This window comes from Plantactinospora sp. DSM 117369, from assembly GCF_053764795.1.
The window spans coordinates 6,006,212-6,121,554 of the sequence record NZ_CM132446.1; the positions used below are offsets into that span (position 1 = coordinate 6,006,212).

The window sequence follows — 115,343 nt, forward strand, 5'->3', positions numbered from 1 at the left end:
CCCGGCCACCAGTAGCTGGAACGGGTCGTCCCAGCGCAGTTGCAGGCGGGCGCCGGCGTGCCGCTCGGCGAGGATCCGGTGGATCTGCCGGGCCCGCCGGACCAGACCCAGGCGGGTCTCCCCCGGCCGGGCGGTGAAGTGCTTCGACGGCCCGCCCTCACGTTCCGGCCGGACCAGGACGGCGCTGGTCATGCCCCCTCCTCGCTCCGCTCGTCGGCGTCATGACCTTTAAGCCTGGGCCGGCTGATGCCCTCGCTCCGCTCGGTCACGCCCCCTCCTCGCTCCGCTCGTCGGCGTCATGACCTCTAAGCCTGGGCCGGCTGATGCCCTCGCTCCGCTCGGTCACGCCGGCACCTCCACGGCACTGCGCCGCGCCGCCACCTCGGCCTGCCAGGCGGACAGGGAACGGCGCAGCGCCGCCGGGTCCGGGCCGTGCCGCAGCACCCCGGTGGTGACCGTCAGCATGGCCCGTCCCGGCCCGAGCAACCGGCACGGCCCGACGACCTCGTCCGGGTCGCGGTCGGCCCGCCCCAGCCCGGGCACCTCAACCACCGCGTCGCGCAGCCGTCCCAGCAGGTCGGCGGACTCGGGGGCGCGGGCGCCGACCACCGCCGCGGCCGGGCCGGCGTCGCCGTACCCGTCGTTGGCCGCGGCCACCGCGTCGGCAAGGTGCTGGGCGACGGTCCGCCCGTCCGGCAGCACCGCGGTCTGCGCCTCGGTCGCGCCGTGGTTGGAGGTCCGTACCAGGACGAACACCGCCGTACCGGTGCGGTGCGCGTGGCGCAGCAGCGGCGCCAGGGTGCCGAACCCCATGAACGCGGCAGCGCTCACCGCGTCCGCCCGCAGCACGCTGTCCGGTCCCAGGAAGGTCGCGGCCAGGTCCGCCATGGTGTCGTCGGCGTCGCCGCGCTTGGCGTCGGCCAGGACGAGCATGCCGCGGTCGTGGGCGGCGTCGGTGAACTCGCGCAGCAGCTCCAGACCGGCGGGACCGTGTCGCTCGAAGAACGGGGTCTGTACCTTCACGGCGCCGATCCGGTCGCCCGCCGCGTCGAGCACGATCCGGCAGTAGGCGCGGGCGCCGGTCAGGTCCGGAGAGAGATCCCAGGCCCGCAGCCACTTGTGTGACGGGGCCACACCGAGGCAGAGCGGGCCGCGGTCGGCGGCGAGGCGGGCCCAGCGGTGGGCGAACGGCGTTGTCACGGGCAGGCTCCTTCGGGGGCGGGTACGAACAGCGGGACGAGTTCGGCCAGGCCGGTCACCACCGGCGGGCCCGGTTCGGTGCCGGTGGCCGCGCGGTCCAGCCAGTAGCCGGTCAACCCGGCGGCGGTGGCCGCGCGGGCGTCGTGGTCGAGGTGGTCGCCGACGTACGCGGCCTCGGCGGGCGCCACGCCCAGCGCCGCGCAGCCGGCCCGGAAGATTCCCGGATCGGGCTTGCCGATCCCGCCCGCGTCGTCCACGCACACCATCGCCTGCAGCCGGTCGCGCAGGCCGACGAGACGCAGCCGGCGGTCCTGGTTGGCGTGGCCACTGTTGCTGACCGCGCCGACCCGGATGCCGGCGGCGCGCAGGGCGTCGAGCGCCGGCCCGGCATCCGGGAACGCGCGCAACGCCCGCTCGCAGTGCCGCAGGTACCCGGCGAACCAGGCGTCGGCCGCGCCCGGTCCGGCGGCGAGCGGGAGACCCAGGTCGGCGCAGACCGCGCGGGCGCGGCGGCGACGCTGCTCCAGGAAGGTCAGGTCACCTCCGGTGAACCGGGCGAAGAAGTGTGCGCCCCAGAACCGCCAGCGTTCCCGCGCCACCGCGGTCTCCGCCGGGTCGAGACCGGGCCGCAGGTCGGCGAGATGGCGGCCGAAGCCCTCCGCGTCCGCGCCGCGGAAGTCGAGGAGCGTGTCGTCCACGTCGAACAGGACCGCGCGCATCTACCGCTCCCGACCCGCCGCCACGGCCCGGATCAGCCGGGCGGTGAGCGCGGCGCCCGAGCCGGACACGACGTCGTAGTGGTCGGCGCCCGCGCGGGACACGTGCAGGGATTCGGAGAGCGCGCCCCACCGGTCCAGGTCGGGCCGGTGGTCACCGGCCACCACCAGGTGCACCGGGCCGGGGTGGGGACGCGGCCGGAAGGCGCGCAGGGCGCGCTCGTTGCCGGCGAAGGTTGCCCACCGCTCGGCGAGCACGTCCGTGGTCAGCCCGGTGTCCGGCAGGTCGCGCAGCACTCCCGCCAGCACCTCGTCGACCGGCCGGTCGTCGGCGTCCGGGGGCAGGGCCGGCGGTTCGGCGCCGAGCAGGCGGGCGAGGTCGTACACGAAGGACTGCAGGGTCGAGTACGGGCCGTCCGGTGCGCCCAGCTCGTCCGGCAGGCCGGAGTCGATCGCGACCACCGGCAGGGTGGTCCCGGTACGCTCGCGCATCCGGCGGGCCAGCTCCAGCGCGACCACGCCCCCCATCGACCAGCCGGCGAGTACGCCGGGCGCCTCCGGGCCGAAGGCGATCAGCTCGGCGAGGTACCGGTCCGCCATCCCGCCGACGTCCGGCACCTGGCCGGGCGCGCTGGCCAGGGCGTGCACCGGATGCCCGGCGAGGTGCGCGGTGAGTTCGCGATAGCCGAAGACCGAGCCACCGACCGGGTGCACCAGCACGATCGGCGCACCCGTACCCTCCCGCCGCAACGTCACCAGGCTGGTGCGGCTCGCGGACCGGTCCGAGCCGGATCGGAGCCGGGCGGCCAGCGCGGCGACGGTGGGGGTCTCGAACAGCGCGGCGGGCGGCAGGTCGTAGCCGATCTCGCGGGCCCCGGTGGTCACCCGGATCGCCAACAGCGAGTTGCCGCCGAGGTCGAAGAAGTCGTCGTGCACGCCCACGGTCTCCCGGCCGAGCGCGGCCGCCCAGATCCGGGCCAGTGTCTCCTCGGTGGCGTCGCGCGGTGGCCGGCCCGCCACGACCGCCGGCTCGGGTGCGGCGGCGGCCCGGCGGTGCAGGGCCGCCCGGTCGACCTTGCCGTTCCGGGTGACCGGGAACGCCGGCACCGGGATCAGCCGGTCCGGGATCATCGGACCGGGCAGGCGGCCCCGGCAGTACGCGCGGACGTCGTCCGGGTCGGCGTCGCCGAGCAGGAAGCCGGCCAGGTAGTGGGTGCCACCGCGGGGCACGGCGACGACCGCTGCACCGGTAACGCCGGGGCAGCCGGCCAGCACCGCCTCCACCTCCCCGGGTTCGACCCGGTACCCACGGATCTTGATCTGGTCGTCGGCGCGGCCGACGAACTCCACCGTGCCGTCGTCGTGCTGCCGGCCCAGGTCGCCGGTGCGGTACAGCCGGGCGCCGGCCGGGCCGTACGGGTCCGGGACGAACCGGTCCGCGGTCAGGCCGGGCCGGCCGTGGTAGCCGCGGGCCAACTGCACGCCGCCGAGATACAGCTCGCCCACCGCGCCGGGCGGGACCGGACGCATCCGGGCATCCAGCACGTACATCGTCGTGTTGGCGATCGGCCCTCCGATGCGGACGGTCGTGGTGTCCGCCGGAACCGGGTGGCAGGTCACCGCGATCGCCGCCTCGGACGGGCCGTACGAGTTGAGCAGCGGTACGCCGAGCCGGGTGTGGCAGCGCCGGACGAGTTCCCGGGGGAGCGCCTCGGCGCCGACCACCACGGTCCGTACCGCCGCCCAGCCGCCGAGGTCGGCCTGGTCGAGCAGTGCGCGCAGCACCGACGGCACGATGTCCAGCACGGTCACCCGGTGCGTGGCCATGATGTCCAGGAGTCCGCCCGGATCGGCGCCGTCCGGGGCCGGGACCACGGTTGCGCCGCTGGTCAGCGCGAGGAAGACCTCCTCCAGCGCGAGGTCGAACCCGCCGGCCGCCTGGTGCAGGATCCGGTCACCGGGTCCCAGCCGGATCAGGCCGGCAGCGGTGCGGATCTCGTTGCTGAACCCGGCGTGGGTGTTGACGACGGCCTTGGGGACGCCGGTCGAGCCGGAGGTCGAGACGAGGTACGCCGCCGACTGCGGGTGCAGCGCGACGTCGAGCGGGGTGTCCGGGACGTCCGGACCGGTCTCGGTCTCCGCGGCCGTGCTGAGCGTGCACACGGCGCCGGCATCGGCGATCTGCCCGGCCCGGCGCTCCGCCGGGGCGAACGGGTCGAGGACGAGCACCGCGGCGCCGGATTTGAGCACGGCGAGCAGCGCCACGACGCGCTCCGGCCCGCGGGGCAGGGCGACCCCGACGCAGGTGCCGGGTCCGGCGCCGCGGGAGGCGAGGACCCGGGCCAGCCGGTTGGCCCGGCGGTCCAGGCCGCCGTAGGTCAGGGCGCCGCCGGTCCAGCACACGGCGATCCCGTCCGGGTCGGCGGCGGCCCGCGCCTCGACCAGGGCGTGCACCCGGAACTCCGGGTCGTGGCCGCCCGCCGTGTCGTTCCAGGCGTACAGGACCCGCTCGCGCTCGGCCGGGTCGAGCAGGTCGACGTCCGCCACCGGACGGTCCGGGTCGGCCAGGGCGGCGAGGGCGCGCCGGTACGCCGCCGCGAACCGGGCCACCGCGTCCCGCCCGAACCGGGTGCCGTCCCAGCTCCAGATCGCGGTGCAGGTGCCGCCCTCGTCGACGACGTTGAGGGCCAGATCGAACGGCTCGTGCACGACGTCGACGTCCACGGTGGACGCGCGGTACCCGGCGAACGTCTCCCGGGCAGGCTCGGTGCGGAACGTGCTGAACGAGGCGTGGAACGGCATCCGGCCGGCCGGGCGCCCCTCGCGCAGCGCGTCGGCCAGGCGGTCGAACGGGAGGTCCTGGTGGCCGAGCGCGGTCAGCGACTCGCGCCGGGCGGCGAGCACGAGGTCGCGCATGGTGGCGCCGGGGTCGACGCGCAGCCGGGCGATCACGTTGTTGCTGAAGAAGCCGATCAGCCCGGCCACGGCGGGATCGGTGCGGCCCGCCGTCGGCATCCCGACCAGCAGGTCGTCACTGCCGCTGAAACGGTGCAGGACCAGGGCGTACGCGGCGAGCATCGGGGCGAGCAACGTGCTGCGGGTCTCGGCGGCGAGCGCCCGGGCCGGCTCGACGAGCGCGGCGGGCAGGGGGCCGTCGACGAGGATGTCGCCCGAGCCGCGACCGTTCTCGCGTGGCCGCCCGGTGGGCAGGTCCAGGTGGGCGGGGGCGTCGCGCAACGCGTCGGCCCGAGCGCCGGCCACGGCACGCAGCCGCTCCGGCGGCCACGCCCGGCGCTCGGCCACGGCGATGTCGCGGTACTGCCGGGCGGGCGGCGGCGGGTCGTAGCGACGTCCGGCCGCGAGCGCGGCATAGCAGTCGCCGAGCTCGGTCCGGGCGATCTCGAACGACCAGGCGTCGGCGGCGATGTGGTGGGTGGCGAAGGACAGCACGGTACGGTCGCCGGGCAGCCGGATCAGCCGGCCCCGGGTCATCGGGCCGGTGCTCAGGTCGTACCCGCGGCTGTAGTCGTCGCGCAGCACCTCCTGGACGCGCGCCTCGACCTCGGCCTCCGGGACGTCGCGCAGGTCGTCGATGCGCAGCGGCGGGTCCTCGTCGGTGACGATCTGCCGGACGCTTCCGTCGCGCTCCACGAACCGGGTACGCAGCACCTCGTGCCGGGCGCGCAGCCGGCGCATCGCCTCGGCTACCAGGTCCGGGTCGAGCGGCGCCTCGACCCGGAGCGCGATCCCGGTGGCGTACAGGACCGAGTCGGGATGCAGCCGGTCGTGCACCCACAGGCGTTCCTGGGCGAACGACAGCGGGGCATCAGCCGGGGTAGGTGTGGGCGCGGCCGGGCCGGGACGCGGGGCGACGGCGGGGGAACCGCCGCCCCGCAGCCGCCGGGTGAGCAATGCCTGCTGGGCCGGGGTGAGCCGGGCCGGGCTGCCGGCGACCGTCATGACAGCCTCCGCAGCAGCTCGTCGGCCTCGTCGTCGCCGAGCGCCAGGATCTGGGCCACCAGCAGCTCCTCGACCAGGGCGGCCTGCTCGGTGACGGTCTGCCGCTCGAACAGGCCGTTGAAGGCCACCTCGACGCCGAATTCGGACCCCAGCGCGAACGCGAGCCGGGCCAGGGTCAGCGAGTGGCCGCCCAGGTCGAAGAAGTTCGCTGTCGCCGACACCGTGTCCAGGCCGAGCAGCTCGCCCCAGATCCGGGCGACGACCTCCTCGGCGGGGCCCTGCGGCCGGTCCGCCGGGTCGCCGGTCACCGGGCCGGGTTCGGGCAGGGCGGCCCGGTCGACCTTGCCGGTCGGGGTGAGCGGGAATGCGTCGAGCGTCACGAACAGCGACGGGACCATGTAGTCGGGCAGTCGTTCACGCAGCATCGCGCGCAGCGCGGCGGGAGTGGGCACGTCGCCGGTCAGGTGCCCGATCAGCCGGGCGTCGCCGCTGGCGTCCCGGCCCGCGGTGACCACCGCACCGGTGACGCCAGGGCACCCGGTCAGGGCCGCCTCCACCTCGGCGGCCTCGATCCGGAAGCCGCGGACCTTGATCTGGTGGTCGTCGCGGCCGAGGAAGCGCAGCAGCCCGTCCGGTCCGACCCGGACGATGTCACCGGTCCGGTACATCCGGCTGCCCGGCGGGCCGTACGGGTCGGGCACGAACTGGGCCGCGGTCCGGGCCGGCAGTCGCGGGTAGCCGTGCGCGAGCGCGGGGCCGCCGATCACCAGCTCCCCCGGCGCGCCAGGCGGCACCGGCCGCAGCCGGGCGTCCAGCACGTACATGGTGTGGCTGGGCAGCGGCCAGCCGATCGGGGTGTTCGCGGCGTCCCCGCCGAGCCGGTGCAACGACGCGAAGATGGTCGCCTCGGTCGGGCCGTACGAGTTGTACGCCTCGGCGACGTGCTGGCTCAGCCAGGCCGCGACGGTGGCCGGCATCGCCTCGCCGCCGCAGAGCACCTGGATGCCCGGGTCGGGCCGCCAGTCGAGCTGCGCCAGCAGGCGCCACAGCGACGGCGTGGCGTGCACGGTGGTGGGCCGCCACCCGTCGATCAGGGCGGCCAGCGCGCCGGGCTCGGTCGCCTGCACGGCGTCGGCGACGTAGACGTGACCGCCCGCGGTGAGCGGCAGCAGCAGTTCGAGCTGAGCGACGTCGAACGCGACGGTGCTGACCGCGACGAACCGGGTGTGCCGCCCGAACCGCAGCTCCGCCCGGAGCGCGCGGAACACCCGGGACAGGGCGGCGTGCGGGACCGCGACGCCCTTGGGCCGGCCGGTCGACCCGGACGTGTAGATCAGGTACGCGGGCCGCTCGGGTGAGCGCGGCACCGGATCCGGGACGGCGTCCGGGCGTTCCGCGTCCACCTCGACCACCGGGATCCCGTCCGCCAGCCCGGCCGGCGCGCCGTCGGTGACCAGCGCCCGGGCGCCGCAGTCGTCCAGCACGTAGCGCAGCCGGTCGGCCGGATGCGCGGGGTCGAGCGGCACCCAGGCGGCGCCGGTGCGGGCCACCGCGAGCAGCACCGCGGGCAGCTCGGCCCGCCGGCCGACCAGCACGCCGACCCGGTCGCCGGGCCGTACGCCGAGGCTCTGCAGGTGGGCGGCGAGGCGGTCGGCGTACCCGGTGAGCCACGCGTGGTCGCGCTCACCGAACGCATCGGACACCGCCGGGCCAGGTCCGGCCGACCACACCGCCGCGCACAGGTCGGTGCCGGCGTCTTCACCGCAGAGACCGGCCCGGCCGCGGCGCAGCAGGTCGTCGTGCTCGACAGGGGTCAGTACGGGCAGGTCGGCGACCAGGCCGGCCGGAGCGGCCACCGCGGCGGCGACCAGGCCGGAGAAGCGCCCGGCCAGTGCGGCCACCGTGCCGGCGTCGAAGAGTTCGTCGTCGAAGGCCCACACGGCAGCGATCCCTCCGTCGGCGGTACCGGTCAGGTCCAGGGCGAGGTCGTACAGCGCGACGCCGCCAGGCAGGTCGTACGGGGTGACGGCGGCCGGGCCCAGCGCGCCCAGGGCGGGCTCGGCGGGCCGGTACGAGAAGGTGGTCTGGAACAGCGGCGTCACGCCGGTCCCGCGCGCCGGCCCGACCGCTTCGACGAGGCGCTCGAACGGCACCTCGGCCTCGAAGGCGGCGAGTACCCGGCGGTGCTCGGCGGCGATCAGCTCGGAGACCGTCCCGGCGGCGCCGATGTCGCCGATGTCGCCGCGCACCACCAGCATGTTGAGGAAGCACCCGATCAGCCGGTCGATCTCGGGCCGGCCGCGCCCGGCGGCCGGGATGCCGATCACCACGTCGCCGGTCCCGGCGTGCCGGCCGAGCAGCACCCGGTACAGGGCGAGCAGGAGGGTGAACGGGCTGACCTTCGCGGCCCGGGCGGCGGCGTGCACCTGCGCGGCCAGGCCGGGCGGCAGTGTCGTGCGGTGGAAGGCGCCCAGCCCGGAGCGGGTGGCCGGGCGGGGCCGGTCGTGCGGCAGTTCCAGGCTGTCCGGAGCGCCCTCCAGCGCCCGCCGGGCCGCCTCGACCCGCGCCGGCAGGCGGTCGCCGCGTGCCTGCGCGTGCTGCCACAGGGCGTAGTCGGCGTACTGGACCGGCAGCTCGGGCAGCTCGGCCGGGCGGTTCGCCAGCCCGGCCGCGTACGCCTCGCGGACCTCGTCGAAGAGCAGGCCGACCGACCACGAGTCGGAGGCGATGTGGTGGACGGTGAGCACCAGCACGGCGTCGTGCGGGCCGCGCGGGATGAGGCGCACCCGCAGAGGCAGGTCGGTCGCCAGGTCGTAGCGGTACTCGGCGGCCGTTGCCGGCTCCAGGTCCGGGTCCACCGCGAAGTCCACCGTGGCCCTGGCCGCCACCACCTGCACCGGCCCGTCGGCGCCCGGCCGGTACCGCGTCCGCAGCACCTCGTGCCGGTCGACGACGGACTGGAAGGCGTCCCGGAGCCGGTCCGCGTCGACCGGGCCGCTCAGCCGCACGGCCAGCGGGACGCAGAACTGCTCCGGCCGGGCGGCCATCCGGTCGGCCAGCCAGAGACGCTGCTGCGCGAAGGACAACGGCGCCGGGGCCGCCGGGTCGCGGCGCGGTACCGGGCGGGCCTGCCGGGCGAGCAGGCGTTCGGCGAGGAGCCGGCGTCGGTCGCCGGTCAGCGTCGGTGCGGACATGGCGTCTCCCTGCGGTCGGTGGGTCTAGGCGTCGGCCCAGACGGTGCGGGCGGTGCCGCCGAGGGCGTGGGCGAGGGACTCGGCGCGGGCGCCGAAGGCCTTGCGGGTACGGGCCGCGACCGGGCCGAAGCCCTGTAGCGACAGGGTCACCGCGGCACGGCTCTGCTCGTGCCTCCAGACCCCGCAGATGCGCCCGCGGTCGAGCAGCACCGCGGAGATCCAGCCCTGCGGCCGGTAGATCTCCTCCTTGCGCTCCGGCGGCAGGAGCGCCTCGTGGTTGCGGGGGCAGGCGGCCACCACGTACGGGTCGAAGCCGGGGAGCAGCCGGGCGTGCGGTCCGCGCGGCAGCGCGGCGGTCATCAGCTCTTCCAGGTCGACGGCCCGGACGAAGCCGCGATGCCCTGCCACGTCGACCGGGGTGAGCTCGTCGCCGAGCGCGGCCATCGCCCGTCCTGCCTCGGCCGGCTGGCAGCCCCACCAGCGGGCGAAGTCCTCCCGGGCCACCGGCCCGTACGCGGCCACGAACCGGCGCACCACCTCCACCAGAGCGGCGTCCGGGGCGATCGAGTCCCACTCGGCGTCCACCCAGTCCCGCGGATTGACGAAGGTGACGTTGCGCCCGCGTCCGCTGCCGAAGCACAGGTCGCCGCGGTACGCGGACGGCTTGAACAGGTCACCCCATCCGGAGCGCAGCCGCTCGGCCATCTCGGGCCGGCCGATCCGGTCGGACACCGCGATGGCCAGTTCCTCGCGGGTGAGCTCGGCGCCGGACAGCGCCTCCGGGATCGCCGCCTGGATCGCGTCCAGCTCGTCCCGAGTGACGCCCTGGTAGCGCAGCCACGACGGGGTCAGGTGCCCGCGGCGCATCCGGCCGGCCGCAGTCCACAGTGGCATCTCCGCGGCCGGCAACAGGTGCAGCGTGCCGCGCATGGCCCAGGTCTTGACCAGCGCGCGGTCGGTCACCGCGGCGGCCACGTCACCCGGTCGGAGCTTGTCCGACCGGACCGTGACCGCGAGCTCGGCGCAGGAGGCGATCTGCGCGTGCAGGCCGCACAGCCGGGACGCGACGCCGGTGACGGTGTGTCCCGCATCACCGGGCTTTCCGGCGAGCAGGTGCCGCCCGAGGCGGAAGGCGAGCACCTGCTCCCAGGTGACCGAGACAGCGGGTTCGGCCCCGGTCATGCCGCCTGGTTCGCGGTCATGAACCGACGCAGGCTGGCCGGCCGCATGTCGGTCCACACCCGATCGATGTGGTCCAGGCATTCCTGGCGGGTGCCGGTGAAGCCGGTGTCGAACCATCCCGCCGGTAGCGTCCGATCGCGCCACCAGACGGAGTACTGCTCCTCCTCGTTGCGGACGACGGTGAACTGCTCGTCGTTCTCCGGGGCCGTCATGTCGTCTCCTTCCGTCGGTCCTGGGTGTTAACTAGAGTCAATTCTTGCGGCTCCATTGTCAACCCCAGTAAGCATAACTAGAGTCAACTCACTAGATGGCCGCGGTCTCGCGTGGCCCGCACCCCGGAGGAAGAGCCGTGACCCACTCTTTTCCGCCGCGCATCGTGGATCTCGTCGTCCGCCAGGTTCAGGCCCAGCCGGACGCCACTGCGGTCAGCGCCGGCGACCACTCGCTCACCTACCGCGACCTGGACCGGGCGTCCGACGCCGTCGCGTCCCGGCTGACCGCGGCCGGCACCCGTTCCGACGACGTCGTCGCGGTGCTCGCCGACCGCTCCCCCGACCTGATCGTCGCGCTGCTCGGCATCCTCAAGGCCGGCGCGGGATATCTCGTGGCCGACCCGTCCGCGCCCGCCGAGCGGCTGGCCTGGATCCTCGGCGACGCCGCGCCCGCCGCGATCCTGACCGGACCCGGGCACACCCCGCCCGGCGACCCGGCGGTGCCGGTGCTGCCCCTGACCGGCCCCGCCGCCCGACCCGCCGTCCCGGTGCCGGTCGCGCCCGGCACGCTGGCCTATGTCAGCTACACCTCCGGATCCACCGGCCGCCCCAAGGGGGTCGCCGTACCGCACGACGCGGTCGTCCGGCTGGTGCACGACACCCGCTGGGCGAGCTTCGGACCGGACGACGTGTTCCTCCAGGCGTCCCCCGTCGCATTCGACGCGTCCACCCTGGAGATCTGGGCGCCGCTGACCACCGGCGGGCGGCTCGCCATGCACCCGCCCGGCCCGGTCACCGCGGCGAGCATCGCCGCGACGGTCGCGGCCGAGGGTGTCACCGTGCTGTGGCTCACCGCCGGGATCTTCCATCAGCTCGCCCGCACCTCCCCCGGCGCCCTGCGCGGCGTCCGGCACCTGCTGGCCGGCGGAGACGTGGTCGCGCCACGGCAGATCGCCCAGGTCCTCGACGCGGTACCGGGGCTCACCTTCACCAACGGGTACGGCCCGACCGAGAACACCACCTTCACCACCTGCTGGACCAGCACGACCGCCCCGGCCGCCCGGACCACCCCGATCGGGCACCCGATCGACGGGACCGACGTACGGGTCCTGGACGACGAGCTGCGCCCGGTGCGGCCGGGCACCGAGGGGCGGCTGTGGGCCACCGGCCGCGGCCTCGCCCGCGGGTACCTGGGCCGTCCCGGCCTCACCGCGGAGAAGTTCCGGCCCGACCCGTGGGGCGCCCCCGGTGACCGGATGTACGACACCGGCGACCGGGTCCGGATCCGTGCCGACGGCGCGATCGAGTACCTCGGCCGGGCCGACCAGCAGGTCAAGGTCCGCGGCTTCCGGGTCGAGCCGGGCGAGATCGAGCAGACCCTGCGCCGCCGCCCGGAGGTGGCCGACGCGGCCGTGGTCGCGCAGACCGACCCGGTGACCGGGACCCGGCTGGTCGGGTACGTCGTGCTGGCCGGCGCCGCCGGGCCGGAGACCGCCGCCGCCATCCGCCGCGACCTGCGCACCGAGCTGCCCGAGTACATGATCCCGGCCGCCGTACTGCCACTGGACCGGATGCCGCTCACCGCCAACGGCAAGGTGGACCGGTCCCGGCTGCCCGCCGCGGACCGCGCGCCCCGCACCGTGGAGGGTGACTACCACCCGCCGTCCACGGCCACCGAGGCCGAGCTCGCCGAGGTGTGGGGCCGCGCCCTCCAGGTCGAACCGATCGGCGTGGACGACGACTTCTTCGAGCTCGGCGGGCACTCGCTGCTCGCCGCCGAACTGGTCGGCGAACTGCACCGCCGGTTCGCGGTCCGGGTCCCGGCCCGCACGCTGTACCGCGACGCGACCATCCGCCGGCTCGCGGCGGTCGTCGACGAACTCCGGGACACCCTGGCAGTGGCAGCATGACCGCGACCGCCGTACCCGCCACCGGCCGCTGCCCGTTCGGCTTCGGCGCCGCCGCGAGCCTCGATCTGATCGACCCCGGCCTGTACGCCTACCGGGACCCGCACCCGATCTGGCAGGGCCTGCGCGAGCACGATCCGGTGCACTGGCAGCAGGTCGGCCCGGATCTCGGCTTCTGGTCGGTGACCCGGTACGCCGACGTCGACCACGTGCTGCGCCGGCACGATCTGTTCACCTCCGAGGAGGGATCGCTGCTGACCCTGCTCGGACGCGGCGATCCGGCCGGTGGCCGGCAGATCGCGGTCACCGACCCGCCCCGGCACTCGCAGATGCGCGACCGACTGCAGCGCGCCATGACCAAGCGGTCGCTCCAGACCCACGACGGCATGATCCGGGCGGAGATCCGGCAGTTGCTCGGCGCGATCACCGACGACACCCCGGTCGACGTGGCCGCCCTGCTCACCGACCTGCCGATGGCCGTGACCGGCACGCTGATGGGTGTGCCGCGCGCCGACTGGCCGCGGCTGACCCGACTCACCACGATGGCGATCGCGCCGGACGATCCCGAGTACGCGCTGCCCGGCGGACCCGGCGAGACCCTGCGGGAGGCGCACCGGGAGCTGTTCGCGTACTTCCAGGACCTGCTGGACGATCGCCGCCGGGCGCCGGGCGAGGACCTGGTCAGCCGGCTCATCGCCACCGAGGTGGACGGCCGGCCGCTCGGGTCGAGCGAGATCGTCTCCAACTGCTACAGCCTGATCCTCGGCGCGAACACCACCACTCCGCACGTACCGGTCGGCGCGCTCGCCGAGCTCGACCGCAGCGGCGGCTATCGGGACTGGGCCCGCCACCCGGAGTTGCTCGCGTCCGGCATCGAGGAAGCCCTGCGCTGGGTCTCCCCGGCCAACCACTTCATGCGGCACGCCACCCGGGACACCGAGATCGCCGGGGTACGGATCCGGGCCGGCGACCCGGTGGTGGCCTGGCTCGGATCGGCCAACCGGGACGAGCACGTCTTCGACCGGCCGCACCGGTTCGACGTGCGCCGCAAGCCCAACCGGCACATCGCGTTCGGCGCCGGGCCGCACTACTGCATCGGGCACACCGTTGCCCGGGCCACCCTGCGAGCGCTGTTCGCCGAACTGTTCCACCGGATCGAGTCGTACGAGGTGGCGGGCGAGCCGCAGCGGCTGGTCTCCAACTTCATCGCCGGGTACAAGCACCTCACCATCACCGCCCGGCTGCGGGAGGTGACGCCGTGACGGGCAAGTGGCTCACCCGCGCGCCCCTGGCCGAGTCCGCGGCACTGCTGTTCTGCCTGCCCTACAGCGGGTGCGGCGCCAGCATGTACCGGTCCTGGCCCCGCTTCGTCGGCGGGATCGAGCTGTGCCCGGTGCAGCTGCCCGGCCGGGAGAACCGGATGCGGGAGCCCGTTCCGGACACGTACGAGGAACTGGCCGGGGCGGTGGCCGCCGCGCTGCGGCCGGAGCTGGACCGCCCGTACGGGTTCTTCGGGCACTGCGGGTCGGCGCTGCTCGCGTACCAGACCGCGGTGGAACTGCAGCGCACCGGCGCGCCGCGCCCCGCCCACGTCTTCGTGTCATCCCAGGTCGCGCCGGACGAGGGCCCGTACGGCCGGTTCCTCGGCATGGACCGGGACGCGCTGCGGACCGAGGTCGTCGAGCTGATGCGGCGAACCGGTCACCCGCCGTTGCCCGACCTGGTCGAGCTGTGCCTGGACGTGCTCACCACCGACGTGGCGGTGAACCGGCGCTACCGGCCGGAGACCCGGACCGTGCTGGACGCTCCGCTGACCGCGATCGCCTGGACCGGCGACGCCGAGGTCGAGCCGTGGCGCACGGAGGGCTGGGAGCGCTACGGCACCCCAAGCCGCCGGGCCGTGCTCGACGGCGGCCACCACACCTTCCTCGACGCCCCGGCGCCGTTGCTCGACCTGTTCGTCACCGGCCTCGTCGCCGACTCAGAGATGGAGAACGTCGGATGACCACCACTCAACTCCCCCGGCCCGCCCTGGCCGCCCCGGAGCCCGCCGAGCCGCCGGCCGACGGCACCACCCTGGTGCACCGCCTCATCGAGGCGCGGGCCAAGCGCACCCCGCACGCGCTGGCCGCCACCGCCGGCCGCGAACGGCTGACCTACCGCGACCTCAACGCCCGGGCGAACCGGCTGGCCCGCACCCTGCGCGCCGCCGGTGTCCGTACGGAGCAGCCGGTCGCCCTGCTGATGGAGCGCTCACTGGAGATGCTGGTCGGCTTCTTGGCCGTACTGAAGTCCGGCGGCGCCGCGGTCCTGCTCGACCCCGGACATCCCGACCAGCGGCTGCGCACCGTGGCCGCGGCGACCCGGCCGCGGCTGGTGCTCACCCTGGAGTACCTGCGCCGCCGGCTGCCCGAGTTGCCGGCCGTGCTGCTCGACACCGACCGGCCGGAGATCGACCGGCAGGCGCCCGACGACCTCAACGTGCCGGTGCACCTGGACAACCTCGCGTACCTGGTGCACACCTCGGGGTCGACCGGCGAGCCGAAGCGGGTGGGCGTGCTGCACCGCTCGGTCGCGCACAGCATCGCCACCCACCAGGCCGGGCACCGGATCACCGCCGACGACCGGGCCGCGTGGATCTCCCCGCCCGGCTCGTCGGCAGTGGTCGGCGAGATCTGGCCGTACCTGGCGGCCGGCGCCAGCGTGCACGCCGCCCCCGCCGGCATCGTCGCCGACGTCGAGGACCTGCGCGACTGGCTGCTGCGGTGTGCCGTCACCAAGGCGTTCCTGCCGATGCCGCTGGCCGAGCTGATGGTCAACCTGGACTGGCCGGCCGACACCGATCTGCGGCTGGTCACCATCGGCAGTGACACCGTGCGCCGCTGGGCGTCCGCCGCGCTGCCGTTCGAGGTGGCCGTCTCGTGCGGCTCGGCCGAGGCGAACGGGGTCACCAGCAGCCTGGTCCCATGGGACGGCCGGCTCACCAACCGCACCGCCACCGCCGCCGACCGGGCCGGGCTGCCCCCGGTCGGGCGCCCCTGGCCGGACGTGCGCCTGCACCTGCTGGACGCCGCGATGCGCACCGTCCCGGCCGGTGCGATCGGCGAGATCTGCGTCGACAGCCCGGAGCTGGCCCGCGGCTACCTCGGCGCGGCCGGCCTGACCGCGGACCGGTTCGTGCCCAACCCGTACGGGCGGCCCGGCACCCGGCTGTACCGCACCGGCGACCTCGGCCGGATGCGCCCGGACGGGCATCTGGAGCACCACGGCCGCACCGACCGGGACATCAAGATCCGCGGGTTCCGGGTGTCGCCGGCCGAGATCGAGGCCGAGTTGCTGAAGCTGCCCGGGATCCGGGACGCCGCGGTGGTCGCGGTCGAGGCCAGGACCGACGGCACCGACCGGCGGCTCGTCGCGTACGTCGTCGCGGATCCCCGCCCGGACGCGGCTCGGGTCGTCGCGTACCTCGCCGAGCGGCTCCCCGCCTACCTGGTCCCGGCGGCCGTGACCTTCCTGGACCGGATGCCACTGACCCCGAACGGCAAGGTGGACCGCGCCGCCCTGCCGTCGCCCGACTGGGTGTCGATGGCCCGCTGCGGGGAGCACCGGGAACCGCGGGACGAGCTCGAGGCCGGGATCGCGGGCGCCTTCGGCGAGGTGCTCGGCCGCACCGGCGTGGGCGCCGAGGACAACTTCTTCCACCTCGGCGGGGACTCGCTGACCGGAGCGCGGCTGGCCCAGCGGCTGCGGGCGCTGCTCGGCGAGCGGGTGCCGCTGCGCGTGATCTTCCAGAACCCCACCCCGGCCGCCCTGGCCGGGCGCCTGCGCGCCTGACACCGTGCTGTACGAGATGATGCCCGGAACGCCGGGCGCCGTGGTCGACCGGCTGGTCGGCCGGCTCCGGGCCTGCCCGGACGTCGCCGCCTGGGCGGTCGACCTGGCCGGTCGCACGTTCGTCGTGGTCAGCGGCGACGAGTCGCGGGTGCCCGCGCTCGACGCCGCCACCGCCGAGGTGGTGCTCGCCGAGCACAGCACCACCGACCGCGGGTACTGGCTCGTCGGCCGGGAGAGCCGGGTGGCACCCGACCAGGTCCGGATCGGCCGGGCAGTGGTCGGCAGTGGCGACGTGTGGTGCGCGGCCGGGCCGTGCGCCCTGGAGTCGGTGCCGGACACCCTGGAGACGGCGCACGTGCTGCGCGCCCAGGGTGCCCGGGCGCTGCGGATGGGACTGTTCAAACCGCGCTCGAGCCCGTACCACTTCCAGGGCAAGGGACGCGGTGGGCTGGCCGACCTGGCGGCGATCCGGGCCGAGGTGGGCCTGCCGGTGGTGACCGAGGTACTGGACCCGCGGGACGTGCAGGTCGTCGCCGAGGTCGCCGACTGTCTTCAGGTGGACACCCGCAACATGTCCAACCGGGCGCTGCTGGCCGAGCTGGGCACGATCGACCGGCCGGTGCTGCTCATGCGCGGGCTGCGCTCGTCGGTCTCGGACTGGCTGCGCGCCGCCGAGTTCGTGTTCAGCCGCGGCAACCGGGCAATCGTGCTGTGCGCCCGCGGGGTGGCGACGTTCGACGACTCGCTGGCGTTCCAGCCCGACTTCGGCGCCATCCTGGCCGTCCGGCAGCGGTGCGACCTGCCGGTCGTCTTCGATCCGAGCCACAGCACCGGACGCCGGCACGCGATCGCGCCGGCCGCGCTGGCCGCCTCCGCGTTCGGCGCCGACGGCATCCTGCTGGAGTCGTTCCTGCGCCCGGAGCGGCTCTACCGCCCGGGCGACGGCGACCAGATGTACCCGCCGGGCCGGGTGGCGGAGCTGCTGGAGGCGTGCCGCCAGGTGCGGGCGGTCTTCGACCGGGTCGACGTCTGACGCGCAGCACGGGGGCGGACATCCACTGTGGATGTCCGCCCCCGTGCTGCGCCGTTAGCCGAGCTCGGATACTGCGGTGGCCGGGGCAGCGGCCGCGCCGACGAGGATCCGCTCCAGCGTGGCGAGCTGGGCATCGATCGACTCGGCGTGCCAGAGCGCGGTGTTGTACTCAGCGCCCAGCTCCAGCTCGTCCCCGCGCTGCATGGCGGTGTACGAGATGTCGTAGCGGGACGCGCCGCTGGAGACGTACCGCCAGGTCGACGCGCAGCCCGGCAGGTCCAGGTTGATGTCGTCGCCGTCCTGCCAGGCCACGGTGACCTGGACCAGCGGCAGCCGGTTCGCCGCGCGCCGCGCGCCGATCAGCCGGACCACCTCCGGCAGCGGCAGGCCCTGGTTGTCGTACGCGTCGATGGTCACCTCCCGGACCCCGGCGACGACCTCCGCGAACGTGGCCCCGGACGGAACCCGGACCCGCAGCGCCAGCACGTTGACCGAACACCCGACGAGGTCGTGCGCGTCGGCGCGCTGCCGGTTCTCGGCCGGCGCCCCGACCACGAACTCCTGCTGCCCGGACTCGCGCGACAGCAGCACCGCGCACGCCGCGGCGAACACCACGAACGGCGTGGCCGACAGCTCCGCGCCGAGCGTCCTGACCGCACTCATCAGCGGCACCGACGGCACCCGGTCGTAGTGGCCACCGGCGAAGCTCAGGCCCTCCGGCGCCACCAGGTCGGTGCGCAGCCGCAGCTCCGGCACGCCGCGTAGCGCAGCGGCCCAGTAGTCGCGCTGGCGGTCCCCGGCCGGGCCGGCCAGCCAGTCGCGCTCCCACCGGGCGTACTCGGTCCAGGCCAGCGCGGGCGCCGGCAGCGCCGCCGGGAGGCCGTCCCGGGCCGCCCGGTACGCCGCCACCAGATCCCGCCGGAACGTGTACAGGCCGACCTCGTCCACGCCGATGTGGTGGAACACCACCAGCAGCCGGGCCCGGGTCGGCCCGGCCACCACGAGCTGGGCCCGGACCGGGGGCTCGGTGCGCAGGTCGAACCCGGACGCCGCCTGCTCGCGGGCCATCCGGTCGGCGGCCGCCAAGGCCCGCTGCTCGCCGAGGCCGGTGAGATCATGCACCTCCAACTCCGGTCCGGCGCCGGGCACGACCTGCTGCACGGGGCCGTCCGCGGTCCACTCGTACCGGCACCGCAGCGCGTCGTGCCGGGCGATCACCGCAGCGAACGCCGCCGCGAGCGCTTCCGGATCGAGCGTGCCGGTCAGGTCGAATTCCAGCGGGATGTTGTACGTCGGAGCGCCGGGGGCGAGCTGCTCCATCACCCAGATCTGCCGCTGCGCCCCGGTCAGTGGGGCCGGGCCGGGATCGGCGGCGGCCGGTTCGGCGGCGGCCGGCAGCAGGGCGTCCAGCTCGTCGCTGCTCAGCCCGGCCAGCAGTTGCAGGGTCTGTACGGCGTCCGGCTGCCCCCGGCAGATCAGCCGGGCCAGACCGTCCACGGTGGGGTGTTCGAAGATCGCCCGGATCGGCGCTTCGAGGCCCAGTTCGTCCCGGGCCAACAGGGCCAGCCGGGCCACCATCATCGAGTGGCCGCCGTGCTCGAACACGTCGTCGTGCGGGCCGTACCCGGGGTTGCCGAGCTCCCGGCGCCACAGTGCGAGCAGTGCCGGCCGGACGGTGTCGAGGCCGGGCGGGTCGCCGACGTCCGGCTCGCCGCCCGACTGCCGGACGGCGGCGGAGGCGTACCGCGGGACGGCGTCCGGCGGCAGCGCGGCCACCTCGTCCAGCGGCACGGTGATGCCGCCGATGACCGGGAACCGGTCCGCCGGGCCCAGGTCGACCACGACACCGCCCGGCCGCCGGTACCCGACCCGGCCGGTGTCCGGGCCCGGCGGGACGAGCACGTCGTCGATGCGCCCGCCCGGTCCGGCGCGGTGCAGCCGACCCAGCGCGAAGTCGGGGGCCACGCAGTCGCCGATCAGCACCTCCCGCTCCGAGCAGGACCGCTCCCCCGCACCCAGCATCGGCAACCGGCCCAGTTCGAGCTCCGGTTCCGCGCACCCGGCACGTAGCACCGCTTCCAGGTGCCGGATCAGGGTACGTACATACGCCGCCTCGAACAGCGCGTCGTCGTACTCCACCCACAGGGTCACGTCGCCCGGGCCAACCTCGGCCTCGATCAGCAGGTCGAAGCGGGCGCGGCCGCGCGGAATCTGCTCCTCGGTGGCCCGCACCGGGCCGAACGGCACGCCGTGGGCCACCTTCGGCGACTGGGTGACCATCACCTGCACCAGCGGCGGGATGCTCGGGTCCCGACCGGTCAGGCCCTCCACCATGCTGGTGAACGGCACCTCCTCGAACTCCAGCGCGTCCAGCACCGCCTCCGTGGTCTCGGCGAGCAGGTTGCGGAACGACGAGGCCGGGCGGGGACGCAGTCGCAGCGGCAGGGTGTTGGCGAAAAACCCGACCACGTCGTCGAAGCCGCCCGGGCTCCGTCCCGCGCCGGCGGTGCCGATGATCAGGTCGTCGTCCCCGGTGTGCCGGTGCGCCACCGCCGCGAACGCCGCGATCAGCACGCAGGCCGGGGTGCTGCTCTCCCGCATCGCGAAGTCGAGCAGCCCGCGGGCGGACGCCGGATCCAGGTCGAACCGCGCACGCTCGCCGTGCTCGGACTTCACCGCCGGCCGGAGCCGTCCCTTGTGCAGGTCGAGCAGCACGGGGGCGCCGGCCAGCCGATCCCGCCAGTACGCCTGCCCCTCGCTGCGCTCCCCGCCGGCCAGCGCCGCCCGCTGCCGCGCCACATGGTCGGCGAACCGGGCGGCCGGCGGCGGCAGCGCCGGCGGCCGGCCGGTCAGCTCGGCCGTCATCAGCTCGTCCAGCTCGGTGCGGATCAGCGTCAACGACTGCCCGTCGGCGACCAGGTGGTGGCACCCGATGAGAAGCAGGTGTTCGCGCGGGCCGAGGCGCAGCAGCATGCTGCGGGTCAGCGGCCCGGCGGCAATGTCGTACGGGCGGTCGGCGAACTCGCGGGCGATCCGCTCGGCCGCCGGCCGGCGCTGGTCCTCCGGCAGGTGGGCCAGATCGTGCGCCGGGCCGGTGGCCAGCGACAGGGATGTCAGGTACCGGCACACCGGCGCGCCGTTCTCGGTCGGGAACGTGGCACGCAGCGACTCGTGCCGCTCCGCCACCGCGTCCAGCGCCCGGCCGAGCAGGCCGACGTCGAGGTCGCCGTCCAGCCGCAGCTGCCACAGCTCGTTGTACAGCCGCGCCGCCGGGGACAGGTTCTCGATGAACCAGAGCTGCTCCTGGGCGTACGAGAGGGGCACCGGCCCGGCGGCGACCGTCGGAGAGTCGAGCATGACGTCCTCCTCGTCCTCACCGTGGCCGGGCGGCCAGGATCTTGGTGACCGAATGCGTGTGCGGCTCCGGCACGTCCGCGTGCGACGAGATGATGGTGACGTCCTCGACCCGCAACAGCTCCCAGCCGGTGTACATGCGCAGGTACTCGTGGTGCGCGGGCAGCAGCCGGGGCGGATTGACGTGCCGATCCAACTGCTGCGCGCGGTCGTTGAACGAGCAGAGCACATGCACCCCGCCCGGCCGGGTCGCCGCCTGGAGGTTCCGGACGGTTCGCCGGGCCTGGTCCAGGCTGGAGTTCCAGTGCAGCACGCTGTCGCAGACCACGACGTCGTACCCGCCGCTCGGGACGGCCAGCGAGACGTCCGCCGTCCCCCAGGTGATCCGCGGCTCGTCCGGCCAGAGCTGGCGGGCGTGCTCCAGGGCCAGCTCGGAGATGTCGACCGCGTCCACGGTCGCACCGGCACGGGCCAGGAAGACCGTGTTGCGGCCCTCGCCGCAGCCGGCGTCGAGCGCGCGGGCGCCGTCCAGCGTGACGTGCGCCTCCAGCGCTGCGACGTACGGCTCCGGCTCGACACCCCACAGGCACGGGGTCAGGGCGTACCCGTGGTCACAGCCTCCGGCGTTGGCGGTCGGGTCGCTGATCGCGGCGGTCATCGGTTCTCCTCGGGGGTGATCTCGTCCAGGGTGCGGACCTTGGGCACGGGCGAGAAGATCAGCCACAGCAGCGCCAGCGGCGTGCCGATGGCCGAGACGTACAGGGCGTTGTGCAGGCCGATCCAGTCGCCGAGCAGGCCGGCGCCGACCGCGCCGATCGGGATGACGCCGATGGTGACGAACCGGAAGCTGGCGTTGACCCGGCCGCGCAACCGGCTCGGCGTGATGGTCTGGCGCATCGTGATGCTGGTGATCGCCGAGACCACGATGCCGAGCCCGACGATCAGGTAGACCGCGCCGAAGAGCACGGCCTGCACCGGCTTCGGCCCGCTGATGAACGGCAGGGCCACCATCGGGGCGATGGTCAGCGCGGTCGACCAGACCAGCGCCGGGCCGACCCCGATCCGGTCCACCAGCTTGCCGGTGATCAGGGCGCCGAGGGTGCCGCCGACGCTGCCGACGGCGAAGACGACGCCGATGACACCGGCGCTGAGGCCGACGTCGCGGCTGGCGTACACCAGGAACAGCACCATGACGATCTGGGAGAACAGGTTGAACGTCGCGGCCTCGGCGGCCAGGGCGCGCAGGTGCGGGTTCCCGAACGTGGCGACCAGGCCCTCCTTGATGTCCCGGAAGACGCCGCGGACCCCGCCGGTCCCGCCGCGGATCAGGTCGTCCTCGGATTCGCGGTGCCGCATCGCGCTGAGGCTGAGCGCGGACACCAGGAAGCTCAGCGCGTCCACGGCGATCGCGAACGGGGCGCGCAGCACCTGCACCAGAATGCCGCCGAGACCGGGGCCGACGATGCCGGAGATCTGCTGGGTGCCCTCCAGCTTGCTGTTCGCGTTGATCAGCCGGTCGTTGTCCAGCAGGGACCCCACGAATGCCGGGTACGCCAGGTTGAACACGACGGTCAGGCAGCCGACCACGAAGGCGGCGACGTACAGGATCGGCATCGAGAGGATGCCGCCGAGCGCCAGTAGCGGGATGATGCCGAGCGCGAGGAAACGGCCCAGGTCGGCCGCGATCATCAGGCGGCGGCGGCGCACCCGGTCGACCAGGACCCCGGCGAACAGGGTCAGCACCAGCCCGGCCAGGTCCTTCAGGCCGCTGAGGATGCCGATCTCGGTGGCCGACGCCCCCAGGAAGACCAGGGCGGTGAACGGCAGCGCGATCTCGGTGATCTCACTGCCGATCGTGGACACGCCCTGCCCGAACCAGAGCAGCCGGAAGTCGCGCTTGGAGTGGTCGCGCGGCGGGGCCGGATCGGGAGGCGGAACGGTCGTGGGTGCGAGTTCGGTGATCATCGGTGAACCTCCTGGCGAACTGATCAGGCCGCTGCCGCGGTGGCACCGGCAGGCACGCCGGCGCAGCGGCGCAACTTGTCGAGGGCACGGCCGGGGTCGTCGGCGACGACGGTGAGCCGCGAGGTGGCGAAGACGCCGCCCGCCGGGTCGCAGACCGGGTCGCCCCGGTACGGGATCTCGGCGGCGTGGCCGGTGGCGGCGACGTCGCCGCTGAGCGTGTGGTCGTCGTACAGCGCGAAGATCGGCAGTCCGGTGGCCATCGCGGCCAGCCGCATGGTGCCGGAGACGCGCGGGTTGATCTCCAGGACCCGGGGCACGCCGTCGGCGGTGACCAGGTACTCGATCTCGATCAGGCCGACCGCGTCGGCGGAGACGGCGAGCGCCCGCGCATCGTCGCGCAGCCGGCGTTCCAGGGCCGGGTCGATCGGCTCGTACGGGCACAGCCGCAACCGGCGCCAGGGCGGCACCAGCTCAGTCGAGGTCGGCCCCTTCCAGATCGGCGGCAAGGTCACCACCCGCTCGCCGTCCCGGAAGACGACCATCGAGTACTCGACGCCGTCGGCGTACAGCTCGGCGATCTCGTCGGGGGCCGGAGCGCGGTCGCTGAGCCGGGCCAGTACGGTCCCGCGGCTCTGCGTGCCGTGCCGGGCCTTGATGACGACGAGCGGGTCCCCGGTGACCCCCGGCAGCCGCTCGCCGGTCGTCCAGGGCAGGCCCGGGCAGCCGCAGGCGTCGAAGAACTCCTTCATCAGCCGCTTGTCCAGCCCGATCCGGGTGGCCCGGGCGGACTGCGCGATCGGCCGGAACCCGGATCGGGCGAGTGCCTGCGCCAGCGTCCGGTCGCGGCAGAGCGTGTCGTGCCCGGAGTGCAGCACCACCCGGCGCGAGCCGATCCGGAACAGGGCGTCGCGGACCGCGCCGACGTCGACGGCGGGCGCCTCGCCGAGCACCACGGTGCGGTCCGCGCCGCCGGAGCCGAGGAAATGCGGAAACCAGACGCCGACGCTCGCCGGCATGACCAGGTGCGCGGCCGGTGCGGTGGAACGGATCATCGGACTCCTCCCGCGGCCGCACGAGTTCCCGGTACGACCGCTGTGGCAGCGGCCGGGACCAGCGGGCGGGCCGGGACCAGCCGGTCGAGGGCGGCGCGGATCGCGGCCCGGTACGGCTCGACCAGCGCTCCGGCGGTGTCGTTGAAGTACGGGCCGGGCAGGCTGACCCAGCTGTCGTGCAGCGCCTCGGCGACCGGCAGGTCGCCACGACGGTGCCGGAAGTGCCGGGCCAGCACGTCCGGCGGGTACGGGCGCCGGTGCCCGGGCTCGGCGCCGGTGAAGATGCTGCTCAGGTGCAGCGGCCGGGTGCTCGGCACGTCGGCCTTGACACCCTGTCGGCGCAGCGCGGCCACCAGGTCGTCCCGGCTGAACCCGGCCCGCTCGGGGTCGACGGTGACGACGATGTCGTACCAGCCGCCCATCGTCACGTGCGGGGCGATCACCGGACCGGTCAGCCCGGGGTGCGCGACCAGCGGCTCCAGCAGCCGGTGCACGTTGGCGCGTTTCGCGGCCACCAGCTCCTCGATCCGGTCCAGGTGGCTCTGCGCCAGCACCGCCGCGGGCGGGCTGATCCGCAGGTTGCCGCCGAGCCCGACGTCGGCCAGCCGGCGCAGCCGCGGATCGTGCACGGTGCGCTCGCTGCGCTGTTTGAAGGCGGTCAGCAGGCAGGCCAGGTCGTAGTGCCGGGAGTCGCGGGCGAGCAGCACCCCGCCCATCCCGCCGGAGACGAGTTTGAGCCCGCCGACGCTGAAGACGGCGAGGTCGCCGAAGGTGCCGACGGGCCGGCCCCGGTACGTGGACCCGTGCGCATGCGAGCAGTCCTCGACGAGGGCGAGCCCGCGCCGCCGGCACAGGGCGGTGATCTCGTCCATCGGTGCCGGGTGCCCGAACAGGTGGGTCACCGCCACCGCCCGGGTCCGCGGCGTGACCGCCCGCTCGATGCTCGCCGCGCTCACCGTGCCGTCCGGGCCCTCGCTGTCCGCCAGCACCGGCACGGCGCCGAGCAGGAACAGCGGCGAGGCGGTGGCGAGGAAGGTGAACGTCGGCACGATCACCTCGTCGCCGGGGCCGAGCCCCAGCGCGAAGTACGCGGCCAGCAGGGCGCTGGTCCCGGAGTTCAGGGTGAGCGCGTACCGCCCGGCGTGCCGCCGGGAGAACGCCGCCTCCAGGCCGGCGATCTCCGGCCCGTGGTCGTAGTCGAAGGAGCGGCCGCGCCGGATCAGCTCGGCGGCCCGGTCGGCCGCCGCGCGGTCGTAGACCGGCCAGCGCGGCGGGTGCGGGATGACGACGGGATCGTCGGTGCCCATGACGGCCTCCTAGGCGGCGACGGCTGCCGGCGCGGCCACGGGGCGCGCCGGGACCGGGACGAGACCGGCCCGGACCCGCGCGAGCAGCCCGGCCGGGTCGGCGTGGACGAAGAAGTGACCGGCGTCGAAGGTGTCGAGGACGAAGTCGCCGCGCGTCTCCACGCCCCAGGCGGCCATCCGGTCCGGTGACGCCTCCGGGTCGGTGCGCCCGGCGAAGGCGTGCACCGGGCAGGACAGCGGCGGGCCGGCCGGGCGGGCCGCGGTTTCCACCACGGCCAGGTCGGCACGGACCGCGGGCAGCACCAGCCGGCGCAGCTCGGCGCTGTCCAGCACCTCGTCCGGGGTGCCGCCGAGCCGGCGCAGGTGGGCGACCAGATCGGGTTCGCTCAGGTGGTGCGCGGCCGGGCCGGGCGGCGCGGCCGGGCCCGGGGAGGCGGCGACGAACAGCCGTTCCGGCGGCCGACCCACTGCGGAGAGGACGTGCGCGGCGTGGTGGGCCACCCGCGCGCCCATGCTGTAGCCGAACAGCGCGTACGGCCGGTCCAGCTCGGCCCGCATCGCCCGGGTGAGCCGATCGACCAGGGTGGACATGGTGGCCACCGGCGGTTCGCCGATCCGGTTCTCCCGCCCCGGCAACTGCACCGCGACGACCTCGGCGACACCGGTCAGGCCGGCACCCCAGCCGCGGTAGAGGGAGGCGCTGCCACCGGCGTACGGCAGGCAGTACAGCCGCATCGGCGCCTCGGGGTCTCGCTGGTGGATCCGGAACCAGGGGTTCATCGCTCGCCCTTCCCCGCGGCGGCAAGGACCGCGGTCGTGTGTTCGGTGTCGGGGCCGGCCGCCAGGCGCCGGTGTCCGGCGGCCCGCCACAGCGCGGCCGGCCGGCCCCAGCTCGTCGCCTCGGTCCCGGCCAGCCGGTAGTAGTGCTGGATCGCGGCGTCGCCGGTGAGTCCGTACGTGCCGTGCAGGTGCAGCGCGCGCCGGGTGACGCCGGTGGCCGCCTCGGCGGCGGCGGCGAGGGCCTGGATCGCGGCCAGCTCCGGTTCGCCGTCGGCCGGCGGCCAGGCGCGCGGCTCGTCTTCCGCGGAGTCCGGGATGCCGGCGGTGTCCCGGTCGGCCAGCCAGGCGGCGTACGCGGTGAGCAACCGGGCCTCCTCGATCCGGACCACGTCGGCGGCGAGGGTGAAGCCGGTGACCTGGAAGGCGGCGATCGGTCGGCCGAACTGGCATCGCTCACCGCTGCGCCGGACCGCCAGTTCGTGCGCGCCGGCCGCGAGACCGACGAGGTAGCCGGCCTGACGGATCCGCGCGCGGACCAGCGCGCCGCCGGCCGGGGGCGGTGCCACGGCCGGTGGGCGCGCGCCCGCGGCGACGTCGGCTGCGGCGGCCCGGCCGGTCTCCGCGGCCAGGCACCCGGACCGGTACGTGTCGCACGCCGCAACCCGTCCGAGTTCCTCGGTCACCACGACGCCGTAGCTCAGCCCGAGCCCGAGCCCACCGGCAGCCGGTGCGATCTCCAGGCCGTGCAGGCCGAGCCGGCCGAGCAGGTCGTGCACGTCGCCGCGCGGCGGTACGTCGCGCAGCGCCCGGCGCAGCGCCGTACGCAGTTCGTCCTGCAGGGCGTCGGGCAGTGGCCTCATCGCGCGCTCCCGGACAGGGACCCGGCGATCAGTTCGAGCATCACCTCGGAAACGCCGGCCGAGATGGTCAGGCCGGGCGCCTCCCGCCAGGCCGATTCGAGGCAGCGGGCGCGGGCGGTCGCCGGGGCGGCGGCCGCGCCGTGCAGCGCAGCACCCCACTCGGCCACCGCGGCGGCGGACTCGCTGGTGTGCAGCTTGGCCATCGCCGCGAACACCGGGTCGAAGCGGTCCTCCTCCAGCCGGGCCAGCGCGGCCCAGGCGAGCAGCCGCGCGGCGTCGGCACGGGCGCCGTGCCGGCCCAGGTCGGCCAGGCTGTCGGCGGCGTCGCCGGGGGTCAGGGCGGCGCGGGCGGTGTCGTACCAGCGGGCCGCCTTGAGCGCGTAGTCGAGCCCGGTGCGTTCCATCGCCAACGCCGTGGTGAGCGCGGCCCAGCCGGCGCCGGGTTCACCGAGCACATCGGACTCCGGGACGAACACCCCGTCCAGGTCGACCCGATGGAAATGCTCATCGGCGAGGCTGGGTATCCGCGCCACGCGGACGCCGGGCGCGTGCAGGTCGATCAGGACCAGGGTGATGCCGTCGTAGCGGGATCCGGGGGCGCCGGTGCGCACCGCGGCGAGCGCCACGTCGCAGAGGGCGGCCTTGAGGCTGTAGATCTTCGTGCCACTCACCAGGTATCCGCCCGGCGCCGGCTCGGCCCGGGTGGTCAGCGCGGCCAGGTCGGACCCGGCCTCCGGCTCGGTGTAGAGCACGCAGGCAAACCGCTCCCCGGCCGCGAACCGGGGCAGCCAGCGCTGCTGCTGGTCCGCCGTGCCGATGGCGCGCAGCACCGACCCGACGATCTGGACGGTGTTGATGTGCAGGGTGTCCGGGACACCGGCCCGGGACAGCTCCTCGGCGACCACGGCGACGCTCATCGGCCCGCCGCCGAGGCCGCCGACCTCGGCCGGCCAGTCGGGGGCGAGGACGCCGGTGGCGCCGATCGCCCGGTAGAGCGGGCGTTCGTCGGGTTCGCCGGTGCCCGCCGCGAGGTCGTCGATGGCGCGGCGGACGCCGGGCGTCGCCAGTACGGCGCGAACCCGGGCGCGCAGCCGGCTCTGCTGCGAGTCGAATCCGAAGTCCACGGCCGCCTCCTTTCTCTAGTGAATCGGAGATTACTCCAGTAAAGTTCGCCCTGTCACTCCCGTAAACCCGATTTCCTGAGGAGGAGCGGTGACTGTTGACAGCGAGCTGCTGCGCCGGCTCAGCCGCATCCCGGCCGACCGGCGGACGAGCTTCCTCACCGGACTGCGGGCGGCCACCGCGCCGCCGGCGCCGCCACCGGACGACATCGAGACCCTGATGCGCGAGTGGGCGCCCGACGAGGTCCCACGCTCGCCCCGCACCATCACCGAGGTGTTCACCGAGACGGCCGCCCGGCATCCCGGCCGGGTCGCGGTCGTCGACAGCGCCGGCCGCCGGACGTACGCCGAGCTGGCCGCCGAGGTCGAGCAGCTGGCCGCCGCCCTGCGCGCCCGCGGCGTGGACGCGGAGCGCCCGGTCGCGGTCCTCACCGGACGCGGCGACGCACGGGCGGTCATCGGGATCCTGGCCGTGCTGCGGGCCGGCGGGTACTGGGTGCCGATCGACCCGGGCAATCCGGCCGAGCGCATCGCCGGCGTGCTGCGCGACGCCGATCCGATCCTGGTCCTGGCCGACGCCGGCACCGAGCCGGTGCTGCCACCGGACGGTCCGCCCGTGTTCCGCCTGGACCGGCCGTGGCCCGCCGCGCCCCCGCTCGCCGCCTCGCCCGGGCACCCGCACCGGCTGGCCTACGCGATCTACACCTCCGGCAGCACCGGCGTGCCCAAGGCCGTGCAGCTCGAGCACGCCGGCGCGGTGCACTTCATCGAGACCGTCCAGCGGCTGTTCGGACTCACCCCCGAGGACCGGCTCATCCAGTACGCGTCGCTGGGCTTCGACGTGTCGGTGTTCGAGATCTTCGCCGCCCTGCTGACCGGCGCCGCGCTCTACCTGCCGGGCGACGACGAGCGGCTGTCGGTGACCGCCCTGTCGGCCGCGCTGCGCCGGGAGCGGATCACCGTCGTGGACCTGCCACCGGCCATCCTGAACCTGCTCGACCCGGCCGGGTTCCCGGACCTGCGGGTGGCCTTCGTCGGCGGCGAGGCGTTCACCGGCGAGCTGACCACCCGATGGGCGCGGCACTGCCGATTCGTCAACGGGTACGGCCCGACCGAGTGCACGGTGACCGTGGTGGCCAAGGAGTGCACCGGCGAGTGGACCACGTCGCCACCGATCGGGCGGGCGATGGACAACCACGTCGCGTACGCCCTCGACGAACGGCTCCGCCCGGTGCCGGTGGGTGAGCCGGGCGAACTCTGCATCGGCGGTCCCGGCCTGGCCCGCGGGTACGCCGGCCGGCCCGGCCTGACTGCCGACCGGTTCGTCCCGGACCCCTGGGCCCGCCACCCGGGCGACCGGCTGTACCGCACCGGTGACCTGTGCCGCTGGACCGCCGACGGCGACCTGGTCTTCCTCGGCCGCAACGACCGGCAGGTGCAGGTCCACGGGCACCGGGTGGAGCTGGGCGACGTCGAGTCGGCCCTGGTCCGCGCCGACGGGGTACGGCAGGCCGTGGCCACCACAGAGGACGGCGGCCAGCTCGTCGCCTACATCGTGCCGGTCACCGCACCGGCCGACCTGGCCGCGATCCGCGCCCGGGCGGCCGAGCTGGTCCCCCGACACATGGTCCCGGCCCTGCTCATCGAGGTGGACGCGATCCCGCTGACGGTGAACGGCAAGACCGACCTGGCCGCGCTGCGCCGGATCCGGCCGGTCGGCGGCGACGACGGCGCGGCCGAGCTGACCCCGGCCCAGCGGCGGTTGCGCGACACATGCCTGGTGCCGGTGCTCGGAACGGTCGCCGCCGGCCCGGACGACGACTTCTTCGAGCTGGGCGGGGACAGCATCCAGGCGATCCGGCTGCTGTCCCGGGTACGCGAGGAGTTCGGCGCCGAGATCCCGCTGAGCGACTTCCTCCGCGAGCCGACGCTGGCCTGGCTCGCCGGCACGGTCGAAACGGCCGCGACGGCCGCGACGGCCGGGCCGGGCAGCGACCTGGATGCCATCCTCGCCGGACTGGCGGAACTGTCCGACGACGACGTCGAGGCGATGCTCGCCGAGTGAGCGCGGAACGGTGACGGGCGGCGGATCCCGGATCGGGGTCCGCCGCCCGTCGTGCCGGGACGGCTCAGAGCGCCGTTGTGCCGGGACGGCTCAGAGTGCCGTTGTGCCGGGACGGCTCAGAGCGAGAGCGAGGTGAGGGCGCGCTCGACGACGGCGACGCCGCGCAGGAAGTCGTCGATGCGGATGTGCTCGTCGTCGGAGTGGTCGAGCCGGCTGTCGCCCGGGCCGTACGTGGCCATCGGCACCGACCAGACCTCGCGCAAAGTGTTCATGTCCGAGGTGGCGGTCTTCACCTTGGCACCCGGCTCCCCGCCCTCGGCCCGGATCGCACCGCTGAGTGCGCGCACCACCGGGTCGCTGCGCCGCACCCGGCAGGCGCGTACCGTGTTGAGCACCGTCACGGTGACCGCTGGGACCCGGGCGCGCACGGCGGCGACGCAGGCGTGCACGTCGAAGCCCGGCGGGGTCCGGACGCTCATCTCGGCCTCGGCGTGCTCCGGGTCGCCGCGCAGCAGGGTCAGCGTCGCCGCCGGGTCGGCGAAGTTCCGGTGCGCCGACGCCGGATCGGCCGGGTCGGCGCCGATCTCGTCCAGCAACACCGCCCAGGCCCGGGCGGCCAGTTCCACCGCCCGCGGGTACGGGGCGCTCGGGTGTGCCCCCGGGCAGTCGGCGCGGACCCGCAGGTCGAGCTTGCCCTTGTACCCCAGCACCACATCGGACCACCCGCTCGGCTCGCCGACGATCACGGCGTCCGGGCGGGGCAGGGTGTCCCGGACCGCCATCGCGCCACGGGATCCCGGCGTTTCCTCCTCCACCGCACCGACCACGGTCAGCCGCCCCCGGAAGCCGGTGGCCCGGGCCGCCCCGCAGGTGAGCGCCGCCATCGGCCCCTTGGCGTCCACCGCGCCCCGGCCGTGCACCGCGTCGGCGGTGACCCGCAGGGGCGGCCCGCCGGGCACCGTGTCGATGTGCCCGAGCAGCAGCACGGACGGCCCGGGACCGCGGTCCAGGACGCCGACCGCGTTGCCGGCCGCGTCCAGGTGCGCGGCGAACCCCAGCCGGTGCATGTGGCCGACCAGGCAGGCGGCGACCTCGTGCTCGGCGTACGACGGCGAGGGGATCGCGACCAGGTCGGTCAGCAGGTCGACGGGCGAGGTCACCGGGCACCGACCAGGGTGCCGCCGCCGGCCAGCGCCGCACGTACCGGCTCGGGACCGGATCCGGCGGCGACCACCACCCGCGGCACTCCGCCAGCCAGCGCCTCGCGCGCGGCGACCAGCTTCAGGGCCATGCCGCCGGCCGCGTACGCCGGCAAGGTGTCGCCGACGGTCACCGCGGGGAGTACCGAGCCCGGGTCGTCCGGGTCGGTCTGCACGCCGGGCGCGCCGGTGAGCAGCACCAGCGCGCGGGCCCCGAGAGTCGCCGCGATCGCCGCCGCCACGCGGTCGGCATCCACGTTGACCGGTGCGCCCTCCTCGTCCGCGGCCGGCGGGGACACCACCGGCACCACACCGGCGCCCAGCATCGCGAGCAGGACGGCCGGATCGGCGCGGTCGAGGCGACCGGCGTGCTGGTCGTGGACCACCACCCGGCGCCCGCCGGACACCGCCCGGACCGCACGCTTGCGCCGGGCCCGCAGCAGACCGGCGTCCAGGCCGGTCAGCCCGGCCGCCGGCACCCCGTGCCGGGCCAGGCCGGCGACCAGCCGCGGCTTCACGATTCCGGCCAGGGCCAGGTGGACGACCTCCAGCGTCGCCGCGTCGGTGTAGCGGGTGGTCACGCCGTCCGGCGAGACCAGTTCCCGGCGCGGCACGCCCAGCCGGCCGGCGAGCCGGTCGATCTCCGCCGAACCGCCGTGCACGAGCACCACCGGGGTGCCCGCGGCGTGCAGCGCGGCGACGTCGGCGCAGACCGCAGCCGCGTCCACCGCGGCGTTGCCGCCACACTTGACCACCACGACGTCCATACCCGCCTCCTAGATCGGATGCAGTCCGGTGAAGCCGAGGCCGAGCTCCTCCGGCCAGCCCATCCGGATGTTCAGGCACTGCACGGCATTGCCGGCGCCGCCCTTGACCAGGTTGTCCAGGGCGCCGACGGCGGTGACCCGCCCGTCGCCGCCGTCCACCACCGGGCCGACGTCGCAGAAGTTCGAGCCGGCCAGGATCTTCGGGTCGGGCAGCCGGAACGTGCCGCGGCGCTGCGCCACGATCCGGACGAACGGCTCGGCCGCGTACGCCCGCCGGTAGGCGTCGCGCACCTCCCGTGGCCCGGCACCGTCGCGCAGCCGGGCCTGGCACAGCACCTGGACCCCGCGTACCGCCTCGACGCCGGTCGCGGTCATTCGGCACGGATGTCCGGTGGCCTGCGTGATCTCGGCCTGGTGCCGGTGCCGCAGCGGCGCGAACACGCGCATCGCGCCGCTGCGCTCGGCGTGCGCGTCGCCCGGTCCGCCGCGGGCGCCGGACCCGCTGGAGCCGGTCCGGGCGTCCACCGCGACCTCGCCGTCGATCAGCCCGTCAGCGGCCAGCGGATGCACGGCGAGGATCGCCGCCGTGGCCATGCAGCCGGGCACGCTGATCCGGTCGGCGCCGGTCAGCCGGTCGCGATGCAGCTCGGGGATCCCGGGCGTGAACGACTCCAGCAGCTCCGGCGCCGTGTGCTCGACGCCGTAGTGCTCCCGGTACAGCAGCGGGTCGCGCAGCCGGAAGTCGCCGGAGAGGTCGAGCAGCACCTTGCCCCGGTCCAGCAGCCGGGGCAGCAGAGCCATCGTCTCGGTGTGCGGCGCGGCCACGAAGAGTACGTCCGCACCGCTCAGCGCCGCCGGATCGGTGAACGTCAGCCGGGTGCGGCCGCGCAGATTGGGATGGGCCGTGTCGACCGGCCGCCCGGCCAGCCGGGCCGACGTCACGGTGCTGAGCTCGATCTCCGGGTGGCCGAGCAGCAGCCGGACCAGTTCGCCGCCGATGTACCCGGAGCCGCCGATCACCGCCGCGGTCGTGGTCACGACGCACCTCCGGCGATCCGGTCCACGATGGTCGCGGCGATGTCGAGCCCGTCGTGCGCCCGTTGCAGCCCGGCGAACTCGACCCGGTGGTTGACCTCGAGCACCAGCACCGCGCCGGCCCGGTCCTCGGCCAGGTCGACCCCGGCGATGTCGGCGCCGGTGGCCTCGGCGGCCCGAACGGCCAGCTTCTCGGTGTCCGGGTCGAGCACGCACGGCTCGGTGCGACCGCCACGGGAGACGTTGGTACGCCAGTCGTCGGCGTACCGGCGCATCGCCGCGACCACCTCGCCCCGGACCACCAGCGCGCGCAGGTCGTGACCGGGCTTGTCCACGTACTCCTGCAGATAGACGACCTGGGCCTGTGGCGATGGCTGGGCCGCGACGTGCTCCAGCACGGTGGCCGCCTCCTCGGCGTCGCGGACCCGGGTGACGAGCCGTCCCCAGGACCCGATGAGCGGCTTGAGGACCACCGGGAAGCCCAGCTCCGCGGCTGCCTCGCCGGCCGCGGCCGGCGAGGCGGCCAGCACGGTACGCGGCGCCGGCAGACCCGCCCGGGCCAGCGCCAGGCTGGTCAGCCACTTGTCGCCACAGGTCTGCACGGCGGCGGCCGAGTTGACCACGGTCATCCCGGCGGCCTCCAGCATGGTGGCCGCGTAGCGGGCCCGGACCTGGCCGATCTCCCGGTTGAGCACGAGCCCGTCCGGGCCGGCCGGGCCGGACGCCGCGCGGTGCAGCGCGTTGGTGTCCAGCACCTCCGCCGCGTGCCCGCCCCGCCGCAGGGCGGTCAGCAGGCACTTCTCGTCCGGCCCGACCCGGGAGGCCAGCACCAGCACCGGGTCGTGGCCAACGCGGGCGCTCACTCTCCCCAGTCCTCGGCGACCTCGGGCGCGAGGGCCACCAGCAGCGGTGCGGTGCTGACCACCTCGAGCTCGCCGCGACACTCGGCGCACTCGAGGATCTCGTGCAGCACCGGCTCGGCCGGCGCGGTCACGGTCTCGAAGCATTCGGGGCAGGTGGTCGTCACTTCGGTCCTCCTCAGCGGTCAGAACTTCGCGAACAGCGACGGGTCAGTGGTCAGAACTTGCGGGTGGCGGGTCAGTGGTCAGAACTTTGCGAACAGTGGCGAGTCGAGCCCGGGCCGCAGCGCCGAGCGGGCGGCGCGGGCGATCCCGGCCGCCGTGATCCCGAGCGCGTCGAGCAGTTCCTCCTGGCTGCCGACCGCCGAGACGTACATGTCACCGACGCCCATCCGGACCAGCCGCGGGCCCGCCCCGGAGGCCAGGAATCCGGCCACCGCCGAGCCGAGGCCGCCCTCGCGCCAGTGCTCCTCGACGGTCACGACCGCCGCGCATCCCCGGACGGCGCCCGCGATCGCCGCGTCGTCCAGCGGTTTCAGCGTGTGCACCTGGACCACGCGCGCGCTCACCCCATCGGCCACCGCCAGTACCTTGGCGGCGGCCAGCACCCGTAGCGTCGGCAGCGGACCGCAGGCCAGCAGGCACACCTCGGTCCCGTCGCGCCGCAGCTGCGGTACGCCGATCCGGGGTGGTGGCGCCGGCGGGAGATCCGGGGTCGGCTTGCGGCCGAGCCGTAGATAGACCGGACCCTCGCGATCGTGCGCCTGGTCGAGCAGGGCGACGGCGTCGGCCGCGTCGCCGGGGACCAGGACCGTCATAGCGGGCATCGCGCGCATGACGGCCAGGTCCTCCAGCGCGTGGTGGGTCGGTCCGAGGTGCCCGGCGGCCAGGCCGCCGTGGGTCGCGGCGATCCGGACCGGGAGGCGGTTGTACGCGATGTCGATCTTCACCGCCTCGGCGGCGCGGCTCGCGGCGAACGCGGCCATCGTGTTCACGTACGGCAGCCATCCGTCGTGGGCCAGTCCGGCCGCCACCCCGAACAGGTTCTGCTCGGCGATGCCCAGGTCCAGGTAACGGTCTGCGGCGGGACCGAAGTCGGCGCCGGTGAACAGGCCGGTGTCGGAGTCCAGGCAGATCACCCGGGGGTCGTCCCGCATCCGGGCGATCAGCCAGTCGCGGTACGCGTGCCGGGTGGCGACCGGCGCCGCGACCGGGGCGGTCACGACGCCTTCCGGAGGTTGAGGTCCCGATGGGCGCGGGCGGCGACCCGGGCCGGCAGGGCGGTGTAGTGAGCGTTGATCCGGTTCTCCGCGGCCGGTACCCCGTTGCCCTTCACCGTCCGGGCGATCACCACGCCGGGGCGGCCCGCGGTCCACGGCGCGGTTCCCAGTGCCGCGCGCAGCTCGTCGTGGTCGTGCCCGTCCACCTCCCGGACGTCCCAGCCGAAGCTGCGGAAGCGCTCGCCCAGCGGCTCCATCGGGCAGATCCGCTCGGTCGGTGACCCGAGTTGCAGGCCGTTGCGGTCGACCACCGCGACCAGGTGGTCCGCCCGGGTCGAGGCAGCCGCCATCACCGACTCCCAGCACGAGCCCTCCTGCAGCTCGCCGTCGCCGAGCAGGACGTAGGTGCGCCGCCGCGGCCCGAACCGCCGGCCCGCCTCGCGCAGCCGCGCGGACAGGGCCAGGCCCAGGCCGAGGGCGAGCCCGTGGCCCAGGGATCCGGTCGGCAGCTCCACACCCGGGACCGCCCGGGTCGGATGGCCGAGCAGGCGGCTGCCCCGCCGGCCGTACCCGGCCAGCTCCGCGGGGTCCAGGAAACCGCGCTCGGCCAGCGTGGCGTACAGGGCGATGGCCGCGTGCCCCTTGCTCAACAGGAAGATGTCCCGTCCGGGGTCGTGCGGCTGCTCCGGGTCGACCCGCAGGACGTCGAAGTACAGCACGCTCAGGATGTCCACGCAGGACAGCGAGCCGCCGAGATGGCCGCCCTCGTCACCGGCGCACATGTCGACGACGTGATGCCGGATCCGGGCGGCGGCCGCCTCGGCCTCGGTCGCGGTGGCGATGGTGCGGCCGGTGGCTGGTACGGCGAGGACGGTCATCGTGCCCTCGCCATGCTCGCCACGGTCGGCAGGTTCGCCCAGACCTTCTCGAACGCGTCCGCGTACCGCTCCAGCGCCGGTCCGGCATCCGGGTGCAGGTGCCGCTTCTGCAGGGTCAGCGAGTCGTCGATCACCGCACTGGTGACCGGGGTGGGCGGTGCGGGCGCCGGCGCGGCGTACGACCAGGGCACGCCACCGCCGAAGCCGACCCGGTCGGTGAAGACGGGCTGCTCGGGGAGCGGCCGGATCTGGTATCGCGACATGGGGACTCCCTCGGCGTGCAGCAGGCGGTGAACGGTCCGGCGCAGGGCACCGGGGGTGACGTCGGGCAGGCCGGCGGCGTCCGGGTCGAGCCGGAACCGCAGGATGTGCCAGGCGTGGGTGCTGCCGGGCACGACGCTCGGCGGTGTCAGCCCGGGCAGCGACCGCAACCGGTCGAGGAAGGCGGCCACGTGGCGCTGCCGGGCCGCCTCGTACGCCGGGAACCGGTCGAGCTGGGACAGCGTGAACGCGGCCTGGACGGAGCTCATCTTGTGGTTCCAGCCGAGCCGGTGGGACAGGTAGTCACGGTCGCGGCCGGGCTCGATCACCTCACCGAACTGCCGGACGGTGCGGGCCCGCGCGCCCACCCCGGCGTCGGTGAAGGTGACCAGGCCACCCTCGCCGCAGGTGGGCAGGTTCTTTGTCGCCTGCAGGCTGAACGAGCCGGCGTCGCCCAACTGCCCGACCGGCCGGCCGCGCCAGGTGGCGGCGTGGGCCTGCGCGGCGTCCTCCACCACGGCGAGGCCGTGCCGGGCGGCCAGCGCGCCCAGCCGGTCCATGTCGGCCGGCTGGCCGTGCAGGTGTACCGGCAGGATCGCGGCGGTCCGCGGGGTGATCGCCGCCGCGACGGAGTCCGGGTCCAGCGTGAAGCTGACCGGGTCGATGTCGGCGAAGACCGGCACCGCGAGCTGGTGCAGCGGCGCGAGGGCGGACGCGACGAAGCTGAGCGCCGGCACCACCACCTCGTCGCCCGGCCCGATGCCGAGCGCGGCCAGGGCGAGGGACAGCGCGGTGGTGCCGTTCGACACGGCGACACAGGCGGGCGTGCCGCAGAGTTCGGCCCAGCGGTCCTCCAGCCGGCTGACCGCGGTCTCGCCGTCCGCGTTGGACACCAGATGGTCGTCGAGCACGGCGGTGACGGCGGCCCGGTCGGCGTCGGTGATCACCGGCCAGGGCAGGTTGCGCAGCGCCCGGGGCACGGCCGGGGCGCCCCCGAAGGCGGCGAGCACGTCCGCGGCACGCCGGCGGGCCGGAACGGACAGGGCGGTCACGGTGGTCTCCTTCACGGTCGTGGTCATCGGAGGTCGGCGGCGGCCCGGCCGAGGGCGGCGTGCGCCTCCTGGTACGCCCGCCGCAGGCGGCCGAGGTGGTCCCGCAGCGGGCCGGCGCAGCCGGCCGGGTCGTCGCGGCCGTGCGCGGCCGTCACGCGGACCGCGGTCCAGCGGTGCGCCACCTGCTCGACCCGGCGGCCGGCCTCGGCCAGGGCGGGCCGGTCCCAGCGGGCGCCGAGGGTACGCAGCAGCTCGCCGTGCAGGGACGCCTGGGCCTGCATGCCCCAGCCGAACGTGTACGCCTCGGCGAGCAGCTCCGGCGTGGCCGCCGTGCCCAGCTGCGCGCAGTACCGGCGGAGCCCGTCGGCGCCGGTCCAGGCGTCGTCGGACGGCGCGGCGAACCCGGCGGCGTTGGCGTCCAGGGCGAGTCCCAGGCGACCCGGGTCGAGGGCCGGGATCGCGGCCGGCAGGCGGACGTCGAGCCAGCGGCCGCCGCTGGTGACCGGGCCGCTGAAGAAGACGTCCTGCTCGTCGTCCACCCCGGCGGCGCCACAGCTGCGCAGCAGCACCTCGGCGGGTAACGGGCCGGCGAAGTCCGGGGGCATGGCGTCGGACACCGCCACGGTGCCGGCCGTCTCGTCCACGTCGTACACCACCAGGAGGTGGGCGGCGTGCACGTCGTGGTACGCGGGCCGGAACGGCAGGTGGTAGTTGTCGACCGCGACCACCGGCAGCCGCCCCCCGGCGAGCGCGTCACGCCACGCACCGAGCGGGTCGGCCGGGTCGATCGCCCGCCAGCGCGAGGTGACGTCGTGCAGCGGCAGCAGGCTCCCGGCCAGGTCGCCGGGGCGGCGGCAGGGCCAGTAGTACTCCTCCGGCCGCACGTCGCCGGGGTGGTACCGGAACTCCCAGCTCAGCCCCAGCACCTCCAGTGGGTCGTGGCCCGCTTCCAGCAGCAGGGTGGCCAGGGTGGACTGCAGGCAGCTGACCGGGTCGCGGTACCACTGGGTGACGCCCCGAACGCAGGTCATACCGCCTTCACCTCCTCCCGGGACGGGCACAGGGTGACCGCGAAGACGTGCAGCGCGACGTTGTGCGGCAGGCGCAGCCGGCGCAGCTCGGCCCGGCGGGTCACCGGCACGCGCTGGCACCAGATGTGCGCGGTGACCCCGGGCTGGACGTGCTGCGGGTAGTGCATGACCGAGGTGGCGACGGCCTCCTCCTCGCCGAACACGGCCGAGGCGGCCCAGAAGTCGGAGACGCGCACCGCCTCGAAGTCCACGCTGCCGTCGGCGAAGTGCAGGGCCACCTCGTCCTCGACCCGCCGCTCCCCTGCGGCGAGCAGGCAGCACCAGTCGTACCGGCCGGGCGGGACCGTCACGAGCTGCCCCTCGCAGCGCACGTTGTCGGGCCGGCCGGGCCCGGCGGCGGGGAACGCGAAGCGGACGCCGCCGGCGGTGACCGGGCGGCCCAGTGGCAACTCCTCGCCGGGCAGCGAGTTGCGCCAGACGTTGAACCGGCCGCGGCCGGTGTCGCTGGCCGGGGTGATGCCCGCGTTGTTGAGGTGTGCCGCCAGCTCGATCGGGACCTGCTCCCGCATCGGAGGTGCTCCTTTCCGCGTCGTGGCGTCGTGGCGTCGTGACAGTCAGGCGGCCAGGCCCAGTGACGGTTCCCGGACGGTGGTGGCCGCGCCGGCCAGCCGGGCCGCGATCACCTCGGCCACCGCGACGACCGGCAGGTTGGTGTTGCCGCGTGGCGACACCGGGATGACCGAGGCGTCCGCGACGTGCACGTTGTCCAGGCCGCGGACCAGCCCGTCCGGACCGGTCACCGACATCGGGTCGGCGTCGGGGAGCATCGCGGCGGTCCCGGTGGGGTGCCAGTAGCCGCGGACCGTGGCCTCGACGTGCTCGACCAGCTCGTCCCGGTCGGTCGCGTCCGCGCCGGGCAGCAGCTCGGCGGCCAGCAGCTTGGCCAACTCCGGGGTCGCGGCCAGCTCCCGGGCCCGCTCCAGCCCGTCCAGGATCACCGCGAGGTCGTGGCCCTCCGGGTCGGTCAGGAACCGCGGGTCGATCTCGGGCGGCGTCTGCGGGTCGCGGCTGCGCAGCCGGACCCGGCCGCGGGAGCGCGGGGTCATACAGAACGCCTGCACCTGGACGTGGTACGCGGCGCGGCCGGGACGTGCCGGGTCGTACTGCGGGATCGGCAGGATGAACTCGTCCCAGCCGCCCGGGTCGCAGTGCGGGCTGCGTGCCTTCCACAGCACCTGGCTGGGGAAGAAGTCCTGGTCGGCGGCGAAGGCGCCGGTGGCCGCGATCAGGTCGTCGGAGGCGGCGAAGGTGAGCCCGGAACCGACATGGTCGGCCAGGTTGGCGCCGACGCCGGGCAGGATCTGGACCGGCGGGATCCCGTGCCGGGCCAGTTCGTCGGCCGGTCCGACGCCGCTGCGCAGCAGGGCCGCCGGGGTGCCGTACGCGCCCGCGGTCAGCACGACCCGGTCGGCCGCCACCGTGACCGGCACACCGTGGCGGTGGCCGAGCACGCCGGTCGCCCGGGCGCCGGTGAAGAGCAGCCGGTCGACCGGTAGATCGGCCTCGATGGTGAGACCGGGCAGCCCGCGCAGGCCGTCCAGGTACGCGAAGGCGGAATTCCAACGCACCGACTCGTGGATGTTGACCGGCGGCAGCCCGACTCCGTCGATCGCCGTGGCGTCGTTGACGTCGCCCAGCATCGCCACGCCGAGCCGGTCCGCGCCGGCCAGTGCGGCGCGGGCCACCGGGGTGAGGACGTCCGCCCGCACCCGCTGCGGGGCCAGCACCGCCTCGGCGCGGGCGACGGCCGCCCCGACCTCGGCCGGGGTCCAGTCCCCACCGCTGCCGGCCAGCCATTCGGCGACGTCGAGCGGGGTGGGCCGGACGCACCAGCAGCCGTTGTGCGCCGAACATCCGCCCAGCACCCGGGCCCGGGACGTGGTGATCTCCCCGTGCACGTCCCAGTCGTGCGAGGTGGGCAGGATTCGCGGGTCGAGCAGGTCGGCGGGCCACCGACCGGCGCCGAGCGGGCCGTAGTCCGGCCCCGCCTCGATCAGGCACACCGAGGCGCCCGCCGTCACCATCCGGGCCGCGACGGCCGCGCCGGCGCTGCCGCCGCCCACCACCGCCACGTCGAAGTGCCGGGCCGCCTTCCCCGCGCCGCTCACCAGCCCGCCTCCGCCCCGCTCAGGGCGCGGCTGAACCGCGCGCAGATCTCGTCGCACTCGGCCGCGGTCACGATCAGCGGCGGCATCAGGTCGACGACGTTGTTGCCGGTGTGGATCAGCAGCCCGTGCTCCTCGCAGGCGAAGCGGAGCGACTCGCACCGGGCGGCCGGCCACGGCACCCCGCCGGTGGCCAGTTCGATGCCGAGCATCAGGCCGCGCCCACGGATGTCCACGATCGACGGGTGCCGGTCGCGCAGCGTCTCCAGCCGGTCCCGCAGGTACGCGCCGACGACCGCGACGTGGTCCAGCAGGCCGGCGTCGAAGACGTCGAGCACCGCCATCCCGGCCGCGGCGCCGAGCGGGTACCCGTCGCTGGTCGAGCCGTGCGGGAAGCCCTCCCGGGTGGGGCTGCCGAGCAGCCGGGCGGCCAGTGCGGAGCCGACCAGCATGGCCGACATCGGCAGGTAGCCGCCGGTGATGCCCTTGCCGAGCAGCAGCAGGTCGGCGTGCACCCCGTCGGCCACCGAGCGGGACAGCGCCCCGGTGCGGCCGAAGCCGGTGGTGATCTCGTCCACGACGAGCAGCGCGCCCCGGCGCCGGCAGAGCGCGGCCAGGTCGGCCAGGTAGCCGTCCGGTAGCGGCCGCACGTTGGTGCCGAGAACCGGTTCGACGATCACCGCGGCGACCCGGTCCGGGCCGAGCCGGTCGAACTCCGCGGCGACGGCGGCGACCCCGGCGCCGGTGTCGTCCGGGGCCGGCGGGTCGACGTGACTGACCCCGGCCATCAGCGGCCCGCAGGCGCCGTGCACGTGCGGCTCGCCGGTGACCGCGCCGGCCGCCACGCCGGCACCGTGCCAGCTGCTGTTCAGCGCGATGATCCGGTCCCGGCCGGGTGTCCCCTCGATCCGGCTCAGGTACCGGCTGAGCAGCACCGCGCCCTCGACCGCCTGGGCGCCGGACTGGTACAGCTTCACCGTGGCGTAGTCACCGCCGACCCGGTCCAGCAGCCGCTCCGCGTAGTCCATGGTGATCTGCGGCGGCTGTTCGAAGCGGATGGCGACGCCGGCCGGGAGGGTCCGCAGTTGCGCGGTGACGGCGTCGATCACCGTGGGGTGACGGTAGCCGAGAGCCACGTTCCACATCCCGGCCCGGGCGTCCAGGAACGTGCGGCCGGCCCGGTCGGTCACCCAGACGCCGGCGCCGCTGACCTGCTGGGCGTCCTCGTCGAGCAGTTCGGCAGACACGGCGAGCGGAGTGATCCCGTGCCACAGGCCGATACGGCCGGGCGGGGCTTCGATCTCAACGGACACTGCTGTTCCTCTCGATGGCGATCCGCCGGTCCCGCAGCCGCTGGTAGAACGGCCGGTGATGGGCGTCGAAGGCGGCGAGCACGGAATGGTTGGCCACGGTGTCCGGATATTCGGCCGGTACCGGGCGGAAGCCGTCGGTGGCGCCGGTGCGCACGTGCCACCGGCTGGTGCGCTGCCACTGCGGCAGCAGACCCGGTGACCAGGACAGCGCCTCCGGCCGGAAGTCCCAGCCGACGGCGGCGCAGACCGCCGCGACGGTGGCCGGCGGATCGGTGACGAGGTCGTCGGAGTCGACCACCACGGCCGCGCCGCCCGCGGCCGTGACCGCGTCGTGGATCTCGGCCAGTCGCTCGAACCCGACCTCCGGGCTGGTCAGCCGCGGGTTGAGGGCGAAGTGCGAGGCGATGGCGGCCGCCGGGTCACGGATCAGGAAGACGTGACTGACCCGGCGCAGGAAACCGCGGTCGGCCAGCAGGCCCGGGTAGCGGAAGTCGGTGGTGTCCTTGAAGAAGACGGGCCCGTCCGCCGCCAGCCGTTCGATCCGCGCGATCAACTCGGCCTCACTGTGCACGGTCTGCCCGGCCACGACGTACGCCCCGAAATCGGTGAGCTGCGAGAACGGCTCGTGCAACACCACGTGGTCGCCGCGCTCGGCGATCATGCGCAGGAAGGCGGTCGATCGTGACCGCGGCGCGCTCCACAGCGCCACCACGGATGGACAGTTCCCGGTGCTCCCGGACATCCCCACCACCTCCTCAACTCCAGTAAAGCTATGATGACTCTAGTAATCTCTTGCCGTCAACACCTAGATCTCGTCGGGGACGGGTGATTCGGGTACCTCAACAGAGCGAGGTAGCGATACAGTGGTAAACATCGGACTTAGTGACTGGAGTCGACAACACCGATGAAAGAGCTCGTGGTGGGTCAACCGGAGTTTGGTAACCGTCTGCGCAACCGCCGCATCGAGATGGGCCTGTCCCAGAAGGCCCTGGCCGGCGACAACATGACGCCGAGCTACATCTCGCTGCTGGAGAACGGCAGCCGGGTGCCCAGCCTCGAGGTCGTGATCCGGCTGGCCCGGCTGCTCGACAGCACCCCACAGGAACTGCTCGGTTACGAAGTGGAGGGCCTCAGCGGCGGCCGTGGCCGGGAGCCGTCCGAACTCGTCGCCCAGGTCGAGATGCGCCGTCTCGCCGAGATGGGCGACCTCGCCGGTGCCCGCAAGCTGATCGAGGAGAAACTCGCCGGCGCGCGCCTCACCGGCAACGACGAGGCAGGTCTGGCGTACGGCATCGAACTGCTCAAGGTCCTGACCGATGCCGGCGACCAGGAGCAACGACTCGCCCTGGTCGACGAGCTGCGACGGATCCCCAGCGTGGACCGCTCCCCTGCCATCCAGGTCGTGCTGGCCGCGCACAACGCGTCGATCCTGCGCGAGATGGGCCGGTTGGCCAGCGCGCAGAAGGCCGCCCAGGAGGCCGTGGAGCTGGTCAGCGAGGGTGAGTTGAGCGGCAGCAGCGAGCACGTCCAACTGCTCGGCATCCTCGCCTCGATCGAGGTCGAGACCAACGCCTTCGACGCCGCCGAACGCACGATCGAGGAGATGATCCGGCTGGCGAACGACGGCGGGTACGCTGGCGTCCTCGGCCGGACGCACTGGATCGCCAGCATGGCCTACTCCCGGATGGGCCGTCCGGCTCCGGCGTACGAGCACCTCCTGGCGGCGCACCGGACCCTGGTCTTCGGCACCATGACCCTGCACGACTGGCTCCGGTTCTCCCGGTTCACCGCGTCGGTCCTGCTGGAGGGCGGGCACGACCTCGAAAAGGCCCGCGACTGGATCGACTCGGCCGAGCTGAACGCGCGCCTGGCCGGGCTCGAGTCGGACCGGTTGGCGGCGCAACGCGAGCGGGCGCACTACGAGCTCACCGCCGGCAACCCGGCCGAGGCGGCCAGGCTCTACACCGAGCTACTCGAACGGCCGCAGCAGGTCAACGGCAGCGAGACGGTGATGGCGCTCGCCGGGCTGAGCGACGCGCTGCAGCGGATCGGCCGCATCGACGAAGCCATCGAGTGGCAGCGCAAAGCGGCGGAGCGCTACGAGGCGGACGGCAACTACCGGCGGGCTGCCGAGTCCTGGCGCAAGATCGACGCCTTGCGCCAGCAGGCCGCTGCCCGGAACTGAGCGGCAGACGTACGGCCGGGCGAACCCCGAGCTCCTCCGACGCCGGGTCATCCGCGCCGAATGGCACTCCGGCGCATGGCACCACGCCGGCGCCGCCGACCCACCTGCCCTGCTCAGTTAGGTCCGGGTCGGCGTCCCGGCCGGCCCGGCGTCGGTCAGGAGATCTTCAGGTCTGAGATGCGCTGGTTCGGGTCACGCAGCAGTTCCGCCAGCACGACCCGGTACCCCCGGACCGCGCCGACGACCGCGTCCCGGTCGTAACACGTCGGGTTGTAGTTCAGCTCCGCGCTCCGCCGGTCGTCGCTGACCGTCATACCCGGCTCGCCCCGCTTGGCCCACAGCGCCCGCCGGTCGGGTCCGACCTCCGCCCCGGCCGGCAATCTCCCCCGCGACCGCTGTTCCCGGACCTCGTCCCCGGCCTCGGCCCGGCCGCCCGGGGCACCACCTGCCGGCGGTGCCGACTGGAACCACGAGTGGTACAGCAGCAGGAACGGCCAGGGCCGGGCCTCCGCGAAGCCCGGGTTCACCGCCTGGGCGATCTCCTTGAACGACGCCACCTGCCGCATCGCCGCGAAGGTGCTGGTCCGGACCTCGGCGACGGCGTCCGCCAGGGTGGTCCGCAACGGGATCGTGGTCGCCACGTAGATGTTGTGGGTGAACTGGCCGACCAGCTCGGTCGTCCCCGGCTCGTCCCGGCCGGAGGTGGCCGTCCCGAGCACCAGCCGGGGCCAGCCGGTCATCGCGCCCAGCAGCACCCGGTAGGCCGCGAGGGAGAGCACGAACGGCGTCATCCGGTGCTGCCGGGCGTACCCGTGCAGCCGGCGGGCCAGGTCGGCGGGGAGTCCGATCGTCACTTTTGCCGTGGCGGTCACGTCCAGCCCGGCGTACCGGCCGGTGTCGGCGCCCGGACCGTCCGCGCCGCCCGACCATCCCCCCGCACCCTCGCCGACTCCGGGAAACGGTAACGCCTCCGGCAACGGTGTGAGCTGCCGCTGCCAGAACTCCGTCCGGCGCCGCCGCTCCGCGGCGCTCCACCTCGGCACGGCCGTCGCGTCGGCGTACCGGAGGGGCAGTTCGGGCAGCGGGCCGCCCTGACCGGTCCGGGCCGCCAACGCGGCGGCCAGGTCGCGCAGGAAGACTCCGGTCGACCAGCCGTCCGCGATCATGTGGAACATGCTCACCGCGACCGTGTAGTCGGTCCGGGACGAACGGACCAGCGTCACGCTCCACAACGGACCCTGGCGGAGATCGAAGGCGCGACCGCTCTCGTAGCCGAGTACGCTGCCCCGCCGCGCCGCGACCCGACCGGTGGGCTCGCCGGAGAGGTCGACGAAGGTCACGATCGGTTCGACCTCGTCCTCGATCCGGATCAGCGGGTCGTCGGCGATCGTCTCGAAGACGATCCGCAGTGCGTCGTGCCGTCGCGCCACGTCCCGCACCGCGGCCCGGAACACCGCCAGGTCCACCGGCCCGGCCAGCGGCATGGTGCCGAAGACGTTGTAGCCGAGGCACCCCGGGTCGTCCGGCGCGAAGCAGCGGACGAACTCCCAGAGCGTTTCCTGACTGCGAGCCAGCGCGGTGACCGTCGGCGGCATGGGCTCAGAGCCTGCTATCCGGCATTCAGGTCTGTCAAGGACGGACGCCTCCGGCAGCCGGGCACCGGAGATCGTCAGTCCCGGACCCCGGCCAGGCCCCGATCGGGAGGTCGGCCAGTAGATCGGCCGGACATCCCTCCGGAAGTGATCCGGAAAACTTCCCGCACGCTCGATCCACGATCGGTCGGGCCGGCCGACGGTACGACGGCCCGATCACCATGCTGAGCTGCTGATCAATGCCCACGTGCGAGGCGTGAACCGGCCGAAAAATATCCGGGACCTCGACGGACGTGGATGATCGCACTAGGGTGACGGCCAGCGGGTGCCTCGACGGGGAAGGGGCCGGACGGTGGGTGACGCCGCCGGTTCCGGGAGGGGAAGGTATGTCATCCGAAGGCTGGCGATTGCTGCGCCCCGGAGCCGGGCCCGGTCTGCTCGCCGTCGACTTCACCCCGGCACAGGCCCGGGCCGGAGCCGGGTTCACCGACCTGGCCCGGCTGCTGCCCGAGCCGTACCCGGTGTGGGGCACCGAGGAGGCCGGCTGGCGACACGTCGTCGCGGCGTCGGTCGACTCCCCAGCCGGTGGGCTGGACGTCTGGTTGGACCGGGACCTGCCGGTCACGGGCGGGACGGCGGGCATCCTCGGATACTGCGCCGGCGGGACGCTCGCCTGCGCCCTGGCGCGACGGCTGGCGGACCGCTACGGGGTCGCCCCGCCGGTCGTCCTCTTCGACCCGGTCGAGGTGACGGCGGAGACGCTGTACGACCAGTTCGGGACCGCGCTGGACGGTCTCGCCGCCGCGCTGCCCGCCGCCGAGGTACGGGCCGCCCGGGAGGCCGCCCGGGCGGAGGTACGCACCCGGCCCGAGCTGAGCCGGCTGGCCGGGCGACTCTCCGAGCGGTACGCGGCACTGGCCCAGCCGGCCTGCGCCGGGCAGGGCGTTCCACCGTCCATCGCGGACCAGCTCTGCGCCCGGATCGACACCTACCTGCGGTACCTGCTGCTGTCGGCGGCAGCGCCACCCGACAGCCCGGGTCCGGCGCTGATCGTCCTCTCCGCCGGTCACGAACCACCACCGATCCCCGGCGCCGACCGGCAGGTCCGGCTGGACGTCCCGCAGTCGGACCTGCTCGCCGACGTACGCGCCGCCGACCTCGCCGGGCGGGCGCTCGTCGGCGAGCCGCTGGCCGGCCGGTCATGACCCAGTCGACCCGGCAACGGCCGGGCGACCACGACCAGACCGACTCCGAAGCGCTGAGCCGCAAGGAGGAGGCGCTCTGGCTCTTCCAACGGTTGGCGCCCGCCGTCGCGGTGGACAACCTGCCGTTCGCGATCAGCACGTCGGAGCCGATCGATCCGGCGGTGCTGACCGCCGCGGTGCACGAGCTGACCCGACGCCACCCGGTGCTGCGTACCGTCTTCCCGGCCCGGGACGGTGTCCCGTACCGGCGGGTGCGCGACCCCGACCTGCCGCCGCCACCGGTGCGGAGTCTCCGCACCACCCGGGCCGGTCTCGCCGACACGCTCGCGGAGCTGGCCGGGCAGCCGTTCGCGCTGGCCACCGAGCCGCCGCTGCGGGTGGCCCGGGTCGAGTTCTCCGACGGTCCGGGCAGCGTGCTGTGCCTGGTCGTCCACCACATCGCCTTCGACGGCCGGTCCGCCGGCATCGTCCTGCCGGAACTCGCCACGATCTACCTGGAGCTGGCCGGCACCGGTCCGGCACCGGACCAACCGGCGGGGAACGCCGGCCAGCCGGCCGACGAGGTCGTCCCGCCGGCCAACACCGGCCACCGGGAGCCCCCGCCCCGGGCGACCAGCCTGCGGTACTGGACCGAGCGGCTGGCCGGAATCGACCCGAAGACCTTCCCGCTGGGTCGGGCCCGGATCGAACCGCCGGAGCCCCGCTTCACCGGTGCCCGACTCGAACGGGTGCTCTCCGCCGAGGGCCGCGCGGCGTTGGACTCGCTGCGCCGTCGGCTCCGGGTCACCGACAACATGGTGCTGCTCGCCACGTACCTGTTGCTGTTGGCCCGGCACGGCGCCGGCCCGGACCTGGTGGTCGCGGTGCCGGTCGACACCCGGGGCGGCGCGGCGGCCGGCCGGGTCGGGTACCACGTCAACACGCTGCCGCTCCGGGTCACGGTGCGGCCGCGGGACAGCTTCCGACACCTCGTCGCGGAGGTCCGCGCGCATCTGGTGGCGGGCCTGGAGCACGCCGACGTGTCGTTCGAGAACCTGCTCGGCGGGCTGGGCCTGGACGCCATGAACTGGCGCGCGCCGCTGTTCCGGCACATGTTCAACTTCCTGCCCGCCTCGACCGTGGTGCCCCCGGGCCCGTTGCCGGACTCCGCCTGGGTCACCGTCGACTCCCGGATGAGCCGGTACGACCTGCAGTTCGTGGTACTCCGCTGGCCGGAACGGATCGCCCTGGAGGCGGTCTACAGCACGGAGATCCACGACGAATCCTATGTACTGGCGCTGGTCAGCCGGTACGAGTTGCTGCTCCGGGCCGCTGCCGCCGACCCGGACCGACCGCTGGCCGACCTGGAGATGTGGCATCCCGACGAGCGGACGGCCCTGGAGCGGGTGAACCGATCCCCGGCCCCGGTGAGCCGGTTGGTGCCGCACCTGGTCGCCGAGCGGATCCGGCGGAGTCGACGGGAGTGCGCCCTGGTCGAGCCCGAGGGGCAGGCCCGCGACCGTGGTTGGCTGGCCGACCGGGCCGCCGTCATCCGGGCACATCTCGCGGCGGCCGGCGTCGGCCCCGGCGCCGTCGTCGGGCTCGCCCTGCCCCGCGGCGGCGACCTGGCCGCAGCCGTCCTCGCCACCTGGTCGCTACGTGCCGGCTACCTGCCGGTGGACCCGGCCCAGCCAGTCGCCCGGCTGCGGGTACGGCTCGACGCGGCGGACGTCCGGGCGGTGCTCACCGGCGCCGGTCCCCCGCCGGCGTGGGCGGCGGACCGACACGTGCTCCGGCTCGACCACCTCGACCCGGTCGCCCGGTCGGACGCCCCGGCGGTGCCGACCGGGCTCGGCGTCGTCCGGGACGACGACCTGGCGTACGTCATCTTCACCTCCGGCTCGACCGGAACGCCCAAGGGTGTGGAGATCACCCACGGCAACCTGGCCAACCTCGTCGGATTCTTCGCCGACCGTCTCGCCGTGTCCGACCGGGACCGGACGCTCTGGTTGACCTCGTTCGGCTTCGACATCTCCGCCCTCGAACTCCTCCTCGCGCTCGGCCATGGCGGCGCCGCGGTGGTGGCGCCGGACTCGGCCCAGGTCCGCCCGGATCTGCTGCTCGACCTGGTCACCCGGCACGACGTCGGAGTGGTGCAGAGCACGCCGACGATCTGGCGCCTGGTGGCGGGACGGCTGACCGACGAGTTGGCCGGGCGCCGGGTGCTGTGCGGCGGCGAGCCGCTGACCGCCGCGCTGGCCCACCGGCTGCTCCGCTCGGGCTGCCGGCTGTTCAACGTGTACGGCCCGACCGAGACGACGATCTGGTCGACGGTGGCCGAGATCCACCCCGGGGTACCAGACCCGGTCGGCATCGGCGGTCCGATCTGGCACACCACCCTGCACGTGCTCGACGACGACGGCCGGGAACTCCCACCCGGGGTGGTCGGTGAACTGTGGATCGGCGGTGCCGGGGTGGCCCGGGGTTATCTGGGCCAGCCGGCGCTGACCGCCGAAGGGTTCACCGACGGAGCCGGGCCAGCCCGCCGCTACCGGACCGGCGACCTCGGCACCTGGCGGCCAGACGGCACGATCGAGCTGCTCGGGCGGGCCGATCGGCAGGTCAAGCTGCGCGGCCGGCGGATCGAACTGGGTGAGATCGAGTCGACGCTGGAGCGGCACCGGTCGGTCGCGGCGGCGGCCGTGGTGGTGCACGGCGACCCGCAGGGCGACGGCCGGCTGGTCGGCTACGTCCAGCCGGTCGATCCGTCCACCGACGACGGGTTCCTGACCGAGCTGGCCCGGCACGCCGGGGCGGTGCTGCCGCACTACCTGGTCCCCGCTGACCTGGTCCGCCTCGACGTGTTACCCCGGAACCCGAGTGGCAAGGTCGACCATTCCGCCCTGCCGGAGGTCGCGCCGCCGGACACCCGAACCGGGCCGTCCGGCTCGGCACCGACGGCGCTCGACCCGCTGCTGCGGTCGCTGGTCGAGCTCTGGGTGGACCTGCTCGGCCGCCCGGACGTCGACGAGCGGAGCAACTTCTTCGCCAGCGGCGGCCAGTCCCTGCTCGCGGCGGTCCTGGCCACCCGGATCGCCGACCGGACGGGCCGCGAGGTGACCCTCCAGGACGTCTTCAACGCGCCGACGCCGTACGAGCTGGCCGAGATCGTCCGGGGCGGCTCCCGGCATCTTCCGGACGGCTCCCGGGGCGGGCCGGGTGAGCCAGATGAGCGGGGTGAGCTGGCCGAATGACCAGACTGGAGGGGGCCGAGATGTCGGCGCAGACCCGCACCGAGGGCACCCGGTACGGTGACTCGGGCGGTCCCCGGGTCGTACCCGATCTGCTCCGCCGCAGCGCGCGGCTGGTACCCGGACGGCCGGCGATCGTGGTCGACGGTCGACCGGTGCTGACCTTCGCCGAGATCGAGGCACGGTCGAACGCGCTCGCCCGAGGGCTGCGGGACCGTGGCGTCGTCCGGGGCGACAAGCTGGCCCTGGCGTTCGCCGGTCCGGCCTGGCCGGAGTTCGTCGTGGCGTACTTCGGCGCGCTGAAGGTCGGGGCCGCCGCGCTGCTGCTCGGCGAGCGCTTCACCGGCGAGGACATCCGGTGGCTGGTCGCCCGGCACCGGGTGGCCGGGATCGTCACCGCGCCCGGCACCGTCAGCGCGCCCGGGCCGGTCGGGTCCGGCCACCGCCCGTCCGGCGCGGACGATCGCCTCGTCGGGGCTGCGCCGGCGGAGCCGGGCCAGGGCGCGCCGGGGACCGGCGGAACCGGCCCGGAAAGGTCCGGGACGGCGGTCGCCGGAGTCGGTTGCTGGACCGCCGACACCGCCGAACTGACCGCCGGACAGGACGACTCGGCGGTACCGATCGAGGCCACCCCGCTGGACATCGCCGATGTGGTCTTCACCTCCGGCACCACCGCGCTGCCCCGGGGTGTCGTCGCGACCCACGCGAACGTGGTCCGGGCCCAGCCCACCTGGCCCACCGGTGTCCGGGCCAACCAGCCTGGCCTGCACGCCCTGCCGCTGGGGTCGGTCGCCGGACAGATCCACCTGGTCAACAGCGTCGGCGGCCAGCAGACATTGGTGATCATGCCCGAATTCACCGTCCCCGACTTCCGGCGGCTGACCGAGCAGTGGCAGGTCAGCTCGGTCTTTCTGGTGCCGGCGATGGGGCACTGGCTGGTCCGGGCCGGGACGGACCAGGCACCGAAGCTCTCCTCCGTACGCGGCGTGCACTTCTCCGGCGCGGCCCTGCCGGTCGGCATCATGCCGGACCTGCCGGCGGTGTTCCCGAATGCCACCTTCTACAACTTCTACAGCTCGACCGAGGCGTTTCCGGCCCGGGTGGCGACCCAGTTCGACCCCGACCGGCCGGATTCCGTGGGCCGGCCCGTCGGCGCGAACCAGGTACGCATCACCGCCGAGGACGGCAGCCTGCTGGGCGCCGGTGCGGTGGGCGTGGTCTGGCTGCGGTCCGCGGTCGCCCCGTCCCGCGGGTTCCTGGACGCCGACAGCTCCGACAGCTCCGACGGCTCCGGCCCGCCCGAGGGCGGTACGGCCGGGACCGGCGGCTCCGGCACCGCGGCGGCCGGTGCGGCCGGGTTCCAGGACGGCTGGACCCGGACCGGGGATCTCGGCTACCTGGACGCCGAGGGTTACCTGTTCCTCGCCGGCCGGACCGACGACGTGGTGAACGTGGGCGGGTTCAACGTGTCCACGTACCGGGTCGAGGAGGTGCTCGGCCGGCACGAGGCGGTGGCCGAGGCGGCCGTCTTCCCCGTCGACCATCCGGTGCTCGGCGAGGTGATCGCCGCGTTCGTGGTACTGCGGGCCGAGGCCAGCACGCGGGAGATCCGTCAGCACGCGGCCCGGCAGTTGAGCCGCCGGGAGTTGCCGGCGATCATCCGGCTCGTCGAGGAGATTCCCCGGAACGCGGCCGGCAAGGTGCCGAAACGACACCTGCCGGAGCTGCTCGACGGCACCGGCCCGGCCTCGTTCACCGCACCCCGTACCGGGGTCGAGGAGCGGGTGGCGCAGACCTGGGCGGAGTTGCTCGACGTCGGTTCGGTGGGCGTACACGACAACTTCTTCGAGATCGGCGGCGACTCGCTGCTGGCGGTCGAGGTCGCCGCGCAGCTACGGGTACGGCTCGGGGTCGAACTGGACGCCGTCACGATCTTCGAACTGGCCACCGTCGCGGAACTCGCCCGGTACGTGACCGAGGAGCAGGCGCGGGCGGCCGAGGACCAGGAAGGCAACCCGGGAGAGGAATCCGATGAGCACTTCGTCCACTGATTCCGAGGTCATCGAATCGCTGCTCGGCCAGCACCCGGACGTCGCCGAGTTCGCGGTCGTCCGGGCCAGGGCGCGGCGGATCGTCGCGGTCACCCCACGGCTGTACTGCACCGCGGTGGACATCCGCGACGACATCTGGGAATCGGTGCCGGCCGAGCAGCTCCCGGACCTCGTCGTGGTGCTGCCGAAACTGCCCCGGGACGCCGAGAGTCGGGTACTGCCCGACCAGATCGCGCACGAGGCGGTCGACGAACCCGGTGCGTGTGGCTTCCACCCGCCCCGGACCCCGACCGAGGTGGAGCTCGCCGGCATCTGGCGGGAGATCCTCGGCCGCCGCCGGGTCGCCGCGGACGACAACTTCCTCGACCTGGGCGGCGACTCGATGACCGCCACGCTGCTGCTGGACTCGACCAACGAGCGGTTCGGCGTCGCGCTCTCCTTCGACGAACTGCTGTCGATGCCGTCGCTGCGGGCGGTCGCCGAGGCGATCGACCAGCGCCGGTAGGGACCGTCCCGCACCGATCCCACCGGGGGCGAGCACGCCCGGCCTGGGATCGTACCCCGGGCGGGCCGGTCAGCCGTCCGGTAACCGCGTCGCCACGTCGTCGATGGCCAGCAGGTTCGCCACCTCGTCCTCGTCGAGCTGCTCGATCTCGGCGAGCAGCAGGTCCTCGACCGCCTCCGCCAGCTCGGCGACGGTGCTGCGCCGGAAGATCGTGTGCAGCGGTACGGCGACCCCGACGACGCCCCGCAGCCGCGCCGCCATCCGGGTGGCCAGCAGCGAATGGCCGCCCAGCTCGAAGAAGTCGTCGTGGATGCCGACCCGCTCGACGCCGAGCACCTCGACCCAGACCTGCCCGACGAGACGCTCGGCGTCGGTCCGGGGCGCCACCGGCGTACCGCCCGGGGCCGGGGCGACCGAGGTCGGGGCGGGCAGGGCCTTCCGGTCGACCTTGCCGTTCGCGGTCAGCGGCAGGGCGGCCAGCACCCCGTACGCGTCCGGGTGCAGGTGCGGTGGGAGTAGTTCGGACAGGTGTGCCCGGAGCTGGGCCGGCGAGGGCGCGGCGGTGCCCGGCTCGGGAACCAGGTGGGCGACGAGTCGGGCGTCACCGTCGGCCGTGACGACCGCGTGCCGGACGTCCGGGTGGGCGACGATCGCCGCCTCCACCTCGCCCGGCTCCACCCGGTGGCCCCGCACCTTGAGCTGGTCGTCGAGGCGGCCGAGGAACTCCAGCGCACCGTCGAGCCGCCACCGCACCCGGTCACCGGTGCGGTACCGTCGCTCGCCGTCGTACTCGACGAACCGTTGCGCGGTCAGCTCCGGCCGCCCGAGGTAGCCCCGGGCCAGCCCGGCACCGCCGAGCAGCAACTCCCCGGGCACGCCGACCGGCACCGGTCCACCGCCGGGCCGGTGCACGTGCGCGGTGGTGCCGGCGAGCGGGCGTCCGATCGGCGGTCGCCCGGTGGCGTCGGCCGGAGTCAACCGGGCCGCCGTCGCGATGATCGTCGCCTCGGTCGGCCCGTACGTGTTGAACACCTCGACCCGGTCGCCGAACGCCTCGAACCAGCGGCCGACCGCGTCGGGCCGGACCTGCTCGCCGCCGAGGATCAGCAGCCGCAACCGAGCCGGCCAGGCGATCCCGGCCAGATCCGCGACCAGTTCGTGCCAGTACGCCGTCGGCAGGTCGAGTACGGTCAGCTCCTGCCCGGCCGGGGTGGCCAGGAAGTCGGGCAGTTCGGCCCGGGCCGGCGGCACGACCAGCGTGGCACCGCCGACCAGGGTGGGGTACACCTCCTCGCCGAAGGTGTCGAAGCTGGCCGAGGAGAACTGCAACACCCGGTCCCCCGGGCCGATCCGGTACGCCTCGACCATCCACCGCAGCCGGGCGGCGAGCGCCGACCGAGGCACACCCACCGCCTTCGGCTGCCCGGTCGACCCGGACGTGTAGATGGCGTACGCCAACGGGTCCGACCCGGAGTCAGGCCGGGCACGGGCGGGCAGTTCACCATCGGGCCACTCGACATCGGCCGGTTCTGTATCCGACAGCTCGGCATCGGCCGGCTCGGCCGACGGCTCGTCGTCCCAGCGCATCCGGTCCAGGTCGACGACCTCGCACCCGGTCGGATCCAGCCGGTCCCGCAGGCCGCTCGTGGTGACCAGGAGCCCGGCCCCGGCGTCGGCGAGCAGGTACCCCAGCCGGCGGCGCGGATGTCCCGGATCCAGCGGAAGGTACGCCGCCCCGGCGGTGAGCACGGCGAGCAGTGCGACGACGAGATCCGGGCCCGGTTCCAGGCAGACCGCGACGAGGCGGTCCCGCCGGGCGCCGTGCCGACGCAGCAACCGGGCCAGCCGCACGGCGCGGCGATGCAGCTCGGCGTAGCTCAGCGCGCCGTCGACGCCGCTGACCGCGATGGTGTTCGGGTACGCCGTGGCGGCGGTGGCGAGCAGCTCCACCAGGTCGGCCGGGGGCGGCGGTGCGACGCGGGCGTGCTCGGCGGGCGCCGGTCCGGCGGGGTCCGTCGACGGGTCGGACTCGTCACCGGCCAGCCGCTCGTACAGTGCGGACAGCGGCTCGTCCGGGGCCTGCGCCGCGTGCCGCAGCAGCCCTTCGAAGCGGCGCAGCAGCAGCGTGACGGTGGCCGGCTCGAACAGCTCAGGGCGGTAGTTGGCCTGGAGCCGCCAGCCGTCGTCCCCGGTGTGCACCTCGACCAGCAGGTCGAACTTGGCCTGCTGATGTCCCGGATCGAACGCTCCGGCGACCAGGCCGGACAGCCGCAGCTCACCGGCCTGGGTGCCGTGCACCAGGAACATGGTGTCGAAGAGCGGATTGCGGTCCGGATCCCGGCGGAGCGCCAGGTGTGAGATCAGCTCCTCGAACGGCGTGTCGAGGTGGCCGTACGCGCCGACGGCCGTCGCCCTGACCCGGGCCAGCAGTTCCCGGAACGACGGGTCGCCGGAGAGGTCGCCGCGCAGCACCACGGTGGTCAGGAAGAACCCGATCAGCGGTTCCAGCTCGGCCCGGTCCCGGCTGCTGACCGGTGAGCCGACCCGGATCTGCGACTGGCCGGTGTAGAGCCCGAGCAGCGCGAGGTACCCGGCGAGCATCGTCATGAACGGCGTCGTCCGGCCGACCCGGCACAATCCGCGCACGTCCTCGGCCACGCCCGGCGGCAGCCGGTGCCCGACGAAGGCTCCGGCCGTCGTCATGGTCGGCGGGCGGGGCGCGTCGGTGACCAGATCCAGCGGTTCGGCACCGGCCAACTCGGCGCTCCAGTACCGCCAGCTCGCCTCCCGGCCGGCGGCGAGGCGCTGCTGCTCGGCGCGGGCATGGTCGAGGTACTGCATCGGCAGCGGGGGCAGCTCGGCGGGCACCCCGGCCAGCCGGGCGGCGTAGCCGGCCGACAGCTCCCGAAACAGCACGCCCAGCGACCAGTCGTCGGCGAGCAGGTGGTGCAGCACGACGCAGAGGACGTGGTCGTCCGGCCCGAGTCGCAGCACGCTGGCCCGTACCGGTGGGCTCACGGTGATCTCGAACGGCGTGTTGACCCGGTCGGCCACCACCGCCGAGGCGTACGCCAGCCGCGCCGGCTCGTCGAGGTCGGCATCGTCGACGGCAGCCGGCACGGTCTCGGCAACACCGTCCAGTTCGGCCAGCTCGACCAGCTCGGCGGCACCGTCAAGCTCGTCCAACTCGACCAGCTCGACCGGCAACCGCCAGCCGTCGAGCACCTCCTGCACCGGCTCCCCGTCGGCGTCCACCGGAAACCGGGTACGCAGGATGCCGTGCCGGCGTACGACGTCGTGCAGGGCGCCGGTCAGCGCGGCCACGTCCAGCGGCCCGCGCAGCCGGGTCACCTGCGGCATGTGGTACTCGCTGGACCCCGGGTTGAGCTGGGTCAGGAACCACAGGCGCCGCTGCCCCAGGGTGAGCGGCCCCCGGGTGGCTCCCGGGGCCGGATCGTCGTCGGCCCGCTGGCCGGTCGTCGCGCCGGTCATCGCGGACGCGCGGCGGCCACGACCGCCACCAGATCGGCGACGGTCGCCGCGTCGAAGTACGCCGACAGCGGCAGCTCGGCGTCGAGACGCTCCCGGACCCGGGCCGCGGTCTTCACGATCGCCAGCGAGGTGAACCCGAGGTCGAACAGGTCGTCCTCGGGTCGTACCGGGTCGACGTCGAGCACCTCCCGGACGATCTCCAGCACCTCGGTCTCAGTCTCGCTGTCAGTCACCGGTACCCCCGTTCGTGGTCTGCGCGGCGGCCAGCGCCCGCTGCCGCTCCTCCCGGGCCCGCACCCCGAACAGGTCGTCCGGGGGCGCCTGCGGTACCGCCGTGTCGAACCGGGCCAGGATGCCCACCCGCAGGCAGGTCAGCGCGAGCGCCGCCATGGCGAGCCCGCAGAGCAGGTACATCAGGCCGATGCCCCGGCCGGGTCCGACCCCGATCAGTTGGCCCACCGTGCCGGCGAGCGCCCCGCCCTCGGCCAGCAGCGGGTCGAACAGGCGCGGGCCGAACGGGACGATCACCGCGAAGCCGAACGGCAGGGTCGACCAGGCCACGATCGTGTTCAGCGCGAAGACCCGGCCGTGGAACCGCTGCGGCACGGTCACCTGGACGATGGTCGCGTAGATCGCGTTGACCAGGGTCAGCGTGAACATCATCCCGAACACACCGGCCGCGACCGGTGCGGTGGCCGGCCGCACGCCGACGACCAGGGCACAGAGCGCCAGCACGGCCGTACCGAGCAGCATGCCGCGCATCCGGCGCCGGGCCGGTCCACCCCAGACGGTCATGGTCAGCCCGCCGAGCACCACCCCGAGGGCGCCGCCGAACGCCACCTGACCGACCTGTGGCAGCTCGGCGAAGGAGAGCACGAGCGGCGAGACGAGCAGGATCAGCGGACCGAGGAAGATGTTGAGCGCGGCGAAGAAGAGCAGCATCGCGCGGATCCCACGGTGGTTGAGGGTGTACGCAAGGCCGCCCTTGATCTCGGCCAGCAACGACTCGCGCCGCTGGTAGGCCATGGTGGCCGGGAACCGGAGCACCAGCAGCAGACCGATCACCACCGTGTAGCTGAGCACGTCGATCGCGAGGATCCCGCCGAGCCCGATGCTCGCCATCAGCCCCACCGCGACCAGCGGTACGACGAACTGGGCGATCCCGGCCGCCGTCTGGGCGAACCCGTTGGCGTGCCCGAGGTAGCGCTTGGGCACCAACTGCGGCACCGCCGAGGTGAAGGCGAGCCGCTGGAAGGTCAGCGCGCAGGAGAGCGCGGCGAGCAGCGGATAGATGTGCCAGACGTGCAGGTTGTCGGTCCAGAGCAGGAGCCCGAAGAGCAGTTGTACGCTGCCGGCCGCGATGTCGCCGCCGAGCATCACCCGGCGCCGGTCGTACCGGTCGACGACGGCCCCGGCCAGTGGCGCGATCAGCATGCCGGGGACCAACCCCACCACGAAGAAGATGGCGAACCTGGCCAGCGAGCCGGTCTCCGTGTAGATCCAGATCGGCACCGCGAACTCGGTCAGCGCCGAGCCGGTCATCGAGGCCAGTTGCCCGACGACGACCGCGAGGAACCGGCCCATGCTGGGCGCTGGCGCGGCTCGTACCGCAGCGGCCTGCCCGACCCCGGCGGCGCGCCGGTCGCCCGTCCTCGGAGTGGCGGCGCGGGAGGGTGCCGCCGGTTCCTCCTCGCCGTCGCGCTCCGGGTAGCGGTCCAGCCACCAGCCGGGGGCCGGACCACGGGCCGGAGCGGTCAGCGACCGGGCCCCGGCCGGGCCGGCGGCCAGCGCGGTGTGCGTACCGGTGACGATCTCCGCCAGCTCGTCCGCCCGGTACTTCAGGAAGTAGTGCCCGGCCTCGTCGATCACCACCAGCGCGGTCTCGGCGCCGAGGAAGTCCCACTCCCGGTAACGCTCCTGGGCGTAGTCGGTACTCGGGTCGCGGTCGCCGACCACCGAGATGACCGGCGCGCGGAGCCGGGGCACGCCGCTGTCGAGCAGGCCGGTGAAGTACTCCTCGGCCGCCCGGAAGTCGTGCCGCATGTTCTGCACGATCCGCCTGGCCTGCTCCGGGCCCAACTCGTCGACGTCCACGCCCATCGACTTCAACCAGTTCACCTGGTGCCGGTAGCTGGCCAGCCGGTCCTGCCGGAGCAGCGGGCCGAGCCGGCCGAGCACCTTGCCGGTCGGCTTCGCGAACGGGAACACCGCACCGATGTAGACGGCCTCCAGGTCCCGCCCGGCCGCGTCCAGCCGGCGGGCGATCTCCACGATCAGCGCACTGCCGAGTCCGCAGTGACCGTAGAGCACCAGTGGGCCCGGTATCCGCTCCTGGATCTCGGCGACGCACCGGCCGGCGACCTCGGCCAGCGGCAGTGAATCCTCGGTCAGCCCGAGGTCGTGGCCGGGCACCGAGACCGAGTAGAGCGAGTGGCCGGCCGGCAACGCGTCGGCCAGCGGCTGGTACACCACCGCGCTGCCGCCGCCGTACGGGACGCAGACCAGGGTGCGGACCCGCTGGCCGGCCGGGACGGTGGGGGTCAGCTCGTGCAGCAGTCGACGGGGCCCGCGCCGGTCCGCCGGGGTGTCCAGCAGTTCCGCCAGTCCGGCGACGGTGGGGTGGGTGAACAGGTCCATCACGCTGACCGGTGCGCCACCGGCCGGCACCACCGTACGCAGCCGGGTGACCACCTGGACGCCGAGCAACGAGTGCCCGCCCAGGTCGAAGAAGTCGTCCAGTACGCCGACCCTGGGCAGCCCGAGCACGGTACGCCAGACCGCCGCGACCGCCTCCTCGGTGGGTGTGCGGGGCGCGACGAAGTCGGTGTCCACGGCGCGGTCCTGTTGCGGGGCCGGCAACGCGGCCCGGTCCAGCTTGCCGTTCGGGCTCACCGGCAGCGCGTCGAGGATGACGAACGCCGACGGGACCATGTAGTCGGGCAGCGACTCCTTGAGCGCCGTACGCAACCGCGCCGGTTGCGGCCCGGCACCGTCGCCCGGTCCGGCGCCGGCACCGTCGCCCGGCCGCGCGCCGGGCGCCGGGGCGGGCACCAGGTAGGCGACCAGCCGCTGGTCGCCCGGCACGTCCTCGCGGGCGACGACCGCCACCTCCGCCACCCCCGGCTGGTCGCGCAGCGCCACCTCGATCTCGCCCAGCTCGATCCGCAGGCCGCGCAGTTTCACCTGGTTGTCGATCCGGCCGAGGAACTCGATCGCACCGTCGGCGCGCCGCCGCACCAGGTCACCGGTGGCGTACATCCGGTCTCCCGGCGGCCCGTACGGGTTCGGCCGGAACCGCTCGGCGGTCAGGCCCGGCCGCCCGAGGTAGCCACGGGCCAGTCCGACCCCGGCGATGTACAGCTCACCGGGCGCGCCGACGGGGACCAGGTTGAGGTGCCGGTCCAGCACGTGTAGCCGGATGTTCTGGATCGGGTGGCCGATCGGCACCGGGGATCGGCCGTCGAGGGTCTCGGGGCGGCAGCGCCAGGAGCTGACGTCGATCGCCGCCTCGGTCGGCCCGTACAGGTTGTGCAGTTCCGCTCCGGGCAGCGCCCGGACCGCGTCGGCGGCCAGCCCCGGGCCGAGTGCCTCGCCGCTACAGATCACCCGGCGCAGCGACCGGCAGGTGCTGACGTCCTCGGCCAGGAACACCGACAGCATCGACGGGACGAAGTGGGTGGTGGTCACCGACTCGGCGACGATCAGGTCACGCAGGTACGCCGCGTCCTTCTGCCCGCCCGGCCGGGCCAGCACCAGCCGCGCCCCGGTGGCCAGCGGCCAGAAGAACTCCCAGACCGAGACGTCGAAGCCGGCCGGCGTCTTCTGCAACACCACGTCGTCGGCGCCGAGCCGGTACTCCCGCTGCATCCAGTCCAGCCGGTTGACCACCGCCCGGTGGGTGACGAGCACGCCCTTGGGCCGGCCGGTCGACCCGGAGGTGTAGATGACGTACGCCAGGTCGTCCGGTCCGGCCAGCGGCGGCGGGTCGTGCCGGGGCTGGTCCGCCCAGGTCGCCGGGTCGTCCAGCAGCAGCGTGCGGACCGCCGGGTCGGCCGAGGGCTTCAGTCTCCGCTGCCGCAGCAGCACCCGGGCGGCGCTGTCGGCGAGCATGAACGACAGTCGCTTGGCGGGATAGTCCGGGTCCAGCGGCAGATAGGCGGCGCCGGCCTTGAGGATGCCGAGCAGCGCTACCACCAGCTCGACGGAGCGCTCGGCGCAGACCGCCACCACGTCGTCCCGGCCCACCCCGGCGGCCCGGAGCCGGTGCGCCACCCGGTTGGCCCGGGCGTTCAGCTCCGCGTAGTCGCACCGCTCGCCCTCGAAGCGCACCGCCACGGCGTCCGGAGTGGCCCGGACCTGTGCCTCGACCAGCTCCACCAGGGTGGCCGGTCCGGTGACCGGCACGGCGGTGTCGTTCCAGCGCCGCAGCGCGTCCCGCTCGCCCGGGGTCAGCGGGTCCAGTGCGGACAGCCGGCGGTCCGGTGCCTGGACCACGTCCCGCAGCAGCCGCTGCCATCCGGCGACCAGCCGGGCACAGGTCTGCGGGTCGAACAGGTCCCGGTGGTAGACGAAGGTGCAGTGCAGCCCACCCCCGGCGTCCGGCGCGACGTACAGCTCCAGGTCGAAGCGGGTGGCCGGGTGGGCGAAGCCGAAGGCCTCGATCCGGGGCCCGGCGAGCTGGTCCGCGGCCGGCCGCACCGCCTCGGTGCGGACGCCCCGGCCGCCGTAACTCTGTAGCGCGAAGAGCACTTGGAACAGCGGCGGCCGGCGTACGTCCCGGACCAGCTTGAGCCGGCTGACCAGCCGCTCGAACGGCAGCTCCTGATGGGCGTACGCGTCCAGCGCCGCGTCCCTGGTCCGGCCGAGCAGCTCGGCGAAGGTGGGATCGCCGGCCAGTTCGGCGCGCATGGTCAGCATGTTCAGGAACAGCCCGACCATCGGGTCGAGCTCGGGCAGTGGGCGCCCGGCCACCGGTGAGCCCACCGCGAAGTCCCGCTGCCCGGAATACCGGGCGAGCAGCACCTGGAACGCGGCCAGCAGCGTCATGTAGAGCGTGGCGTTGTGCCGGCGCCCCAGCGCCACCAGCCGCTCGGCCAGCTCGGGCTCGACCGGGCAGGTCCGGGTCGCGCCGACGTACGTCTGGCGGTCCGGGCGGGGCCGGTCGGTCGGCAGTTCCAGTGGCGGCAGTCCGGCCAGCCGGGGCAGCCAGTAGTCCAGGTCGGCGGAGTAGCCCCCCGAGTCGGCCCTGCCGCGCTGCCACGCCGCGTAGTCCGCGTACCGGACCGGCAGGTCGGGCAGGACCGGCGCGAGCCCGCGCGCCTCGGCGGTCAACTGCTCGCGGATCTCCCCGACCAGTACCTCGGCCGACCAACCGTCGCAGACGATGTGGTGGATGGCGAGCAGCAGGACGTGGTCCTCGGCACCGAGCCGGAACAGCGTGGCCCGCAGCAGTGGCGGTGCCGCCAGGTCGAACGGCCGGGCCAGCTCGGCGGCGATCAGCTCCCGGGCCGCCTCCTCCACCGGGGACGATCCGGACCCGTCGGCGTCGGCGACCTCGGCGGAGCCGCCCGCCGCCCCCGGCTCGACGGGTCCGCCCCGGTCCACGGGTACCTCGGCCAGCGGCACCGGCGCGGGGGCGACGACGTACGTGCCGGCGGTACCGTCCGGGCCGGCGGCGAAGCCGGTACGCAGGCTGTCGTGTCGGGCCACGCAGTGGTCGAGTGCCCGGCGTACGGCCGCCGGGTCCACCGGGCCGCGCAGCCGCAGCACGACCGGGACCACGTACGCGGCGGTGCCGGGGGCGAACTGCTCCATGAACCACAGCCGCTCCTGGGCCCAGGAGAGTTCCGGGTCGGCCGTCTCGGGCCGGCGCGGCACGGTGACCGCCGGACCCGTGCTGGCGGCGCCGAGCCGGCGGGCCAGCATCGCCCGCTTGGCCTCCGACAGCCGGGCGACCCGCTCGACCCGGCTCTCCGGTGTGGTGCGGTCGCGGTCCAAAGTGGACAAGGCGACTCCCCGTTCGGCTGCTGACCGGCCAGGCCGGCGGTCATCATCGGAGCCATGTACCGAAGATGTTCCGGAAGCCGGTGCGGATGATCAGCGTCGATCACAACATAGCAGCCGGCTTCGATATCGAACATGGGCAACCGCCGGCGGATGGCCCGCCACCGCAGCTCCGCCCCGATCCAACCGGGCCCGCACGCCACAACCGACGGTCGGCCCCGCCGGTCGGAAGCGGCCGGTCCCGCGGGCGGACGGTCCTCGATCGAGGGGCGGGCGGGGGCCTGGCCACATCCGAAAGTACCGGGTACTTTTCGGTCGATGATCCCGCTGCCGGCACCGGGCGCGCGGCTGATCGACGCGGCCACCGGTGAGACGCTGACCGGAGCCCGACTCGACGCCGCGCTCGACGCCGTGGTGCGGGCCCTCGACCCGATTCCACCGGGCGCCGTGGTCTGTGTGCTGCCGAACGAACTCCGCCCGGTGCTGCGCTATCTGGGCGTGTTGCGGGCCCACCGGCCGGCCGTCGTCTGGGGGGCGGGCATCGGCGCCGGCTCGGTACGGGACCTGGTCGACCGGTTCGCCCCCGCCGCCGTACTGGGGTTGGACGCGCTGGCGGCACCCGGCGTACCCGGAGCGGCCGCCGGGCCGCCACCGGGCTACCGGATGGTGGAGCCGGCCGGTCTCGGGCCGAGCTGGGTCCGGCGGGGCGGACCGGAGGTCCCGCCGCACCACCAGCTCGGCCTGCTGCTCGGTACCTCGGGATCGACCGGCCGGCCTCGGCTGGTCCGGCTGTCGACGGCCGGGGTACTGGCCAACACCCGGTCGATCGGCACCGCCCTCGGGATCGGCCCGGACGACGTCGCCGTCACCACCCTGCCGTTGTTCTACTCCTACGGGCTCAGCGTGCTGCACAGCCACCTGCTCGCCGGCGCGACGGTGGTGCTGGACCGGCGGGGCGTACTCGACCAGGGGTTCTGGCAGGACGTCGACCGGTACGGCGTCACCTCGCTGGCCGGCGTGCCGCACACCTACGAACTGCTGGTCCGTAAGCCGTGGAGCCCGGAACGCCACCCCACCGTCCGGGTGCTCAGCGCCGCCGGCGGTCGGCTCTGCACCGAACTGGTCACCCGGTTCTCCACCGCGATGGCGGCACACGGCGGCCGGCTGTACGTGATGTACGGCCAGACCGAGGCCGGGCCGCGGATCTGCGTACTGCCACCGGAGCAGTTGCCGGCCAAGATCGGTTCGGTCGGCCCGCCGCTGCCGGGGACCCGGCTGTCGATCGAGCCGGATCCCGCCGGGCTGGGCGATCCGGGCAGCGGCGAGGTGCTGGTGCACGGGCCGGGCGTGATGCTGGGGTACGCCGAAACCGCCGAGGATCTCGGCCGGGGCGACGACCTGGGCGGCACACTGCGCACCGGCGACACCGGTCGGCTCGACGACGACGGCTACCTGTGGCTCTCCGGTCGGCTGGGTCGGATCGGCAAGGCGTTCGGGGTCCGGGTGAACCTCGACGCCGTCGAGCACCTGGTCGCGGAGATCGTCCCCGCCGCCGCCGTACCGGCCGGGGACCGGATCCAGATCTTCTGCGAGGAGGCCGACCGGGAGCGGCTGGCGGCGGTGGTCAGCACGGTGACCGGGCGGCTCGGGCTGCACCGGCTGGGCGTGGTGGCCACGGCGATCGACCGGCTGCCACGACGCCCGAACGGAAAGATCGACTACCGGTCGCTGGTCGAATGACCACCGATCCTGAAAGCCCCGCCGGTCGTTGCGAATACTTTCCGGAAGGGTTGCTGATCGATCTTTGCTGATCTAATCTGACGCCGACGGTCCTGAGGCCACCCCGTCCGGCTGGTTGTGGTGGCATTTCACCCGGGGAGGGCCCGACCTTGACCTTGCCCAACCAGATCGCGACAGATACCCTCCGGCCGATACGAAAGCGGCTACCGGCCGGCCATCTTTCCGGAAATTCTCGGTCACTGAGTGTCCAAAAGACCGGTGCCTGATGGAGCTGACCGAGCGCGATCTGGTCTTCGGCGACATCCAGGTCCCCTACCGGTACGGCGCCGACTGCCTACCGGACCTGGTCGACACGGTGGCAGCCCGGCTCGCCGACGCCGACGCGGTGCTGGTGGTCGCCGACCGGCAGGTGAAGGACCACGCGGGCCGGCTGACCGCCCCGCTCGCCCGGCATCTGCGGGTGGAGACGTTCACCCTGGACGCGGTCGAGGCACACAAGACGCTCTTCTCGGTGCAGGCCATCCTGGAGTACGCCACCGAACGGAAACTCACCCGGCGCTCGGCGATCCTGGCGATGGGCGGCGGGACCGTCGGCAACGTCGCCGGACTCGCCGCCGCGCTGCTCTACCGGGGCACCCGGCTGGTGCACGCCCCGACCACCCCGGTCGCGGCGTTCGACGCGGTGATCTCGCTCAAGCAGGGGGTCAACCTGCCGGCCGGCAAGAACCTCTGCGGTGCCTACTTCCCGCCCTCGCTGATCGCCTGCGACCTGCGCTGGCTGAGCACCGTGCCGCAGGGCAACCTGCACACCGGCCTCGCCGAGATGGCGAAGAACATCCTGGTCGCGGTGCCCAATCAGCGGGCGCGGTTCGTCCGGGCCATGGCCGACCTGCGGCACCGGCCCATGGCCGCGCTGCGCGACCTGCTGGAGATCGGGATCGAGGCCAAGCAGCCGTACCTGACCGGCGATCCGCACGAGCGGGGCCCGGCCGTGGTCTTCGAGTACGGCCACACCGTCGGGCACGCCGTCGAGTTCGCCTCGGCCGGCGCGATCGGGCACGGCGAGGCGGTCGCCTGGGGGATGCTGGTCGCGGCCGAACTGGGCCGCCGGATCCACGGGCTGGACCGGGACACCGTGCAGGAGCACCACCGGCTGACGGCACTGCTCGGGCTGCCGGAGGCCGGCGACCGGTTCCGCCGGCTCGACCGGGCGGCCGTGCTGCGCGCGCTGACCGCCGACAACAAACGCGGGTACGCCGACTGCGCACCGGACGAGGTGCTGATGATACTGCTCGACGGCCCGGGCCGACCGGTCCGGGGCGAGGACGGGCGTCCCCTGGTGCCCGTACCCGTGGCAGAGGTGATGGACGCCCTGGACACGGTGATCCGGAGCATGGGGGCCGGGGCGGCCTCCGGCCAGCGAAGTGGGGTGCCGAGGTGACGGAACGCGGTCTATCGGTCGTCGTACCGGTCAAGGGGCGGGTCCTCCAGACCCGGGCACTGCTGGCCAGCCTGCGCGACGCCGTCGCGTACTGCCCGGAGCCGGTGCAGGTCCTGCTGGTGGACGACTCGACCCCCGCCGACGCCCGACTGCACCGGGCACACTGCACGGAACACGGTGCGACGTACGTCCTCGGGCCCCGGTACGTCGGCGCGAAGCGCAACCTGGGGGTACGGCTGGCAAGGTACGACCTGGTGCTCTTCATCGACTCGGACTGCCTGGCCACCCCGGATCTGTTGCAGCGGCACCTGAAGACCCTGCGGACCGCCCCGCCGGAAGTCGGCGCGGTCGCCGGACCGACCTACCTGCAGGGAGCGGACACCACCGTCTTCCGGGTGATGCGCCGCTCCCGGCTGCTCAACGCCGCGTTCGAGTGGCCCGGACAGTGCCGTCGGGTCGCCTGGGCCACGACCTGCAACCTGGCGGTGCGCAAGAGCGCGTTCCAGTCCGTCGGCGGCTTCGCCGAACGCCCGTTGACCGTCGTCGGCGGCGAGGACGTCGACCTGGGAATCCGACTCACCGAAGCGGGCTGGACGATCGCCTGCGACCCGGCGGCGGTGGTCGTACACGACAAGGGCAGCACCGACTCACTCGGCGCGGTGAGCCGGCGACTGGTCACCTACGGGCGGTCCGGGCAGTGGTTGCTCGACGTCCACCCGAAGCGGGGCCGGCCCAAGCTGAACCGGACCGGGGTGCTGGTGCTTGCCGCGATGGCGGCGCTGCCCGGACTGCGGCACTCCCGGGGGCGTACCGCGCTGCTGGTGCCGCTGGTCGCCGCCGCGCTGCTCGCCCGGGACACCCGGGAGCGGCTCGGCCCGACGGACGAGTCGCTGACCTCGGTCGCCGAGGCCGCCGCCTGCGCCCTGCTCGACTGGTCCTTCGACCTCGGCGAGTTCGTCGGCGCGCTGCAACTGGGGCGGCCGGACCGGATCTTCACCGGGTTCGGCTGGACCGATGACGAGGCGTTCGAGTGGGACAGGACGCCGGACCGGCCGTACGGCGGATGACGCCGGTCGGGCCGGCTCGGCCGGACCGGGGCGGCCCAGGCGACGGCGACCAGTTCAGCGCAGCGACGGGCGGTCCCAACCGGGGCAGGGTCGGCACCGGCGGCCGGGATACCGGGGTATGCGGTCGAGGCGGTGACCGGGGTGGGTGCGGCTCAGGGGCCGGCCAACTGGTCACGGCGACGGATGAGGTACGCCGTCTCGGCGGTGTTGCCGGCCAGCGCGATGGCCCGGTCGTACGCCGCCCGAGACTCGTCGCCGCATCCCAGCCGGCGCAGCAGGTTGGCGCGGGTGGCGTGGAAGGCGTGGTAGCCCTCCAACGGCAGACCGTCAACCTCCGCCAGCGCGACCTCCGGGCCGTCGAGCTGGGCGACCGCGATCGCCCGGTTGAGCCGTACGATCGGCGAGGGTTCGAGGCGGACCAGCTGGTCGTAGAGCGCGACGACCTGCGACCAGTCGGTGTCCCGGACGTCGCGGGCGTCGGTGTGGACGGCGTTGATCGCGGCGAGGATCTGGTAGCGCCCCGGCGCCTCGCCGGAGGCTAGGCGCGCGCGGACCAGGGCGTGGCCCTCGGCGATCAGCTCGCGGTCCCAGGCGCCGCGGTCCTGCTCGTCGAGGGTGACGAGCTCACCGCTCGCCGACACCCGCGCGGCCCGGCGGGCCTCGGTCAGGAGCATCAGCGCCAGGAGTCCGGCGACCTCGCCGTCCGCCGGCATCAGCTCACGGACCAGCCGGGTCAGCCGGATCGCCTCGGCGGTCAGGTCGCCACGGACCGCCTCCTTCTCGGGGTCCGAGGCCAGGTAGCCCTCGTTGAAGATCAGATAGAGGACGGCGAGCACTCCGGTGCCCCGGGCCGGCAGGTCCGCATGTGACGGCACGCGATAAGGGATCTTGGCCGCCTTGATCTTCGCCTTCGCGCGGGTGATCCGCTGGCCCATGGCGGTCTCCTGGACCAGGAAGGCGCGGGCGATCTCGGGCACGGTGAGCCCGCCGACCATCCGCAGGGTCAGCGCAACCCGCGCCTCCATGGCGAGCGTGGGGTGGCAACAGGTGAAGACGAGGCGGAGCCGGTCGTCGTCGATGGCGCCGATCGGCTCGGGGGTGCCGGAGAGCATCAGCGCTTCCCTGTGCTTTTCCTCGCGCCTGGCCTCACGTCGGATCCGGTCGATGGCCTTGCGGTGGGCGGTGGTGGTGAGCCACGCGCCGGGATTCGGCGGGACGCCGTCGGCCGGCCAGCGCTCGACGGCGGTCGCGAACGCCTCGGCGGCCATCTCCTCGGCGATGTCGAGGTCCCCGAACCGCCTGGCCAGGGTCGCGACTACCCGGGCCCACTCCTCGCGGTGGGTCCGGGCGATCACCTCGTCGACGTCGGTCATGCACCCAGGAACGGCCGGAGCTCGACCCTCCGGTTGCAGTGCTTCGACCCCAGGGCGGCGAGCCGGAGCGCCACGTCGAGGTCGGGGGCCTCGATGATCCAGAAGCCGCCGATGTACTCCTTCGACTCCAGGTAGGGCCCGTCCGTGAACACCGCCTCCCCGTCCCGGCCGTCGACGACGGTGGCCGTACTGGGCGACGCGAGGCCGCCGGCGAAGACCCAGTAGCCCTCGGCCTGGATCTGCTCGTTGAAGGCGTTGATCGCGACCATCTCCTCCGCGCTGGCGGAGTTGGTCGTGTCGTCGAGCACGGACATCAGGTACTGCGCCATCGGAATCATCTCCTGTCGTCGGGTGGCCGCCCCTCGGGCATGATCCGCGGCCTCGATGCTATCGGTGCCAAGCGGCCAGGATCCGTCGCCGGTAGTCCTGGGCGAGGTCGTCGTCGCCGGTGGCCGCCGCTCAAGCCGCCCTCGTGCCGGCCGGCGCCGTCACCGCGGCAGACCCGGCCTACCGGGCCCCGCGCCTTGTGAGAGCGGTAGGGGTGCGGCAGGGTGGTTCCATCGTGACTCCCCGGGAGGGCTCGTGACGGTGGAGATCCCCGAGCCGGTGCCGGTGGCGGACCTGATCGCCCGGCGGCGCCGCGGTCGCTACTACGCCACCGACGGCTACCTCAGCGCCGAGGAGGTCGCGCTCGCCTGGCCGGTCGTCTGGCGCTACGACGCCGTGATCCGGGCCAACGGGGTTGGCACCACCCAGGCGCAGGCGACCGGCACGTACGGCACGACGACCTGGACCGAGTACCGCGCCGAGGACGTGCAGCGGGTCGCCGACGCGATTGCCGAGGGTACGGCGGTGCTCGAACCGGACTGGCGCCGCGACACCGAACAGGGCCGGGAGTCACAGCGCCGGATGTGGCAGGAGGAGCGCGGGCGGCGTGCGCGGAGGAGAGCGATCCAGGGCGCGGCGATCCTGCTGGTGGTACTGGCGTGTCTCGGCTTGGTGGTGCTCAGCGCGACCCGCTGATTGGCCGTCAGCGCCGCGACTCGTCGGCGATGCCGGTTCGCCGGTCGTGGTGGCCCAACAGCCGGGACAGCAGCTCGGTCAACCGCGCTCGCTCCTCGGGTGACAGCGGGGCCAGCAGTTCGTCCTGGCATTCGGCGAGCCGCTTCTCCAGCCGCCGCAGCTGCCGCTTGCCCGTCGCGGTCAGCGAGATGATGTTGCGCCGCCGATCGGAGGGGTCCGGGGCGCGCTCGACCAGGTTGCGATCGGCGAGCTCGTTGATCGTCGCGACCATGTCGCTGAGGTGGATGCCGCTACGGCGGCCCAGCGCGGCCTGGCTGGCAGGGCCGAACTCCTCCAGCGTCGCCAGCAGGCGGTAGTGGTAACCGCGGGCGCCGACCGACGAGAACCCCTCGGCCACCAGGCGGTGCGCGTGGTTGCCCGTCTGGGTGAGCAGCCAGCTGGGCAGGCTCTCCCACCTGGCGGGCGCCTCCTCGGACGGGTTCTCCATGTGACGAGTCTAACGAACCGTTCGGAGAACTAATGACAGTGATATCGTTAGCGAGGCGAACGTTAGTGGCCCAAATGTTTAATAGGCGAACGAAACCCCTGGAGCTGAGCGCATGATCAAGCCGTTCCGCATCGACATCCCCCAGGCCGACCTCGACGACCTGACCGACCGGCTCTCCCGCACCCGTTGGCCCAACGAGGTCGCCGGCGCCGGGTGGGACTACGGCTTCCCGTTGGCGCGGCTCAAGGAACTGGTCGAATACTGGCGCACCGGGTACGACTGGCGCGAGCACGAGGCCAAGCTCAACGAGCTTCCGCACTTCAGCACAGAGATCGACGGCCAGAACATCCACTTCGTCCACGTCCGGTCCTCGAAACCGGACGCGCTCGCGCTGATCCTCACCCACGGCTGGCCCGGTTCGTTCCTGGAGTTCCTCGACGTGATCGAGCCGCTGTCGCGCGACTTCCACCTGGTGATTCCGTCCATCCCGGGTTACGGCTTCTCCGGCCCGACCCACGAGCGCGGCTGGGACGTCGTCCGGATCGCACGCGCCTGGGCCGAGCTCATGCACCGTCTCGGATACGAACGGTATGGCGCGCAGGGTGGCGACTTCGGTTCGGGCATCTCGACGGCGCTCGGCGCGGTAGCGCCCGAGCAGGTCGTCGGGGTGCACGTCAACTACCTGCCGACCCGGCCGGTACCGGACGTCGACGTCGAACTGTCCAAGACGGATGAGGCCCGGCTGGACAAGATCCGGCAACTGATAGCGAACCGCCCGCCGTACCAGGCGTTACAGGCCAGCACTCCACAGACCATCGGCTACGCGCTGACCGACTCGCCGGTCGGCCAGCTGGCCTGGATCGCCGAGCGCTTCGCACAGTGGACCGACCCCCGCTCGCAGATCAGTGACGAGCGGATGCTCACCAACATCTCGCTGTACTGGCTGACCGCCACCGCGGCCTCCTCGGCGCGGTTGCACCGGGACACCCCGCGGCGAATCGAGCCGTGCCCGGTACCGGTTGGCGTGGCGGTGTTCGCGCACGACATCACGCTCTCGGTGCGACCGCTGGCCGAGCGACTGTACGACATCAGGCACTGGTCGGAATTCGAGCGCGGCGGCCACTTCGCCGCGATGGAGGTACCGGAGCTGCTCGCCGAGGACATCCGGGAGTTCTTCCTGAACCACATCGAGCCCCACTACCGGGTCGCCACCGGCTAGCAGACACTCGACTCGACTCGACTCGACGATGCGTGCTCCCGGAGGCCGGGACGGGACCGCAGTGCACCGAGCTCGGGCATCGCACCTGGGACGAGCGAACGTCGTACGCGCGGGCGCCGACTGCGGGCCCCGGATCAGGCGATCCGATGCAGGTCGCCGCCTCGTACCCGCCCGTCCAGCGGCTGGCCGTTGACCAGGCGTGCCACCTCGGCCACCGCGTACTCGCCAAGGCGCCCGAGTTCGTGCCCCTGTGACCCGGCCAGGTGGGGGGTGACCAGGACGTTCGGCAGGCGCAGGAGCGGGTGGTCCGCCGGCAGCGGCTCCGGGTCGGTGACGTCGAGCACGGCGTCGATCCGGCCGCTGCCGCAGTGGTCGGTGAGCGCCGCCGTGTCCACGAGGGAGCCGCGGGCGGTGTTGACGACCGTCGCGCCGTCCGGGAGCAGGCCGAGTCGCCGGGCGTCGAGCAGGTGGCGGGTCTCCGGCAGCGCGGGCGCGTGGATGGTTACCACGTCGCTGCGGCGGCACAGCTCGTCGGTGTCGACGAGTTCGGCGCCGAGCTGCCGCGCCTCGGCCCTGCTCAGGTACGGGTCGGCGAGCAGCGGCGCGACGTCGAAGGCGCGGAGCCGCTCCAGGACCAGCCGGCCGATCCGGGACGCACCGATGACCCCGACCGTCCGCCCGTACAACCCGGTGCCGGCGCCGGAGCGCCAATCGCCGCCGGCACGGTCGTGGGCGTACCAGTGGGCCCGGACGAGGGCCCGCTTGGCGGCGAAGACGATGGCTGCCACGGTGTACTCGGCGACCGGTACGGCATTGGCCTGCGCGGCCGAGGAGACCGTGACGCCGCGCACGAAGACCGCCGGAGTGACGTGCGCCTTTACCGAGCCGGCGGCGTGTACGACGGCGCGCAGCCGGGGCGTGGCCACGAGCACCTGCTCGTCGATGGGCGGGCAGCCCCAACCGGTGACGAGGACCTCGACCTCGCCCAGCGCGGCCCGGGCCGCTGGCGTGTCGAACGACGTGAGAACCGGGTCCGGTGCCAGTCGGACCAGCGTCCGCAGCCGCTGCAGCAGAGCCGGGGGAAAGAGGGCGGGCAGCGCCCAGGTCTGCATGGCGAGGGCGGCGGCAGGGCGGTCCAGCACGGGTCGGTCTCCTGAACTGGCAGGTGTGTAAACGGTTACTTAGCAAGAAGCCTAGGCAAACGGAGGGCAGGAGGTCCATGGGTTGACTCACCTAGGTAAACGCTTTATCTTCGTGCCACCTTGTTTCGGTCACATGACGATCGTGATGATGGGAGGCCGCCGGGTGAGTGCCATCGAGACCGGGCGGCCGTCGGAGATCCGGGATTCCGAGGGCGCCACCGCCGCCAGCGCCCGACGCCGGATCGGTCATCGCCAGCGGATCCGGCGCGACCTGGTCCTCTTGCTGCTCATGGCGCCGGGTGTGGCGTACTTCCTGGTCTTCCACTATGGGGCGCTGTTCGGCAACACGCTCGCCTTCGTCGACTACGTGCCGTTCCTCGGGCTGGCGGACAGCCAGTGGGTCGGGCTGGACAACGTTCGGCAGATGGTCGGCGACCCCGAGTTCTGGAACGCCGTCCGCAACACGCTGGTTATCGCCGCGCTGCAACTCGTCTTCTTCTTCCCCGCTCCGCTCGCCCTGGCGCTGCTGCTGCACAGCCTGGTGGGCAGCACTGTCAAGCGGTTCGTGCAGAGCGTCGTCTACCTGCCGCACTTCCTCTCCTGGGTGATCGTCCTGGCCCTCTTCCAGCACATGCTGGGCGGCGCGGGCGTGCTCAACGGATGGCTGGGCGAGCTGGGTCTCGGCCCGGTCCACGTGATGGGCAACCCGGACACCTACCGACCGCTGGTGGTCGCGCAGCTGATCTGGAAGGAGTGCGGCTGGGCGACGATCATCTTCCTGGCCGCGCTGTCACAGGTGGACGAGCAGCAGTACGAGGCGTCGGCGCTGGACGGTGCCGGCTGGTGGCGGCGGCTGTGGCACGTGACGCTGCCCGGCATCCGCCCCGTGCTGGTGCTGCTGCTGGTACTGCGGCTCGGCGAATTCCTCGACGTCGGCTTCGAGCAGTTCTTCCTGCAGCGGCAGGCGGTCGGCCCAGAGGCCGGCGAGGTACTCGACACGTTCGTCTACTTCACCGGCTTCGCCAACGGCGAGTTCGGGTACGCGGCCGCCGCCGGCCTGTTCAAGGGTGTCATCGGGGTGGCTCTCGTCTACACCGCCAACAAGGTCGCGCACCGGCTCGGCGAGCAGGGGGTGTACCACCGATGAAGGCCGTGACTCGGGGCAGGCAGGCGGGCTATCCCGCTTGGCAGGGCCGGCCGGGGCCGGGAATCCGGATCGCCAAGGCGGCCGCCCTCGCCGTCGTCGTGCTGCTCGTCTTGTTTCCGATGTGGACGGTTGTGGCCACGAGCCTGGCCGCGCCGCAGGACGTGATCGCCAACGGCGGCTGGGTGGTCTGGCCACAGCGGGTCAGCTTCGACGCGTACGCGGAGATCCTCGACGGTGGCATCGTGACGCGGGCGCTGCTGGTCAGTGCGGGCGTCACCGTGATCGGCACGGCACTGAGCCTGACCTGCACGGTCTTCCTGGCCTACGCGCTGAGCCGCCCCGGCCTGTACGGCGGCCGGCCGATGCTGCTGCTGGTGCTCTTCACGTTCCTGTTCCCGCCCGGGATGATCCCGCTGTTCTTGGTGGTGCGTACCACCGGGCTCTTCGACCAGTACGCGGCGCTGATCCTGCCGTTCCTGGTGAACGTCTTCAACCTGGTGGTGATGCGGGGGTTCTTCCAGTCGATCCCGGCCGAGCTGCTGGAGGCGGCCCGCATCGACGGTGCCGGCGACTGGGCGGTGCTGTGGCGGGTGGTGCTGCCGCTGTCCAAGGCGGTGCTGGCGGTCGTCGGACTGTTTTACGCGGTCGCGTACTGGAACCGCTTCTTCGAGGCCATCATCTACTTCAACAACCAGTCGAAGTGGCCGATCGGCACCGTGCTGCGGCAGTACGTGACCAGCGGGGCCGACATCACCGGCGAAGCCTCCGCGGTCGCCGCGCCACAGTCGACGCAGATGGCCGTGGTCGTGCTCGCCACCGCACCGATCGTCTGCGTGTACCCGTTCCTACAGCGGTATTTCGTCAAGGGCGTACTCACCGGAGCCCTCAAAGCCTGATCTCCACCCTCCTGAGAGGACGGACGTCATGACTGTTCACGCTACCCGGCGGTCGGTGCTGAAGCTGGCCGGCGTCGGCGCGCTCGCCGGGACCACCGGCCCACTGCTCGTCGGCTGCGGCGACGGCTCCGGTGGTGACGTCGGCAACGCCGGCAAGGACCTCGCGCCCTGGCCCGCGTACCTGCCGTTCGCCGGCCCGCCGCCGGACGCGCCCGGCGACGAGACCGGCGTGCAGCCGCTGTACCTGACCTACCCGAAGCAGGTGGTCCGGTCGGTCAGCGACACCGTCGGCGACGGCTCCGACGTCACCGCGCTGGTCGTCACGTACGGCGCCCCGCCCAGGCCGGTGGAGGCCAACCGGTACTGGCAGGCGATCAACAAGGCACTGAACGTCAATCTGAAGATCATCGTCGTCCCGGACGCCGAGTACGGCCAGAAGATGACCACCCTGATGGCCTCCGGCGACGACCTGCCGGACATCATCATGTTCACCAACCTGACGCTGCCCCGCGCGGCCGAGTTCATCCAGGCCCGGTGCGCCGACCTCTCCGACCTGGTCGGCGGCGACGCGGTCAGGGACTACCCCAACCTGGCCAACATCCCGACCCGCACCTGGCAGGGCATGGGCCGGATCAACGGCCGGATCTACGGCGTCCCGCTGGAGCGGCCCGTGCCCGGAAACAGCCTGTTCGTCAACCGCACCGCGCTGCACCAGGCCGGCGTGCCGAAGGACTGGGACGTCGAGGGGTACGTCGCCGCGACGACGAAGGTCACCGGTGGCCGGCGATGGGGTATCGCCGGTTCCAAGTCGCTGTTCGGCGGCCTCGGCGCGGTCACCTACCACGCCGGCTCGATGGGCGCCCCCAACGGCTGGCGGGTCGACGACGGGACGTTCGTCAGTACGCTGACCACGCCGCAGTTCGCGGAGGCGCTGGGCGTGATGCGCCGGCTCGCCGAGGCCGGGGCTTACCATCCGGACACCCTGACGCTGAGCGCCACCGACCTGCAGACGTTCTGGTACAACGGCACCGTCGTGTCGATCACCGACGGGTTCGGCACCGTGGCGTTGTCGAACATCTCCAAGATCGACCGCCGGTTCGAGTTCGACCTCGGCCGCCCGTACGGGCCGAACCCGACGCCCTGGCGCGGCAACAGCCTCTTCGGCTACGTCACCTTCAAGAAGGCCAGCACCGACCGGGTCAGGATGCTGCTACGGATCACCAACTACCTCAGCGCGCCGTTCGGCACCGCCGAGTTCGAGCTGGCCAACTACGGCGTCGAGGGCGTGCACCACACGAAGGACGCCGGCGGCATCAGGACCACCGAGCTGTACAAGGTGGAGAACAGCACCAACCTGCCGGTCAAGTACCTCGGTGTGGCGCCCGCGGTGCTGTACCTCCCCGGATTCCCCGAAGCGGCTCGGGCCGCCTACGAGTGGGAGAAGGAGGTCCTGCCGACGAGCGTCGCCAACCCGGAGGTCGGCCTGCGATCGGCGGCCGTGAGCAGTAAGGGCGCCGAGCTGAACCGGATCGTCGGCGACGCGGTCTCGGCGATCGTGTTCGGCCGCAGGCCGGTCTCCGCCTGGACGGACGCGGTCACCCAGTGGCGCCAGGCCGGCGGCGACAAGGTCGCCGAGGAGCTGGCCGTCGAGTACGCGGCGGCGCGGTGACCGTCGGCGGCGCTACCGGAAGCGGGGGCGGACCGAGTCGCGCACGACCAGGTGCGTGCCGAGAGTGACGTGTGGTGGTGTGCCGCCGCGCGCCTCGTGCTCCAGCGCGAGCCGCACGGCGGTGCGCCCCACCTCCTCGTGCGGCAGGTGCACGGTGGTCAGGCCGAGGTCGAGCGAGGGTGGCAGGTCGTCGAAGCCGACCATCGACACGTCGTCGGGCACCCGCAGCCCGTGCTCGGCCAGCGCCTTGTGCGCACCGCCGGCGATGAGGTCGTTGAGGCAGAAGACGGCGGTGAAGTCCGGCGGGCCGGCGGCGAGCCGCTCCTTCATCATCCGGTAGCCCTCGTGCCACTCCATCGTGCCCTCGACCTCCAGCCCCGGGTCGTGCGGCACGCGGTGCGCGTCCAGCGCCCGCCGGTAGCCGGCCAGCCGCCCGTCGGCGGTGGTGTAGCCGGGACGGCGGCCGACGAAGAGGATCCGCTCGTGCCCTGCGGAGAGCAGGTGGCTGGTGGCCGCGAAGGCGCCGCCGGCGTTGTCGTACTCCACCATCACCGCGGGCACGTCCGGGCCGAGCGGAGGCCGGCCGCACAGCACCAGCCGGGAGCCGATCGCGGCCAGGGCGTGCGCGTACTGGCTCATCCGCTCCCGGTACCTGTCGTCGGCCACCACGTTGCCGACCAGGATCACCGCCTCGGCGTGCTGCTCCCGCATGAACTTCACCATCGCCAGTTCGCGCTCCGGGTCACCGCCGGTGGTACCGATCAGGCACAGCCGACCCTCGGCGGCGGCCTGCGTCTCCACCCCCTGGGCGACGTGCGCGTAGTGCGGCGAGATCACCGAGTTGAGCACGATGGCGACGCTCTTGCTGGGCGTACCGGCCAGGGCGCGGGCGTGCGCGTTGGCCACGTAGTCAAGTTCCTTGACCGCCCGCATGACCCGGGCCCGGGTCGCCGGCGCGGCCGGGTAGCTGCCGCTGAGGATCCGGGAGACGGTCGCGACCGACACGCCGGCCCGGTCGGCGACCTCGCGGATCGTGGAGCGCCGCCGACCGCCCACAGGTTCAGCCGCCCGCCGTGCCATCGTCCCCCATCCCGTGCAACTGTTCCGGAAAACGGTTACAGAAACGTGCGGCCGTGTCAACCCGCCGGCCATCGCACGGGCGCGCCGCCGCCGGCGGGCAGGCGGGTGTACCCGGGCTCGGCGCCGAGGGTCACCTCGACGCGCTCCCCGTCCGGGAACGTCACCGCCACCCGGTCGCCGTCGACCAGCACGGTGACCGACTCGGCGACCGCGACCGGGTCGACGCGGTCGCCGGTGAGCGCGACCATGCAGACGTAGACCGCGCTCCCGCCGGGATGGTCCGGCGCCGTCAGGTACGGGGTGGCGGAGCAGACCCCGTACGCGTTCGCGTCCAGCGCGCGGGCCACGGCGGCATCCCGCAACCCGTACCGCGCGATCGCGACGCTGGCAAGGCCGTCCGGCCGCCGCACCCGGGCCCACCCCGGCCCGGTGTCGACGGCCGGCGGGCGGGCACCGGCCAGCGCGTACCCGCCGTCGCGCACCGAGTGGCCCGGCGGCGCGGTCACCCGGTGCACCCGCAGCTCCCACGGCCCGCGCACGACCGACGCCGTCTGCACCCGTACCGGGCCGCCCGGCAGGTCGTCGGAGTACGCGGAGGCGGCGAACCGGTCGTAGGCGGCGATCGGTTCGATGCGGCGGCGGCGGGATATCGTGCCGTCCGGCGCGACGACGGCGAGGTGCCCGTCCACCGCCCGGGTGCGGGCCTCCGCACCGGTCTCCGGGGCGGCGTGCGAGGCGTACCCGAAGCGGGTGTAGTGCGGGTCCTCCAACCCGTTGGCGGCGAGGTGGCGGGCCCGGTCGCTGCCGTGGTTGACCAGCCGGACGATCCCGTCGTGGCCGGTGGCGTGCAGCAGCCAGCCGGGGGCGGGCATCGCGACGGTGTGGTCAGCCTCGTCGATCGGGGCGGCGGCCTCGCGCACCGTCCACGCCGGATGGTCGGCGGGCAGCAGCAGCCCGAGGAACGCCTTGCTGGCCCAGTACGGCGACGCCGGCCCGGAGTAGTGCTGGGTGCACGGCAGGAACCGCTCGTACCAGCCGAGGTCGAGCAGCCCCCGCTCGTCCGGCACGCCCCGCTCGTGGAAGTGCCGCAGCACGCCGCTGGCGATCCGGCGGGTACGACCGGCCGGCAGCGGGCTGGCGTCGGTCAGCTCACCCAGCCAGAGCGGGGCGACGCTGGCGAAGCGGTAGCACAGCGAGCGGCCCTGGTGCACCGGGGCGCCGTCGCGGGCGAACATGTGCTGGTACTGCGCCAGGAAGAGGCGCAGCCGCTCCCGGTACCGGTCGCCCCGTTCCCGGTCACCGGACATCCGGGCCCACATCAGCGGATAGAGCTGCATCGCCCAGCCCGCGTAGTAGTCGAAGCACTGCCCGGCGCCGTCGGTGTACCAGCCGTCCCCGACGTACCACTGCTCGATCCGCTCCAGGCCGGCGTCGATCCCGGCCGGGTCGTGCGGCGCGCCGACGTTGGCCAGGAACTGCTGGACCATCACCGGGAACAGCACCCAGTTGCTCTGCCAGGTCCGCTTGCCGGCGACGCCGGCCAGCCAGTCAACGACCCGTTGCTGCACCCTCGTGTCGAGCCGGTCGAACAGCCACGGCCGGGTCTCGTGCAGGGCGATCGCGATCGAGGCCGCCTCCACGAGGTGTTGGGAACAGTCGCCCGGGGCCGGCCACGCGTACCGGTGTGCCGGGTCGGTGCCGTGGGCGAGGCCGTCCGCGTACCGCTCGACGAGGGCCGCCGGCACGTCGCCGCCGGCGCCGGCGATCCGGAACCCGGCGAGCAGGAACGTCCGGGCGTACCCCTCCAGTCCGTCGCTGGACAGGCCGGCGCCGCTCGGCCGGCCGGGTAGGCGCACCTGGGCGAAGCCCGGCACGGCATAGGGCACCACCGCGTCGAGCAGGTGGTCGGCGGCGGCTTCCCAGTGCGCCCGGGTCCACCCGGTGAAGGGCGAGAGCCAGCCATCGACAGGTGGGAACGGGGTTAAAGCGTTTGTCACGATGCGGAGGAGCATATATCACCGCCACGGCGGTGATCAACGACGCTCCAGCAGCGCTCTCATGCACCAATCTCGCCGTTGACATTGATGCAACTCTCTGGTTACGTGCACGCAATAGTAAGCGTTTCCACAGCGAGCCTCCGAGCCGCGATCCCCCGAAGTGGAGTGCGCTATGCCCCAACTGCCCAGACGTAGCCTGCTGATGGGCGTCGCGATGGCCGGCGTCGCAGCCCAGATCCCCGGCGCCCGACCAGCCGCAGCCCAGACCCGGACCGCGCCGGTGCGTCCGGAGGCCGTCCCCTCCCCCAGCGTCGACGCCGGCGTGCCGCTGCGCTGGCTCGACGGCAGCACACCCCGCGCTCTCGTCGGCGCCACCTGGGGCGTGCCCTGGCCCCGCGGCGCCCTCCCCCGCGGCCGGGAGCTCTCCCTGACCACCGCCGCTGGTACGGCCGTACCCGTGCAGTCCTGGCCGATCGGGTTCTGGCCGGACGGCACGGTGAAGTGGACCGCTCACGCGATCGGCACCGGCGTCCCGCCGGCCGCGGACTACCTGCTGCGGCCCGGCCAGCCGGCCGCGCCGGAGACTCCGTTGCGGGTCACCGAGACCGCCAGGGTGATCGAGGTGGACACCGGCGTCGTCCGCTGCCGGATCGCCCGTCGCGGTCGGGTGCTGGTGCCCTCGATCGTCCGCGCCGACCGCACCGTCGCGGCGAACGGCACGCTCGTCTGCCTGCGCAAGGACGGCCCCGGGGACCAGGAGGCGGGCACCGTGCGCCAGGAGCGGTTCACCAGCGACATCCGCGCGGTGACCGTCGAGCAACGCGGCCCGGTGCGGGCGGTGGTGCGGGTCGACGGCCGGCACCGCGCCGACCGGGGCCGCCGCGAATGGCTGCCGTTCACCATCCGGCTGTACCTCTACGCCGGCAGCGACGGCATCCGGATGGTGCACAGCTTCGTCTTCGACGGCGACGAGCGCAAGGACTTCATCAGCGGTCTCGGCGTCCGCTTCCAGGTGCCGATGACCGACCAGCCGCACGACCGGCACGTGCGGTTCGCCGGGGAGGGCATGGAGCGGACCGAGGAGCTGGCTGGGGTGCTCGGCGAGGCCGTCCGGGGCATCACCGGCCTGCGCCGCGACCCGGGTGCGGCGGTACGGCAGGCGCAGATCGCCGGAGAGCGCACCCCCGACGTCTCCACCTGGGACACCCGGGTGACCAACCGGCTGCACCTCGTGCCGGCCTGGGGCGACTACAGCCTGCGGCAGCTCTCCGACGGCTGCTTCGACATCCGCAAACGCACCCGGGCCGGGCACGGCTGGGTGCAGGTCGACACCGGCCGGCGCGCCAGCGGCCTCGGCTACGTCGGCGGTGTCTCCGGCGGTCTCGCGTTCGGCATGAAGGACTTCTGGCAGCTGCACCCGACCCAGCTCGACATCCGGGGCGCGGCCGGGGACACCGCCGAGGTCACCGTCTGGCTCTGGTCGCCCGATGCCACCCCGATGGACCTGCGCTTCTACCACGACGGGATGGGCCAGGACAGCTACCCGGAGCAGCTCGAAGGGCTGGAGATCACGTACGAGGACTACGAGCCCGGCTTCGGCAGCCCGTACGGGATAGCGCGCACCACCGAGCTGTCCTTCTGGGCGCTCGACCGCACGCCGTCGGCCGAGCGGTTCGCCGAGCTGGCCGCGGCTGTCCGCACCCCGCCGCTGGTCGTCGCCCCGCCGGCGCACCTGCACGCGGCCGGCGTCTTCGGCGACTGGAGCCTGGTCGACCGGAGTACCCCGGCGCGGCGGGAGATCGAGGACCGGCTCGACTTCCTCTTCGACTTCCACCGTGACCAGGTGGACCAGCGTTCCTGGTACGGATTCTGGAACTACGGCGACATCATGCACAGCTACGACCCGGACCGGCACGTGTGGCGGTACGACGTCGGCGGGTACGCCTGGGCCAACTCGGAGCTCTCCCCCGACCTGTGGCTGTGGTACCAGTACCTGCGCTCCGGTCGGGCCGACGTGTTCCGGTTCGCCGAGGCGATGACCCGGCACACCGGCGAGGTCGACGTCTACCACCTCGGCACGTACCGCGACCTCGGCACCCGGCACGGGGTGCTGCACTGGGCCGACAGCGCCAAGCAGCTGCGGATCAGCAGCGCCGCGTACCGGCGTTTCTACTATTTCCTCACCGCCGACGAGCGGACCGGCGACCTGATGCGGGACCTCGTCGACGCCGACCGCACGTTCCTGGCCCTGGACCCGATCCGCAAGATCCGCACCGAGCCGTACCAGCCGGACCCGCACGCGCTGGGGATCGGGTTCGGCACCGACTGGAGCGGCCTCGCCGCGGCCTGGCTCACCGAGTGGGAGCGCGGCGGCGACCCGATCGCCCGGACCAAGCTGGTCAACACCGCCCGCTCGATCGCCGCCCAACCCAACGGGTTCATCCAGGGCGACGGCCTCTACGACCTGGACACCGGGCTGTTCGCGATCGGCGCGCCGAAGGTGAGCGTGGGCTCGCTCGGCGCGGTGTTCGGCCTGGTCGAGATGTGCAGCGAACTCGTCGACCTGCTCGGCCTGCCGGACTTCACCGACGCCTGGTTGCAGTACTGCCGGCTCTACAACGGCACGGCCGCCGAGCAGATCGCCGAGACCGGGCAGTCGTTCGGCAACCTCAACCTGCGCCAGGCCCATGCCCGGCTCACCGCCTATGCCGCCGCCAGGACCGGCAACCCGGCGCTGGCCGCCCGCGCCTGGCAGGAGTTCCACACCGGCCACGCCGGCTACCCACGCAATCTCGACTGGCGCTCCGTCCGCATCGAGGCGCCGGCCGTGCTGAAACCCGTCGACGAGGCCAGTTTCGTCTCCACGAACGCGAGTTCCCAGTACGGCCTGGCCGCGATCCAGTGCCTGGCGCTGGTCGGAGACCACCTACCCGCTCAGGAGGACCGATGAAACGTTTGTCGAAGCTCTCCGTGGTGACCGCCGCGGCAACCCTGCTCACCGGCGCCGGGGTGGTGGTCGCGCTCGACGCGGCCGCCGCGACAGCCCGGTACGAGGCCGAGAACGCGCCGGCCACCTGCGACGGCACCATCGCCGCGAACCACTCCGGGTACTCCGGCAGCGGGTTCTGCGACAGCTTCGCCGCCACCGGGGCGGCGGCCCAGTTCACCGTCGACGCGCCCAGCGCCGGCACCGCGACCCTGGACATCCGCTACGCCAACGGCGCCGCCGCCGGTCGGCCGGCGGACATCAGTGTCAACGGCGGCCTGGTGCAGCCCGGGTTCGCGTTCGACGGCACCGGCGGGTTCAACCGGTGGGCGACCCGGACGCTGACCGTGCCGCTGAACGCCGGCAACAACACCATCCGGCTCGCCGCGACGACCGGCGCGGGACTGGCGAACATCGACTACCTCGACGTCACCACCGGCGGCACCACCCCACCACCGGCTGGCGCCCGCCGGATGGAGAGTCTGGGCCGTGCTGTGGTGGCCGTGCGGTCGAGCAGCACGCAGGTGCTGGTCTCCTGGCGGCTGCTCGGACTCGACCCCGCCGGGATCGGCTTCAACGTCTACCGCTCCACCGGCGGCGGCGCGGCCGTCAAGCTCAACCCGTCGGTGCTGACCGGCGGGACGAACTACACCGACACCACCGCGAACCTGGGCCAGTCGAACACCTACCACGTACGTCCGGTGGTCGACGGTGCGGAGCAGGCGCCGAGCGGGTCGTTCACGCTGACCGCCAACCACGCCACCGAACCGGTGGTCCGGGTACCGCTGCGCGCCGGCGGCGCGGTCAAGTTCGTCTGGGTCGGCGACCTCGACGGCGACGGCGAGTACGACTACGTGCTCGACCGGCAGACCTCCCCGCAGACCGTAGAGGCGTACCGGAGCAACGGCCAGTTCCTCTGGTCGGTCAACATGGGCCCGAACAGCACCAACCAGGACAACATCGAGGGTGGCTCGGCCACCATCGACGTCGGCCACAACGACGGCGTCACCGTCTACGACCTCGACAGCGACGGCCGCGCCGAGGTCGCGCTGCGGATCGCCAACGGTGTGCGGTTCGGCAACGGCACCACCTTCACCAACAGCGACAACAACCGACAGTTCATCGCCATCCTCGACGGCCTGACCGGAGCGCCGCGGGCCACCGCACCGGTACCGACCGACTACCTGGCCGACGGCCCCATGTACGCCCGCTTCGGCGTCGGCCACCTCGACGGGGTCAACCCGAGCCTGGTCGCCTTCATGAAGAACCGGATCGGTAGCGGTGACTTCAACCTGATGATGGCCGCCTGGCGGTTCACCGGCCAGTCCCTGACCCAGCAGTGGAAGTGGCTGCGCGGCAACCAGAACACCCCCGACGGGCACAACACCCGGATCATCGACGTCGACGGCGACGGCAAGGACGAGGTCGCCGAGATCGGCTTCGTCCTGAGCGGCAACGGCACCCTGAAGTACTCGCTGGGACCGCAGGGCATCATCCACGGCGACCGCTTCCACATCGCCAAGATGGACCCCAACCGGCCGGGCCTGCAGGGCTACGGCGTCCAGCAGGTCAACCCCAGCGGCCTGCGCCAGTACTACTACGACGCGACCAACGGCGCCATCATCTGGCGGCACGTCGAGTCCGGCACCGCCGACGTCGGGCGCGGCATGGCCGGCGACATCGACCCGCGCTTCCCCGGCATGGAGGTCTGGTCCTTCTCCGGCCTCTACAACGCGCCCACCAACCGGCTCGCCGAGCCGAACACCTCGCTACAGCCGTGGCCGCAGCTCGGGCTGTGGTGGGACGGCGACGTCACCATGGAACTGCTCAACGACGGCAAGATCGAGAAATGGAACCCGAACAGCCCGACCGCGAGCGGCAGCGTCCCCCGGCTGGTCAGCACGTGGAACTACGGCGCGGTCAACGCGAGCCAGGGAGTGCAGCCCACCCTCGTCGGCGACATCCTCGGCGACTGGCGTGAGGAGGCCGTCTACACCAACGCCAGCTACAACGAGCTGATCATTTTCACCACCGACCAGCCCAGCGGCACCCGGCTGTACACACTCGCGCACAACCCCGCATACCGCAACGCCATGACCCTCAAGGGGTACATGCAGTCACACCACGTCGACTACTTCCTCGGCGCCGGCATGAGCGCACCGCCCCGCCCGAACATCACCTACCCCGCCAGGTAGGACGAACCGCAGCTCAGCAACAGGCGCCACTGCGCACCACCGACAACCGGGAGGTCGGCACCGTGTTCCTGAACCGAAGAGCATTCGCACCGCTCGCCACCATGTCCACGCTGGTCACGGCAGACGCCGCACGTCCCACCGGCACAGCCACCGTCGCAACGCCGGCCCGGTCCTGGCCGGACGGCCCGAGCTACGGCGGGGGCAGGTACGGCACCCGGACCGTCAGGTCGGCGCTGCGGGCGGACTCCATCCCGTGCTCGTCGACCGCGACGACGGTGAGCACGTGGGTCGTTGCCTGCGGGAGGGCGAGCACGACCACCGGTGCGGCCGTTGCCTCCGCGATGACCTCGGCACCGCGGTACACCCGGTACCCGACGGCGGGTTCGTCCCCTGCCGGTTGGGTCCAGGTAAGTGTCAGCGCACCGGTCATCGGGTTGGCGGACGCCACCCGGAAGTCGGTGGGGCGGGCGGGGCGGGCGGTGGGGCCGGCCGGGGTGGTGACGGCTACCGCCGGGCTGGCCGGGCTCTGGCCGCACGTGCCAGGCAGGGTGGCGATGACCCGCAGGCGCAGTGCCGTGGCGGAGGGTAACCCGCTGAGCACGGTCGTCGTACCGGCGCTGGTGCCGACCGCCACGTCGCCGGTGTGGATCGTGTAGCCGCTCGCCCAGGCGTCGTACTCCCAGGAGAGCCGGACCGACGACGCGGACAGAGCGGTGGCCGTGAGAGCGGCCGGGCGCGGCGGACGGGTCTGGCACGCGGCGGTGTTTCCGGCGACCGCGACGGCGGGTGACTCGTTGCCTCGGGCGTCGAATGCCGTGACCTGGAAGGTGTACCCGGCGGCGTGGTAGAGACCGTGCACCGTCGCGGACGTGCCGGTGGAGATCGCCACGCGGCGTCCGGACTCGTAGACGGCGTAGCGGGTGGCTACGGTGGACGGCGGCCGCCACCCGAGGGTGAGCGTGGTGTCGGTACTCGCGGTGACGGCCGGGTCGGCGGGTGGCGCCAGTGTGCTGGCCGTGCCGGCCGCGGTCACCACGGCCACCCGGATGGCCGGCACGGCTGGGCCGGAGCAGCGGGGGTAGTGGCTGACCTCGAAGGTGTACGGCGTGCCAGGGCTGAGGCCGCCGACGCGGATTCCGGATTGGGTGGTCGTGAGCGGGCCGGCGGGGCCGCCGGTGACCACGGTCGTGCCCGGGTCGCCGTCAAGGGTCCAGGTCAGCGTGACGGCCGAGGCGGTAACGGCGGTGGCGGCCAGGCCGCTGAGGGTGCCCGGCTCGCAGGTCGGCGGCACGCCGGAGATGCCGAGGTGGCGACTGATCGGGGCGGAGTGGGCCGACTCGCGACCCTGGTCGTCAACGGCGGTGACGGTGTAGGTGCGGGTGCGCGCGAAGCCCAGGTTGGTGAGCGGCGCGTGGGTCGTCGTGTTGCGGGTGATCTCGACTCCGCTTTCGTAGACGCGGAAGGCGCGGGCCCGCCCGTCCGGCGGCTGGCGCCACGAGAGCACCCCCGACTCACCGCCCGCGCTGACGGCCAGGTCGGTCGGTGCCGCCAGCGGGCCGGCCGCCGTCGAGGCGGGTGTGCCGCCGGCGGGAGCCGCCGTGGCAGCCGCGCTAGCGAAGGCCAGGAACGCCGCAGTCACCATTGCCGCATGTCGCACGCCGCCTCCCACATCTAGGATCACATCGAAGAATGCGGATGCCTGGCTTGTCAAGAGCCAGGGCGAATCTTCTCAACCACTCCCATGGCGGCCTGATACACCCCCTCGGGACGAGGCGAACGATGCCGGCTGCGGCACTAGCATCAGACCTGCCGCCACTCTTCCGGGCGCACCTGCGACCGTAGCCTGATCGGCCCGAGACGTCTCCTGCCATGCGGGGACACGCAAAGGGCGTCACGCAACCAGTCTCTTGGGGGACTCCATGACGACCGCCGCCGATGACGCCCGCCGATGCGCGCGTGCCCTCGTCGCGAGCCTGGATGAACAGCAGCGCCACCTGGTCCGCGGCGACCTCACCGACTCCCACCTGCGGCAGTGGACCTATCTGCCCGGGGACCGGCCCGGCCTGTCGATGGAGCACCTCACCGACGCCCAGCACGCACTCGCGATCGATCTGCTCCGGTCGGCCCACTCCCCCGACGGCGGCGATCTCGCCGTCGGTGCCGTCGAGATCGAGCGGGTCAGGCGGGAACTGGCGACCGGCTCGCCGCCCGGGGGTGACCGCTACTGGCTACGGGTGCTCGGCGACCCGGACGGCGACGAGCCGTGGGGCTGGCGGATCAACGGCCACCACCTGGCCGTGCACGTCGTCGTAACGCCCGGCGGCACCACGTTCACCCCGCACTTCGTCGGGTCCGAACCGGCCGTCGTACCCTCCGGACCGCACGCCGGCCGCCGGATCCTCGGCCCCGAGGAAGACCTGGCCCGCCAGCTGGCGATCGGGCTCGACCCCGACCAACGTGCGCTTTGCATCAGCGCCGACGTCGCTCCGGACGACATCCTCACCCGGGCCGACCCGGTGGCCGACCCGACGCTGCTGCCCGAAGGTATCGGCCGTGACCTGCTGCGTCCGGCACAACGGGAGGTCCTCGACCAGTTGGTCCATCGCTACCTCCACCGCGTACCGGCACCGTACGCGCAAGCCTGCTGGCGCGACGCCGAGGCGGCTGGCCTGCACCGGATCCGGTTCGCGTGGGCGGGCCCGACCACACCCGGTGCGGGTCACTACTACTGCATCCAGGCACCCCAGTTCCTCATCGAGTACGACAACACCCAGGACGACGCCAACCACGCCCACTCCGTATGGCGGCATCTACGCGACGACTGGGGCGGCGACCTGCTACGCGACCACTACGCACGGCTCCACAACGCGCCTGACCAAGACTCGCAGAGCCACGGTTTCCGTCAGCACCAACCGACGCGGCCGCGACGACCGCGTTAGGACGAAAGGCAGTCGGGGGCGGACCAGTTGTCAGCTACCGGCCGGGTCCAGCGGGGCGATGTAGCCATACAGTGCCTTCTTCAGTTCGGCGGTCAGCGCTCGGCGCTCGGCGCCTTCGACGGCGACGATGGGCGGCATCATGGCCGCGACGATGCGGACCGAGACCATGGCGGCGAGGTCGCGTTCGGCGGCCGGCAGGGTGGGGATCCGGGCCTGGATGACGGCGGCGACCCGGTCGACCACCGCCTCGTGCAGCGGGCGGGTGGCCGCGTGCGCGCCGGCTGGCATGTCGGTGTTCGCCAGCAGTGCCTTTGCCCCCGGATGGCTCACGTTGAACGTGACCAGCGGGTCGACCATCCGGTCGATCAGCTCGTGCAGGGTGAGGTCGGTGACCCGGGAGAGGTCGAACGCCGAGGAATGGGCGGCCCGCATCTCCTCCACCAGGTGGATGGAGAGCGCCTCGGCGATGGCCTCCTTGTTGGGAAAGAACTGGTACAGCGAGCCGGGTGACATGCCGGCGCGGGCGGCGATCGCGTTGGTGCTGGTGCGCTCGTAGCCGTTCTCGGCGAACAGGGCCAGCGCGGCGTCGAGGATATCGGCGATCCGCTGCCGACCCCGCGCCTGCCGTTTGACCTCCTGCGGCTGTTTCACCGGCGTCCCATCCCGACCGCGAAGCCACCTTGACGAATACGAGTGACCGCTCGTATGGTGGCGAACACGGGCGACCGCTCGTATTTGAGCCTAGCAGGGGACCGTCATGCCTGTGCTGCACCGCCTCGGCACGTTCGTCGCTCGGCACCGCCGCGTCACGCTGGTCGTGGGCCTGATCGCGACCCTGGTCTTCGCCGCCGTCGGAACGGGCGCGATGGGCGTCATGGTGCTCAGCCGGTGGGAGGCCCCGGGTACCGAGTCGGTGCACGCCCAGCGAATGCTGCGGCAGCAGTTCCACACCGGCAACGCCAACCTGATCCTGCTCGTCACCGCCCGCACCGGCACCGTGGACAGTGCGCCGGTCCGTGACGCCGGGCAGCGCCTCGCCGCAGACCTGGACGGCCGGCCGCTGGTCCGGGACGTGTGGTCGTACTGGTCGGAGGGGAACGACCCGACGCTGCGCGGCACGGACGGCCGTCAGGCGCTGATCCTGGCCCATCTGGAGGGTGACGCCACCACCGCACGGCAGGAGATCAGGGAACGCCTGCTGCCCGCGTTCACCCTCGTCGACCAGGCGATCGACGTACGGGTAGCCGGTGCGGAGGCGGTGTCCGCGCAGATCAGCGAGCAGGCGGCGGCGGACTTCGTCCGGGCCGAACTGCTCATCGTGCCGCTGATGTTCCTGCTGCTGTACGCCCTGTACCGCCGGGCCCGGCTCGCGCTGCTCACCCTCGGCGTCGGGCTGTTCTCCGTGCTCGGCACGCTCGCCGGCCTGCGCCTGCTGGCGAGCCTGACCGAGGTGTCGACGTTCGCGGCCAACATCACGCTGGTCATGGGGATCGGTCTCGGCGTCGACTACTGCCTGTTTGTCATCGCACGCTTCCGCGAGGAACTGGCCGCCGGCGCACCGGTGTCCCATGCGGTCGCCACGACCGTGCGTACCGCCGGCCGCACGGTCATCTTCAGCGGGCTCACCGTGGCCGCCTCTCTGTCGGTGCTGCTGGTGTTCCCGTACTCGTTCCTGCGCTCGTTCGCCTACGCCGGCGTTCTGGTCGTCGCCATGGCGGTGATCGGCTCGCTCACCCTGCTGCCCGCGGCATTGGCCGCGCTCGGCCCCCGCGCCGCACGGCGTGGATCGGCGCCCGGTGCGCCCGGACAGTACTGGCACCGCTTCGGGGCGCAGGTCATGCGCCGGCCGCTGCCGTTCGCCGTCGCCGGTCTGCTCCTGGTCGGCGCGCTCGGCGCACCGGCGTTGGGACTGCGGATCGGGCTGCCCGACGACCGGGTGCTACCACCGTCGGCGTCCACCCGGCAGGCGTACGACCAACTGCGCGCCAACTTCGCCCAGGAGCCGAACGACGCGATCCAGGTCATCGCCCCCGACGGGCGCCCCGACGCCGCCGCGGGGTACGCCGCCGAACTGTCGCGGATCGACGGCATCGCCCAGGTCAACTCGGCCGCCGGCGTCTTCGTCGACGGAGCGCTGGCACGCACCGCGCCGCGCCCGGAGCGGCTGACCAGCCCGGACGGCAGCCGTCTGGAGGCGATCCCGACGCGTGAGGTCCTCGCCAGCACCGAGGTATCCGCCCTGGTCGAACGGATCCGCGCCACCCCGACGCCGTACGACCGGGTGGTGGTCGGTGGATACCCCGCCGAGCTGACCGACTTCCGATCCACCCTGATGCAGCGGGTCCCGCTGGTGGTCGCGCTGATCCTGACGATCACGTTCGTGCTGCTGTTCCTGATGTCCGGAAGCCTGCTCATCCCGGTCAAGGCCACCGTGCTGAACCTGCTGAGCCTGTCGGTGATGTTCGGTGCCTTGGTCTTCGTCTTCCAGGAAGGAGCCTTCTCCTCGCTGCTGGGCTTCACTCCGATCGGCACCCTCGATCCCGCGTTCCCGATCCTGATGTTCTGCGTCGCGTACGGGCTGTCGATGGACTACGAGGTGTTCATGCTGTCCCGAATCAAGGAGCGGTACGAGATCACCGGCGACAACACCCGGGCGGTCCTCGAAGGACTCCAGCGCAGCGCACCCCTGATCACGGCCGCCGCCGTCATCCTGGCGGCGTCGTTCTCCCTCTACGCCACCGGCCGGGTCATGTACCTCCAGATGATCGGCGTCGGTGTCACGGTCGCGATCCTGGTCGACGCCACCGTCATCCGCGCGGTGCTCGTGCCCGCGTTCATGCGGCTGTCCGGCCCGGCCAACTGGTGGGCGCCGGCGCCGCTCCGCCGGCGACAGCGCCGGATCGACCCACACGGTTCGACTCTACCGGCCCAGCCCGTTCCGGAATCTGACGCCACGCTTCCGGTGAGATGACCCTCGGGCCGGTGGTCCGCCGGAACCACCGGCCAGCCCGGTCAGCCTCGATCTGGAGATCGTCGCGTTGCGGTCGCCGGGTTGGCTACCGCATCGCAACAGGTTGATCGGCCGCGACCGGTGGCCGGGCGCCGCCGGCCAACAGGCCGCCGATCAGCAGCCCGAGCCCGACGGCCTGGCAGAGATTCAGCATCAGGGCTACAGCCGCACTGATGATGCCGAACTCTGCCGCAGAGTGGTCGGCACGCAGCAGCGTGGGGATCGACGCCAGCCACGCCACGTTTGCCAGGACTCCGAAGAGGAGCACGCCGCAACCCGCGACGGCGAGACCCTTGGCCAGTCGGGAGAGCCGGTCGCGCCGGGCTGCCAGCAGGATGAGACCAGCCACCAGCACCAGCAGGACGGGTACCTGCACGACGCCCTGCACAAGCACGAACTGGACCTGCTCCTCGAACACACCGCCTCCGATCCTTGGGCACAACGACGGACACGCTAGCCGGCACGAGCAAGCAGGTCCTAGCGGTGCGGACACGGCGTAGTGAACGACCGAGGTCGGAGGACGCTGGTGGGCCGGGGCGCCCCGGCCCACCAGATCCTGGCGTCGCCGCTCAGGCACAGGCGAAGAAGCTCCAGGTCACCCACTGGTTTGATGGGTACCGGTAAACCTGTGCACCGGCGCACGCGGCGTTGCTGCCGTCGACCATCCGCGAGTACACCGGGTTGAGCCACAGGTTGGGCGAGTACTGGTCGGTGCCGGAGACACCGTCCTCCCACGCGGACGGGTGCGCGCTGTAGTCGTTGTACGCGGCCGCGTTCTCGTAGTGGAACTCGCTCCAGTTCGCCACGCAGCCCCCGGAGTACCGGAGGTACCCGGTGCCGACCTTGCGCGACCCGTCGTACACTGCGGTCCCGCCCGAGTTCCACTGCCAGCCGTTGTTGTAGCAGCCGGTGGAGTACGGATCCAGGCCGGTGATGCCGGAGACTGCGGCGGCTGGTGTGGCAGCGGCGGTGAGGATCGCTGTGGTGATCGCCAGGGCGGCTGCTATCCGGCCCAGTCGTACCCGCACGTTGTCGGTCATGTGCCCTCCTCGTTCACTGAACCTTTTTCAACCTCCCCTTGCGGTCCGGCGGACCGCAAGGTCGGCCGCGGTGCGTAAGCGCCGCGCGGTCCAGCTTGAAAAAGGTTCACTTCTGCGGGCGTTCGCTTCTGCTCGGCCCGTGAATTCACGGTAGGAAGTGCCGACCGGCGGCCCCGAGTGGCTTTGCGGCGGAAGAATGGCAGGCAAAGTGCCTTGCGCCGTCAGGCGTCTAGTGATAGCTGCCAATCGGCGGTGGACCGGCACCCTGGCGGCATGCCGGGATCGGCACGAATCGACGCCAATAAGCCGGTGCAACCGTCGGTGCCGATGCCGTAGACGATGGCCCGGAGAATGTCGGCCCCGAGCCGGTCTGCGCTCCGAGATTGTGCGAGCTGGCGGTCGAGGATCGTCCGCCAGACCGGCTCCGAAAACCGTCCCGCACAGTGCGGTAGGGCCCGGGCCGCCGCGTGCCGCAGGGTTGGGCTGAAGCCCGGACTCGCGAGGATACGCCGAACCAGTGTCCGATGAGTACTGACATCGAGCACGGTCATCACCGGTAGGGCGGCGACCGCGAAGGTCTCGTCACGCCGGCCCAAACCAGCGGTCATCTCAGTCAGGACCGCTTCCCCCAGCGTCTCGCGTAACGGCGTGGCGGCGAGGAGCTGGCCGTGAAACAGCCGCCGGTCGGGGTTCGAGCTGTAGAGCGCCTCCTCGATCAGGCTGACGAGGACATCGTCGAGCTCTGCCACGTCGCCGCACCCACGGGCTTGGACGAGACGGGTCAGCTCGCAGCTGACCGTACGCGCCGTGCCGGGCTCGGCGAGCCGGTCCGAGGTCCACACCCAGTGGGCGATCGGATCGCGTGGCACCGCCCCCTGCAGAACGGACCGTTGGCCGGCGCGGCCCGCCAGCCGGCGAGCCACCTCGACGGACAAGGCGATCCGGCCCGGATCGGACGGCGTTTCGCACATCCTCTCGCGAACGACGGGGACGAGCTGCCGCAACTCGGCCTCGACGAAGTGCCCGTACTCGATCTTCCGCAGCGCGGCGCGCAGTGCGCCCTGGAAGGCCGGTTCACCCTCGGGACGCGTGATCTGCTGGACGATGTACCGGTTGGCGGCGCCGTCCGAGACGACATCGAGCAGGCCCAAGGGCTCGATCACGGCCGGTGACGTGCCGTCCTCGGCCAGTGCGATACACGCGGCGACGGCATGGGACCGGGCGGCCGGATGCTCCAACAGCCGGCTCATGGCTTCGTTGCGCAGCAGCCACTCCAGCTTGTCGGCGGCGACCAACTCGGTCAACAACCGCTCCGCGAGCATGCTCCACAGTTTCGGCGGATGCAGCACGAGCCCCGGAGCCGACTCGATCTGCTCGGTCAGTCGGGCCCATTCTGCGCCGTCCAACGCATCTCCGGCGCTGATCTTTTCGACCGTGATATGAAATGTGGCACCGTCGAACCGCCCGGCGCTCGGCTGCCGTCGAGTTGGCGTTTCGAGGCGCAGCAACGCGTCGGCGATTGTCGTCAGCTGTCCTGCCGGCAAGCCGAGCAGTTGCTCGTACCGTCGAATGACCTGCCGCCCGGGAGCCACCTCGCCATGCTCCCACCGCGTGACCGAAGAGGACGCCGAGTGCCCCAAGGCGCGTGCGAACTCGCGCCCGGAACGCAAGATCCTATCGGGGCCGAGTTTTCGGTTCGTCCCGAGTAGCCAGCCGATCTTACGGCGCACCGAAACCTGAGCCACGCGTCATGGTCCCATCCCATCCGCGACGGCACAGTCGCGATGCGGACTCGCACGCAAAGCCGGAGTCCCCGTTCTTCGGGACGTATTCGGTGGCCAGCTCAGCGACGGGGTCGGGACGACGCGGAGCGAGATCGGTCAACTCGGAGTGATCGGCGGCGACGTCGTACAGCTCCCATGGCCCGGGGTGCTCGCGGGCCAGCTTCCGCCGCCCCCGGCGTACCGCGGCATTGCCGAGGTGTTCCCAGCACAGGGGTCACCTCCGGTAGCTGCTCTCTGCGCAGGGCGGGGAGCATGCTGCGCCCCTCCGGCGGCAGCACCCCCTTCCCCGGTACTCGCGCGGGTAGTCGATGCCGGTCGCACCGAGCAGGGTGGGCAGCACGTCGGTGAGTTGGGAGGGCGCTCGCACGACCCGCCCACCGGGTCGAAAAAGGTTCAGTGCACGAGGAACGGGGTGGCGACGCCGCCCTCGTGCACCCACCGCTGGTGCCAGTGCGCGGGAGCGTAAGCACCTCCACGAGCGGCGCCGGACGGCGCCAGACATGACCTCTTGACGGAGCGGAAATCTCTCCGTAACGTCGGCGACGATCTTCTTCATACGTATTAAAGAGGTTCTCGACATGACGACGCCACGTCGGCGAGCTACCCAAGTCGACATTGCCCGTCGCCTCGGCGTGTCCCAGGCGACGGTGTCCCTGGTGATCAGCGGTGGCCCGGCGAGCGCGAACGTCGCCGAGCAGACTCGGCGGGCTGTGCTGGAGGCAGCGGCCGAGCTCGGCTATGCGGTGAACCCCGTGGCAAGAAGCCTCAAGGGTGGCCGCAACCGGTTGCTCGGCGTGTTCACCTTCGAGCCGGTCTTCCCCGTAGATCAACGGGACTTCTACTTCCCGTTCCTGCTCGGCGTCGAGGGGGCCACCGCCGAGTACGGCTACGACCTCCTGCTGTTCAGCTCGGCGACCGCCGGCGACGATCGCCGCATCTACGCCGGCGGAGTCAACCGGCTCAAGTTGGCCGACGGCTGCGTCCTGCTCGGACGTCGTCTCCACCACGACGATCTGACGGCGCTGCTGCGCGAGGACTTTCCGTTCGTCTTCATCGGTCGGCGCGAGGTGCCCGGCCAACAGCTGTCCTATGTAGCGGCCGACTACGTCGGCGCGACACGCGCAGCGGTGCAGGCCCTGGTCCGTCTCGGACACCGCCGGTTCGCGTACTTGAAGGCGACCGACGACAAGGAATGGTTGCGGGACCGCGAGGCGGGCTTCTGGGCGGGGCTCGCCGCTGCCGGGATCCCGGGTGACGACGTCGTGATCCATCCGCCGGACGAGCATCCCGCCGACATCACCCGGGCCCGGTTCGAAGATTGGCTTGCCGCGGGCATCACGGCGATCCTGGTAGAGCACAGCGAAGAGGACAGCGCAATCCTCGCCGTGGAGCGGGCGGCCGCCGAGGCTGGCGCAAGCATTCCGCAGGACTGCTCGGTTTTCCTTCTCGGTGACCCACCGTTGGTCCACGCGACCGCCCGCGACTGGACCCGGTTCAGCATCCCTCGGGAACAGATGGGCCGCGAAGCCGTGCGCCTGCTGCTCGAACTGCTCGACGCCGAGGTCGGACAGCACCGGCAGATCTATCTGGACTGTATTCAGGTCCCGGGCGATTCGGTCTCGGCACCGCCCTCGACGGGAGCGCCGAGATGATCGAACGCGATACGGCACCGGCGTGGTTGACCAGACGACAGGCGATCGCCGCCGGGTTGGGTGCGGCCACCGCCGTCCTGGCCGGGACGCCGTCGGCGGCCCGCGAAAGCCTCCGGCGTACCGATGCAGGATTCCTGGATCCGACGACGCTGTGGTCCCGTGGCGAGAACGGATGGGTCGACTTCCGGGTGCACGCCGTGGACGTGACGCCGAAAGGCACGGTGCTGGCCTTCAGTGAGGCGCGCTTCGGCTCCAGCGCCGACGATGGCCCGAAGGACCTGGTCCTGCGGCGCAGCACCGACGGCGGTCGGACCTGGGGTCCGACGCGGTACCTCGAACACCACGACGGCGGCGCCTGGGCCAATCCCACACCCGTGGTCGACCGGCGAACCGGACGCATCACACTCTTCTATGCGCTGAACGACAAGGGCGAGTCCTCGAGGGTCTTCCGGCGCACCTCGACCGATGACGCCCGCACCTGGAGCAACCCGGTCGAGGTGACGGACCTGTTCGCCGTGAACGGGCGTGGATGGACCTTCCACCTACCCGGGCCGGGCCGCGGCATTCAGCTCGCCAGCGGTCGGCTGCTGGTCGAGGTGTGGCATCGGCGGACGCTGAGCCTGCCTGCCGCCGAACGCGACTACGGCGCGAGCGTCATCTACAGCGACGACGGCGGCCGCAGCTGGGCCGGTGGCGGCGTCGTGCCGGACCCTGCGGGGCTCGGCCTGGACGAGGCGCGGATCGCGCAGCTCGCCACGGGCGAGGTGGTGGTGCACTCCCGGCTGGCCGGCGGGGTGAGCAACACCAGCCGTGCCGTGGCCCGTAGCCGCGACGGCGGTCGGACCTTCACCGAGGCCGTCATCGAGACGAACATCGCCCCGCACGCGGGGATCGCGGCCGGCCTCGCCGCCCGGGTCGACCGGCGCGGCGTCGAGCGCATCGTCTACACCAGTCCCGTGGCCGGCACCGCACGGGAGACCTTGTACGCGCGGATCAGCTACGACGGCGCCGAGTCGTGGTCGTGGGGCCGGATCGTCGACGGTGCGCGGGCCGGCTATTCCGATCTCGTATGGCTAAGCGACAACGAACTGCTCGTCCTCTACAGCCGGCTGGGACCGACCGGAGTCGAGACGCAGGACGTCGTGGCCGCCCGGTTCGACTTGGCCTGGCTCACCGAGGACCGCGACGGCGCCCACCAGGGGCCGGCGGAGCTGCGCAGGCTCTACCAGGTGGAGGGGCTGCGGGTCGAAACGACGATCCCGCGGGCGCCGATGGTCCTCGACGCGGCGGCGGCCGGCTCCGCGGTGGCCCACATTCCGGCGGTGGTCCGCGGTGACGGGTACGCCGTGACGATCGTGCCAGCCGTGACCGGTCCCCGCCGTCTGCGATGCCGCTTCCGCGCACCGCAGGAAGCGGGCGGCGGCGATGTCGCCGTCACCGTGGACGGTCGCCGCAGGGGCGGTGTCGTCACCACCTCATCCGGCACCCCCTTCCTGGACGCCGACCTGGGGCTGATCACCGTCCGCGCGAAACGGCCGGTGCGCGTCGAGTTCGTCGCGGCCGGTGCGGGTCCCGACGGCACATACGCATTCCAGCTCGATTCGATCCGGCTCGACCCACCCGGCAGGGCTTAGCAGTACTTCACATCCCCCATCCGGCACATTTCGCTATCGCCACGGAGGCATGGTGCAGAAGGTTATTCACTATGAGCGCGGCCTGGAAAAGTTCAAGCCATTGCGCAACATCGTCACCTACGACGACTTCGACAAGGGCTTCAACGGGTGGCTGGACCTGACGCCCAACTTCGTCAACGACGACTACCGGCATTACCCGTCGGAAGTGGACCTGGCGAGTTGGGCACCGTCGATGATCAGCGCGGCGCCGATGCGGTTCGCCGCCACGCACGGATCGATGGAGGGCACGTACTCGCTGAAACTGAACACCAGGCCGGTCGCCAACCGGTACGAGGAAAAGCCGGCCAACGGCAGCATGGGTGTCGCGTTGAAGCGGCTGTCGAACTTCGACCCGGCGATGCGGTACATCCAGATCGAGGCGTGGTACGCGTACACGCCGCAGCAGGACCGGCTCGGTTTCGGCGAGGAGGACATCCGCGCGTTCGGGTTCTACTTTGACCTGCAGGACGCGCAGTACCGCTGGATGCCGGGAGTGCGGTACGTGAACTCCGTCAACGGCACGCTCACCAAGAAGTGGCAGTACTGGCGGGTGGCCGACGGGGTGACGAAGAAGGACTGGTGCTACGGCCGCGAGGACGGCTGGCAGCGTCCCGGGATCGACAACCTCTGGTACGGCCGCCGCTACCCCGACGGCTCGGCCGACGCCTTCCAGTGGTTGCCCGACGGTGAGCAGGACCTGCTGTACAACGAGAGCCCGGACAAGCTCAACTGGCTCTATTTCCGGCTGCTGGTCGACTACCAGCGGCGCGAGTACGTCGAGATGCAGAGCATGGACCGCACGTTCGACCTGCGTGGACTGGCACCGACGCTGACCGAGCCGTACAAGAACATCACCAACCTGATCAACCCGATCTTTTTCGTCGAAACCGACACGGACCGGTCCGTGAATCTCTTCCTCGATTCCGTCGTGTACTCCACGGACTGACCGCTGCCGGCCAACCGTCGTTCCACTGGGAAAGGTCCTTCGTGCTCACATTCGCTACTTCCGTGATCGAACGCCGTCTCACGATCACCGCCGACCACGCCACCCATTCCTACGAAGCGGGTTGGGCCGGCGAAGCGGTCTTCTTCGTCCAGGTCGAAGGCGACCACCCGGATCTGTCCGTCCAGGCCCAGATCTCGCCGGACGGGCTGCACTGGGTGGACCGGGGCGACCCTCGGGTGATCGCGGCGGGCGAGACGATCGCCGCGATCGAACTGACGAATTTCGGTGGGTGGCTGCGGCTGGCGTTCAGCGGCGCCACGCAGCAGCAGCCGGCGACCGTCCTGGTCCACCTTGCCCTGAAGGGATGACCCGCATGCGGCCACGCTTTCGGGCCCGATAGTGACAAGAAGGAGGAGAGATACTGATGTTTCCCCGGCTGGTCCGGCGACTCGGCCTCATGGTCTTCACCGTCTGGGGGACTCTGAGCCTCACCTTCGTTATCCTGCGGCTCGCGCCTGGCAATCAAGCCACCGTCCAGTTGGGGCCTGAGGCCACCGCGGCAGAAGTAGACGCACTGCGTGAAGAGCTCGGACTCAACCGGCCGATTTTCACGCAGTACCTCAGCTACCTGCGCGAAGCCGTCACCGGTGACTTCGGAGAGTCGTACCGCTTCCACGAGTCGGCGATGACAGTCATCCTCGATCGCCTCCCGGCCACCATCCTGCTCACGGCGACGGCGACGCTGCTGGCTCTGGTGCTCGGACCGCTGCTGGGCATCCTGGCCGGCCGCGCGCCGGGGCGGCTCGCCGACCGAACGATCTCGGCCGTCACCCTGGTGATGCAGGCGCTTCCGTCGTTCTGGTCGGGCATCATGCTGATCCTGCTGATGGCGCTGACCCTGCGGCTGCTACCCAGTGCGGGGTCCGGGGACTTCCGGCATCTGGTGCTGCCGGCGATCACCCTCGCCATCCCGTTCACCGCCCTGGTGGCCCGGATCACCCGCAGCAGTCTCGCGGAGGTCACCAGCGAGCCGTACATCCTGACCGCCCGGTCGAAAGGCCTGTCCGAGCGGACGGTGCTGGCCCGTCACGCCGTACGCAACTCGGTGATCCCGGTGGTGAGCATCGTGGCGCTGCACATCGGCACCCTGATGGGCGGCGCGGTGATCGTCGAGCAGGTGTTCGCCTGGCAGGGTGTCGGCTCGTTGCTGGTCAGCGCCGTCGGCAACCGTGACTACGCCATCGTGCAGGGGGCGACCGTCCTCATCGCGATCGTCGTCGTGGCGCTGAACCTGCTCGCCGACGTCCTCAACGCCCGGCTGGACCCCCGGATCCGGGCGGGGGTGGCGTCGTGACGGCGCCAGCCAGCGCCACCGGGCGTAGGACGGGAGGCGGCGGATGACCGCGCTGGAGCTGGCGCAAAGCCCGGTCACACCGGTCCCGGTGACGGCCGCCCGGACCAGGGTGGGCGGGGCAGTACAGGCCCTCCCGATGGTGGTCTTCGGGCTGTACGTGCTGGTCGGCGCCATCGGCCCGCTGATCATCGACTACTCCCCCGTACGCGGCGACCTCGACGACCGGCTGCTCAGCCCCGGCTCGGTCACCAGCGACGGCAGCACGGCGGTCTTCGGCACCGACGCCCTCGGCCGGGACCTGCTCGGCCAGGTGGTGTACGGCGCCCGCACGTCGATCGTCATCGGGCTGCTCGTGGTTGTCTTCAGCGGACTTGTCGGCATCGCCGTCGGCACGTTCGCCGGGTACCGGCGAGGGATCACCGACGTGGCGGTGTCCCGCGTCATCGACGTGCTGCTCGCGTTCCCGGGCATCCTGCTGGCCATCGTCATCGCCGGCGTCTTCGACCGCAGCCTCGTGATCGTCGTCATCGCGCTCACCGTCACCAACTGGGTCGGCTTCGCCCGCCTGTCGCGGTCCATGGCGATGAGCCTGCGCGAGCGGGACTGGGTCAGGTCGGCGACCGTGATGGGGCTACCCCGGCGGACCATCGTGGCCCGGCACATCGTGCCCTTCCTCGCCGGGCCAGCGCTCGCGCTGGCGACGACCGAGTTCGCCGGCGCCATTCTCGCCGAGGCGAGCCTGAGCTTCCTCGGACTGGGCCTGCCACCGTCGTCCGTCTCCTGGGGACAGACGATCGCCTCCGGCAAGGAGTACCTCGCCAGCGCCTGGTGGATATCCACCATCCCGGGCATCGCCCTCGCCCTGCTCGTCATCAGCGTGGGATTCACCGGAGACCTGTTCACCCGCCACGTCGGCCGCCGGCGATGACGACACACGACACCACCGCACACACCCCCATCCCGCAGCACAGCCGAACGCAGCACAGTAAGGAGCACGACCATGAGGTCTATCCGGCTCGCCGCCGTCGCGACAACGACGGTCCTTACCCTGGCAACAACCGCCGCATGCGGCGCAGACGACAACTCCGGCGGCGGCAGTGGCGGCCAGCTCGTCGTGGCCGGCCAGTTCCCGATCGAGTCGATCGACCCGAACGGCAAGCTCGCCATCGACGGCGGCACCGGTCTCGCCTCGTTGCAGCTGTACGCCCCACTGCTGGCGACGGTCGGCCCCGGCGAGTTCCAGGGCGTCGCGGCCGAGAAATGGGAGTCGAACGACACCGCGACGCAGTTCACCTTCACCTTGAAGGACGGGATTACGTTCTCCGACGGCTCCGCGCTGACCGGCAAGGACGTCGCGGCGTCGTTCACCCGCACCGTGGAGGCGAAGAGCCCGTTCTCGGCGAACTTCGTCAACGTCGCTGTCGAGTCGACCGATGACACGGTGACGTTCAAGCCCGCCGAGCCCGACCCGGCGCTGCTGGCGAAGCTGACCGGACTGAGGATCACCCCGGCGAGCGCCACCGAGGACAGCTACACGGGTACGCCGGTGACGTCGGGTCCGTTCAAGGTCAAGTCGTTCAGTCCCGGCGGGGACCTGGTGATCGTCCCCAACGAGAAGTTCTGGGGAGACAAGCCGAAGGTGGACCAGGTGACCATCCGGTCCATCCCTGAGGTGGCGGCCAGGGTCACCGCCCTGCAGACCGGCGAAGCGGACATCATCTGGGGCATCCCCGATGACCAGGTGACCCAGCTACGCAGCAACTCCGACATCAAGTTCGTGACCGCCGACGGCAGCGGGGTCATGACAATGTGGATGAATGCCTCGACGCCCGCACTGAACAAGGCCGAGGTCCGGCGGGCCCTGTGGCAGGCGGTGGACTTCGACAAGATCATCAAGGCGCTGTACCCGGAGAGCGGCCAACCCGCCGACTCGGTGCTGGCGCCGACGGTGTTCGGCTACGCGCCGCAGAAGCCGGTCGGCTACGACCCGCAGGCGGCGAAGCAGGCACTCGTCAACGCCGGGTTCGACTTCAACACCACCCTGCGCTTCCACTTCTCGCAGACGCAGTTCAAGCAGTGGGTGGAGTCGGTCGTCTCCGACCTGGCCGCCATCGGGGTCAAGGTCGAGGCGTTGCAGAAGGAGCAGGCCGTCTACACCGAGGACCTGCTGAACCTGAACTGGGATATCAACATCCAGCAGGTCGGCACGCTCGGCCTGGACGCGTCGTACAACCTGGGCAGGCTCTACACCTGCGCGGCGAAGCGGACCGGGTACTGCAACCCGGAACTGGACGCACTGCTGAAGAAGGGCAACACCTCCACCGATCAGGAGACGCGCAAGCAGGCGTACGGGGACGCGACCGCGCTGATCTGGAACGAGGCGGTCGGCATGTACCCCATGTTCGTCAAGGTCGTCTTCGCCACCCGGTCCGGCATCTCCGGACTCGCACCCACCCTCGAAAGCCTGCCGCCGCTGAACATGGTCTCGGTTGATGATTGACCGGCGCCGGCCGACGAGTGCGACGGCAGTGATGACCAGCCAGCTGCCCGCGGCATCCCAGCCATCGGCCTCGGCGACCCTGCGGGTCAGGGACCTGTCGATCCGGCTGCCCGGCCCCCGCGGCATGGCCACCGTGGTCGACGGCGTCTCCTTCGACATCGCGCAGGGTCGCACCACGGGGGTGATCGGCGAGTCCGGCAGCGGCAAATCGCTCACCGCGATGGCGCTCGTCCGCCTCACCCCGGACACCGCCGTACTCAGCGGGCAGGTGCTGCTCGGCGAGGAGAACCTGCTTCGGGCCGGCCCCACCCGCATCCGGCAGGTCCGGGGCCGGGAGATCTCCGTGGTGTTCCAGGACCCGTCGACCGCGCTGAACCCGACGATGACGATCGGCGACCAGGTCGGCGAGATCCTGTGGGAACGCGGACTGTCCCGGCGCCAGGCCCGCCAGCGTGCCGTGGAACTGCTCGACCATGTCGGCATCCCCGATCCGGGCAACCGGCTCCGCGCCTACCCGCACGAGTTCTCCGGCGGGATGCGGCAACGTGCGATGATCGCGCTGGCACTGGCCGGCGGGCCGAAGATCATCCTCGCCGACGAGCCGACCACCGCGCTGGACGTCACCGTGCAGGCCCGGATCCTGGACCTGCTCGCTCGGCTACGCGACGAGGACCGCCTGTCGATGCTGCTCGTCAGCCACGACCTGCGGGTGATGTCGCACGTCGCCGACGACCTCGTCGTCATGTACGCCGGCCGGGTCGCCGAGAGCGGACCGGCGAAGGCCGTACTCCGCCGGCCGCTACACCCCTACACCGCCGCGCTGGTGCGCAGCGTCCCGTCCGTGCACAAGCCGACCGCGATCGCCGACCCGCTGCCGGGGAGCCCGGCGAACCCGTTCGACCGACCCGCCGGCTGCCCGTTCCACCCCCGCTGCCCTCGCGCCGAGGACCGTTGCCGGGCCGAGGTGCCGGCACTGCGCGAGGTGGTGCCGGGACGGCTCAGCGCCTGCCACTTCGCGGAGGAGTTGCCGTGACCACCGCCACCGGACTGCAGATCACGGATCTGACCGTGACATACCCCGGGCCACGCAGCGGTGGGCTCGGCCGACGGACAACGATCACGGCGGTACGCGACGTGGCCCTCGACGTCGCGCCGCAGGAGACGGTCGCCCTGGTGGGCGAATCCGGCTCCGGGAAGTCGACGATCGCCCAGGCCATCGTGGGACTCGTCAAACCGGCCTCGGGAAGCATCCACTACGACGGGAAGTCCCTGCTGGGCCGGCGATCCGGCGACCGCGGCATGCGGCGCACCATCGCCATGATCTTTCAGGATCCCCGGTCCTCGCTGAACCCCCGACTATCTGCCGAGGCCTCCATCGCCGAAGCCTGGCAGGCACACCCGGACACGGCCCCGGACGGCGTGCGCCGCAACCCCCGCCGCCGCCGCGACGCCGTGGTCGACCTGCTCGCCCAGGTCGGGCTGGACCCCGACGTCGCCGGCAAACGCCCGACCGCGCTGTCCGGAGGCCAATGCCAACGCGTCAGCATCGCCCGGGCACTCGCCCTCAACCCGCGGCTGCTCATCTGCGACGAGGCCGTATCCGCCCTCGACGTCTCCGTCCAGGCTCAGGTGCTGCAACTACTGGTGAAGATCCGCCAGGCGCGGTCGCTGTCGATGCTGTTCATCACCCATGACCTCGGTGTGGTGCGCCAGGTCGCCGACCGCGTCCTCGTCATGCGCCGCGGCGAGCTCGTCGAAAACGCCGAGGCGCAGACGCTGTTCACCGCACCACGACACGACTACACCCGAGAACTCCTCGCGGCCGCCGTCGACCTCGACGCGGCCAACTGAGCCTCCCGCGGTACCACCCACCAGTCCCATCCATACCAACCCCACGAATGGAGCAGGACGCAGTGACCGACCGAATCAACCGCCGCATGATGATCCGTTCCGCCGCCGCGGCAGGTGCCGCCGGCATCGGCGGACTCGCCCTCACCCGGCCGGCACACGCCGAAACGGCACCGCTGAGCCTGGTCGACGCCGAGGGATCCCCGGTGCTCACCCCGCAGCAGTTCGGCGCGGTCGGCGACGGCGAGGCCGACGACACCGCCGCCATCCAGGCCGCCATCAACGCCGCCCGCACCCAACGAAACAAGATCGTCGTGCTCCCGCCGGGGCTCTACAAGGTCACGTCGACGATCGTCGTCGGCGACCACGAATACGACACCCCGGGCGCCCACCTCAACCGGTTCGTGCTGCGCGGCTACGGCATGTTCGGCGAGGAGCCGTCAAAGATCGTCTTTCATCACGACGGCGTCGGCATCCGGTGGGAGGCGTCGCTGGGCGGCATCCACGGCGTCGCGTTCGACGCCCCGGTGAAGACGGCCAACAACGTCGGGATCCACGTCGCGCGCCGGGCGAACACCGACGACACCGACATCACCATCGTCGAATGCTCGTTCCTGCGCTTCCACACCGCCATCGAAAGCGTCGGGCGCGGTTTCCTGTTCACCAAGAACAAGGTCGCCGTCTGCACGAACGGCATCAGCATCTCCTGGCCCAGCGAAGGGATCCAGGGCAGCGGCGTGCACGTGCTGCCCTACGGTACGCGCAAGTGGCTCATCACCGACAACCACTTCCACTCCAACTTCGACGCCATCATCTTCAACGGACCTCCGGACGGCGACTTCCGCGGCGCTGTCATCAGCAACAACCTGCTCGACATCGGTCGGCGGCTGTTCAAGGGCAGCCTCACCAACTCCACCATCACCGGCAACATGATCGAGAACGGCACCGGCAACGCCGTCATCCAGATCGACTCCGGCGGCCACAACCTCACCATCACCGGCAACATCATCGGCGGGTTCGACACTGACCCCGGGGCGTGGGAGCCGCCCCGCTACGCGATCCACTTCACCAGCGGGGTGTCCGCGAAAAACGTCACCATCTCGGCGAACTCGTTCAACTGGATCCGCGCCTCCGCCATCCGGTTCGACCAGTCCGTGGACAAGGTCAGCATCACCGACAACTCATTCGACCACTTCAACCTCGTCAAGGCGGCCGGCCACGGCGCCGTGCACCTCGGCGTGGACGCCACCAGACTCGCCGTCCTCGGCAACGTCCTGTCGGCCAACCCCAACGGGCAACCCGGGGTCAACGTCGTCGGCACCCTGCGCGAGTCGAACGTCGTCGGCAACACGTTCGAGCAGGACGCACTCGTCGCCGCCGGGACGATCAGCCCCGATTCCTACGTGGAGACCGAACCGGGCAGGTTCAGCAAGCTCCAGGTGGCCGCCGCGAAAGCCGCCGCCGTACGCGTCCTCAGCACCGCCACCGGCGGCATCACAGCCGGCGACAGCTACGGCGGCTATCTCGTCGAAGGCGCACTGGCCGACGGCTCCGGGCCGGGCGTCAAAGGCGGCGTCGAGGTGGTCGCGGTCAATGCATCCGGATCCGCGGCCACCAACCTGCTCTGCTCCACCACCAACACCAACGAGGTCGTCGCCTTCCAGGCCAGCGTCGCCGGGCTCATCCCCCCGACCGACAACGCCCGCGACATCGGCAGCCCCGACGCACAGATCCGCACCGTCTACACCCATGCCACCCGCCTGCACCCGTACACCGTCAAGACCCTGCCGCCCGCCGCCAGCAACAGCGGCGCAATCATCCACGTCAGCGACGGCCACGGCGGCAAACCCTGCCTCGCCATGTCCGACGGCACGTCGTGGCAGCGCGTGCCGCTCGGCGACGCCATCAAGTAAGAACACAGTGGACGGCACGACATCGGCCGCGTGATGGCGCAGCGCGGCGATCCACCGGGTGTAAAGCGGTCCTTTGCCACCGGCTACGCCGGCGGGATCGGCGACATCACCGGGCTGCACAGCCAATCTACCGCTTGTCGCCGCTCGGCATCGACGCCATCTGGACCACACCCCGGTTCGACTCGCCGCTGCGCGACACAGGCCACGACGTGGCCGACTGTCGTGCCGTCCACCTCCGCTGCTGGATCCACTGAGGAAACTCGCGAGCGCGTCGAGGAATGCCACCCGGCAGGCATCTGCGGCATCCTCGACTTCGTCCCGAACCTCCTGCGACCACCTGTGCTCCCGGGCGGCTCCGCACTCGTCCCCCGCATCGGCTGCGAATCGCTGCCGGATCGATGGGCCGGCCCGGGCGGGTTCTAGCCGCGGGGTATGACGCCGACCCGCTGCGCCCAGCGCTGGTATTCGGTGACCAGCTCGACGACAAGGCCGGGGTGTCGCTGGGCGAGATCGTTCACCTCGGAGCGATCGACGTCCATATCGTACAGTTCCCACGGCTGCGAGTGCTCGCGGACCAGTTTCCACCGCCCCCGGCGTACCGCGGCGTTGCCGAGGTGTTCCCAGAACAAGTCCGGATCCGGTCCCGATTCTCCCCGCAGGGCGGGCAACATGCTCCGTCCCTCGGGCGGCAACACCTCCCGCCCCCGGTACTCGCGTGGGTAGTCGACGCCGGTAGCGCCGGACAAGGTAGGTAACACATCGGTGAGCTGGAACGGCGTCCGGACGATCCGACCGCCGGCCAGGCCGCCCGCCGGCCAGTGCGCGAGAAACGGGGTGGCGATACCGCCCTCGTGCACCCACCGCTTGTACAGCCGGAACGGGGTGTTGGACAGGTTGGCCCAGGCGACGCCGTAGCTGGCGTAGGTGTCCTCCGGGCCGGGGTCGATGCCCGGATCGTTGCCGACCCGCAGCGGCGCGCCGTCCCGGGTAGCGGCCGGGATCGTCGCCCGCCTGCTGCGGAACTCCTCGGGGTCACCGAGCGGCAACTCCTCGGCGCAGCCGCCGTTGTCGGACAGGAATACCACCACGGTGTCGTCGAGGACCCCGGAGCGCGCCAGTTGGTCCAGGATCCGCCCGATGCCCCGGTCCATCCGCTCGACCTGGGCGGCGTACACCTGCATGCGGCGTGCCTCCCACGCCTGGTGCGGCACCGCTGACCACGGCGGCTGTGCCGGGTCCCGCTCGGACAGTGGCGACTCCGCGCCGAGCAAGCCTTCGGCACGCAGCCGCTCCAGCCGGCGGCCGCGCAGCTCGTCCCAGCCCGCCTCGTAGACACCGTCGTACCCGGCGATGTCCTCCTCTGGCGCGTGCAGCGGCCAGTGCGGCGCGGTGTAGGCGACGTAGGCGAAGAATGGACGGTCGGCGGCGGCCTGCCGGCCGATGAACTCCACGGCGTGATCGGTGATCGCGTCGGTGTAGAAGAACCGCGGATCGCGGGCCTCGGCGCTCGCATCCGTCTCGCCCCGGCGCAGCGTCCCCGGGTCGTAGTAGCTGCCGCAGCCGCTGAGTGTGCCGAAGAAGTCGTCGAATCCCCGTCGCGTCGGCCACGAGTCGGACGGCTCCCACACCGACCCGCTCAGGTGCCACTTACCCGACAGGCTCGTGGCGTAGCCGGCGTCCCGGAGCAGTTCGGCGATGGTGACGCAGCGGTCGTTGAGGCTACCCGGGTACCCCCCGGGCCGGTTGGGGCTGGCCAGCACACCGATGCCGGTCTGGTGCGGGTGCAATCCGGTCAGCAGGGACGCGCGCGACGGACTACACCGCGCCGTGTTGTAGAACTGCGACAGCCGCACCCCGGACCGCCCCAGCCGGTCAAGGTTCGGCGTACGGATCTCGCCGCCGTAGCACCCGATGTCGGAGTACCCGAGGTCGTCGGCGACGATCAACACGATGTTCGGCCGCTTCATGGTTCATCCTCTACGAGTGGCCCGAGCGGGAGCTGATCCGGTGAGTTATCCCCTCGGCCGCAGCCATACGGCCGTGTCCGGCCCGAGCGGGTCGGGCGACACGTCGATGGTGTCGCTGCGCAGGAGGGGAACCGCACCCGCTGGCACCGGCACCTCAGTGGCGCCGAGATTGACGATGCACTCGAAGGCCGCCCCGCGCCGGAAGCGCAGCACCGAATCGGATCGGACCATCCACTCAAGCTCCTGGGGGGCACCCAGGCTCCGGCGGATCCGCAGCGCCCGCGCCACGAGGTGGTACGTGGAGGTCGGGTCGTCCAGTTGGCTCTGGACCGAGTGTGTCTCCCAGCCGTCGGGCTGCGGGAGCCACGGGTCCGCGGAACCGAACCCGGCACCCTTAGGGTCCAGCGTCCACGGGAGCGGAACCCGGCAGCCGTCGCGTCCTCGGCGCCGCCCGCCTGAGCGGGTCCAGATTGGATCCTGGATGCGGTCGACGGGGATGTCCATGTGGTCGGGCAGGCCGAGCTCCTCACCCTGGTAGAGGTAGGCCACGCCGGGCAGGGCGAGCATGAGCAGGATCGCGGCCCTGGCCCGGCGCCGGCCCAGCTCGACGTCGACCGGTCCGAGCTCGTGGCCGGATCTGCCCGGCTGCTTCCGGGTGTTCGCACGCCCGTAGCGGGTCACCGTCCGCTCCACGTCGTGATTGGACAGTACCCAGGTCGGCGGTGCCCCGACCCGGGACATCGCGTGCAAGGTGGACTCGATGACCGAGGACAACTCGCCAGCGTCCCAGGCGGACTGCAGAAACGGAAAGTTGAAGGTGGTGTGGAGCTGGCCCGGCGCCACATAACGGGCCAGCCGCTCAGAATCGGCGACCCAGGCCTCCGCGACGAAGATCCTTGGTGGGTCGTACTCGCCAGCGAGCCTTCGCCAGTCACGGTAGATCGCATGCACCCCGTCGCGGTCCCGGTGCGGGTGGTCCGGCACGTTCGTGAGGACGAGCAGGTCCTCCTCCCGGTAGCCCAGGTCGGGATAGCCAGGGTGCTTGACCAGGCCGGTCGCGACGTCGATGCGGAACCCGTCGACACCACGGTCGAACCAGAACCGCAGGATGTCCAGGAACTCTCGGTGTACCTCGGGATGTGACCAGTTCAGGTCGGCCTGAGTGGGGTCGAACAGGTGCAGGTACCACTGTCCGGGCTCTCCGTCCGCCTCGGTCACCCGCTGCCAGGCGCTGCCGCCGAAGGTGCTGCGCCAGTCGTTGGGCGGCAGCTCACCGCTGGCTCCACGCCCGTCCACGAAGTGGTACCTGGCGCGCTCCGGTGAGCCGGGTGGGGCAGCGAGCGCGGCCTGAAACCAGGGATGGTCGGTAGAGGTGTGGTTCGGCACGATATCCAGGATGACCCTCAAGCCGTGCTGGTGTGCCTCCCCGATGAGCAGCTCGGCCTCCCGCAGGTCACCGTAGGCCGGGTCGATGGCGCGGTAGTCGCGTACGTCGTAGCCGCCGTCGTTGTTGGGCGAGGCGTACCAGGGGGTGATCCAGATGGCGTCGACACCGAGCTGCGCGAGGTAGCCGAGCCGGCTGCGGATTCCGGCGATGTCGCCGATGCCGTCGCCGTCGCCGTCCGCGAACGACCGGATGTATATCTGGTAGATGGCGGCGGTGCGCCACCACTGCGGGTCAGCCATCCGAGGTACCGATCAACTCATGCTCCACCGTGGAGAGGAACCGCCGCAGGTCGGCGGTCTCCTCGTCGTCGAGGACCCGCAGCGGCGGGGCCAGGTCCGCCGGGCACAGCCCACGCAGCGCCAGCGTCGCCTTGACCACCGGAACACCCGGCCGGACGTGGTGTATCTTCATCAGCCGCACGATCCGCTCCTGAGCACGAGCGGCGCGCACGTCGTCGTCGCCACGATGGGCGGCGACCAGCTCGACGGCGACGCGCGGCGCGATGTTCGCGATGCCGGGCGTGATTCCGTCCGCGCCTGCGGTCAACGCGTCGTACAGGTGCTGTTCGGCGCCCTGGCTCACCCCGAAGTCCGGCCGGCGGCGGGCTACCTCCAGCCATTGGGCGAGGACGGCGGCATCGCCGGAGCTGTCCTTGACGCCGACGATGTGCGGCATCTCGGCCAACGCCCGGACCGAGCCGGCCACCAGCGGAGAGGCGTATCTCGGTGTGTTGTAGGCGATGACGGGAAGGGACGCCGTGCGGGCGGCGTGGTAATGCGCGGCGATGTCGCGCTCGTTGTGCTGGAAGTAGAACGGTGGGCTGAGCACCAGCGCGTCGGATCCGGCCTCGGCAGCGACCTCTGCCCGCAGCAGCGACTCGCGGGTCCCGGCGGCGGAGACGTTCACGACGACAGTTCCCCCTGGCACCCGCCGCTTCCACTGCCGGACGGCGTCGGCCAGGAACTGGCCGATGGACTGCGTGTCGAACAGCGGCCCCTCGCCGTTGGTGCCCAGCAGCATGATCTTCTTGACGCCGACGGCGGCCAGCGCGTCGAAGTACCCACTGCCGGCGGCGAAATCGGGAACGCCGTGCCCGCCGATCGGCGTGACGGCCGGGACAACCACGCCGCTGAGCAGATCCTTGCCAGACAGCGCCATCAGTAACCCCGAATCTCTGGCCAGCCGAGCTCGACGCCGTCGGCGACCAACGTGTTCTGGAACATCCGCAGGTGCTGCTCCTTGCGGCGGACGTCATGCGGCTCCACCGCCTCGCGGTGGCAGTACGCCACCAGCGAGCCTGCCGCCTCGCCGATGTTCCACTCCACCGGGTGCAGCCGGTAGCAGCCGTTGGTGATGTGTGTGGTGCCGATGTTCTTCCCGGCCGGCAGCAGGTTGCGGATCCGGACCGGCAGCAGCGCGCCGAGCGGGATCTGGAAGGGACAGCTGGCGATGTCGATGTAGTTGTCTCCCCCGGTCGAGGGGTGCAGGTCGATCCGGTACATGCCGATCCCGACGGTGTCGTCGTACGCCACCGCGCCTGCGTCGCCCCGTACGGCGAGGGAGAGATCCTGCTCCACGATCGTGTATTCGGCCCGGATCCGCCGCGACTCCCGGATGTACGGCGCCGCGGCGAAACCGTCGACGGTGTCCATCACGTCCGGCCGCAGCCGTAGCCCCGGCCATCCCCGGCCGCCGTCCGGTCGTGGCGCCTCGGTCTGCAGCCAGTAGAGCATGCTGGCCGACAGCTCCCGGGCACCGCGCAGATGCTGTTGCTTCTCCTCCTCGCCGACCCCGATCAGCGGGCCGTCCAGGTAGTCGATCATCGGCCAGTTCACCAGGGTCACGTCGCTGGCGACGAAGCCCGGCTCGTACAGCTCACGGGCGACCACCCGGCGGAACTCCCACAGCTCCCGGTCGCCGGGATCCTGGCTCTGGTCGGCGATCACCTGCCCGGACCGCGCGTTCGGGGTGAAGGTCCGGGTCAGCGGCGCGAGCGTCCGGGGGTCGGGCGCGGTCAGCCCGATCTGCGGACCCGGCCAGTACGCCGGGCGGTAGCCGCGCCAGTAGTCGTACCGGGCCGGGCGCTCGATCACGTGATCCTCGCCCTCCCGGTGCTCGACGGCGAAGACCCACGAGATCGCCTGCATGTTGTCCGGCTGTGCCACCTCGGGTCCGCTCGGCTCGCCGGTCTCGTGCCGGGACTCGAATCCCGTCACGTGCTCCACGTCGGCCAGCGGCAACACGTCGCCCAGTTCGGTGGCGTCCAGGTAGTACGGGCTGACGATGTGCACCCGGCCGGCGTCGGCGCGTTCCACGGTGATGCCGGTGGCCCGGTCGCCGCACAGTTCCACCGCGACCGGCCTGGTCCGGAGCAGGATGCGCAGCCGCCCGCTGCTCAGGTACGGGTCGATAAGGGACCGCAGCACAGCGCCGCTCACCCTCGGCTCGTGACACAACGGGCCGACCCGACCCAGTCCCGGGTTGAGCCGCGGGTCGTTCCTCGCCGTGACGGTGAGGGGGTACCACCGACGGTAGTAGTCCCGGACGGCGGACCGGTACCTGCGGTACGAGGCGGTACAGCCGAACTGCTCGATCCATCTGTGCTCGTCTGGCGGCACTCCCTGACTGGTGAACTGACCACCGATCCGGTCGGTCTCCTCCGTCAGCACCACCCGCAGGCCGCGCCGTAGCGCGGCGAGTGCCGCGGCAACGCCGCCCACGCCGCCACCGATGATGGCAAGATCGACGTCCGCAATCTGCGACTCCAATGTGCTCCGTTCCATCGTCTTGGGTGTCACGCGCCCTCTAGGTCGAGGGCGGCGTCGAGCAGGGTCCTGGTGTAGGGATGCGTGGGCTGGTCGAACAGGTCGTCGGCGCTGGCGGTCTCGACAAGCTGACCGTGCTGCATCACCGCCACCCGGTCCGCGATCTGGCGGACCACGCCGAGGTCGTGCGTGATGAACAGGATGGCGAGTCCGCGGGAGGCGCGCAGGCTGACGAGCAGGCGCAGGATCTGGGACTGGACGGAGACGTCGAGGGCGGAGACCGCCTCGTCGCAGACCAGCAGGCGCGGCCGCAGCGCGAGGGCGCGGGCGATGCTGACCCGCTGGCACTGCCCGCCGGACAGCGACGGCGGGCGCCGGGCCGCGATGCCGGCGTCCAGGCCGACGTCGTTCAGCAGGTCCTCGATGGCGGCGTCCCAGGTCCGGTCGGTCGGGGCGACCGATCGGTGGGTACGCCACGCCTCGGCGATGATGGCGCGGACTGTCATGCGCGGGTTGAGCGAGGCGGCGGGATCCTGGAAGACCATCTGGATGGCGCGGCGGGTCGCCGGAGTTCGGGTGGTGACCGGGCCGACCTGGACGCCGTCGAATCGCACCGTCCCCCGCTGCGCCGCCTGTAGGCCGACGACGCAGCGGGCAACCGTGGTCTTGCCCGAGCCGGACTCGCCGACGACGGCGAGGGTCTCGTCAGGACCGACCGTGAGCGACACGCCGTCGACAGCGTTCGGCTTGAGGCCGCGCCGGCGCTCCCGCCGGGTGCCGAAGTTGACCACGAGGTCATCGACCTCCAGCAGCGCGGGCTGCCCCGTGGCGGTCACGCCGTCTCCTCGGGAAAGTGGCAGGCGACCTGCCGGCCGGTGGCGAGGTGCCGCAGTTGCGGCACGTCGGTGCGGCACCGCTCGCGAGCCTTGGGGCACCGGGGGTGGAACGGGCATCCCGGTGGCCGTTCGGCCGGGTTCGCCGGGCTGCCGGGCAGCGGGTCGGCGATGGCCGTCTTGTTGCGCACCGCCGGGACGCTGACGACCAGCGCCCTGGTGTACGGATGCGCCGGCCGGTTGAACACCTCGCGGCTGGGGCCGATCTCGCACACCCGGCCGGCGTACATCACGACGACCTCGTCGGCGACGTGCGCCATCACCCGTAGGTCGTGGCTGACCAGCAACATGGCCATGCCCTCTTGCTCTCGGATGCGCTTGAGCAGCCCCAGGATCCGGGCCTGGACGGTGACGTCGAGCGCCGTCGTCGGTTCGTCGGCAAGGATGAGCTGTGGCGAACCGGCGAGGGCGGTCGCCACCATCGCGCGTTGCCGCAGGCCGCCCGAGTACTGGTGCGGGTACTGGGCATGCCGTTTTTCCGGATCGGGAACCCCCACCCGGTCGAGCAGGTCGATCACGGCCCGGCGTACCTGGCCGGCCGGCATGCCGCCGCGGCGGAGGATCTCTCCGACCTGCCGGCCGATCGTCTGCGTCGGGTTCAGTGCGGACTGGGGGTCCTGGTAGATCATGGCGATGCTGTGCCCGCGCAGCCGGCGCCGGGCCTTCTCCGGCATGGCCACCAGGTCCTCACCGTGCCACCAGATCCGGCCGGAGGCCACGCCACCGGCCGGAAGCAGGCCGATGATCGCCGAGGCGGTCATCGTCTTCCCGCTGCCCGACTCCCCGATCAGGCCGGTGGTCCGGCCCGCGTCGACGGCGAACGACACGTCGTCCACCACCCGGACCGGACCGGCCGGGCCGGGCAGGTCGATCGACAGGTGCTCGATCCGCAGCAGCTTCGCCGAACCACCGCCGGGGCCGGGCTCGCTCGGCGCCGGGTCGGTGACCGGGGATGTCGGGAGCGGCTTCACTGTGCGCCGCTGCCGATCCGTACCTTGGCGAAGTCCGGCACGCCGTCCACCGGGAGCGTGAAGTCCTGCAGCGTCTTGCTCCGGGCGTACGGGATCTGGACGAACATCGGGTACATGCCGACGGCGTCATCCCAGATGATCTTGGACGCCTTCGCGTACAGGTCCTGGCGTTTGGCGGTGTCGCTGGTCGAGCCGGCCTGGGTGAGCAGGTTGTCCAGCTCCGCGTTGCAGTAGCCGGTCCGCTTGGCCGCGCAGGGGTACAGCCGGCCGAGGTTGGTGGCCGCGTCGAAGCCGGCGGTACCGAGTTGCTGGATGTTCAGGTCCCAGTTGAGCGCCAGCAGATCCTGGAGGAAGACCGCGGACTCCTTCTGGGTGGGGTCGACCTTGACGCCGATCTTGGCGAGGTCGCTCGCCACCGCGTCGGTGAACTGCTGGAACTGCGGTTGCGAGAACTGGAACCGGATCGTCTGCCCGTAGTCCCAGCCGGCCGCGTCCAGCGCCGCCTTGGCCGCGGCGGGGTCGTACTTCACCGGGGTCTGCGGCGCGTAGCCGAGCACGTTGGTGCCGATCACCGAGTCGGCGAGAGCGCCGGTCTCCGGGTACAGCGACTTGATGATCGTCTCGAAGTCGACGGCCTGCCACAGCGCCCGCCGGACGGCCGGGCTGGTCAGCCCCTTCGCCGAGCTGTTCATCCACATCGTCACCACGGCGCCGCCATCCAGCTTCTCCACGACGAGGTCGGGGTTGCTGCGCAGGGCCGGGATCTGGTCGTCCGGCATGGCCCAGGTGAGTCCGACCTCGCCGGTCTTCAGCGCGGTCATCCGGGCCGAGATCTCCTGGATGCTGCGCAGCTCCAGCCGGTCCAGCGGCGGCTTGCCCGCCCAGTACTTCGGGTTGGCGCTGAGGACGAGGTTCTGGCCAGGGGTGAACTGCTGGAGGACGAAAGGCCCGCTGCCGATTGGTTTCTCCCAACCCGCCTTGTCCTGGTTCGCCGGCGTCACGTAGAGGGTGACGAGCTTGCCGAGCAGCGCGGGATCCGGGCCCTTGCTGGTGATGACGACCGTGTCCGTGCCCTCGACCCTGGCCTGGTGGTCCTTGAAGTTGCTCGCCATCGGACCGGCGAGGCTGGCCACCCGGTTCAGGGAGGCGACCACGTCCGCGCCGGTGACCGGGGACCCGTCGGAAAAGGTGACGTTGTCGCGCAGGTTGAAGGTCCACTCGGAGGCGTCGGTGTTGACCTGCCAGGACTCGGCGAGGACGCCCTCGAACTGGCCCTTTCCGGCGATACGCACGAGCGGGCTGAAGATGGCCTTGGCGGCGATCTGGGTGCCGTTGTCCATCGCGGACGCGCCGTGCGGGTCGAGATTCTCGATCGGGAACTGGACGGCGACGGCCAGTTCCTGCGCGACGTCGCCGCCGCCTTCGGACCCGCCGGAGGTGGTGGTGCAGCCGACGAGCCCGACGAGTGCCAGGGCCGCGACGGCGAGGACCTCCGTACGCATTCGTCGCTGTAGCGTCATTGCATCTTCTCCTGCGTTAGGGGTATGCGTTGTCAGCGCCGGGCGCCGAAACGCTGGGTGAGGTGGTCGCCGAGCAGGCCCGTGCTCACCACGAGCCCGGTCAGCGCGAGCCCGGGGAAGGCGGATATCCACCAAGCGGTATCGAGGTAGTCCCTGCCGTTCGCGATGACCTGGCCCCAGGAGACCGCGGAGGGCGGCAGGCCGAGCCCGAGGAAGCTCAGACCGGCCTCGGACAGGACGGCGCCGGCGAACTCGGTGGTCGCCAACGCCGTGACCGGTCCGATCACGAACGGGATGATGTGCCGGACGATCATGATCGGGGTGGGCACCCCGATCAGCCGTGCGGCGTCGATCCACGGCCGTTCCCGTAGCGAGAACGTCAGTCCGCGGGCCAGCCGGGCGAACGCCACCCAGCCCGCCACGGACAGCGCCAGCACCACGACCAGAAGGCCCCGGTCGAAAAGTCCGGCGATGACGACGGCGAGCAGGATGCCCGGGAAGGCCATCAGGACGTCGATGAGCCGGGAGATCCCGACGTCGGTCCAGCCGGACAGGTAGCCGGCCAGCGTCCCGAACATCATCCCGACAATCACGCAGATGACCACCACGGAGGACCCGATGACGATCGAGGTCCGGGCCCCGTAGACCAACTGGCCGAGCATGTCCCGTCCCACCCCGTCGGTGCCCAGCACGGCGACAGTTCCGTCGGCGGTCGTCGAGCCGGGCGGGAGCAGGCGGTCCGACACACTCGTCGCCACCGGGTCGTACGAGATCAGCAGCGGGCCGATCAGGCCGGCGACGAGGTAGCCGGCGAGGACGACGGCGGCGATGGCGGGGACGGCCGGCGGGTAACGCCGGACCCGCGGCCGGACCCGCTCCAGTACGGCGATTGCACTCATGCCGCGCCTCCCAACCGAATCCGCGGATCGAGCCTGGCGGCGACCAGATCCGCCGCGACGTTGAGGCACACCACGATGACCGCGATCACGAGCACCGCCGCCTGCACGATGGAGTAGTCCCGGTTGGCGACCGCGGAGACGAGCAGCGAGCCGAGGCCGGGCCAGGCGAAGACGGTCTCGATGATGACCGCGCCGCCCAGCAGGGTGCCCACGTGCAGTGCCCCGATGGTGACCACCGGCAGCGCCGCGTTGCGCAGGACATGTCCGGTGACCACCTGGCGGGTGGTGAGCCCCTTGGCGCGGGACCGCTGCACGTACGGCTCGGCCATGGTGTCCGCCACGCTGCTCCTGCTGATCCTGATCAGGAGCGCGGTGAACGGGGCGGCGAGCGTCAGTGCGGGGAGCACGATGTGCGCTGGCGTCCCGGTGCCGGCGCTGGGCAGCAACCGGAACTTCAGCGCCAGTACCAGGATCAGCATGATGCCGATCCAGAACGGCGGCATGGAGTACAGCGCCAGGGCGAAGCCCGATATCCCGCGGTCGACCCACCGGCCACGGTACGCGCCGGCCAGGGCACCGATCGCCGCGCCGAACATCGCGATCGCGGTGGCCATCAGCGTGAGCTCCGCCGTGGCCGGCAGGCGGGACAGCACCAGGCCGAGGGCGGGGCGGCCGAAGCGGTAGGAGTCGCCGAAGTCGAGGGTCGCCAGCTGGGTGAGGTAGTGCCAGTACTGGACCGGCAGCGACTGGTCCAGGCCGAGCCTGGTCCGCATCGACGCCACCTCAGCGGCCGTGGCGTCCGGGCCGAGCAGCACGGTCGCCTGGTCGCCCGGGGCGATCCGCATGATGAAGAAGACAAGGGTGGCGGCGCCGAGGACGATGACGATCCCGGTGCCGACGGTGCGTAGCACGTATCTGGTCATCGTGGCGTCACCTGCGCTCGCGGTGCCCGGCTGATCGAGTTGCCCCGCACG

The 115,343-nt window shown here is 72.6% G+C and carries 86 protein-coding genes (2 of these 86 running past the window's edge); 33 read left to right on the plus strand and 53 right to left on the minus strand.

All coding sequences use genetic code 11. The features are described 5' to 3' along the window. The 7 genes from nth to ACSMXO_RS25845 form a co-directional block, all read right to left on the minus strand. Positions 1 to 192 carry the beginning of an endonuclease III gene (gene nth / locus ACSMXO_RS25815; protein WP_346256892.1) on the minus strand. The gene continues 561 nt to the left of window position 1, outside the view, so 192 of the gene's 753 nt are visible here — the first part of the coding sequence; it begins with the start codon at positions 190 to 192; its stop codon lies off the left edge, out of view. A gap of 150 nt (positions 193 to 342) precedes the next feature. Further along, the gene (gene pyrF / locus ACSMXO_RS25820) at positions 343 to 1,200 is read right to left on the minus strand and encodes an orotidine-5'-phosphate decarboxylase (protein WP_455414131.1); all 858 of its coding nucleotides are present in this window, start codon (positions 1,198 to 1,200) and stop codon (positions 343 to 345) included. Then, the gene (locus tag ACSMXO_RS25825; RefSeq protein WP_455414132.1) at positions 1,197 to 1,919 is read right to left on the minus strand and encodes an HAD family hydrolase; all 723 of its coding nucleotides are present in this window, start codon (positions 1,917 to 1,919) and stop codon (positions 1,197 to 1,199) included. The genes pyrF and ACSMXO_RS25825 overlap by 4 nt, the downstream gene beginning before the upstream one ends. Continuing rightward, on the minus strand, positions 1,920 to 5,876 hold the full coding sequence (locus ACSMXO_RS25830; protein WP_455414133.1) for a non-ribosomal peptide synthetase: 3,957 nt from the start codon (positions 5,874 to 5,876) through the stop codon (positions 1,920 to 1,922). It lies immediately after the preceding gene. Continuing rightward, positions 5,873 to 9,070: an amino acid adenylation domain-containing protein gene (locus tag ACSMXO_RS25835; protein ID WP_455414134.1), complete on the minus strand. Its 3,198-nt coding sequence runs from the start codon at positions 9,068 to 9,070 to the stop codon at positions 5,873 to 5,875. Before ACSMXO_RS25835 ends, ACSMXO_RS25830 begins: the two co-directional genes overlap by 4 nt. 24 nt (positions 9,071 to 9,094) lie before the next feature. Continuing rightward, positions 9,095 to 10,252 (minus strand): winged helix DNA-binding domain-containing protein, encoded by a 1,158-nt coding sequence (locus ACSMXO_RS25840; RefSeq protein ID WP_455414135.1) that lies wholly within the window; start codon positions 10,250 to 10,252, stop codon positions 9,095 to 9,097. Continuing rightward, positions 10,249 to 10,464, minus strand: a complete 216-nt coding sequence (locus ACSMXO_RS25845) for an MbtH family protein (RefSeq protein WP_346256898.1) — start codon at positions 10,462 to 10,464, stop codon at positions 10,249 to 10,251. Before ACSMXO_RS25845 ends, ACSMXO_RS25840 begins: the two co-directional genes overlap by 4 nt. Before the next feature lie 137 nt (positions 10,465 to 10,601). On the opposite strand from ACSMXO_RS25845, the gene ACSMXO_RS25850 reads away from it, so the two are divergent. Genes ACSMXO_RS25850 through ACSMXO_RS25870 form a run of 5 tightly spaced genes read left to right on the plus strand, consistent with a single transcriptional unit; the run spans position 10,602 to position 17,238 of the window. After that, positions 10,602 to 12,374: an amino acid adenylation domain-containing protein gene (locus tag ACSMXO_RS25850; protein ID WP_455414136.1), complete on the plus strand. Its 1,773-nt coding sequence runs from the start codon at positions 10,602 to 10,604 to the stop codon at positions 12,372 to 12,374. Continuing rightward, complete coding sequence (locus ACSMXO_RS25855) at positions 12,371 to 13,633, plus strand: cytochrome P450 (RefSeq protein ID WP_455414137.1); 1,263 nt, start codon at positions 12,371 to 12,373, stop codon at positions 13,631 to 13,633. The genes ACSMXO_RS25850 and ACSMXO_RS25855 overlap by 4 nt, the downstream gene beginning before the upstream one ends. After that, complete coding sequence (locus ACSMXO_RS25860; protein WP_346256901.1) at positions 13,630 to 14,376, plus strand: thioesterase II family protein; 747 nt, start codon at positions 13,630 to 13,632, stop codon at positions 14,374 to 14,376. Before ACSMXO_RS25855 ends, ACSMXO_RS25860 begins: the two co-directional genes overlap by 4 nt. After that, positions 14,373 to 16,205, plus strand: coding sequence for an amino acid adenylation domain-containing protein (locus ACSMXO_RS25865; protein WP_346256902.1), 1,833 nt, complete (start codon positions 14,373 to 14,375; stop codon positions 16,203 to 16,205). The genes ACSMXO_RS25860 and ACSMXO_RS25865 overlap by 4 nt, the downstream gene beginning before the upstream one ends. A 4-nt stretch (positions 16,206 to 16,209) precedes the next feature. Then, positions 16,210 to 17,238: a hypothetical protein gene (locus tag ACSMXO_RS25870; protein WP_455414138.1), complete on the plus strand. Its 1,029-nt coding sequence runs from the start codon at positions 16,210 to 16,212 to the stop codon at positions 17,236 to 17,238. Positions 17,239 to 17,292: 54 nt separating this feature from the next. Here ACSMXO_RS25870 and ACSMXO_RS25875 read toward each other — a convergent pair whose 3' ends face one another. From ACSMXO_RS25875 to ACSMXO_RS25910, 8 genes are read right to left on the minus strand one after another with little or no spacing between them, the layout of a single operon-like run. Next, positions 17,293 to 20,595, minus strand: a complete 3,303-nt coding sequence (locus ACSMXO_RS25875) for a condensation domain-containing protein (protein WP_455414139.1) — start codon at positions 20,593 to 20,595, stop codon at positions 17,293 to 17,295. Positions 20,596 to 20,611: 16 nt separating this feature from the next. Then, positions 20,612 to 21,250, minus strand: a complete 639-nt coding sequence (locus tag ACSMXO_RS25880; protein WP_455414140.1) for a class I SAM-dependent methyltransferase — start codon at positions 21,248 to 21,250, stop codon at positions 20,612 to 20,614. Further along, positions 21,247 to 22,557, minus strand: a complete 1,311-nt coding sequence (locus tag ACSMXO_RS25885; RefSeq protein WP_455414141.1) for an MFS transporter — start codon at positions 22,555 to 22,557, stop codon at positions 21,247 to 21,249. Before ACSMXO_RS25885 ends, ACSMXO_RS25880 begins: the two co-directional genes overlap by 4 nt. 23 nt (positions 22,558 to 22,580) lie before the next feature. Then, positions 22,581 to 23,609, minus strand: coding sequence for an ATP-binding protein (locus ACSMXO_RS25890; protein WP_455414142.1), 1,029 nt, complete (start codon positions 23,607 to 23,609; stop codon positions 22,581 to 22,583). Beyond that, the gene (locus ACSMXO_RS25895) at positions 23,606 to 24,916 is read right to left on the minus strand and encodes a DegT/DnrJ/EryC1/StrS family aminotransferase (protein WP_455414143.1); all 1,311 of its coding nucleotides are present in this window, start codon (positions 24,914 to 24,916) and stop codon (positions 23,606 to 23,608) included. The genes ACSMXO_RS25890 and ACSMXO_RS25895 overlap by 4 nt, the downstream gene beginning before the upstream one ends. A 9-nt stretch (positions 24,917 to 24,925) precedes the next feature. Further along, the gene (locus ACSMXO_RS25900) at positions 24,926 to 25,696 is read right to left on the minus strand and encodes a thioesterase II family protein (protein ID WP_346256909.1); all 771 of its coding nucleotides are present in this window, start codon (positions 25,694 to 25,696) and stop codon (positions 24,926 to 24,928) included. Further along, positions 25,693 to 26,556: an acyl-CoA dehydrogenase family protein gene (locus ACSMXO_RS25905; RefSeq protein ID WP_455414144.1), complete on the minus strand. Its 864-nt coding sequence runs from the start codon at positions 26,554 to 26,556 to the stop codon at positions 25,693 to 25,695. Before ACSMXO_RS25905 ends, ACSMXO_RS25900 begins: the two co-directional genes overlap by 4 nt. Then, a complete protein-coding gene (locus ACSMXO_RS25910; protein ID WP_455414145.1) occupies positions 26,553 to 27,680 on the minus strand; it encodes an acyl-CoA dehydrogenase family protein in 1,128 nt (375 codons plus the stop codon). The genes ACSMXO_RS25905 and ACSMXO_RS25910 overlap by 4 nt, the downstream gene beginning before the upstream one ends. A gap of 88 nt (positions 27,681 to 27,768) precedes the next feature. On the opposite strand from ACSMXO_RS25910, the gene ACSMXO_RS25915 reads away from it, so the two are divergent. Continuing rightward, positions 27,769 to 29,742: a non-ribosomal peptide synthetase gene (locus ACSMXO_RS25915; protein ID WP_455414146.1), complete on the plus strand. Its 1,974-nt coding sequence runs from the start codon at positions 27,769 to 27,771 to the stop codon at positions 29,740 to 29,742. A 116-nt stretch (positions 29,743 to 29,858) separates the two neighbouring features. On the opposite strand, the gene ACSMXO_RS25920 is transcribed toward ACSMXO_RS25915, so the two are convergent. The 13 genes from ACSMXO_RS25920 to ACSMXO_RS25980 all read right to left on the minus strand — a co-directional run bounded on the left by ACSMXO_RS25920 (position 29,859) and on the right by ACSMXO_RS25980 (position 42,265). Next, positions 29,859 to 30,902 carry a M20/M25/M40 family metallo-hydrolase gene (locus ACSMXO_RS25920; RefSeq protein ID WP_455414147.1) on the minus strand — a complete coding sequence of 348 codons (1,044 nt, stop codon included), beginning with the start codon at positions 30,900 to 30,902 and terminating at the stop codon, positions 29,859 to 29,861. Next, complete coding sequence (locus tag ACSMXO_RS25925) at positions 30,899 to 31,708, minus strand: [LysW]-aminoadipate kinase (RefSeq protein WP_455414148.1); 810 nt, start codon at positions 31,706 to 31,708, stop codon at positions 30,899 to 30,901. The genes ACSMXO_RS25920 and ACSMXO_RS25925 overlap by 4 nt, the downstream gene beginning before the upstream one ends. A gap of 9 nt (positions 31,709 to 31,717) precedes the next feature. Next, positions 31,718 to 32,746: an N-acetyl-gamma-glutamyl-phosphate reductase gene (gene argC / locus ACSMXO_RS25930; protein ID WP_455414149.1), complete on the minus strand. Its 1,029-nt coding sequence runs from the start codon at positions 32,744 to 32,746 to the stop codon at positions 31,718 to 31,720. Then, entirely contained in the window at positions 32,743 to 33,606 is an 864-nt protein-coding gene (locus ACSMXO_RS25935) for a RimK family alpha-L-glutamate ligase (protein WP_455414150.1), read from the minus strand. Before ACSMXO_RS25935 ends, argC begins: the two co-directional genes overlap by 4 nt. Next, entirely contained in the window at positions 33,603 to 33,770 is a 168-nt protein-coding gene (locus ACSMXO_RS25940; protein ID WP_203855675.1) for a lysine biosynthesis protein LysW, read from the minus strand. The genes ACSMXO_RS25935 and ACSMXO_RS25940 overlap by 4 nt, the downstream gene beginning before the upstream one ends. Before the next feature lie 78 nt (positions 33,771 to 33,848). Further along, on the minus strand, positions 33,849 to 34,826 hold the full coding sequence (locus ACSMXO_RS25945; protein WP_455414151.1) for a transketolase family protein: 978 nt from the start codon (positions 34,824 to 34,826) through the stop codon (positions 33,849 to 33,851). Continuing rightward, the gene (locus ACSMXO_RS25950; protein WP_455414152.1) at positions 34,823 to 35,701 is read right to left on the minus strand and encodes a transketolase; all 879 of its coding nucleotides are present in this window, start codon (positions 35,699 to 35,701) and stop codon (positions 34,823 to 34,825) included. The genes ACSMXO_RS25945 and ACSMXO_RS25950 overlap by 4 nt, the downstream gene beginning before the upstream one ends. After that, entirely contained in the window at positions 35,698 to 37,014 is a 1,317-nt protein-coding gene (locus ACSMXO_RS25955; protein ID WP_455414153.1) for a DegT/DnrJ/EryC1/StrS family aminotransferase, read from the minus strand. Before ACSMXO_RS25955 ends, ACSMXO_RS25950 begins: the two co-directional genes overlap by 4 nt. Before the next feature lie 23 nt (positions 37,015 to 37,037). Then, the gene (locus ACSMXO_RS25960) at positions 37,038 to 38,045 is read right to left on the minus strand and encodes a BtrH N-terminal domain-containing protein (protein ID WP_455414154.1); all 1,008 of its coding nucleotides are present in this window, start codon (positions 38,043 to 38,045) and stop codon (positions 37,038 to 37,040) included. Beyond that, a complete protein-coding gene (locus tag ACSMXO_RS25965) occupies positions 38,042 to 38,614 on the minus strand; it encodes a hypothetical protein (RefSeq protein WP_346256921.1) in 573 nt (190 codons plus the stop codon). The genes ACSMXO_RS25960 and ACSMXO_RS25965 overlap by 4 nt, the downstream gene beginning before the upstream one ends. Positions 38,615 to 38,659: 45 nt before the next feature. Next, a complete protein-coding gene (locus ACSMXO_RS25970) occupies positions 38,660 to 40,213 on the minus strand; it encodes a GMC family oxidoreductase (RefSeq protein ID WP_455414155.1) in 1,554 nt (517 codons plus the stop codon). After that, entirely contained in the window at positions 40,210 to 41,523 is a 1,314-nt protein-coding gene (locus tag ACSMXO_RS25975) for an aminotransferase family protein (protein ID WP_455414156.1), read from the minus strand. The genes ACSMXO_RS25970 and ACSMXO_RS25975 overlap by 4 nt, the downstream gene beginning before the upstream one ends. Next, positions 41,513 to 42,265: a sulfotransferase-like domain-containing protein gene (locus tag ACSMXO_RS25980; protein WP_455414157.1), complete on the minus strand. Its 753-nt coding sequence runs from the start codon at positions 42,263 to 42,265 to the stop codon at positions 41,513 to 41,515. Before ACSMXO_RS25980 ends, ACSMXO_RS25975 begins: the two co-directional genes overlap by 11 nt. A 162-nt stretch (positions 42,266 to 42,427) precedes the next feature. On the opposite strand from ACSMXO_RS25980, the gene ACSMXO_RS25985 reads away from it, so the two are divergent. Next, complete coding sequence (locus tag ACSMXO_RS25985) at positions 42,428 to 43,708, plus strand: helix-turn-helix domain-containing protein (protein ID WP_455414158.1); 1,281 nt, start codon at positions 42,428 to 42,430, stop codon at positions 43,706 to 43,708. Positions 43,709 to 43,863: 155 nt separating this feature from the next. Here the strand turns inward: ACSMXO_RS25985 and ACSMXO_RS25990 are convergent, their stop codons facing one another. Then, positions 43,864 to 45,303, minus strand: coding sequence for a condensation domain-containing protein (locus tag ACSMXO_RS25990; protein ID WP_346256926.1), 1,440 nt, complete (start codon positions 45,301 to 45,303; stop codon positions 43,864 to 43,866). Between the two features lie 383 nt (positions 45,304 to 45,686). On the opposite strand from ACSMXO_RS25990, the gene ACSMXO_RS25995 reads away from it, so the two are divergent. From ACSMXO_RS25995 to ACSMXO_RS26010, 4 genes are read left to right on the plus strand one after another with little or no spacing between them, the layout of a single operon-like run. Next, positions 45,687 to 46,505 (plus strand): hypothetical protein, encoded by an 819-nt coding sequence (locus tag ACSMXO_RS25995; protein ID WP_455414159.1) that lies wholly within the window; start codon positions 45,687 to 45,689, stop codon positions 46,503 to 46,505. After that, entirely contained in the window at positions 46,502 to 49,738 is a 3,237-nt protein-coding gene (locus ACSMXO_RS26000; protein WP_455414160.1) for a non-ribosomal peptide synthetase, read from the plus strand. The genes ACSMXO_RS25995 and ACSMXO_RS26000 overlap by 4 nt, the downstream gene beginning before the upstream one ends. Next, positions 49,735 to 51,786, plus strand: coding sequence for an AMP-binding protein (locus ACSMXO_RS26005; RefSeq protein WP_455414161.1), 2,052 nt, complete (start codon positions 49,735 to 49,737; stop codon positions 51,784 to 51,786). Before ACSMXO_RS26000 ends, ACSMXO_RS26005 begins: the two co-directional genes overlap by 4 nt. Next, the gene (locus ACSMXO_RS26010; protein WP_455414162.1) at positions 51,767 to 52,291 is read left to right on the plus strand and encodes a phosphopantetheine-binding protein; all 525 of its coding nucleotides are present in this window, start codon (positions 51,767 to 51,769) and stop codon (positions 52,289 to 52,291) included. Before ACSMXO_RS26005 ends, ACSMXO_RS26010 begins: the two co-directional genes overlap by 20 nt. Positions 52,292 to 52,360: 69 nt before the next feature. Here the strand turns inward: ACSMXO_RS26010 and ACSMXO_RS26015 are convergent, their stop codons facing one another. The 3 genes from ACSMXO_RS26015 to ACSMXO_RS26025 are packed head-to-tail and all read right to left on the minus strand — an operon-like array spanning position 52,361 to position 61,708. Next, the gene (locus tag ACSMXO_RS26015; RefSeq protein WP_455414163.1) at positions 52,361 to 55,783 is read right to left on the minus strand and encodes an amino acid adenylation domain-containing protein; all 3,423 of its coding nucleotides are present in this window, start codon (positions 55,781 to 55,783) and stop codon (positions 52,361 to 52,363) included. After that, positions 55,780 to 56,016: an acyl carrier protein gene (locus ACSMXO_RS26020; RefSeq protein ID WP_455414164.1), complete on the minus strand. Its 237-nt coding sequence runs from the start codon at positions 56,014 to 56,016 to the stop codon at positions 55,780 to 55,782. Before ACSMXO_RS26020 ends, ACSMXO_RS26015 begins: the two co-directional genes overlap by 4 nt. Then, positions 56,009 to 61,708: an amino acid adenylation domain-containing protein gene (locus ACSMXO_RS26025; RefSeq protein WP_455419312.1), complete on the minus strand. Its 5,700-nt coding sequence runs from the start codon at positions 61,706 to 61,708 to the stop codon at positions 56,009 to 56,011. The genes ACSMXO_RS26020 and ACSMXO_RS26025 overlap by 8 nt, the downstream gene beginning before the upstream one ends. Before the next feature lie 396 nt (positions 61,709 to 62,104). Between ACSMXO_RS26025 and ACSMXO_RS26030 the strand changes: the two genes are divergently transcribed. From ACSMXO_RS26030 to ACSMXO_RS26040, 3 genes are all read left to right on the plus strand, one after another. After that, positions 62,105 to 63,526, plus strand: coding sequence for an AMP-binding protein (locus ACSMXO_RS26030; protein WP_455414165.1), 1,422 nt, complete (start codon positions 62,105 to 62,107; stop codon positions 63,524 to 63,526). Between the two features lie 265 nt (positions 63,527 to 63,791). Then, on the plus strand, positions 63,792 to 64,967 hold the full coding sequence (locus ACSMXO_RS26035) for a 3-dehydroquinate synthase family protein (RefSeq protein WP_455414166.1): 1,176 nt from the start codon (positions 63,792 to 63,794) through the stop codon (positions 64,965 to 64,967). Continuing rightward, positions 64,964 to 66,034 (plus strand): glycosyltransferase family 2 protein, encoded by a 1,071-nt coding sequence (locus ACSMXO_RS26040; protein WP_455414167.1) that lies wholly within the window; start codon positions 64,964 to 64,966, stop codon positions 66,032 to 66,034. Before ACSMXO_RS26035 ends, ACSMXO_RS26040 begins: the two co-directional genes overlap by 4 nt. A gap of 152 nt (positions 66,035 to 66,186) precedes the next feature. On the opposite strand, the gene ACSMXO_RS26045 is transcribed toward ACSMXO_RS26040, so the two are convergent. Continuing rightward, positions 66,187 to 67,407 carry an RNA polymerase sigma factor gene (locus ACSMXO_RS26045; protein ID WP_455414168.1) on the minus strand — a complete coding sequence of 407 codons (1,221 nt, stop codon included), beginning with the start codon at positions 67,405 to 67,407 and terminating at the stop codon, positions 66,187 to 66,189. Continuing rightward, positions 67,404 to 67,736, minus strand: coding sequence for a YciI family protein (locus ACSMXO_RS26050; RefSeq protein ID WP_455414169.1), 333 nt, complete (start codon positions 67,734 to 67,736; stop codon positions 67,404 to 67,406). The genes ACSMXO_RS26045 and ACSMXO_RS26050 overlap by 4 nt, the downstream gene beginning before the upstream one ends. A gap of 253 nt (positions 67,737 to 67,989) precedes the next feature. Between ACSMXO_RS26050 and ACSMXO_RS26055 the strand changes: the two genes are divergently transcribed. Further along, positions 67,990 to 68,430: a hypothetical protein gene (locus ACSMXO_RS26055; RefSeq protein WP_455414170.1), complete on the plus strand. Its 441-nt coding sequence runs from the start codon at positions 67,990 to 67,992 to the stop codon at positions 68,428 to 68,430. Positions 68,431 to 68,437: 7 nt separating this feature from the next. Here the strand turns inward: ACSMXO_RS26055 and ACSMXO_RS26060 are convergent, their stop codons facing one another. Next, positions 68,438 to 68,917 carry a MarR family winged helix-turn-helix transcriptional regulator gene (locus ACSMXO_RS26060; protein ID WP_455414171.1) on the minus strand — a complete coding sequence of 160 codons (480 nt, stop codon included), beginning with the start codon at positions 68,915 to 68,917 and terminating at the stop codon, positions 68,438 to 68,440. A 112-nt stretch (positions 68,918 to 69,029) separates the two neighbouring features. On the opposite strand from ACSMXO_RS26060, the gene ACSMXO_RS26065 reads away from it, so the two are divergent. After that, positions 69,030 to 70,136, plus strand: a complete 1,107-nt coding sequence (locus ACSMXO_RS26065; RefSeq protein ID WP_455414172.1) for an epoxide hydrolase family protein — start codon at positions 69,030 to 69,032, stop codon at positions 70,134 to 70,136. 134 nt (positions 70,137 to 70,270) lie between these two features. On the opposite strand, the gene ACSMXO_RS26070 is transcribed toward ACSMXO_RS26065, so the two are convergent. Continuing rightward, positions 70,271 to 71,278 (minus strand): hydroxyacid dehydrogenase, encoded by a 1,008-nt coding sequence (locus tag ACSMXO_RS26070; RefSeq protein ID WP_455414173.1) that lies wholly within the window; start codon positions 71,276 to 71,278, stop codon positions 70,271 to 70,273. 163 nt (positions 71,279 to 71,441) lie between these two features. On the opposite strand from ACSMXO_RS26070, the gene ACSMXO_RS26075 reads away from it, so the two are divergent. Genes ACSMXO_RS26075 through ACSMXO_RS26085 form a run of 3 tightly spaced genes read left to right on the plus strand, consistent with a single transcriptional unit; the run spans position 71,442 to position 74,990 of the window. After that, the gene (locus tag ACSMXO_RS26075; protein ID WP_455414174.1) at positions 71,442 to 72,425 is read left to right on the plus strand and encodes an ABC transporter permease; all 984 of its coding nucleotides are present in this window, start codon (positions 71,442 to 71,444) and stop codon (positions 72,423 to 72,425) included. Continuing rightward, positions 72,422 to 73,321, plus strand: a complete 900-nt coding sequence (locus ACSMXO_RS26080) for a carbohydrate ABC transporter permease (protein ID WP_455414175.1) — start codon at positions 72,422 to 72,424, stop codon at positions 73,319 to 73,321. Before ACSMXO_RS26075 ends, ACSMXO_RS26080 begins: the two co-directional genes overlap by 4 nt. A 28-nt stretch (positions 73,322 to 73,349) precedes the next feature. Next, entirely contained in the window at positions 73,350 to 74,990 is a 1,641-nt protein-coding gene (locus ACSMXO_RS26085) for an extracellular solute-binding protein (RefSeq protein ID WP_455414176.1), read from the plus strand. Positions 74,991 to 75,002: 12 nt separating this feature from the next. On the opposite strand, the gene ACSMXO_RS26090 is transcribed toward ACSMXO_RS26085, so the two are convergent. Then, entirely contained in the window at positions 75,003 to 76,070 is a 1,068-nt protein-coding gene (locus ACSMXO_RS26090; protein WP_455414177.1) for a LacI family DNA-binding transcriptional regulator, read from the minus strand. Positions 76,071 to 76,126: 56 nt separating this feature from the next. After that, positions 76,127 to 78,067 (minus strand): DUF2264 domain-containing protein, encoded by a 1,941-nt coding sequence (locus ACSMXO_RS26095; protein WP_455414178.1) that lies wholly within the window; start codon positions 78,065 to 78,067, stop codon positions 76,127 to 76,129. A 172-nt stretch (positions 78,068 to 78,239) separates the two neighbouring features. Here ACSMXO_RS26095 and ACSMXO_RS26100 point away from each other — a divergent pair, with 172 nt between their 5' ends. Then, a complete protein-coding gene (locus ACSMXO_RS26100; RefSeq protein WP_455414179.1) occupies positions 78,240 to 81,017 on the plus strand; it encodes an exo-rhamnogalacturonan lyase family protein in 2,778 nt (925 codons plus the stop codon). Then, positions 81,014 to 83,248, plus strand: a complete 2,235-nt coding sequence (locus ACSMXO_RS26105) for a rhamnogalacturonan lyase family protein (RefSeq protein ID WP_455414180.1) — start codon at positions 81,014 to 81,016, stop codon at positions 83,246 to 83,248. Before ACSMXO_RS26100 ends, ACSMXO_RS26105 begins: the two co-directional genes overlap by 4 nt. 190 nt (positions 83,249 to 83,438) lie before the next feature. On the opposite strand, the gene ACSMXO_RS26110 is transcribed toward ACSMXO_RS26105, so the two are convergent. Then, on the minus strand, positions 83,439 to 84,905 hold the full coding sequence (locus ACSMXO_RS26110; RefSeq protein WP_455414181.1) for a fibronectin type III domain-containing protein: 1,467 nt from the start codon (positions 84,903 to 84,905) through the stop codon (positions 83,439 to 83,441). A gap of 262 nt (positions 84,906 to 85,167) precedes the next feature. Here ACSMXO_RS26110 and ACSMXO_RS26115 point away from each other — a divergent pair, with 262 nt between their 5' ends. Continuing rightward, complete coding sequence (locus ACSMXO_RS26115; RefSeq protein WP_455414182.1) at positions 85,168 to 86,187, plus strand: DUF3500 domain-containing protein; 1,020 nt, start codon at positions 85,168 to 85,170, stop codon at positions 86,185 to 86,187. Between the two features lie 30 nt (positions 86,188 to 86,217). Here ACSMXO_RS26115 and ACSMXO_RS26120 read toward each other — a convergent pair whose 3' ends face one another. Beyond that, complete coding sequence (locus ACSMXO_RS26120; RefSeq protein ID WP_455414183.1) at positions 86,218 to 86,838, minus strand: TetR/AcrR family transcriptional regulator; 621 nt, start codon at positions 86,836 to 86,838, stop codon at positions 86,218 to 86,220. A 106-nt stretch (positions 86,839 to 86,944) separates the two neighbouring features. Between ACSMXO_RS26120 and ACSMXO_RS26125 the strand changes: the two genes are divergently transcribed. Further along, positions 86,945 to 89,158: an MMPL family transporter gene (locus ACSMXO_RS26125; RefSeq protein ID WP_455414184.1), complete on the plus strand. Its 2,214-nt coding sequence runs from the start codon at positions 86,945 to 86,947 to the stop codon at positions 89,156 to 89,158. 85 nt (positions 89,159 to 89,243) lie between these two features. On the opposite strand, the gene ACSMXO_RS26130 is transcribed toward ACSMXO_RS26125, so the two are convergent. From ACSMXO_RS26130 to ACSMXO_RS26140, 3 genes are all read right to left on the minus strand, one after another. Further along, positions 89,244 to 89,615 carry a hypothetical protein gene (locus ACSMXO_RS26130; protein WP_455414185.1) on the minus strand — a complete coding sequence of 124 codons (372 nt, stop codon included), beginning with the start codon at positions 89,613 to 89,615 and terminating at the stop codon, positions 89,244 to 89,246. A 151-nt stretch (positions 89,616 to 89,766) separates the two neighbouring features. Next, positions 89,767 to 90,237: a DUF2690 domain-containing protein gene (locus ACSMXO_RS26135; protein WP_455414186.1), complete on the minus strand. Its 471-nt coding sequence runs from the start codon at positions 90,235 to 90,237 to the stop codon at positions 89,767 to 89,769. A gap of 221 nt (positions 90,238 to 90,458) precedes the next feature. Beyond that, positions 90,459 to 91,829 (minus strand): hypothetical protein, encoded by a 1,371-nt coding sequence (locus ACSMXO_RS26140; protein WP_455414187.1) that lies wholly within the window; start codon positions 91,827 to 91,829, stop codon positions 90,459 to 90,461. A 770-nt stretch (positions 91,830 to 92,599) separates the two neighbouring features. Here ACSMXO_RS26140 and ACSMXO_RS26145 point away from each other — a divergent pair. From ACSMXO_RS26145 to ACSMXO_RS26190, 10 genes are all read left to right on the plus strand, one after another. After that, a complete protein-coding gene (locus tag ACSMXO_RS26145) occupies positions 92,600 to 93,673 on the plus strand; it encodes a LacI family DNA-binding transcriptional regulator (protein WP_455414188.1) in 1,074 nt (357 codons plus the stop codon). Beyond that, a complete protein-coding gene (locus tag ACSMXO_RS26150; protein WP_455414189.1) occupies positions 93,670 to 95,307 on the plus strand; it encodes a sialidase family protein in 1,638 nt (545 codons plus the stop codon). Before ACSMXO_RS26145 ends, ACSMXO_RS26150 begins: the two co-directional genes overlap by 4 nt. 49 nt (positions 95,308 to 95,356) lie before the next feature. Then, a complete protein-coding gene (locus ACSMXO_RS26155; RefSeq protein WP_455414190.1) occupies positions 95,357 to 96,292 on the plus strand; it encodes a DUF6772 family protein in 936 nt (311 codons plus the stop codon). A 62-nt stretch (positions 96,293 to 96,354) separates the two neighbouring features. Beyond that, positions 96,355 to 96,660 carry a DUF6385 domain-containing protein gene (locus ACSMXO_RS26160; protein WP_455414191.1) on the plus strand — a complete coding sequence of 102 codons (306 nt, stop codon included), beginning with the start codon at positions 96,355 to 96,357 and terminating at the stop codon, positions 96,658 to 96,660. 56 nt (positions 96,661 to 96,716) lie between these two features. Further along, positions 96,717 to 97,646: an ABC transporter permease gene (locus ACSMXO_RS26165; RefSeq protein WP_455414192.1), complete on the plus strand. Its 930-nt coding sequence runs from the start codon at positions 96,717 to 96,719 to the stop codon at positions 97,644 to 97,646. A gap of 43 nt (positions 97,647 to 97,689) precedes the next feature. Continuing rightward, positions 97,690 to 98,574: an ABC transporter permease gene (locus ACSMXO_RS26170; protein ID WP_455414193.1), complete on the plus strand. Its 885-nt coding sequence runs from the start codon at positions 97,690 to 97,692 to the stop codon at positions 98,572 to 98,574. Between the two features lie 72 nt (positions 98,575 to 98,646). Next, the gene (locus ACSMXO_RS26175; protein WP_455414194.1) at positions 98,647 to 100,146 is read left to right on the plus strand and encodes an ABC transporter substrate-binding protein; all 1,500 of its coding nucleotides are present in this window, start codon (positions 98,647 to 98,649) and stop codon (positions 100,144 to 100,146) included. 31 nt (positions 100,147 to 100,177) lie between these two features. Continuing rightward, positions 100,178 to 101,179: an ABC transporter ATP-binding protein gene (locus ACSMXO_RS26180; RefSeq protein ID WP_455414195.1), complete on the plus strand. Its 1,002-nt coding sequence runs from the start codon at positions 100,178 to 100,180 to the stop codon at positions 101,177 to 101,179. Next, entirely contained in the window at positions 101,176 to 101,997 is an 822-nt protein-coding gene (locus tag ACSMXO_RS26185; protein ID WP_455414196.1) for an ABC transporter ATP-binding protein, read from the plus strand. Before ACSMXO_RS26180 ends, ACSMXO_RS26185 begins: the two co-directional genes overlap by 4 nt. Positions 101,998 to 102,083: 86 nt before the next feature. After that, complete coding sequence (locus tag ACSMXO_RS26190; protein ID WP_455414197.1) at positions 102,084 to 103,907, plus strand: glycosyl hydrolase family 28-related protein; 1,824 nt, start codon at positions 102,084 to 102,086, stop codon at positions 103,905 to 103,907. Between the two features lie 419 nt (positions 103,908 to 104,326). On the opposite strand, the gene ACSMXO_RS26195 is transcribed toward ACSMXO_RS26190, so the two are convergent. The 10 genes in view from ACSMXO_RS26195 to ACSMXO_RS26240 are tightly spaced (at most 45 nt apart) and all read right to left on the minus strand, a layout consistent with a single transcriptional unit that may run on beyond the window. Then, on the minus strand, positions 104,327 to 105,874 hold the full coding sequence (locus ACSMXO_RS26195; protein WP_455414198.1) for an arylsulfatase: 1,548 nt from the start codon (positions 105,872 to 105,874) through the stop codon (positions 104,327 to 104,329). Positions 105,875 to 105,919: 45 nt separating this feature from the next. Then, positions 105,920 to 107,560, minus strand: coding sequence for a glycoside hydrolase family 13 protein (locus ACSMXO_RS26200; RefSeq protein ID WP_455414199.1), 1,641 nt, complete (start codon positions 107,558 to 107,560; stop codon positions 105,920 to 105,922). Further along, on the minus strand, positions 107,553 to 108,479 hold the full coding sequence (locus ACSMXO_RS26205; RefSeq protein ID WP_455414200.1) for a dihydrodipicolinate synthase family protein: 927 nt from the start codon (positions 108,477 to 108,479) through the stop codon (positions 107,553 to 107,555). The genes ACSMXO_RS26200 and ACSMXO_RS26205 overlap by 8 nt, the downstream gene beginning before the upstream one ends. After that, positions 108,479 to 110,104: an FAD-dependent oxidoreductase gene (locus ACSMXO_RS26210; RefSeq protein WP_455414201.1), complete on the minus strand. Its 1,626-nt coding sequence runs from the start codon at positions 110,102 to 110,104 to the stop codon at positions 108,479 to 108,481. Before ACSMXO_RS26210 ends, ACSMXO_RS26205 begins: the two co-directional genes overlap by 1 nt. Positions 110,105 to 110,115: 11 nt before the next feature. Then, positions 110,116 to 110,922 carry an ABC transporter ATP-binding protein gene (locus ACSMXO_RS26215; protein ID WP_346256971.1) on the minus strand — a complete coding sequence of 269 codons (807 nt, stop codon included), beginning with the start codon at positions 110,920 to 110,922 and terminating at the stop codon, positions 110,116 to 110,118. Next, on the minus strand, positions 110,919 to 111,950 hold the full coding sequence (locus ACSMXO_RS26220) for an ABC transporter ATP-binding protein (RefSeq protein ID WP_346256972.1): 1,032 nt from the start codon (positions 111,948 to 111,950) through the stop codon (positions 110,919 to 110,921). Before ACSMXO_RS26220 ends, ACSMXO_RS26215 begins: the two co-directional genes overlap by 4 nt. Continuing rightward, a complete protein-coding gene (locus ACSMXO_RS26225) occupies positions 111,947 to 113,470 on the minus strand; it encodes an ABC transporter substrate-binding protein (RefSeq protein WP_455414202.1) in 1,524 nt (507 codons plus the stop codon). Before ACSMXO_RS26225 ends, ACSMXO_RS26220 begins: the two co-directional genes overlap by 4 nt. 32 nt (positions 113,471 to 113,502) lie before the next feature. Beyond that, the gene (locus tag ACSMXO_RS26230; RefSeq protein ID WP_346256974.1) at positions 113,503 to 114,369 is read right to left on the minus strand and encodes an ABC transporter permease; all 867 of its coding nucleotides are present in this window, start codon (positions 114,367 to 114,369) and stop codon (positions 113,503 to 113,505) included. Further along, positions 114,366 to 115,292, minus strand: a complete 927-nt coding sequence (locus ACSMXO_RS26235) for an ABC transporter permease (RefSeq protein ID WP_346256975.1) — start codon at positions 115,290 to 115,292, stop codon at positions 114,366 to 114,368. Before ACSMXO_RS26235 ends, ACSMXO_RS26230 begins: the two co-directional genes overlap by 4 nt. Further along, on the minus strand, positions 115,289 to 115,343 hold the final stretch of the coding sequence (locus tag ACSMXO_RS26240; protein WP_346256976.1) for a LacI family DNA-binding transcriptional regulator. The gene runs 1,016 nt beyond the window's last position; only the last 55 of its 1,071 coding nucleotides appear in the window; its start codon lies beyond the right edge, outside the window — the gene reads right to left on this strand; its stop codon occupies positions 115,289 to 115,291. Before ACSMXO_RS26240 ends, ACSMXO_RS26235 begins: the two co-directional genes overlap by 4 nt.

What these genes read in the sequence shown, in the direction of transcription:
- ACSMXO_RS25825 (WP_455414132.1), bottom strand. Translation starts at nt 1,919, where the DNA reads ATGCGCGCGGTCCTGTTCGACGTGGACGACACGCTCCTCGACTTCCGC.
- ACSMXO_RS25830 (WP_455414133.1), bottom strand. Translation starts at nt 5,876, where the DNA reads ATGACGGTCGCCGGCAGCCCGGCCCGGCTCACCCCGGCCCAGCAGGCA.
- ACSMXO_RS25835 (WP_455414134.1), bottom strand. Translation starts at nt 9,070, where the DNA reads ATGTCCGCACCGACGCTGACCGGCGACCGACGCCGGCTCCTCGCCGAA.
- ACSMXO_RS25840 (WP_455414135.1), bottom strand. Translation starts at nt 10,252, where the DNA reads ATGACCGGGGCCGAACCCGCTGTCTCGGTCACCTGGGAGCAGGTGCTC.
- ACSMXO_RS25845 (WP_346256898.1), bottom strand. Translation starts at nt 10,464, where the DNA reads ATGACGGCCCCGGAGAACGACGAGCAGTTCACCGTCGTCCGCAACGAG.
- ACSMXO_RS25855 (WP_455414137.1), top strand. Translation starts at nt 12,371, where the DNA reads ATGACCGCGACCGCCGTACCCGCCACCGGCCGCTGCCCGTTCGGCTTC.
- ACSMXO_RS25865 (WP_346256902.1), top strand. Translation starts at nt 14,373, where the DNA reads ATGACCACCACTCAACTCCCCCGGCCCGCCCTGGCCGCCCCGGAGCCC.
- ACSMXO_RS25875 (WP_455414139.1), bottom strand. Translation starts at nt 20,595, where the DNA reads ATGCTCGACTCTCCGACGGTCGCCGCCGGGCCGGTGCCCCTCTCGTAC.
- ACSMXO_RS25880 (WP_455414140.1), bottom strand. Translation starts at nt 21,250, where the DNA reads ATGACCGCCGCGATCAGCGACCCGACCGCCAACGCCGGAGGCTGTGAC.
- ACSMXO_RS25885 (WP_455414141.1), bottom strand. Translation starts at nt 22,557, where the DNA reads ATGATCACCGAACTCGCACCCACGACCGTTCCGCCTCCCGATCCGGCC.
- ACSMXO_RS25890 (WP_455414142.1), bottom strand. Translation starts at nt 23,609, where the DNA reads ATGATCCGTTCCACCGCACCGGCCGCGCACCTGGTCATGCCGGCGAGC.
- ACSMXO_RS25895 (WP_455414143.1), bottom strand. Translation starts at nt 24,916, where the DNA reads ATGGGCACCGACGATCCCGTCGTCATCCCGCACCCGCCGCGCTGGCCG.
- ACSMXO_RS25900 (WP_346256909.1), bottom strand. Translation starts at nt 25,696, where the DNA reads ATGAACCCCTGGTTCCGGATCCACCAGCGAGACCCCGAGGCGCCGATG.
- ACSMXO_RS25905 (WP_455414144.1), bottom strand. Translation starts at nt 26,556, where the DNA reads ATGAGGCCACTGCCCGACGCCCTGCAGGACGAACTGCGTACGGCGCTG.
- ACSMXO_RS25925 (WP_455414148.1), bottom strand. Translation starts at nt 31,708, where the DNA reads ATGGACGTCGTGGTGGTCAAGTGTGGCGGCAACGCCGCGGTGGACGCG.
- ACSMXO_RS25950 (WP_455414152.1), bottom strand. Translation starts at nt 35,701, where the DNA reads ATGACCGTCCTCGCCGTACCAGCCACCGGCCGCACCATCGCCACCGCG.
- ACSMXO_RS25960 (WP_455414154.1), bottom strand. Translation starts at nt 38,045, where the DNA reads ATGACCTGCGTTCGGGGCGTCACCCAGTGGTACCGCGACCCGGTCAGC.
- ACSMXO_RS25965 (WP_346256921.1), bottom strand. Translation starts at nt 38,614, where the DNA reads ATGCGGGAGCAGGTCCCGATCGAGCTGGCGGCACACCTCAACAACGCG.
- ACSMXO_RS25980 (WP_455414157.1), bottom strand. Translation starts at nt 42,265, where the DNA reads ATGTCCGGGAGCACCGGGAACTGTCCATCCGTGGTGGCGCTGTGGAGC.
- ACSMXO_RS25985 (WP_455414158.1), top strand. Translation starts at nt 42,428, where the DNA reads ATGAAAGAGCTCGTGGTGGGTCAACCGGAGTTTGGTAACCGTCTGCGC.
- ACSMXO_RS25990 (WP_346256926.1), bottom strand. Translation starts at nt 45,303, where the DNA reads ATGCCGCCGACGGTCACCGCGCTGGCTCGCAGTCAGGAAACGCTCTGG.
- ACSMXO_RS25995 (WP_455414159.1), top strand. Translation starts at nt 45,687, where the DNA reads ATGTCATCCGAAGGCTGGCGATTGCTGCGCCCCGGAGCCGGGCCCGGT.
- ACSMXO_RS26000 (WP_455414160.1), top strand. Translation starts at nt 46,502, where the DNA reads ATGACCCAGTCGACCCGGCAACGGCCGGGCGACCACGACCAGACCGAC.
- ACSMXO_RS26005 (WP_455414161.1), top strand. Translation starts at nt 49,735, where the DNA reads ATGACCAGACTGGAGGGGGCCGAGATGTCGGCGCAGACCCGCACCGAG.
- ACSMXO_RS26010 (WP_455414162.1), top strand. Translation starts at nt 51,767, where the DNA reads ATGAGCACTTCGTCCACTGATTCCGAGGTCATCGAATCGCTGCTCGGC.
- ACSMXO_RS26015 (WP_455414163.1), bottom strand. Translation starts at nt 55,783, where the DNA reads ATGACCGGCGCGACGACCGGCCAGCGGGCCGACGACGATCCGGCCCCG.
- ACSMXO_RS26025 (WP_455419312.1), bottom strand. Translation starts at nt 61,708, where the DNA reads ATGCTGGCCCGCCGGCTCGGCGCCGCCAGCACGGGTCCGGCGGTCACC.
- ACSMXO_RS26030 (WP_455414165.1), top strand. Translation starts at nt 62,105, where the DNA reads ATGATCCCGCTGCCGGCACCGGGCGCGCGGCTGATCGACGCGGCCACC.
- ACSMXO_RS26035 (WP_455414166.1), top strand. Translation starts at nt 63,792, where the DNA reads ATGGAGCTGACCGAGCGCGATCTGGTCTTCGGCGACATCCAGGTCCCC.
- ACSMXO_RS26045 (WP_455414168.1), bottom strand. Translation starts at nt 67,407, where the DNA reads ATGACCGACGTCGACGAGGTGATCGCCCGGACCCACCGCGAGGAGTGG.
- ACSMXO_RS26050 (WP_455414169.1), bottom strand. Translation starts at nt 67,736, where the DNA reads ATGGCGCAGTACCTGATGTCCGTGCTCGACGACACGACCAACTCCGCC.
- ACSMXO_RS26060 (WP_455414171.1), bottom strand. Translation starts at nt 68,917, where the DNA reads ATGGAGAACCCGTCCGAGGAGGCGCCCGCCAGGTGGGAGAGCCTGCCC.
- ACSMXO_RS26065 (WP_455414172.1), top strand. Translation starts at nt 69,030, where the DNA reads ATGATCAAGCCGTTCCGCATCGACATCCCCCAGGCCGACCTCGACGAC.
- ACSMXO_RS26080 (WP_455414175.1), top strand. Translation starts at nt 72,422, where the DNA reads ATGAAGGCCGTGACTCGGGGCAGGCAGGCGGGCTATCCCGCTTGGCAG.
- ACSMXO_RS26085 (WP_455414176.1), top strand. Translation starts at nt 73,350, where the DNA reads ATGACTGTTCACGCTACCCGGCGGTCGGTGCTGAAGCTGGCCGGCGTC.
- ACSMXO_RS26090 (WP_455414177.1), bottom strand. Translation starts at nt 76,070, where the DNA reads ATGGCACGGCGGGCGGCTGAACCTGTGGGCGGTCGGCGGCGCTCCACG.
- ACSMXO_RS26100 (WP_455414179.1), top strand. Translation starts at nt 78,240, where the DNA reads ATGCCCCAACTGCCCAGACGTAGCCTGCTGATGGGCGTCGCGATGGCC.
- ACSMXO_RS26105 (WP_455414180.1), top strand. Translation starts at nt 81,014, where the DNA reads ATGAAACGTTTGTCGAAGCTCTCCGTGGTGACCGCCGCGGCAACCCTG.
- ACSMXO_RS26115 (WP_455414182.1), top strand. Translation starts at nt 85,168, where the DNA reads ATGACGACCGCCGCCGATGACGCCCGCCGATGCGCGCGTGCCCTCGTC.
- ACSMXO_RS26125 (WP_455414184.1), top strand. Translation starts at nt 86,945, where the DNA reads ATGCCTGTGCTGCACCGCCTCGGCACGTTCGTCGCTCGGCACCGCCGC.
- ACSMXO_RS26135 (WP_455414186.1), bottom strand. Translation starts at nt 90,237, where the DNA reads ATGACCGACAACGTGCGGGTACGACTGGGCCGGATAGCAGCCGCCCTG.
- ACSMXO_RS26145 (WP_455414188.1), top strand. Translation starts at nt 92,600, where the DNA reads ATGACGACGCCACGTCGGCGAGCTACCCAAGTCGACATTGCCCGTCGC.
- ACSMXO_RS26150 (WP_455414189.1), top strand. Translation starts at nt 93,670, where the DNA reads ATGATCGAACGCGATACGGCACCGGCGTGGTTGACCAGACGACAGGCG.
- ACSMXO_RS26155 (WP_455414190.1), top strand. Translation starts at nt 95,357, where the DNA reads ATGGTGCAGAAGGTTATTCACTATGAGCGCGGCCTGGAAAAGTTCAAG.
- ACSMXO_RS26165 (WP_455414192.1), top strand. Translation starts at nt 96,717, where the DNA reads ATGTTTCCCCGGCTGGTCCGGCGACTCGGCCTCATGGTCTTCACCGTC.
- ACSMXO_RS26170 (WP_455414193.1), top strand. Translation starts at nt 97,690, where the DNA reads ATGACCGCGCTGGAGCTGGCGCAAAGCCCGGTCACACCGGTCCCGGTG.
- ACSMXO_RS26175 (WP_455414194.1), top strand. Translation starts at nt 98,647, where the DNA reads ATGAGGTCTATCCGGCTCGCCGCCGTCGCGACAACGACGGTCCTTACC.
- ACSMXO_RS26180 (WP_455414195.1), top strand. Translation starts at nt 100,178, where the DNA reads ATGACCAGCCAGCTGCCCGCGGCATCCCAGCCATCGGCCTCGGCGACC.
- ACSMXO_RS26190 (WP_455414197.1), top strand. Translation starts at nt 102,084, where the DNA reads ATGATGATCCGTTCCGCCGCCGCGGCAGGTGCCGCCGGCATCGGCGGA.
- ACSMXO_RS26195 (WP_455414198.1), bottom strand. Translation starts at nt 105,874, where the DNA reads ATGAAGCGGCCGAACATCGTGTTGATCGTCGCCGACGACCTCGGGTAC.
- ACSMXO_RS26200 (WP_455414199.1), bottom strand. Translation starts at nt 107,560, where the DNA reads ATGGCTGACCCGCAGTGGTGGCGCACCGCCGCCATCTACCAGATATAC.
- ACSMXO_RS26205 (WP_455414200.1), bottom strand. Translation starts at nt 108,479, where the DNA reads ATGGCGCTGTCTGGCAAGGATCTGCTCAGCGGCGTGGTTGTCCCGGCC.
- ACSMXO_RS26210 (WP_455414201.1), bottom strand. Translation starts at nt 110,104, where the DNA reads ATGGAACGGAGCACATTGGAGTCGCAGATTGCGGACGTCGATCTTGCC.
- ACSMXO_RS26225 (WP_455414202.1), bottom strand. Translation starts at nt 113,470, where the DNA reads ATGACGCTACAGCGACGAATGCGTACGGAGGTCCTCGCCGTCGCGGCC.
- ACSMXO_RS26230 (WP_346256974.1), bottom strand. Translation starts at nt 114,369, where the DNA reads ATGAGTGCAATCGCCGTACTGGAGCGGGTCCGGCCGCGGGTCCGGCGT.
- ACSMXO_RS26235 (WP_346256975.1), bottom strand. Translation starts at nt 115,292, where the DNA reads ATGACCAGATACGTGCTACGCACCGTCGGCACCGGGATCGTCATCGTC.